The organism is Halovulum dunhuangense (assembly GCF_013093415.1).
In the GTDB taxonomy this organism is placed as follows: Bacteria; Pseudomonadota; Alphaproteobacteria; order Rhodobacterales; family Rhodobacteraceae; genus Halovulum; species Halovulum dunhuangense.
This window is the reverse complement of sequence record NZ_JABFBC010000003.1, coordinates 1-110404: the sequence shown is the minus strand read 5'-3', so window position 1 is coordinate 110404 and position 110404 is coordinate 1. Positions and strand designations below refer to the sequence as shown.

Sequence of the window (110404 nt, the reverse complement as noted above, 5' to 3'; positions counted from 1 at the left end):
CGGGAACAATCCGCATGTGGCGCATGTCAGACCTCGATCGTCTTGGGGCGGCGGCGGTCGTACCAGGTGACGACCATCAGCCGGGTGACGAAGATGGCGCAGAACACCGAGGTCAGGATCCCCAGCGCAAGCGTCACGGCGAAACCACGCACCGGACCCGAGCCCATCGCGTAGAGGATGACGGCGATCAGGAAGGTGGTGATGTTGCTGTCGGTGATGGCCGACAGCGCCTTGTCGTAGCCCTGTTCGATGGCGCGGGCGACGCCCTTCCCGGTCCTGAGTTCCTCGCGGATGCGCTCGAACACCAGCACGTTGGCGTCGACCGCCATGCCGATGGTCAGCACGATCCCGGCGATGCCGGGCAGGGTCAGGGTCGCCCCGATGGTGCTGAGCAGGGCAAGGATCAGGCAGACGTTCACGATCAGCGCGATGTTTGCGAAAAGGCCGAAGAGCCCGTAGCTGAGCCACATGAAGACCATGACGGCGGCAAAGGCCACGAGGCAGGCGATTTCCCCGGCCTCGATGCTGTCCTGGCCGAGTTCGGGGCCGATGGTGCGCTGTTCCAGCACCTCGATCTCGGCCGGCAGGGCGCCGGCGCGCAGCAGGATCGCCAGCCGCGTGCTTTCCTCGACCGAGAAATTGCCGGTGATGATGCCGCTGCCGCCGGGGATCGCGCTCTGGATGACGGGGGCGGAGATCACCTCCTCGTCGAGCACGATGGCGAAGGGGCGGCCGATGTTCTCGGCGGTGTAGTTGCCGAAGACGCGCCCGCCCGAGGGGTTGAAGCGGAAGCTGACCGCCGGGCGGCCGTTCTGGTCGAAGCTGGGCTGCGCATCGACAAGCTGCTCGCCAGAGACGATGGCGCGGCGCTCGAGGACGTAGAAGACGCCCGGCTCGTCCATCGAGGGATAGACGTAGTTGCCCGGCGCCGGTTCGTCCGCGGAAGATGCCCGGCGGACCACCTCGTGAAAGGTCAGCTGCGCGGTCTGGCCGATGATGTCGAGAAGTTCCTGCGCCGAGCCGATGCCGGGCACCTGCACCAGGATCCGGTCCGCGCCCTGGCGCTGGATCGTGGGCTCGCGGGTGCCGGTCTCGTCCACGCGGCGGCGGATGATTTCCAGGCTTTGGGCCATGGTCCGGTCGTCGGTGGCGATGCGCTCGGCCTCGGACAGGGTGACGACGATCTGGTCGCCCTCGGCCCGCACGTCGAAATCGCGCGCGCCGACCCCGGTCAGGGTCGCGACCGGCTGGGTCAGACCCTGCACCGCCGTCAGCGCCGCCTGCATGCCGGCCTGGTCGCCCAGCCGGATGCGCAGTTCGGTCGGATCGGTCTCGATCCGGCGGATGGTGCCCACCTGCTCGCGCAGGTCGCGCAACGCGTCGCGCACCTCGGGCCATAGGCCCTCGATCCGGTCGGCATAGACATCCTCGACCTTGACCTCGACCAGCAGATGCGCGCCGCCGCGCAGGTCGAGGCCCAGGTTCACCAGGGCAGAGGGCAGGAAATCCGGCCAGGCGGCCATGGCCGCCTCCATTTCGGGTGTGGGCGCGGCCCCCGCCTCGATGGCGGCACGGGCGTCGTTGGCCTGCTCCACCCGGCTGTAGAAGCCGTTGGGCAGGGTGAACACGATGCCCGCAAGACACACGAGCAGGACGAGGGTTGTCTTCCAGGCCGGATAGCGCAGCATCTGCCCCGCCTCAGGCTTTCGGCGCTTCGGCCGGCTCGGTCTTGCTCAGAACCTGGGCGACGGTGGACTTCACGACCCGGATCTTGACCTCGGGCGCGATCTCGACCTCGATCTCGCCGTCTTCCTTGACCTTGGTCACCTTGCCGATGACCCCGCCCTGGGTGACGATCTGGTCGCCCCGGCGCAGCGCCGCGACCATGGCCTGGTGCTGCTTGATCTTCTTCTGCTGGGGCCGGATCATCAGGAAGTACATGATCGCGAATATCAGGATGATCGGGATGAAACCCGCAAATCCCCCCGCGGCGCTGCCGCCTGCTGCCTGTGCGTAAGCCGGTGTCGCGAACATGCGTGTCGGTCCTTCCCTGTGCGGGCCACCCCACCGCGGCCCCGTGTTTCCAGATCGCGCGGACCCTACTGGGCCGCCCCTGCAATGGCAAGATTGTCCCGACCTAGGCACGGGCGGCGCCGGGGTAAAGATGCGGCCTGACCAAAACGCGGCGAAAAGCGGTGCGGGACGCGCTTTTTTACCCGGCGGGGATGTGCCATAGAACGCCGCGTTCGAGTCAGACGCCCGTTACGATCCAACCGAAGGTCCAGACCCATGCATGACATCCGCCTGATCCGCGACAACCCCGAGGGTTTCGACGCGCGGCTCGCCCGCCGCGGCGAGGAAGGCTGGTCGCAGGACATCCTGGCCATCGACGCCCGCCGGCGCGAGGCGATCCTGGCCGCGGAAACCGCGCAGGCCGAGCGCAATCGCGCCAGCAAGGAGATCGGCGCCGCCAAGGCCCGCGGCGACGAGGCCGAGTTCGAGCGCCTGCGCGAGGTGATGGCCGCGAGGAAGACCGAGCAGGCCGAGCTGGAGGAAAAGGCGCGGATCGAGGAGGCCCAGCTCCAGCAGCTTCTGATGACGCTGCCGAACCTGCCGCTCGACGAGGTGCCCGACGGCCGGGACGAGGCCGACAACGTGGAACTCAGGCGCTGGGGAAGCCCGCGCGACTTCGACTTCCCCCCGAAGGAGCATTTCGAGGTGGCCGCCGCGGCGGCGGGGCTCGACTTCGCCACGGCGGCGAAACTCTCGGGCTCGCGCTTCGTGGTGCTGAAGGGCGCGATGATCCGGCTGCACCGGGCGCTGGCGCAGTTCATGCTCGACACCCATGTGGACAGGAATGGCCTGACCGAGATGTGGACCCCCGTGCTGGTGCGCGAGGAGGCGATGCAGGGCACCGGGCAATTGCCCAAGTTCGCCGAGGACAGCTACCAGACCACGAATGGCTGGTGGCTGATCCCCACCGCCGAGGTGACGCTGACGAACACCGTGGCGGGCGAGATCCTTTCGGCCGACGCGCTTCCGATCCGCATGACCGCCCATACCCAGTGCTTCCGCTCGGAAGCCGGCAGCGCGGGCAAGGACACCACCGGCATGCTGCGCCAGCACCAGTTCGAAAAGGTGGAGATGGTGTCGATCACCACGCCGCAGGACAGCCGGGCCGAACTCGATCGCATGACCGCCTGCGCCGAAGGCATACTCGAGGCGCTGGGCCTGCCCTATCGCACCATCGTGCTGTGCACCGGCGACATGGGCTTCGGCGCGAGCCGCACCCATGACATCGAGGTGTGGCTGCCCGGCCAGAACACCTATCGCGAGATCAGCTCCTGCTCGGTCTGCGGCGATTTCCAGGCCCGGCGGATGAACACACGCTTCCGCCCCGCGCCGGACGCCCGGCCCGAATTCGTGCACACGCTGAACGGCTCGGGCCTGGCGGTGGGGCGCTGCCTGATCGCGGTGATCGAGAACGGCCAGCAGGCCGATGGCAGCATCGTGATCCCCGAGGCGCTGCACCCCTACATGGGCGGCAAGACCCGCATCACGCCAGAGGGCGCGCTGGCCTGAGGCGCGGCAGCGGCGCAACACTGCGCGGCTTGCGCGACACGCATATGGACGGGGTGCCGGCCCCGTCCTAGAAGCGGGATGTCCCCGCGGTTCAAGGCCAAGGAAGCTCATGCGCATTCTCATCACCAATGACGACGGCATCAACGCCCCCGGGCTGAAGGCGGCAGAGGCGATCGCCGCCGAACTGGCCGGCCCCGATGGCGAGGTCTGGGTCGTGGCCCCGGCCTGGGAACAATCCGCCGTGTCGCATTGCGTGTCCTATGTGCGGCCCATGCGGATGGAGCAGTGGGAGGAACACCGCTTCATCGTCGAGGGTTCTCCGGCCGACTGCGTGCTGGCGGCGCTGGGCGACATAATGGAGGCGACGCCCCCGGACCTGGTGCTGTCGGGGGTGAACCGCGGGCACAACGTGGCCGAGGACACGATCTATTCCGGCACCATCGGCGGTGCGATGGAAGGCGCGCTTCACGGCATCCGCTCGATCGCGCTGTCGCAGTATTACGGCCCCGGCAACACGCGCCTGCCCGACACCTTCGAGGCGGCGCGGAAATGGGCGGTGCCGATCTGCCGCGCGCTTCTCGATCGGGCCAACTGGGAAGACACCGGCTACCAGGTCTTCTACAACGTGAATTTCCCCGCCTGCCCCGCGGCCGAGGTGCTGGGCGTGCGCGCCACCTTCCAGGGCAAGCGCCCCTCGCCCACCTTCAAGGTACAGCCGGCGCCCGCGCCGAACGGGCGCAACTACTACTGGCTGACGCATGGGGCGAAGGGCAATATCGGCGCCGAGGACGGGTCCGACGCGCGCGAGGTGCATCGCGGCTACTGCACGGTGACGCCGCTGCGCCCCGACATGACCGCGCGCGACCAGGCGGCGCACCTGGCCGGGGTGGTGGATGGTCTCTGAGGACGAGGCGCGGATGCAGTTCGTGCTGGCGCTGCGCGCGCGCGGCGTGACCGATCGCGCCGTGCTTCAGGCGATGGAGGATACCCCCCGCGCGGTGTTTCTCGAAGGCATCTTCAAGGCCCGCGCCTACGAGGACGTGCCCCTGCCGATAGGCTCTGGCCAGACGATATCGCAGCCCTCGATCGTGGGGCTGATGACGCAGGCGTTGCAGGTGGGCCGCCGCGACAAGGTGCTGGAGGTGGGGACCGGCTCGGGCTACCAGGCGGCGATCCTGTCGCCGCTGGCGCGCCGGGTCTACACCACCGAGCGGCACCGCGGACTGGCCCGGCAGGCAGAGCGTGTCCTGCGCGACCTGGACCGCACCAACGTGACCGTGATCGCCACCGACGGCGCCTTCGGGCTGCCCGAACAGGCGCCCTTCGACCGCATCATCGTGACGGCCGCGGCCGAGGATCCGCCCTCGTCGCTGCTGGCCCAGCTCAAGGTCGGCGGCATCATGGTGCTGCCGGTGGGTCAATCGGATACTGTCCAAACCTTGCTCAAGGTGGTAAAAACCGAAGACGGGCTGGATTATCACAGCCTGGCCGAAGTACGTTTCGTGCCGCTGGTCGAGGGCATGGCCGAGGACTGATCCAGAGCGCGCCCCGGACCCCCGGACGAAGCGACGCAGATCCCGCACAGGCCCCGGTCAACAGGGGCAGCAGCGGCAAGAGCAGATACAGGCGGATAAGATGAACGCACGCAGTCACCGTGGACCCCGCGCAGCCCTGGCCGTCATCCTGTCGGTGTCGGTCGCGGCCTGTTCCGACATGCCGAACCCCGTGGGCGGGCTGTTCGGCGGCGAAAGCCGGAGCGTGGCCAGCGAACGCGCGGCCCCGACCTTCGACCGCCCGCCGCCCGACAGCCGGGGCGTGATCACCTATGCCACCTACCAGGTGATGGTGGCACGGCGCGGCGACACGTTGCAGGCGATGGCGGGCCGCGTCGGCCTGAGCGCCGAGGCGCTGGCCCGGCACAACGGCGTGCCGATCACCTATTCCCCCCGCACCGGAGAGGTGTTTGCCCTGCCCCGGAACGTGGGCGGCACGCCGGTCACGGCCGGATCGCTGACCATGGGCGGGATCGCCACCGGCGGCATCACGACCCAGCCCCTTGGCGGCACGCCGTCCGCCCCGGCCCCGAGCGCCCAGCCCCAGGCCCAGGCGCCGACCGGGCAGGCGAACCCGTTCAGCAACGGCCAGCCCTCGACCGTGATCGACCCGATCCGGCACCGGGTGCAGGCGGGCGAGACGGCGTTTTCCATCGCGCGGCTCTACGGCGTGTCCACGACGGCGCTGGCAAGCTGGAACGGGCTCGACAGCGAGATGTCGCTGCGGGTGAACCAGGAACTGCTGATCCCGGTGATCAACGGCGCCAACGAGGTCCGGTCGGAACCGCAGCGCGTGGCCTCGGCCAGCCCGGCGCCGGATGACGCCAATCCGCCGGGCACCGCGACCCCCATCGCCCCGCCGCCAAGCGCCGCGACCCCGCTGCCGCCGGACCAGGACATCGACGCGGCGACGCCGCCGCCCTCGCCCAACCTGGGCGGAACGCCTTCGGCGCGCTTCGCCATGCCGGTCGCGGGCGCGACGGTGCTGCGCGGCTATGCGCCGACGGGCGCGAACCGCAACGAGGGCATCGACTTCGCGGCCGCCGCCGGCACCGAAGTCGTGGCCGCCGCCGATGGCGAGGTGGCGCTGATCTCGCGTTCCGTGGGTGGGCTGGGGACCATCCTGCTGATCCGCCACGATGCCGAACTGATGACCGTCTATGGCCGCATCAGCAATGTCACGCTGCAAAAGGGCGACCGCGTCACCCGCGGCCAGCGCGTCGGCGTGGTGGCGGAAGGCGAACAGCCCAACCTGCATTTCGAGGTGCGCCGCGGCACGGCGGCCGTCGATCCCACGCCCTTCCTGCCGCGCTGAGGGGCGCGGTCAGTCCAGGCGGATCGGCACCCCCTGCCGGCCCGCCAGGTCGGTGACGTATTGCCAGGCGACGCGGCCCGAACGGCTGCCGCGGGTCTGCTGCCACTCGATCGCCTCGGCGCGCAGGGTGGCGTCGTCGATCGAAAGGCCAAGCGCGTCGCAATAGCCCCGGATCATGGCCAGGAACTGGTCCTGGTTGCAGGGGTGGAAGCCCAGCCAAAGCCCGAAGCGGTCGGAAAGCGAGACCTTTTCCTCGGTCGCCTCGGAGGGGTTGATCCCGGCATTGCGCTCGTTCTCGATCATGTCGCGCGGCATCAGGTGCCTGCGGTTCGAGGTGGCGTAGAAGATCACGTTGTCTGGCCGCCCCTCGACCCCGCCATCGAGGATCGCCTTGAGCGACTTGTAATGGCTGTCGTCATGGTCGAAGGACAGGTCGTCGCAGAACAGGATGAAACGCCCCGGCGCGGTGCGCAGCAGGCCCAGCAGCCGCCCGATGGAGGGCAGATCCTCGCGCTGGATCTCGACCAGCTTCAGGCCCGGCGTCTCGCGCAGGACGGCGGCATGGGCCGCCTTCACCAGCGAGGATTTCCCCATCCCGCGCGCGCCCCAGAGAAGCACGTTGTTGGCCGGGAAACCCTGCCCGAACTGGCGGGTATTGGCCAGAAGCGTGTCGCGCGAGCGGTCCACGCCGACCAGCAGCTCGATCGGGACGCGGTTCACGCGGGCGACCGGCGTCAGCCGGTCGGGCGATGTGTGCCAGACGAAGGCGTCGGCGGACCCGAGATCCGGCGCGTCCAGCGGGGGCGGGCTGATCCGCTCGAGCGCGGCCGCGATCCGTTTCAGCGCGGCCTTGCTCATTGGGCGGGCTTGTCGCCCGGCTCGCCGGTGTCGGCCGGTTCCTCGTCATCGTAGTAGCCGTCGGCGCGGAGCTGCGCCTCGCGCTTGCGCTCGACCATGCTGACCAGCCAGATCGACACCTCGTAGAGAAGGTAGACGACCGAGAACAGGATCATCTGGGTGATCACGTCCGGGGGCGTCACGATGGCGGCCAGGATCAGGATGCCGACGATGGCATACTTGCGCACGTCGCGCAGGCCCTGGGCGGTCACGATCTCTGCCTTGCCCATCAGCGTCAGAAGGACGGGCAGCTGGAAGCACAGGCCAAAGGCCACGATGAACTTGAGCGTGATGTCGAGGGATTCGTTCACCTTCCCGAAGAAGGTGATCTGGATGCCCTGGCTCGCGCCCTCGACGGCCGGCACGGCGCCCTCGTCCATGAAGAAGGACGACACGATGGAGGGCACGTCGGCAAAGCCCAGGAAAAAGGCCATCGCCAGCGGCACGACCACATAATGCGCGAATGCCGCGCCCGTCAGGAACAGCACGGGAGAGGCGATGAGGAACGGCAGGAACGCCGCCTTCTCGCTGCGGTAGAGCCCCGGCGCCACGAAGCGCCAGAGCTGGTGCGCGATCACCGGGAAGCTGAGGGCGAGCCCGAAGACCATGGAAATGCGGATCAGGGTGAAGAAGTATTCCTGCGGCGCGGTGAACTGCATCTTCGGGTCGGGATCGCCCAGCGCGCGCAGCGTCTGCTCGATGGGCACGAGCAGGAAATCGAGGATCGCCTCGGCCGCCATGAAGCAGACGATCATGCCCACCAGGAAGGCGATGACGGACCGGATCAGCCGCGTGCGCAACTCGGCCAGATGCTCGATCAGGGGGGCGGCGCTATCGTCGATGTCGTCGGTGTTGTTCGTGGCCATTCAGCCCTCGGAGGTCTTGTCGGCCTGCGGCGCGGCGGGGGCCTGCTCGGCGGGCTTGGGCGCGGCGGCCTGCTCGGCGGGCTTGGGCGCGGCCGACGTGGCGGGCTTCGGCGTCTCGGTCGCGGGCTTCGGCTTGTCCTTGTCGCCGCTGCCCGTCACGAAGTCCCGCGCATAGGATTTCGCGGCGCTGCCGGGGCTGACGGATTTGCGCACGTCGCCGATCTTGTTCAGATCCTTGACCGCGTCCTTCAGGCCCGACTCGTCCGCCGCCGCCTCCATCGAGCGCTGGAATTCCCGCGCCATGCCGCGCATCCGGCCCATGAAACGGCCGGCATTGCGGAACATGACCGGCAGATCCTTGGGCCCGACCACGATCAGCGCGACAATGCCGATGACGATCAGCTCGAGCCAGCCGATATCGAACATGATGGGTTATCCCCTGGCGTAAGGTCGGTTCAGACCTTGTCCTTCTCGCCCTCGGGCGTGACGTCGCGGGCGTGGGTGGCGCCGTCCTTGGACGCGTCCTCCAGCTCCTGCTTGCCCTCGCTCAGGCCGCGCTTGAAGCTGGTGATGCCCTTGCCGACCTCGCCCATGAGCGACGAGATCTTGCCGCGCCCGAACAGCACGAGCACGACGATCGCGATCAGAAGGATGCCCGGAAGGCCGATATTGTTGAGCATGGATCTCTCCCCCCATCTCATACGGCGCCGGACCAACCCGCGCCTGACGGTTTCTTCCGTGTATGTATTGCGATGGACAGCCGGGATAAAGCCCCAAGCGACCCATCGGCGGAATTTAGTTGAGGAGCGGGTTGCTCAGCTTGGACTGCGCCTTGCAGGGAAACACGAAACAGCGGTCCCGCCGCAGCGACAGCCACAGCTTGGTGCCCTCGCGCGGAAGGAACACGCCAGGGATGGTGGCCTTGAGGATCGAGCCGTCATGTTCCATCCGCATCTCGACCAGGCTTTCATGGCCCATGAAGCGCGCCCGCGCCACCGCGCCGCGCGCCGGCACCCCGTCGGACGGCGTGGGCAGCGGGCCCGAGCCGTTGCGGTCGAAATCCATCTTCAGGTGCTGGGGGCGGATGATGATTTCCACATCCGCCTCGTCGCGCAGGTTGGGGCAGAGGAACTTGCCGAACGGCGTCTCGCACTGAAAATCCTTCACGACGCCGTGCAGGATATTGATATCGCTGAAAAATCCAGCCGCTTCGGAATCGACGGGATTGTTGTAGATGTTGTAGGGCGCCCCCTGCTGGACGATCCTGCCCCGCCGCATCAGCGCGATCTGGTCGGCCATGCGCATCGCCTCGTCGGGCTCGTGGGTGACCAGAAGGACGGCGGTGCCCTCTTCCTTCAGGATCTCGAGCGTGTCGTCGCGGATACCGTCGCGCAGGCGGTTGTCGAGCCCCGAGAACGGCTCGTCCATCAGCATCACCCGGGGCCGGGGCGCCAGCGCGCGGGCCAGCGCCACGCGCTGCTGCTCGCCCCCAGACAGCTGGTGGGGGTATTTCCTGGCCTTGTCCGCAAGCCCCACCCGCGCCAGCAGGTCACGCACCCGCGCCTCGGACCCGGACCCCGCGCCGAAGGCGACATTCGCCTCGGCCGTCAGGTGCGGGAACAGGGCGAAATCCTGGAACATCATGCCGATGGCGCGTTTCTCGGGCGGCAGGTGCACGCCCGGCCCCGCGACAAGCTGGCCGTCGATCCGGATCTCTCCGGAGGTCACATGCTCGACGCCCGCGGCCATGCGCAAGGTGGTGGACTTGCCGCAGCCCGACGGCCCCAGAAGGCAGGTCACCTGGCCCGGCATCAACTCCAGCGACAGGCCGTCGACGACGGGCATGCCGTCGAAACGGCAGACCAGGTCGCGCAGTTCCAGCCGGGGCGTGGGAAGGGCCATTGCTATCCGATGGATTTGATCAGGTTTGGAGGGCGATGTAACAACCCCGCCCCCCGCCTGCAAGGCCGCTCAGATCGTGGCGTTGGTCGCGCCCCCATCGAGCAGGATGTTCTGGCCGACGATGAAACCGGCATGGGCCGAGCACAGGAAGGCGCACATCGCGCCGAACTCGGCGGCCGTGCCGTAGCGGCGCACGGGGATCGTCGCCTCGCGCCGGGCGCGGGCCTCCTCGACGGAAATGTTCTGCTGCCGCGCCACGTTCCCGTCGAGCGACACCGCGCGGTCGGTGTCGTGGATGCCCGGCAGCATGTTGTTGATGGTCACGCCGTGCTGCGCCACCTGCCGCGCGGTGCCCGCGACATAGCCCGTAAGGCCCGTGCGCGCCGCGTTCGACAGCCCCAGCGCCGGGATCGGCGCCTTGACCGATTGCGAGGTGATGTTGACCACCCGGCCCCAGCCGCGGTCGATCATGCCCGGCAGCGCCGCCTTCATCAGCGCGATTGGGGTCAGCATGTTGGCATCCAGCGCGCGGATGAAATCGTCGCGGTCCCAGTCCGACCACAGCCCCGGCGGCGGGCCGCCGGCGTTGGTCACAAGGATGTCGGCCCCCTCGCCCGCCGCCAGCACTTTGGCCTGGCCGTCGGGCGTGGTCACGTCGCAGGCCACCGTCACGACATTCACGCCGTGGCGGGCGCGGATCGCGGCGGCCGCCTCTTCCAGCGCCTCGGACCCGCGCGCGTTCATGACCAGTTCGACGCCCGCCGCGGCCAGCGCGTCGGCGCAGCCGAAGCCCAACCCCTTCGACGAGGCGCAGACGATCGCCTTCTTCCCCCGGATACCCAGATCCATCGACATTCTCCCCTCGGTTGACGCGGCGAGAGGTGGCCCGGCGGGCGGCTCAAGTCAACCCGAAGCCGGATCAGTCGAGCGTCAGCGCCCGCCCCTCCTCGCCCTTCTGCTTGTGGGCGGGCTCGACATGGATGGTCACGCGCGCGCCCGGCATCTCGCGCGCCAGCGCCGCCTCCAGCCGGTCGCAGATGCCGTGCGATTCGGTCACGGTCATGTCGCCGTCCACCACAAGATGGAACTCGATGAAGGTGGCGGGGCCGGCATGGCGGGTCTTGAGGTCGTGCACCTCGATCGCGCCGCCGGCGCTGTCGCGGATCACCGCGCGGATGCGCGCGGCCTCGGCCGGGTCCACGGCCACGTCCATCAGCCCGCCCACGGATCCGGCGATGACCTTCCACCCCTCCCACAGCACGTTGACGCCGACGATCAGCGCGAGGATCGAATCAAAGGCGTAAAGCCCGGTGACGAGCACCAGCAACAGCCCCACCAGCACGCCCACGGATGTCATCACGTCGGCCATGATGTGCTTGCCATCGGCCACCAGCGCGGGCGAGCGTTCGGCCCTGCCGAAGCGGATCAGGGTCAGCGCCCAGGCGGCGTTGACCACCGCCGCCCCGGCATTGATCGCCATGCCCAGCAGCGGCTGGTCGATGGGTTGCGGATCGGCCAGCCCCGCCAGCGCCTCGCGCACGATGAAAAGTGCGGCCACCACGATCATGACGCCCACGAACACGGCCGAGAAGTATTCCGCCTTGTGATGGCCGAAGGGGTGGTTGTGATCCGCGGGCCTGCTGGCGTAGTGCACCGCCCACAGCGCGACCGAGGCCGAGACCAGGTTCACCACCGATTCGAGCGCGTCGGAATAAAGCGCGACCGACCCGGTCAGCGCCCAGGCGAGGAATTTCAGCCCCATCACCGCCAGCGCGACAAGGATCGAGCCGAAGGCGAATTTCAAGGCGCGGCTGGCAGTCGGCATGGGCATGTCCCTCTTTTCCGAAGGCGCGGTGTAGCGTCGGGGGCACCGCGCGTCCACCGCCCCGCGCTGCATGGCCGCTTTTCCTTCAACGCAGACTATTCTATAGCCGCGCCATGCTGGATCGCACGCACAACACCCCCGCCCTTCCGCCGGAAATCGCCCGGCGGCGCACCTTCGCCATCATCTCGCATCCCGATGCGGGCAAGACGACGCTGACCGAGAAGTTCCTGCTTTACGGCGGCGCGATCCAGATGGCCGGACAGGTGCGCGCCAAGGGCGAGGCGCGGCGCTCGCGCTCGGACTTCATGCAGATGGAAAAGGACCGCGGCATATCGGTCTCGGCCTCTGCCATGAGCTTCGAGTTCCGCGACTTCTGGTTCAACCTGGTGGACACGCCGGGCCACTCGGACTTTTCCGAGGACACCTACCGCACGCTGACGGCGGTGGATGCGGCGATCATGGTGATCGACGGCGCCAAGGGCGTCGAGAGCCAGACCCGCAAGCTGTTCGAGGTGTGCCGCCTGCGCGACCTGCCGATCCTGACCTTCTGCAACAAGATGGACCGGGAAAGCCGCGACACCTTCGACATCATCGACGAGATCCAGGAAAACCTGGCCATCGACGTGACCCCGGCAAGCTGGCCCATCGGCATGGGGCGCGAATTCGTCGGCGCCTATGACCTGCTGCACGACCGGCTGGAGATCATGGACCGCGCCGACCGCAACGTGAAGGCGGAAAGCATCAAGATCGCGGGCCTCGACGATCCGAAGATCGCCGAACATGTGCCCGCGCATCTGCTGGAAAAGCTGCGCGAGGAGGTCGAGATGGCGCGCGCGCTGCTGCCGCCCTTCGACCGGCAGGCGTTCCTGGACGGGACGCTGACGCCGATCTGGTTCGGCTCTGCGATCAACTCCTTCGGGGTGCAGGAACTGATGGACGGGATCGGCGAGTTCGGCCCCGCGCCGCAGCTGCGCCCGGCGCAGGAGCGGCAAGTTTCAGCTGACGAATCAAAGGTTTCCGGTTTCGTGTTCAAGGTGCAGGCGAACATGGACCCCAAGCACCGGGACCGGGTGGCCTTCGTGCGGCTCTGCTCGGGTCACTTCCTGCGCGGCATGAAGCTGACCCATGTGCGGTCCGGAAAGGCCATGGCCATTTCCAACCCGGTGATGTTTCTCGCCAACGAGCGCGAGCTGACCGAGGATGCCTGGGCCGGCGACATCATCGGCATCCCGAACCACGGGCAGCTTCGGATCGGCGATGCGCTGACCGAAGGCGAGGCGCTGCATTTCACCGGCATCCCCTCTTTCGCGCCGGAGCTGTTGCAGGCGGTGCGCGTGACCGACCCGATGAAGGCCAAGCACCTGGAAAAGGCGCTGACCCAGTTCGCCGAGGAAGGGGCGGCCAAGCTTTTCAAGCCGATGATCGGCTCGGGCTGGATCGTGGGCGTGGTGGGCCAGTTGCAGTTCGACGTGCTGCAAAGCCGGATCGAGCTGGAATACGGCATCCCGGTGCGCTTCGAGCCGACGCAGTTCACCTCGGCGCGCTGGGTGGCGGGGCCGCGCGACAAGCTCGAGGCCTTTGTAAAGGGCAACCGCGGCCACATGGCCGAGGACCATGACGGCGACCCGGTCTACATGACGCGCCTGCAATGGGACATCGACCGCGTGGGCCGCGACTATCCGGAGCTGAAGCTGACGGCGACGAAGGAAATGATGGTCTGACCGGGGCGCGCCCCCGGTCCGGGCGTCAGTCCACGAAGGCCTTCTCGATCACGAAATCGCCCGGCTCGGAATTGGAGCCCTCTTCCATCCCTGCCTCCAGGCACAGCGCCTTGTGTTCCTGGAGCATGGCCATGGAGCCACAGATCATCACGCGGTCGGTGTCCGGGTCGAGCGGGCCGCCCGCCGCTTCCGCCAGGCGGCCGTCGCGGATCCAGTCGGTCATGCGGCCCATGCGCGGGCTTTCCTGGCGCGTGGTCGTGGCGATGTGCAGCAGCTTGTCGCCCACGAGTTCCGACAGCAGCTCGTCGCCGCGGATGGCGGCCACCAGGTCGAGACCGTAGTCCAGTTCGCGCACCTCGCGGCAGGTGTGCGTCAGGATCACCTGCTCGAACTTCTCGTATGTCTCGGGATCGCGGATCACGCTGGCAAAGGGCGCGATGCCGGTCCCGGTGGAGAACAGGAACAGCCGCCGCCCCGGGCGCAGCGCGTCATGGACCAGCGTGCCCACGGGTTTGGGGCGCATCACCACCTGGTCGCCCGGCTTCAGATGCTGAAGCCGCGAGGTGAGCGGCCCGTCGGCCACCTTGATCGAGTAGAATTCCAGCTCTTCGGCCCAGTTGGGCGAGGCGATGGAATAGGCCCGCAGAAGCGGCTTGTCGTCCACCATCAGCCCGATCATCACGAACTCGCCCGAGCGGAAGCGGAACCCCTGCGGCCGCTCGCAGGTGAAGGAAAAGGTGCGGTCGGTCCAGTGATGGACCCCGGTCACGCCCAGCAGGGACATGCCCTTCAGGGCTTTTGGCGCTTCGATGTTCATCGCTCACCCGTCAATTCGCGTTGACACCCTATATCGCCAGCCGGGACCAAGATCAAAGAAAAGGCACGATGCGGGACAATCCGGCGCAGAAAAGGCGTGGCAGATTGACGTTCACGGCAGGATCGACTACCTCCGGTCCCAGACGAGGCGCACCAATACGGGGGCGCCGGCCGCGCTGACACTGCGGCCTCACATGCCGCAACGAAAGTGTAGGCCATGACGAACTTTACCGATCTCGAACTTGATCCCCGCGTGCTGAAGGCGATTGCCGAGGCCGGCTACGAGACGCCGACCCCGATCCAGCAGCAGGCGATCCCCCACGCGCTGGTGGGCCGCGACGTGCTTGGCATCGCCCAGACCGGAACCGGCAAGACGGCGTCCTTCGTGCTGCCGATGCTGACGCTTCTGGCCAAGGGCCGGGCGCGGGCGCGGATGCCGCGCAGCCTGGTGCTGGCGCCGACGCGCGAACTGGCAGCCCAGGTGGCCGAGAACTTCGAGACCTATGCCAAGCACATGAAGCTTTCGATGGCGCTGCTGATCGGCGGCACCAGCTTCAAGGACCAGGACAAGCTGATCGACCGCGGCGTGGACGTGCTGATCGCGACGCCGGGCCGGCTGCTGGACCATTTCGAGCGCGGCAAGCTGATGCTGACCGCCATCGAGATCATGGTGGTGGACGAGGCGGACCGGATGCTCGACATGGGCTTCATCCCCGACATCGAGCGCATCTTCAAGCTGACCCCCTTCACCCGGCAGACGCTGTTCTTCTCGGCCACAATGGCGCCCGAGATCACCCGCATCACCAACGAGTTCCTGTCGAACCCGGTGCGCGTCGAAGTCGCCCGCCAGGCCACCGCCGCCGAGACGATCACCCAGAAGATCGTGCGCATCCGCCCCTCCAGGCGGGACGCGACCGACCGGGAAAAGCGCGCCACCCTGCGCCAGCTGATCGACACCGAGGGCGAACAGCTCACCAACGGGATCATCTTCTGCAACCGCAAGCGCGACGTGGACGTGGTGGCGAAGTCGCTGTCCAAGCACGGCTACGACGCGGCGCCGATCCATGGCGACCTGGACCAGTCGATCCGTACCCGCACCCTGGACGGCTTCCGCGAGGGCAAGCTGCGCCTGCTGATCGCATCCGACGTGGCGGCGCGCGGGCTCGACATTCCCGCCGTCAGCCATGTGTTCAACTACGACATCCCGATCCATTCCGAGGATTACATCCACCGGATCGGCCGCACGGGGCGCGCCGGGCGTTCGGGCAAGGCGATCTCGCTTTTCGTGCCGGCGGACCAGAAGCACCTGGACAAGATCGAGGAACTGATCGGCAAGCCCATCCCGTCGGAAGAAGTGAATTACGGGTCCGAGGCTGGCGCCGAAGCCGCCCGCCCCGAGGCGGACGAAGATGGCGCAGAGCGCCGGGGCAGCCGCAGCCGCAAGCGCGGCGGCCGGGATCGCAACCGCACGGCGGATGCCCCCGCCGCGGACGCAGCACCCGCGACAGAGCCGAAGCCGCAGGCAGAAGCCAGGCCCCAGCCCGCGCAGCCCGAGCGGCGCCGCGACGAACAGCCCCGCCGCGACCGGCGCGAGGATCAGCCGCGGCGCGACCGCCGCGACCGGCGCGACGACCGCCCGGTGATCGGCATGGGCGACCATGTGCCCGCCTTCCTGCTGCGCGACCTGCGCCCGGCGGCGATGGAAACCGAGGCGGACAGCGCCGAGGAGCAGCCTACCGAGGTTGCCGAGGCGCAGCCCGTGGTGGCCGCCGACGAAGCCCCCGCCCCCGCGCCGAAGCCCAAGCGCGCCCGCAAGCCGCGCACACCCAGGGCGAAGCCGGCCGCGGCCGAGACGAAGGCCGCCGACGCCCCCGAGGACGCACCTGTGGAAGTGCCCGTGGACGCCCCCGTGGACGCCCCCACCGAGGCGGCGGAACCCGAGGCGCCGGCCGATCAGCCCGCCGCGACCCCGGAGCCCGAAGCCACCGCGCCCGCGGCAGAGCCGCAGGCCCCCGAAAAGCCCAAGCGCACCCGCAAGCCGCGCGCCCGCGCGTCGGCCAAGGCGGTTCAGGCCGAAGTGGCGGAAGAAACCGAAGGCAGCACCGGCACGGCGTGACGCCGCCGCGCCGGGGGGCTGGCCTCAGCCCTCCTCGAAGCGGTTGATCAGCGTGGTGACGACGGGCTTCTTGCCCACCAGGTCGTTCGCGACATGGCGCACGGTCTTTTCGACCAGCTTTTCCACCGTCTCGTCATTGCGCAGCGCGCCGCGCCCGGCCTTTTCCAGCGCCGCCTCGATCTCTTGTTCCAGCGACCGCGTCAGGCTTGCACCGCGCCCCTTGGGCAGCGCATCGGCCAGGCCCGCCACCTCGACCCAGGGGCTGTCGGACAGCGTGCCATCCTCTTCCAGCATCACCGACACGACGACATGACCGCGCAGCGCCATGTGGATGCGGGTGCGCACGATGCCGTCCATCGCGCCGATCATCTGGGTGCCGTCCAGGTAGACGCGCCCGGTTTCCACATTGTCGATCACCTGCGCCTGCGCCCCTGTCAGATCCACCACCGCGCCATTGGAGGCGATCACCGACGGGATCCCGCCGGCCCGGCCCAGTTCGGCATGGGCGCGCAGGTGACGGTACTCGCCATGCATCGGGATCAGGTTCTGCGGCTTGAGAAGCTGGTGCACCCGTTCCAGATCCGGGCGGTTCGCGTGGCCCGAGACGTGGTAGCGGTCGTCCGCCTCGATCACGGTCACGTCCTGCTCGGCCAGCTGGTTCAGGATCCGGCCCACCGACACCTCGTTGCCGGGGATCGTCTTGGACGAGAACAGCACCGTGTCGCCCGGCTTCAGCCGGAAGCCCATGTAGCTCTGGCTGGCAAGCTGGGCGATGGCGGCGCGGCGTTCGCCCTGGCTGCCGGTGGCAAGGATGAACAGGTGGTCGCGCGGGATGTTCTCGGCCTCGCGCGGGTCCGTGATCGGCGGGAAGCCCGGCAGCACCTTGGCGGCGAAGCCCGCCTGGATCATGGTGTTCATCGCCCGCCCCATCACCACGACCGAGCGGCCGTTGTCATGGGCGGCCTGCGCCAGCGTGCGCAGCCGCGCGATGTTCGAGGCGAAGGTGGTGGCCACCACCAGCCCCTTTGCCTCGCGCATCAGCGCGTTGATCGCGGGCACGATATCCGCCTCGGATCGGCCCGGATGAAGGGAAAAGACGTTGGTGCTGTCGCAGGTCAGCGCCTTGACGCCCTGGCGGCCGATCTCGGCGAACATCTCCTCGTCGAAGGGCTCGCCCACCAGCGGCGTGCGGTCCAGTTTCAGGTCCGCGCTGTGGAAGATGCGCCCCGCCGGCGTGTCGATCACCAGCGCCGAGCATTCGGGGATCGAATGCGCCACCGGCACGAACCCCACCGTGAAGGGCCCCACGGCGACCGATTTCGGCCAGACCGGCGCCTCGCGCACGATGTCGGGGTTCAGGCCCGCGCGTTCCAGCTTGTTGCGGGCGATCAGCGCGGTGAAGGGGCGCGCGATCACCGGCGCCTGGAGACGCGGCCAGAGCATGCCCAATGCGCCCACATGATCCTCGTGGGCGTGGGTGATGATGATGGCTTCCAGCCGGTCGGCGCGTTCGGCGATGAAGGCCGGGTCGGCCATGATGAGATCCACGCCCGGCGTTCCCTCCATCTCGGGGAAGGTGACGCCGCAATCGACCAGGATGAAGCGTTGGTCCCCGACCGGCCCGTAGCCGTAGAGATACATGTTCATCCCGATCTCGCCCGCCCCTCCGAGGGGCAGGTAGGTAAGTTTGTTTTCGCCTGTCATTGGCTCAGCCGTCTTTCTGCTTGTTGCGGGCATGGATCAGCACCAGCCCGTGAATTGTGAGTGAGGTATCGATGTTGTCGAAAATTCCGGTGCCCTGGTCGAACAGGGTGGAAAGCCCGCCGGTGCCGATCACGCGCATCTTGCGGCCGCGTTCGGCCGCGATCCGGGCGCAAAGCCCCTCGATCAGGCCGACATAGCCCCAGAAGATGCCCGATTGCATGCAGGCCCTTGTATTGGTGCCCACGACATGCGCGGGGCGGGTGACGTCGATATAGGGCAACGCCGCCGCCGCCTCGCTAAGCGCCTTGAGCGACAGGTTGACGCCCGGGGCGATCACGCCGCCCTCGTAGGCGCCGTCGCTGCCCACGACATCGAATGTAGTGGCGGTTCCGAAATCCACAACGATCAGGTCGCCGCCGTAGCGGTCATGGGCGCCCACCGTGTTCACCAGCCGGTCGGCGCCCACCGTGGTGTCGGGATCGACGCGCACCGCGATGCCAAGATCCACCTCGGGCTTGCCCACCACCAGCGGGCGGGTGTGGAAGTAGCGATCCGACAGGACGCGCAGGTTGAACACCACCTGCGGCACCACCGAGGAGATGATGACCCCCGTGACCGTGGCGGTGATGCCCTCATGCTCCATCAGCTGCTTGAGCCAGACGAAATACTCGTCCGCCGTGCGCTGCCGCTCGGTGCGGCACCGCCACTCGCCCAGCACCCGCGTGCCGTCATGCAGCGCGAAGACGCAATTCGTGTTGCCAACGTCGATGGCCAGAAGCATCCAGCGCCCCCGTCAGAAGAAGATGTCGGCCGCGGGCAGGGCCAGCGGTCCGTCCCCCGTCTCTATTACAACAGCGCCAGTATCGTCCACCGTGCGAAACCGCCCGGTGATCGCCTGCCCCGGAAGGCGGGCGGTGATGACCTGTCCCAGCCGGGCGGCGCGGGCCAGCCAGGCGTCGCGCACGGGGCCAAAGCCGTCGCGGCGCAGCACCGTTTCCCACGCGGCGAAGGCAGGGCCGAGATGGTCGAGCAGGGTTTCGGGCGCGACATGCAGCCCCAGCTCGGCAAGGGCGATGGGGGGCAGCGCCTGCGGCTCGATTTCCGCGGCTTGCGGCGCGCTTGCCAGGTTCACGCCGATGCCAAGGATCAGCGACAGCCCGCCCCGCGCGCGGTTGGCCTCCAGCAGGATGCCGGCAAGTTTCCGGCCCCGCAGCAGCACGTCGTTGGGCCATTTCAGCGACAGGTCGGCGGGCTCTGCCCCAACCGCCTCCAGCGCCTCGGCCAGCGCGAGGGACGCGGTGAAGGAGCGCAGCGCCGCCTGCGCCGCATCCTCGCCGGGCCTGAGCGCAAGGCTGGCGGTCAGGTTGCCCGGCGGGGCGATCCAGGGCCGGCCCCGCCTGCCCCGCCCCGCCGTCTGCACCGCGGCGCTGACCCAGAAGGGCGCGGGCGTGCCAAGCGCCAGCAGGCGCGCGGCTTCGGCATTGGTGCTGTCGGTTTCGGCCAGGTGGATCCGGCCGGTGCCGGGCGGCCAGTCGGCCACCCGGTCCTCAGTTCACCAGGGTCGCGGCGGCGACGGTCGCCAGCGCCTCGACCCCGAACAGGTTGATGACCCCCAGCACCATCGCGGCGCTGGACACGCCGAGCGCGGCCCAGTGCGTCAGCGGCATGGTGCCGTTCAGCACGTCCGCCGGCTCGCCGAAATACATCAGGTAGATGATGCGCAGGTAGTAGAAGGCGCCGATCACCGAGGCGATCACCCCCCCCACCGCCAGCCAGACGAGCCCGGCATCCACCGCGGCCGTGAGAACGAAGAACTTGCCCCAGAAGCCCACCAGCGGCGGCAGGCCCGCAAGCGAGAACATCAGGATCGCAAGGCACAGCGCGCGGCCCGGCTCGACCCGGCTGTAAAGCCCGAGCGCCGAGATATCCATGACGGCGGTGCCGTCGCGGCTCATGTTCAGGATGAAGGCGAAGACGCCCACATTCATCGTGACGTAGATGGCAAGGTAGACGAGCATCGCCTCGACCCCGGCGGCGGAACCGGAAGCCAGCCCCATCAGCACGAAGCCCATGTGCGAGATCGACGAATAGGCCATCAGGCGCTTGATGTTGCGCTGGCCGATCGCGGCCACGGCGCCCAGGAACATCGAGGCGACCGACAGGAAGGCCAGGATCTGCTGCCAGTCCGCGACCGCGCCGCCGAAGCCGTCATGCACCACGCGGGCGAACATCGCCGCCGCCGCCACCTTGGGCGCGGTGGCGAACAGGCCCGTGACCGGCGTGGGCGCGCCCTCGTAGACGTCGGGCGTCCACATGTGGAAGGGTGCAGCCGACACCTTGAAGGCGATGCCGGCGCAGAGGAAGGCAAGGCCAAAGAGCAGCCCCAGCGACAGGTCGCCCGCGGCGACCACCGCGGTGATCCCGTCGAAGCCCGTGGTCCCGGTGGTGCCATAGACCAGCGAGCAGCCATAGAGCAGCAGGCCCGAGGACAGCGCGCCGAGGACGAAATACTTGAGGCCCGCTTCCGTGGAGCGCAGGCTGTCGCGGCGGAACGAGGCGATGACGTACAGCGCCAGCGACTGCAACTCGAGGCCCATGTAGAGCACCATCAGGTCATGGGCCGAGACCATGACCATCATCCCCACGGTCGCCAGCGACACGAGCACGGGATATTCGAACTGCATCAGCTTGTGGCGCTGGAGATAGGCGTCCGACAGCATCAGCAGCGCCGCCGCCCCCCAGAGCAGCGTCACCTTGGCGAAGCGTGCGAAGCCGTCATTGACGAAGGATCCGTCGAAGGCCGCGCGCGCCCCTTCCGGGGAAAAGCCGATCCACAGGCCCAATGCGGCAAAGACGCCCGTGGTGGCCCACAGGATCGTGCGCGAACTGGCCAGATGGAAGGCACCCGCCATCAGCGCCGCCATGGCGTAGACGGCCAGCAGCACCTCGGGCAGGACGACATTCAGATCATTGGCGAACATGGGATGCGCCCTCTCAATTCTCGGCCAGCCGCGTCGGCGCGTCGGCCAGTGCAAGCTGGTAGTTGTCCAGAAGTGCCTCGACCGAGGGGCCGATCACGTCGAGCGCCAGGCTCGGATAGACGCCCAGGATCAGGGTCATGGCGATGAGCGGCGCGAAGAGCAGCTTTTCGCGGCGGTCCATGTCCTTGATCTGCTTCAGGCTCTCCTTGATCAGGTCGCCGAACACTACGCGCCGGTAAAGCCACAGCGCATAGGCCGCCGACAGGATCACGCCGGTGGTGGCGATCAGCGCGGCCCAGGTGTTGGCCTGGAAGGCGCCGGCAAGGGTCAGGAACTCGCCCACGAAGCCGGACGTGCCCGGAAGGCCCACATTGCCCATGGTGAAGAGCATGAAGATCAGCGCGAAGACCGGCATCCGCACGACAAGGCCGCCATAGGCGTCGATCTCGCGGGTGTGCATCCGGTCATAGATCACGCCGACCGACAGGAACAGCGCGCCCGAGATGAAGCCGTGGCTGAGCATCTGGAAGATCGCGCCATCCACGCCCTGCTGGTTCGCGGCGAAGATGCCCATGGTGACGAAGCCCATATGCGCGACCGAGGAATAGGCGATCAGCTTCTTGATGTCCTCCTGCATCATCGCGACAAGGCTCGTGTAGACGATGGCGATGACCGACAGGGTAAAGACGAAATCCGCCATCAGGTCGGACGCCACCGGGAACATCGGCAGCGAAAAGCGCAGGAAGCCGTAGCCGCCCATCTTCAGCAGGATCGCCGCCAGCACCACGGATCCGGCGGTCGGCGCCTGGACGTGGGCGTCGGGCAGCCAGGTATGCACCGGCCACATCGGCATCTTGACCGCGAAGCTGGCGAAGAAGGCCAGCCACAAGAGCGTCTGCATGCCGCCCAGGATCTGCCAGCCCAGCACGCTGATCGTGTCGGACGCGAAATCGTGGTTCAGCAGCCGAACGATGTCCGTGGTCTGCGCCTCCATGTACATGGCGATCATGGCGACCAGCATCAGAAGCGAGCCGAGCAGAGTGTAGAGGAAGAACTTGAAGCTGGCGTAGATGCGTTCCTTGCCGCCCCAGATCCCGATGATCAGGAACATCGGGATCAGCCCCGCCTCGAAGAAGAAGTAGAACAGGATCAGGTCCAGCGCGGTGAAGACGCCGATCATAAGCGTTTCCAGCATCAGGAAGGCGATCATGTATTCCTTGACCCGATGCTCGACATGCCACGAGGCGCCGATGACGATGGGCATGAGGAACGTGGTCAGCATCACGAACAGGACCGAGATGCCATCGACGCCCATCTTGTAGGTCAGGCCGCCCAGCCATTCCGTCTCCTCGACGAACTGGAAGCCCGGGTCGCTGGGGTCGAAGCCGGTCATGATCGGGATCGACAGCAGGAAGGTGGCGATCGTGGTGAACAGCGCCAGCCGCTTCGCGTTCAACTGCGCGGCCTTGTCCTCGCCGCGCAGGAACACCAGCAGGACCGCGGCCCCGATCAGCGGCAGGAAGGTGACAAGCGAGAGAATGTTGCCCATCAGTTGGCCCCTCCCAGCAGGACCCAGGTCAAGAGGGCGGCAAGCCCAAGGAACATGGCAAAGGCGTAGTGGAAAACGTAGCCCGACTGCGCCCGGCCCGCGAGCCGGGTGAAGAAGGGCACGATGCCCATGGCCAGCCCGTTGATGCCGCCGTCGATCGTTGCGCCGTCACCCTTCTTCCACAGGAAGCGCCCGAGGAACTTCGCGGGACGGACGAAGACGAAGTCGTAGAGCTCGTCGAAGTACCACTTGTTCAGCAGGAACTGGTAGAGGCCGGGATTGGCCGCCGCCAGCCGCCCGGGCAGGTCGGTGCGGGCGACGTAGAACAGGTAGGCCATGCCGAAGCCCGCCAGCATCGCGGCGAAGGGCGACAGTTTCACCCAGGTCGGCACATAGTGGTAGTCGTGCAGGACGTGGTTCTCCTCGCCCATGAAGATGGCGGGGCCGAAGAACTCTTCCGCGTGGTGGCCGACGAAGTTGCCGTAATACGCCATGCCCAGCAGCACCGAGCCCACGGCCAGCAGGATCAGCGGCCAGGTCATCACCTTGGGGCTTTCATGGGCATGGTCATGCGCATGATGGTCGCCCCGCGGCGTGCCGTAGAAGGTCATGAAGATCAGCCGCCAGGAATAGAAGCTGGTGAACAGCGCCGCGATCACCAGCATCCCGAAGGCATAGCTGGCATGGCCGGCATAGACGCCCTCGATGATGGCGTCCTTGGACACGAAGCCCGCGAAGCCGATGGGCAGCCCCACCATGTCGTAGCTGAGCGGGATGCCCACGCCGGTGATGGCCAGCGTGCCGATCATCATGGCGGCGAAGGTGATGGGCAGCTTGTGGCGCAGCCCGCCATAGTTGCGCATGTCCTGCTCGTGATGCATCGCGTGGATGACCGAGCCCGCGCCAAGGAACAGCATCGCCTTGAAGGCGGCGTGCGTGAACAGGTGGAACATCGCCGCCTGGTAGAAGCCGACGCCGGCGGCGGCGAACATGTAGCCAAGCTGCGAACAGGTCGAATAGGCGATCACGCGCTTGATGTCGTTCTGCACCAGGCCCACGGTCGCGGCGAAGAAGGCGGTTGTCGCGCCCACCACCGTGACGATGGACAGGGCCACCGGGGCATACTCCATCACCGGCGACATGCGGCAGACGAGGAACACGCCCGCGGTCACCATGGTCGCGGCGTGGATCAGCGCCGACACCGGCGTCGGCCCCTCCATCGCGTCGGGCAGCCAGGTGTGCAGGAACAGCTGCGCCGACTTGCCCATCGCGCCGATGAACAGCAGCACCGCGATCAGTTCGGCCGCGTTGAACTGCATCCCGATGAAGCCGATGGTCTGCGTGGCAAGCTCGGGGGCCGCGTTGAAGATGTCGTCGAAGCGGATCGAGTCGACCAGGAAGAACACCGCGAAGATGCCGAGCAGGAAGCCGAAATCACCCACGCGGTTGACGATGAAGGCCTTCATCGCCGCCGAGTTGGCCGACGGCTTGCGGTAGTAGAAGCCGATCAGCAGGTAGGAGGCGACGCCCACCCCCTCCCAGCCGAAGAACAGCTGGAGCAGGTTGTCGGCCGTGACCAGCATCAGCATCGCGAAGGTGAAGAACGACAGGTAGGCGAAGAAGCGCGGCTTGTAGCTTTCGCCATGCTTCCAGTTGTCGTCATGGGCCATGTAGCCGAAACTGTAGACGTGCACGAGCGCCGAGACGGTGGTCACAACCACCAGCATCACGGCCGTGAGCGTGTCGAGCCGGATGCCCCAGCTGACGCTGAGCGCGCCGGACTCGATCCAGCGGAACAGGTCGTAGCTGGTCGTCTCGTCCCCGTGATGGGTCAGGAAGGTGATCCAGCTCAGGAACGCGGCCAGCACCAGGAGCGCGGTCGCGGTCAGGGTCGCGGCGCGTTCGCCGATGAAGCGGTGTCCGAAACCGCAGATCAGCGCACCGATCAGCGGGGCGAAAAGGATGATCGTTGGCATGCGTTCAGCCTTTCATCACGTTGACGTCCTCGACCCGGATCGAGCCGCGGTTGCGGAAGAAACAGACGAGGATGGCAAGCCCGATCGCGGCCTCGGCCGCGGCGACGGTCAGCACGAACAGCGTGAACACCTGCCCCGCCAGATCGTTCAGGAAGGACGAGAAGGCGACGAAGTTGATGTTCACCGCAAGCAGCATCAACTCGATCGACATCAGGATGACGATCACGTTCTTGCGGTTGAGAAAGATCCCGAAGATGCCGGTCACGAACAGGATCGCGGCCACGGTCAGGTAATGCGAAAGTCCGATCATGCGCGTGTCCCTCGGCTCGGTCTGCTCTTTTCGTTACGCAAGGTCATTCTCCTCACAGCGCGCAGGCGTGGCGCGCCAGGTCGTATTCCACGGTGCCGGGTTCCAGCCGGCGCGGGGCGGTCTGGGCGACCGAGGACACCGACAGGCTGATCTGGCCCAGGCGCGCGGCCTCTCCCAGCCAGCGATAGGTGCCGGCCTCGCAGTCATAGGCGCGGCTCAGGAAGCTGCGCCCCTCGGGGGTCTGGCGGACCCAGATCGCATCGGCCCAGGGCCGGCCGCCCTCCTTGTGGGCGGAGTAGAGCGTGATGCGCGACGGCGGGTCCTGCGTGGCTGCCACCACGCGGTTCGGGTCGCCCGCAAAGGTGCGGATCCCGTCATGGATGCGCACCGGCAGGCCCTGCGCCATGGCCATGGACAGGCCCAGCGTCAGCAGGATCGCCGCCGGCAGGATCAGGCCCGCACCGCTCATATGCCCTGCCCCGGCTTCACGTCCTTCATCTCGATCGCGGTATTGGGGTCGCGGTACATCTGCGCCAGCACGTCCTGGCGCTTGACGTCCTCGCGGTGGCGCAGGGTCAGGACGATGGCGCCGACCATGGCCACGAACAGCACCAGCCCCGCCGCCTGGAACAGGAAGACGTACCTGGTGTAGATCAGCTGCCCCAGCGCCACGGTGTTCTGCGTCTGCTCGATCGGCGGGGTCAGGGCGTCACGCTGGGACTGCGCAAGTTCCGTCACCTCCCATGCGCCAAAGGCGAAGCCCAGCTGCAACAGGATCACCAGGCCGATCAGCATGCCGATGGGGGTGTAGCGCGAAAGTTCCCCGCGCAACTCGGCGAAATCCACGTCGAGCATCATCACCACGAACAGGAACAGCACCGCGACCGCGCCCACATAGACGATGACCAGCAGCATCGCCACGAACTCTGCCCCCAGCAGGACGAACAGCCCCGCCGAGGAGAAGAAGGCCAGGATCAGCCACAGCACCGAATGGACCGGGTTGCGCGACAGCACGACCAGCGCGCCCGAGACGACCGTGGTGATCCCGAACAGGTAGAATGCGAAGGCGGCAAAGCCCATCTCTCTCGTCCCTCTGTCGTGGCGCATCGCCCCCTTGCGGGGCTGCGCCGTTCGTCTTTTGCCCGCGGCTTACCGGTAAGGCGCGTCCATCTCAAGGTTGCGGGCGATCTCGGCTTCCCAGCGGTCGCCATTGGCCAGCAGCTTGGCCTTGTCGTAGAACAGTTCCTCGCGGGTCTCTGTCGAGAACTCGAAATTCGGCCCCTCGACGATGGCATCGACCGGGCAGGCCTCCTGGCAGAAGCCGCAATAGATGCATTTCGTCATGTCGATGTCGTAGCGCGTGGTCCGGCGGCTGCCATCCTCGCGCGGCTCGGCGTCGATGGTGATGGCCTGCGCCGGGCAGATCGCCTCGCACAGCTTGCAGGCGATGCAGCGTTCCTCGCCGTTGGGATAGCGGCGCAGCGCATGCTCGCCACGGAAACGGGGGGAAAGCGGGCCCTTTTCGTGCGGGTAGTTCAGCGTCGCCTTGGGTCGGAAGAAGTATTTCAGCCCAAGCGCGAAGCCCTTCACGAAATCCTGCAACAGGAAATAGCGGGTCGCGCGGGTCCAGTCGATCGCGGTCATCGGGTCTTCTCCTCAAAGGCTGCGAGCAGCGCGTCCGCGCGTTCGCGCGGTCCGGTCTCGCCCGCCACATACCATTGGTTCGATTCCAGAAGGAAGCGCAGCGACTGCGCCACCTGCGACAGGCACAGCATCTCCTCGGCATCGAGACAGGCCTCGCCGTAGAGCATCATGAACGGGCCGGAGGCAAAGGCGTCCATCGGTTGGGCGTCCACCGCATAGGTCGCCGCCCGTTCGGTCATCGCCTTCCATTCGGCGGTCGGCACCTGCTCGCGCGCGCGGTCCAGCACGGTGAACAGCTGCGCGCCCAGGACCGTCGCCCCGGCGCTGGCCGACACCGCCACCGGCGGCTTGCGCGGCGCATCGCCCACGGCATCCATGATCGCCTCGAAGGCGCAGGCGTAATCCTCCTGCGCGATGCAGGCGTCCATCGCCGCGCGATAGGACCCCGCATCCTGCCCGAAGGCAGGAGCGGCAAGCAGCAGGGCCGCCAGATATGCGGGAACGCGGCCCATCAGCCCCCCGTTACCCAGCGGGCGTAGCCGGGCACGTCCATCATGGCGAGCCCCGCCACGATCACCACCCAGGCCAGCGACATCGGCAGGAACACCTTCCAGCCGATCCGCATCAGCTGGTCGTAGCGGTAGCGCGGGACGATCGCCTTCACCATGGCGAAGAGGAAGAAGAAGAAGCCCATCTTCAGCACCATCCAGTGCAGCCCGTCGCCCAGGATCGGCCAGTCGGCAGCGCCCGGAATGGGCGAGAGCCAGCCACCGAAGAACAGGATGGTGATGAGCGCGCACATCAGCACCACGGCCATCAGCTCGCCGATCATGAACAGCAGGAACGGCGTCGAGGAATATTCGACCTGGTAGCCCGCGACGAGTTCCGCCTCGGCCTCGGGCAGGTCGAAGGGCGGGCGGTTGGTTTCCGCCAGGGCCGAGACGAAGAACAGCACCACCATCGGCAGGTGCGGCAGCCAGTACCAGGACAGGAAGCCGTAGCCCCCCGCCTGCGCCGCCACGATGGCCGACAGGTTCAGCGAGCCCGTCGAGATCAGCACGCCCACGATGATGAAGCCGATCGACACCTCGTAGGAGATCATCTGCGCGGCCGACCGGAGGCTGCCCAGGAACGGGTATTTCGAGTTCGACGCCCAGCCGCCCATGATCACGCCATACACTTCCAGCGAGGAGATGGCGAAGATGTAGAGGATGCCCACGTTCAGGTCGGCGACCACCCAGCCCTCGTTGAAGGGGATCACCGCCCAGGCGATCACGGCCAGCACGAAGGTGATGAGGGGGGCAAGGAAGAACACCGGCTTGTCGGCGCCCGCGGGCACCACGACTTCCTTGACGATGTATTTCAGGAAGTCCGCGAAGGATTGCAGCAGGCCGAAGGCGCCCACCACGTTCGGGCCCTTGCGCATCTGCACCGCCGCCCAGACCTTGCGGTCGGCATACATCAGGAAGGCAAGCGCCACCAGCACGCTGACGGTGACCAGCAGGCACTGCGCCAGGATCACGAGAAAGATGCCGAAGGGCGTCTGGAAGAACTCGATCATGTCTTACTCCGCCGCCAGGGCCGTCGCGCGCTGCGCGGCAAGTTTGGAAAGCTCGGCCATCACGCCGGAGGCACGGGCAATCGGGTTCGTCAGGTAGTGGTCGACCGGGGCGTTGCGGAACTCGCCCTGCCCCAGCGCAGCCTCGGGCAGCGCCTCGGCCTCGTTTTCGGCCACCTCGTCGATGCGGGCCAGGTGCGGGAGGGCTGCGAACATCTTCGCGCGCAGTTCTGAAAGGCTGTCGAAGGGCAGCGTCGCGCCCAGTTCCGCCGACAGCGCCCGGATGATCGCCCAGTTCTCCTTGGCCTGCCCCGGCGGGAAGCCGGCGCGGTTGGCCATCTGCGGCCGCCCCTCGAGGTTGACGAAGATGCCCGCCTCCTCGGTCCAGGCGGCGCCGGGCAGGATGACGTCGGCGCGGTGCGCGCCCCGGTCGCCATGGCTGCCCTGGTAGATCACGAAGGGCCCCGCGGGAATGTCGATCTCGTCCGCGCCAAGGTTGTAGATGGCCCCGGCCCCGTCCAGCGCGGCTGCAAGCCCGCCCTCGGTCGCGAAGCCCAGGTCCATCGCCCCCACGCGCGAGGCGGCGGTGTGCAGCACCAGATGCGCGCCGCCCGTCCGGGCGGCGATCTGCTGCACCGTGGCCAGCACGGCCGCGCCATCCTCGCAAGTGAGTGCTGCCTGCCCCACGACCACCAGCACCGGGCCGTCCTGGTCGCTGGCGGCGTCCAGCACCTTGGCCAGCGCCGCGCGGTCGGTGCCGACATGCGCGTAGTCATAGGTCAGGTCGACGCCCTCGCCCACCAGCGCCACGTCGGCCCCGGCCAGCCACGCCTTGCGGATGCGGGCGTTCAGCACCGGCGCCTCAAGGCGGGGATTGGTGCCGACCAGAAGGATGCGGCGGGCGCTGTCGATATCCTCGATGCGGGCGGTCCCGGCATAGGCGCCGCGATTGCCGATGGGCAGCTTGGCTTCGTCGGTGCGGCACTCGAGCTTGCCACCCGCGCCGCCGATCAGTTCACGCAGCGCAAAGATCGCCTCGGTCGCGGCCAGGTCGCCCGCGACGGCGGCGACGGTCTTGCCGTCGATCCCGTCCACGATGGCCCGGAACGCCTCGGCCCAGGTCGCAGGCACCAGCTTGCCGTCGCGGCGGACATAGGGCCGATCCAGCCGCTGGCGGCGCAGCCCGTCCCAGATGTAGCGCGAGCGGTCGGCCAGCCATTCCTCGTTGGTGCCGTCGTGGTTGCGCGGCAGGATGCGCATGACTTCGCGGCCCTTGGTGTCCACGCGGATCGAGGAGCCCAAAGCGTCCATCACGTCGATGCTTTCGGTCTTCTTCAGCTCCCACGGCCGGGCGGTGAAGGCGTAGGGCTTCGAGGTCAGCGCCCCCACCGGGCACAGGTCCACCACGTTGCCCTGAAGTTCTGACGTCAGCATCTGGCCCAGGTAGCTGGTGATTTCCGAATCCTCGCCGCGGCCGGTCTGGCCCATCTCGGGCACGCCGGCCACTTCGGTGATGAAGCGCACGCAGCGGGTGCAGCTGATGCAGCGGGTCATCTTGGTGCCGACCAGCGGGCCCAGATCGGGGTCGATCGCGGCGCGCTTGGGTTCGCGGTAGCGCGAGAAATCGACGCCGTAAGCCATGGCCTGGTCCTGAAGATCGCACTCTCCGCCCTGGTCGCAGATCGGGCAGTCGAGCGGATGGTTGATGAGCAGGAACTCCATCACCCCTTCGCGGGCCTTCTTGACCATCGGGCTTTTCGTCTTGATTTCCGGCGGCTCGCCGTTGCGGCCGGGGCGCAGGTCCTTGACCTGCATCGCGCAGGAGGCGGCGGGCTTGGGCGGGCCGCCCACTACCTCTACCAGGCACATCCGGCAGTTCCCGGCGATCGAAAGCCGCTCGTGATAGCAGAAGCGCGGAATCTCCACCCCGGCCTGCTCGCAGGCCTGAAGAAGGGTCAGGCGGGGATCCACCGCGACCTCGGTTCCATCGACGATGATCGTGCGCAGGTCGGTCATGTCCTCACTCCGCTGGCGCGGCCCGGCCGCGCTTGTCCCAAAATTCCAGGCCCGGTTCGCCGGGCCCCTGTGTTCCGCCCGGTCGCCCGGGCATCCATTCCGTTCATCCGCCCGCGCCGATCAGCCAGCCCGCGGGGCTTCCTTGCGCGACCTGGAGATCGCCGAAGGCACACAGCGCCGCGCGGTCGCTCAGGTCGAAGCCTTGGGCGGTGCCGCGCCAGGCGACTTCCGCACGGACCAGTTCGAACACCGACAGGTGGTCGGCATTGCTCATGCTCTCGGCCCGCCATGCGTCATAGGCCGCGTCGTTGCCGAAGGCGCCGGTCACGGCCTGTTCCAGCAACACATCGACCCGGGCGCGGTCCAGCACATGCGCGTCGCAGGCATAGGCGATGCGCGAGGCAAGCTCTGTCGTCACCGCCCATTCGAACAGCGGCAGCGGATAGCCCGCGGGCAGGCGCTGCGCATAGTCCTGCGCCCCGGCAAGAGAGCCGGTCGCCCCCGCCGCAAGCGCAAACATCGCGCCGCGCGATATGGCCCGCAGGCGGCGCATCACTCGGCGGCCACCGCGCTGACGCGGCCGGTGCGCTTGGCCTTGATGCGGTCCTCGATCTCGCCCCGGAAATGCCGGATCAGGCCCTGGATCGGCCAGGCCGCCGCGTCGCCAAGGGCGCAGATCGTGTGCCCCTCGACCTGCTTGGTCACGTCGAGCAGCATGTCGATTTCCTCGGGCTCCGCCTCGCCCGTCACCAGACGCTCCATCACCCGCATCATCCAGCCGGTGCCTTCGCGGCAGGGCGTGCACTGGCCGCAGGATTCGTGCTTGTAGAACTTCGACAGCCGCCAGATCGCCTTGATGATGTCGGTGGACTTGTCCATCACGATCACCGCCGCGGTCCCCAGGCCCGAGCGCTGCTCGCGCAGCCAGTCGAAATCCATGATCCCCTCGCGGATCACGTCGGCCGGCAGGCAGGGCACCGACGACCCGCCCGGGATCACCGCCTTGAGGTTGCCCCAGCCGCCGCGGATGCCGCCGCAATGGCGGTCGATCAGTTCCTCGAAGGAAATCGACATCTCTTCCTCGACCACGCAGGGGTGGTTCACATGGCCCGAGATGGCGAAGATCTTGGTGCCCGCGTTGTTCGGCCGGCCAAAGCCCGAGAACCAGTCCGCGCCGCGGCGCAGGATGGTCGGCACCACCGCGATGCTTTCGACGTTGTTCACCGTGGTCGGGCAGCCGTAAAGCCCCACGCCCGCCGGGAAGGGCGGCTTCAGCCGCGGCATGCCCTTGCGCCCCTCGAGGCTTTCCAGCAGCGCGGTTTCCTCGCCACAGATATAGGCCCCCGCGCCGTGGTGCAGGTAGAGATCGAAGTCCCAGCCGGACCTGGCGGCGTTCTTGCCCAGAAGGCCCGCGTCATAGCATTCGTCGATCGCGGCCTGAAGCGCCTCGCGCTCGCGGATGTATTCGCCGCGGATGTAGATGTAGCAGGCATGCGCGCCCATGGCGAAGCTGGCGATCAGGCAGCCCTCGATCAGCGTGTGCGGATCGTGGCGCATGATTTCGCGGTCCTTGCAGGTGCCGGGCTCGGACTCGTCGGCGTTCACCACCAGATAGCAGGGGCGGCCGTCGCTTTCCTTGGGCATGAAGGACCACTTGAGGCCCGTGGGGAAACCCGCCCCACCCCGGCCGCGCAGGCCCGACGCCTTGACCTTTTCGACGATCGCCTCGCGCCCCTGCTGGAGGATCTGCGCCGTGCCGTCCCAGTGGCCGCGCGCCATCGCCCCCTTGAGCGAGCGGTCGTGCCGGCCGTAGAGATTGGTGAAGATCCTGTCCTTGTCGTCGAGCATCTCAGACTCCGTCGTTCTGGCTGGCGCGCCAGGCCTTGAAAAGCACCAGCAGCGCAAAGACAAGCGCCGCGATGCAGGCAAGATCGAGAAGGAACACGAAACGCGCCGGCAGGCCCAGCTGGCCGCCGAGAAATTGCAGGACCATCCACGCCACGAAGGCGCCGATGGTCACGATCAGGCCAAGACGGACCTGCCGCCGGACCATTTCCTGCTGCTGTGACACTGCGTCGTCTCTCTGGTTCCGGGCGCGCCGGACTGTCCGCCGCGCCCTGTTCTCGTCTGTGGTCTTCCGGGTGCGGCTGGTGCCGAAGCCCGGTCTCATGCCCCGCGCCCGAAGGCGCGCGGCGTCACTTCTGCATCAGGTCGCGCGCCTGCGCCACCCATTCATCCCGGCTGACGCGGCCCTTGAACCCCTCGAGGTTCTCGTCCACCCAGGCCACCTCGGCCTCGGTCCAGGCGGCGATCTGCTCGAAATGGAAATAGCCCATGTCGTGCAGCAGCGCCTCGAGCTTGGGCCCCACGCCCTTGATCAGTTTCAGGTCGTCCGCGGCACCACCGCGCGGCGCCGACAGGCCCGCCGGGCGGCCATCGGCGGCGGCGACCGGCGCGGACGCTGCCGGGGCCGGGGCCGGGCTCGGGGCCGGGGCTGCCTTCGGCGCGGCCGCGGCCGTGTTCGGCGGGCTCAGCGGTTCGGTCATGGTCCTGGCCAGGATCAGCCCGACCACCCCGGCGATTATCGCGGCAAGGAAGATCGCCCCGCTCGGGCCGATATCGGCGAAGAACAGAAGCAGGACGGTAACGACGACGCCCAGCAGCCCCGCGATCCCCCAGACGGTCGCGAGGTTGGCAATCTTGCGGTCAATTGAAGTCTGCGTGCCCATGTCGGACATCTCCTTCGTTCAGTCCCGCCGCGGCGGGGTCCCTGTTGTCAGGCTCCGGACCCCTGCTCCACAAGGGACCGCGCCTGTTCCACCCAATTATCACGAGTGACGCGGCCCTTGAACCCTTCGAGGTTGTCGTCGACCCAGGCGATCTCGGCCCCGGTCCAGGCCGCGATCTGGTCGAAATGATAGTATCCCATGCCGTGCAGCATCTCGGCCAGCTTGGGCCCGATGCCCTTGATCCGGGTCAGGTCGTCGGCCGCCCCGCCCCGCGGCGCATCGAGCGCCGCCGGACGCGCGCCGGACAGGGGTTGCGCCGCCGCGTCCACCGGCTGCTCGTCGCCGGTGATGCGCTTGACGGTGTCGCCCCAATGCGCGGCCAGCGCGACCGAGGCATTCGCCGCCTCGCCGGTGAACTCCTTGAGCGTGGTGGCGCCCCCCAGCGGCTCCGAGGCGAAGCGGCCGTTCTGCGGACCGGGCGCCGGCACCTCGCCGCGCGCCAGCGCGTCGAGAAGCGCGCCGAACTTCTCGGCGGTCAGATCCTCGTAGTAATCCTTGCCGATCTGGGCCATCGGCGCGTTGGCGCAGGCGCCCAGGCATTCCACCTCTTCCCAGGAAAAGCGGCCGTCATCCGACAGCTGGTGCGCCTTGGGGGCGATCTTTTCCTTGCAGACGGCGATCAGATCCTCGGCCCCGCAGATCATGCAGGACGTGGTGCCGCAGACCTGCACATGGGCCAGGCTGCCCACGGGCTGCAACTGGAACATGAAATAGAAGCTCGCCACCTCGAACACCCGGATGGGCGCCATGTCGAGCATCTTCGCCACCGTCTCGATGGCGGGTTTCGTGACCCAGCCCTCCTGCTCCTGCGCGCGCCACAGAAGCGGGATCACGGCGCTGGCCTGCCGCCCCTCGGGGTACTTGGCAATCTGCTTTTCCGCCCAGGCAAGGTTTGCCGGCGTGAAGGCGAAGCTGTCGGGCTGTTGGGGGTGAAGACGGCGCAGCATCAGCGGTCAACCTCTCCGAAAACGATGTCGAGCGAGCCGAGCACGGCGGACACGTCCGCCAGCTGGTGCCCGCGGCACAGATGGTCCATGGCGGCAAGATGCGCGTAGCCGGGCGCCCGCAGCTTGGCCTTGTAGGGCTTGTTGGTGCCGTCCGACACCAGGTAGACGCCGAATTCGCCCTTGGGCGCCTCGACCGCGGCATAGATCTCGCCCTCGGGGACGCGGAAGCCTTCGGTGTAAAGCTTGAAGTGATGGATCAGCGCCTCCATCGAGGTCTTCATGTCGGTGCGGGTCGGCGGCGCGAGCTTGCCGCGCGACAGCACTTCCTGCCCTTTCACTTCGTTCAGCTTTTCAATGGCCTGGCGCATGATCTTGAGGCTTTCGCGCATCTCGGCCATGCGGCACAGGTAACGGTCGTAGCAATCGCCGTTGTGGCCCACCGGGATCTGGAAGTCGAACTCGTCATAGCACTCGTAGGGCTGCGCGCGCCGCAGGTCCCAGGCCATGCCCGAGCCGCGCACCATCACGCCGGAAAAGCCCCAGTCCAGCGCCTCCTGCCGGCTGACCACGCCGATATCGACGTTGCGCTGCTTGAAGATGCGGTTCTCGGTCAAAAGCCCGTCGATGTCGTCGAGGATCTCGGGGAAGCTTTCGGTCCAGGCCCAGATGTCGTCCACCAGGTCCTGCGGCAGGTCCTGGTGCACGCCGCCGGGCCGGAAATAGGCCGCGTGCAGCCGCGCCCCGCAGGCCCGCTCGTAGAAGACCATCAGCTTCTCGCGCTCCTCGAAGCCCCAGAGCGGCGGCGTCAGCGCGCCCACGTCCATGGCCTGGGTGGTCACGTTCAAGAGGTGGTTCAGGATGCGGCCGATTTCCGAGTAGAGCACCCGGATCAGGCTGGCCCGCCGCGGCACCTCGGTCCCCGTCAGACGCTCTATCGCCAGGCACCAGGCATGTTCCTGGTTCATCGGGCTCACATAGTCGAGCCGGTCGAAATAGGGCAGGTTCTGAAGGTAGGTGCGGCTTTCCATCAGCTTCTCGGTGCCGCGATGCAGCAGGCCGATATGCGGGTCGCACCGCTCGACGATTTCGCCGTCAAGCTCAAGCACCATGCGAAGAACGCCATGCGCAGCAGGGTGTTGCGGGCCGAAGTTTATGTTGAAGTTCCGGATGCGCTGCTCTCCGGTCAGCACGTCGCCGCGGGATCCGTCCATCTCAGGCCTCCAGCATGTGGGCGCGCCAGCGATCCGGCAGGCACCCGTTGAAAAACTGCTCGCAGAAGGCGTACTGCCCGGCAAGCGCGCGGCTGGCCCGCCTGCGACGCTCGTCGTCGAGCGCGAGCGGCCGGCCGCGATGGGATATCTTCTCGAACTTGCCGGGCCAGTGCCGGATGCCGAGAAAATCGGTCAGGCGGTCGAGCGCCTTCTGGTCGAACATCTCTTCGAAGAACATGACGTGGATCCGCTCGCGCGGAACAGCCGCCAGAAGTTCGTTCAGGGTTCGCGCATAGTCGCTGCGCAGCTGCATCCCGGTCTTGTCGCCCCGGATGAAGGCGTCGAAGATGCGCCTGACCGTCGCCTCCACCTCGGCGTCGCTCGCCTCGCCGCTGCCCATCATGCGCGCCTGCGACCAGGCCCGCTCGACCGGGTCGCGCAGCACGAAGACGAAGCGCACATCCTCGCCCAGCCGCGCCATGCGCGCGAAGCCACCCCGGTCCAGGGTCGCATAGGCCGGGGTGATGTCGCCGATCAGCTTCTGGCCCTTCCAGCGGCGCCTGAGATAGGCGGCATAGGCGCGATCCTCGGGATCGGGCGTCACCTTGAGCCATTCCTCGATATCGGCAAGCTCGCGCCGCCGGTCGCGATGCTGGAAGAACCACGCCTTCGACAGCTTCGCGCGGATCCGCTCGGCCCGCTCCACGATATGCACCCGCCCATGCATCGGATCGCTCGCATCGACGGTGTTGAAGTAGTGCAGTTCCTTCACCGCGCGCAGATGGCAGTCGGGATGCCCGGCAAGATACTCGTAAAGCCAGGTCGTGCCCGCCTTTTGCGCGCCGATGCAGAAAAGGATGGTCGGGTCGGGCATTCAGCGCGCCTCCCCCTCCTTCTTCTTCTTCTCGTCGCCGGGAAGGATGTAGTCCGCCCCTTCCCACGGGCTCATGAAGTCGAACTGGCGGTATTCCTGCACCAGCTGGACCGGCTCGTAGACGACGCGCTTTTCCACCTCGTCGTAGCGCACCTCGACATAGCCGGTGGTCGGGAAGTCCTTGCGCAGCGGATGGCCGCGGAAGCCGTAGTCGGTCAGGATCCGGCGCAGGTCCGGATGGCCCGAGAACAGGATGCCGTACATGTCGAAGACCTCCCGCTCGAACCAGTTGGCCGAGGGGTGGATCGCGGTGATCGAGGGCACGATCTCGTCCTCGCGCACGGCCACCTTGACGCGGATGCGCTGGTTCTGGGTCATCGACAGGAAGTGGTAGACCACGTCGAAACGCTTGTCCCGCTCGGGGTAGTCCACCGCCGTGATGTCGATCAGCGTGGTGAACTGGCAGGCCCCGTCGGATTTCAGGAACTTCACGAAAGCCGGGATCGTGGCGGGGGTCACGGTGGCGACCAGTTCGCCACGCACGACTTCCACCTCGATGATCGCGTCCTCCTGACGGACCGAGATCATGCTGCCCAGTTCTGCCAGAGCGTCGGCCATGGGGCCTCCTTACCTTGCGATGGTGCCGGTGCGGCGGATCTTGCGCTGCAATTGCAGGATCCCGTAAAGCAACGCCTCGGCCGTCGGCGGACAGCCGGGAACGTAGATGTCGACCGGCACGATGCGGTCGCAGCCGCGCACCACCGAATAGCTGTAGTGATAATAGCCCCCGCCATTGGCGCAGGAGCCCATCGAGATGACGTAGCGCGGCTCGGGCATCTGGTCGTAGACCTTGCGCAGCGCCGGCGCCATCTTGTTCGTCAGCGTGCCCGCCACGATCATCAGGTCGGACTGGCGCGGGGACGCGCGCGGCGCGGTGCCGAAGCGTTCCAGGTCATAGCGCGGCATCGAGGTGTGCATCATCTCGACCGCGCAGCAGGCAAGCCCGAAGGTCATCCAGTGCAGCGAGCCGGTGCGCGCCCAGTTGATGATGTCCTCGGTCGAGGTCAGCAGGAACCCCTTGTCCTGCAACTCGTTCGACAGCGCCAGGGTCGCGGCTTCCTTGTCGGCCCCGGCCGTGTTCGGCGTGGTGCTCACTCCCATTCCAGCGCTCCCTTCTTCCATTCATAGGCGAAGCCCACGGTCAGCACGCCCAGGAACACGATCATCGACCAGAAGCCGAACAGCCCCTGGTACTGGAAGCTGGCCGCCCAGGGGAACAGGAAGGCCACCTCGAGATCGAAGATGATGAACAGGATCGACACCAGGTAGAAGCGCACGTCGAACTTCATGCGCGCATCGTCGAAGGCGTTGAACCCGCATTCATAGGCGCTGACCTTTTCGGGGTCCGGATTGCGCACAGCGACCAGCACGGCGCTGAGCATGAGGATCAGGCCAAGGGCGATGGCCAGTCCCAGGAATACCAGGATCGGCAGATACTCTCGAAGGAGGTCTTCCAAAATCATTCTCCTACGCGCGCGAAGATCGGGCGACACAGGGCCGCAAAGCCGCCGCTTTCGTAGACCCATGCCGGTGAGAGGTCAACCGAAGACGGTGTCGCGCGGCAGGGCCGCGAACCGGTTTTGCGCCCCGATCGCGAATGACGTGGCGTCGCCGTTTCCGATCGGAGACCGCGGCCGCCACGGCCCCCGCGCCATATCGCAAGGATCGCATATCTCTATCTGACTGTTCCGCACGGCTGCCGCAAGCGACTGTTTTCCTTGCAAAGTCCAGACGGACAGCCATCAAACGACCACAATATTCGGATTAAGCTTTCGTTCAGTAACTGATATTATACCGGCAGTGGCAGAGTAGCCGGGGCATTATCCCGGAAGTGTATCGAAAGGCATTTGAACGATGCTTTCTCATGGATTGCGGCTTTGGCCGCGGTCGGTTGCATTCGTGCGCGACGACAGCGCGGCGACCACGGTGGAATGGGTGTTCCTGACAGCGCTTGCCGTCGGCATCTCGATTCCGGTGCTGGTGACGATCTCGCAGGGGACGGGATCGAGCACCGCGGGGCTCATGTCCGAGATGAGCGGTCAGCCCACCGAGGCAGAGCGCACCGGGACAGAGCGCACCGTGCCGACCCCGGCAACCCTGACGCCCCCGACGACGGCCCGGGCCGCGCCGCGGCCGGCCGGCCCCGCCCCGGTGCCCAGCCAGCGCGAGCGGTTCCAGTCCCGCGCCGGAGAGCTGACCTGGGGCGACCCGCAATCGCCCTATGCCGCGGGCATCAGCGCCGATGTCGTCGTGGCGACCACCCGTCGCAGCCCGGACCGGCCGCGCACCGCCCCGCCCGCGCTGACCGCGCCGCTCACGCTGGATGTCCGGGCCTGCGAGGGAATCGAACTCTCCGAAGCGACCACCGAGACGATGACCGAGGCAACCGCCGACGGCGCGATCTGCGCGCGTCGCAGCTACGGGCTGCCGGGGTTGTGATCGGCGGATAGCGCGGCGCGGATGGCCTGCGCTTCCTGCGCGGTCATCTTGTAGGCGCGCGTCGCCGGGTCGAGCGCATCCATGGCCGCCAGCACCGCGGCCCGCGACCGGGCGTCCAGCGCGCGGATCGGCGTGATCTCCGTCTTGACCGTGAACACGACCGCACCGCTTTCAGGCAGGCGGCGCAGGGTCTGCCGCTCGATCCGCAGGCAGGGTCCGTCCCCCTCGGGCGGGCGCGGCAGGCCGGGCGGCGCGAACAGGCGCGGCCCGGTCGCGACCGACCAGTTGATCCGCTGCACCGGCGCCTCGACCCTGAGCGCGCCGAAGATCCGGTCCACCCGGCGCGCAAGATCAGCGTCGTATTCGGGCACCGGCGCGTGGATCGACCCGAGCGGCTGGCCCAGCTTGTCGGCCAGACGCCAGCCCGAGGGAAAGCACACCGCCCCCGCCACCAGCCTGTGCCGGTCCCCGTCAGCCAGCAGAAGCAGCCAGTCCTCCTGACAGAGGCGGCCGATCTCCCTGGTGTCGGAGGTCGAGGGCACCACCACGCCATCGGGCCGGCGCAGGCCGGCGCGGGTGCTCTGGTATCCCGTATCCTGCGCCGGCAGGTGACCGCGCAGCAACATGGCCAGCTCGCGCAGCGCCGGCCCGGCCAGGGGCGTCGCGCCCAGGACTTCGGCGGGGCAGTCGCGCACCAGCCGGTCCCGCTCGGCCATCTGGGGGCCAAAGGCCGCGTCGCGCTGCACCCAATCCGCGGGATCCATGGGAAACAGGCCCGGCCGGCGCATCAGGTGCGGCGTGCCGAAGGGGAAATGCGGTGGTGCGGACAACGTGACCATGCGCGCGATCATAGCCGGCCCGGCTTGCGGCGCCAGCTGCGCCATTTGGCTTGCCGAGGGCTGCGGTAGCTGATTGTATACAGCACCGCGCGCCTGCCGCCGCGCCGCCACAGACCGGAGCCCATGCCCCCGCCATGAAAGACGACGCCCAGGACATCACCATGAGCCGCCGCAAGAAGCGCCCGATCGACCAGGAGCGGCTGCGCCATCCCGGCGTGCGCACCAAGATCTACGTTCAGGCGGACATGATCGGCGCAGGCAAGATCGAGTTGCTGCGCACGCTGAAGCGCGCGGGCTCGATCTCGGCCGCGGCGCGCGAGATGGGGATGGGGTATCGGCGCGCGTGGTTCCTGCTGGACACGATCCAGCGCTGTTTCCGCGAGCCGCTGTTCGAGACGACCCGCGGCGGGGCCGATCCCGGCGGCTCGATCCTGACGCCGCTGGGCGAAGAGCTGATCGCCCGCTACGACGCCCATATCGAAAAGATCGAAAAGGCGTCGGCCGATTTCCTGGGCTGGCTGGAAACCCACCAGAGCGACCGGCCCGCGGGCGACGGCGACAGCTGAGCCCGCGCTACTGCCGCCAGGGCAGCGTGCCCGGCGGCAGGCGGTCCGACAGCCGGTCGAGCATCAGCGCCAGCCCCAGCACCACCGCGATCGACAGCACCGACAGGGCCGCGGCGGTGGTGGAATTGCCCTCGTATTGCAGCGAGAAGACGCTGACCCCCACGGTTTCCACCCCGCTCGACCACAGAAGCGCCGAGACGGTCAATTCGTTGAAGGCGGTCATGAAGACGAGCATGGCACCCGCCATGGCAGAAGGCGCGGCGATCGGTGCCATCACGAAGACGAGCCGCCGCAGCGGGCGGGCGCCGACGATGCGCGCCGCCTCGTCCAGCGCCGGCTCCAGCCCCGCGAGCGTCGCCGCGACGGGGCGCAGCACCAGCGGCAGGAAGCGCGCCAGATAGGCCAGGAACAGGATCGTGGCGGTGCCATAGATCGACAGGCCAATCCCCGGCAGCGGCGGCAGGAACACCAGGATATAGGCGATCCCCAGCACCGTTCCCGGCACGACATAGGGCGCGTCGGCCAGCTGATCCAGAAGCCGCGCGGTGCGGTTTCCGCGGATCACCGCCGCATAGCCAAGGCCCAGCGCGATCACCGCCGACAGCCCCGCCGCGCCCAGCGACAGCAGGAACGAATTGGCGAATGCGCGCCGGATCGCGGGGCTTGCCAGCGCCTCGTGGAAATTCTCGAGCGTGACGGTGGCAAGGCTCAGCTTCACCCCCAGCGCCGGGATGAGGGCCGTCGCCATGAGCGCCGCCAGCGGCAGGATCGCAAGCGTCAGAAGCAGCAGCCACAGCGCCGCCTCGACGGGCAGGCGCGCCCGGCCCGGCGGGATCGGCGCCATGGCGGGGCCGGCACGCTCCACCGGGACGGCGCGCGCGGCAAGGATCGCGCGCAGCAGAAGCGCCGCGCCGCCCAGCGCCACCAGCATCAGCGCCAGCACCGCCACCTGCCCCAGCACCGACGGCCCGAAGCCGTTCAGCCGCTGGTAGATCAGCGTGGTCAGCATGGTGAAGCGGCCGGGGATCCCCAGCAGCGCCGGCACGCCGAAATTCCCCACCGCCGAGGCGAAGGCCAGCGCCGCGCCCGCCAGCACGCCGGGCATCGCCAGCGGCAGCACGATGCGGCGCAGGATGCGCGCGCGGCGGGCACCCGCGATGCGCGCCGCCTCGACCAGCGCCTGCGGGACCGCCAGAAGCGCCGCGCGCACCGACAGGAACACCAGCGGCATGTGCTCGATCCCCAGAAGCCACATCACGCCGGCCCCGGAATAGAGCGGGTTGCCCTGCCCGGGCGCGGGCGCAAGCCCCAGCGGGCGCAGCACCGGCGAGGTGGAGCCCATCAGCTCGATCCAGGCCAGCGCCAGGATCTGCGAGGGGATCAGCAGCGGCGAGAGGATGAGAAAGGTCATCGGCACCCGGCCCCGAAGCGCCAGAAGCCCCGTGGCCAGCGCAAGCCCGGTGCCAAGCACGACCGAGACGACCACCGATCCGGCCGAAGCGGCAAGCGTGTTCCAGAAGGCGCGCGACACCGCGCGGCTGTCCAGCGCCTCGCGGATCAGGCCGAAGGTGGCCCCATCCGTGCCGGGGCCGAAGGCTTCGAGAAACAGCCGCCCCAGCGGCCAGAGGCCGAGCGCCAGGACATGGAACGCCGCGAGGGCGACGAGGATCCCCTCGCCGCCCCCCGGAAACCGCATCCCCGCCAGGGTCGCCCCGGCGCGGGCGCGCATGTCAGCCGCCGAAGAGATCGGCAAAGCCCTGCTTGTTGGCCATGTCGTCCGCCAGCATCCGGCCCGCATCGGCCGGCAGGATCGCAAGGCTTGACACGGGCGGATAACCTTCGGGCTGGGTCACGCCGTCGAGGATCGGGAAATAGCCCTGCGCCACCGACTGCTCCTGCGCGGCGCGGCCGAGTTGCCAGTCCACGAAGACCTTGGCCGCGTCGATGTTGTCGCTGTCGCGCAGGATCGCGACCGGCTGGGTGATCGAGGAGACGCCCTCCTCGGGGAAGACGAATTCCACCGGCGAGCCGGCGGCCCTGGCGTTCAGCGCCATGTATTCGATGATGATGCCATAGGCCTTTTCGCCGCGCGCGACCGCCTCGATCACGGTGCCGTTGCCCTGGCCGGCGACGGCGCCGTTGTCGGCCAGCGTCTCGTACCAGTCCCAGCCGAATTCGGGCTGCTGGACCATGGTGCCGACATGGATCACCGCCGCCCCCGAATAGAGCGGGCTGGGCATGATCAGCGAGGCGGCGACCTCGGGCGCGGTCAGGTCGGCCCAGCTGGTGGGCGCGTCCGTGACCATGCCGGTGTTGTAGACGATCCCGGTGGTGATCAGCTTGGTGCCGAAAAAGGTCATGTCGGGATCGACCACCGCCTCGGGCAGGCCTTCAACGGGGGCGTCGGCATAGGTGTAGAGCCGGCCGTCGTTCTTCAGCTGGGTCATCGCGACCGCATCGGCGATCAGCATGACATCGGCGGGGGTGGAGCCCGCGGTGAATTCCGCCTGGAGCTTGGCCATCAGCTCGGTGGTGCCCGTGCGGAACACCTCGACGGTGATCTCGGGGTGATCGGCGTTGAACGCCTCGACCACCGCCGCCATCTGGTCGGTCGGCTGCGAGGTATAGACGGTGATGGTGCCGGCGGCCTGGGCAAGCGCCGCGCCGGTCAGCGCGGTGGTGGCCAGCAGGACAAGCGGCAGGGTGCGGATAAGGGTCATCTTGCAGCGCCTTTCAAGGAAGGGATTTCGCCGCGTGACTATGCCTGCCCGGTTACGGCTGCGTGACGCGCGCATGTCAGTTCGGTGACAGGACCGGAAGCTCGGGAAAGCTGATCGACACGGGGCGCCAGCCGCCCCCCTCCAGCCGCTGCCAGCGCACCGCCTCGCCATTCTCGGGCCGCCGCAAGCGCCGAGCGGGGCAGAGTGCCGCGGCCAGCACGCGGGCAACGCCGGAATGCGCCACGATCAGCGCGGGGAACGGCCCCTCGATGCGCGACAGCGCGCCCAGCACGCGCGAGATGAAGATGGCCGGCGCCTCTCCGCCCGGCGGGGTCGCGTCGCGGTCGAGCCCCGCGCGCGGCATCCCCTCCCACGCGCCCCAGTCGCGTTCGGCAAGATCCGGCAGGATGGCGGGTGTCAGTCCGCGCGCCGCCGCCACCGCCGCGGCGGTCTGGCGCGCGCGCAGAAGCGGCGAGACCCAGATCGCGGCCAGCGCCTCGGCCGCCAGCGCGTCGCGCGCGGCCAGCGCCTGGGCATGGCCCAGTTCGTCCAGCTCGACATCGGTGGAGCCCGCCACCCGGTCGGCCGCGTTCAGCGCCGTGCGCCCGTGGCGCAGGAACAGGAAATCGGACTGGAAAAGCGGCGCTACCATGCAAGCACATCTGTTTCTGAAAGCGGCGCGCCCGGCAAGGCGCCTGCCAGCGCGCGCCGCCCCCCGGGCCCGAGAAAGGCGGGAAGCGCCGTGCGCGGGGCGACGGCCTTCAGGATGGCGGCCTGATCCGACAGGCGCGGATGCACGTTCCAGCGCAGGAACCGCGCGCGCCCCCCGGCCACCAGATCCGCGGCGGGCGTGCCCTGCCCCAGATGGCCGGTGAAGACGATGCGCGCGTCCCCACGCCCGACCAGCGCCGCCACAAAGCCCGTTTCGGCATTGGGGCCGGCCGCGATCATCACGCCCGCGGCGGGGGTGCCGATCTCCAGCGGGCGGGCCTTTGCGGCCAGCCGCGCAAGCCGCCCGGCCCCGCCGGGGGCAAGCCACGGACCGAAACCCGCCAGCCGCGCCGCCGCCGACAGATGCGCGGGGCAGAGCGCGACCTCGTGGCCCGCCTCGAGAAAGGCCAACGCCATCTCGAGGCCCCGGCCGCCCGCGGGCGCGGGCAGCAGCAGCGGCCCCCTCGCCGCCAGCGCCTGAAGCGCCGCGCGCTGGTCGGCCAGTCCCGCATCGTCCGCCCCGTAGGAGGCGTCGAAGACCAGGGCCGCGGCCGGTGGCGGCGGCGTACAGGGAAACAGCCCGCCCTCGGCATTGGTGTCGCCGGTATAGACCAGCCCCCCGGGCCCGCCGATCCTGAGCCAGACCGCGCCGGGGGCATGGCCCGCAAGCCCGGTCTCGACCGGGATCCCGGCGATGACGCTGGCGCCGAGGGGAAGCTCGCGCGCCCCGGCAAGCCTGGGCGCAAGGGCGATGGCCGGGGCAGTGGCATGAACCGGCGGGTCGCCAAGCTGCCCGGCCATGTCCAGCGCGCCCGCGTGATCGGCATGGGCATGGGTCACGAGGATCGCATCCACCGGCGCCTGCCCCGAAAGATCCGGGCGCGCCGCGTGGTCCGGCCCCTCGCCCAGGTCGAGCAGCAGCCGGCGGCCGCCGATTTCCAGCAGGAAGCAGGCAGGTCCCTTGGCATCGAACCCCGAAAGCGCGGTCAGGCGCGGCATCGGCTCAGGCGGCCCTTGGCAGCACCCAGCCGCCGCGCAGCCCCACGTCCAGGGTCGCGCCCAGCGTTGCCGGGGTGGGCGAGGTCGTCTCGAGCGTCACCCCCTCGACGCGGTCGAGCGCCAGCGACAGCACATAGTCCCCCGCCTCGAAGCGCTGGTCGACGACCCTTGCCGACAGGCGCTGCGCGTCGCGCGCGGGGGCGGGCGTCAGGTCGCGGGCGCGCAGGCACAGCCAGCCCGGGCCGGTCGCGGCCGCGCCCGGCACCTCGAGCAGCCGGTCCTGAAGCCGCAGGGTGCAGCCCGCGGGGGTCCGGCCCAGCACATCGACGGGCACCGTGCGCCCGCCGCCCACGAAACGCGCCACCATCGGCGTGGCGGGGCGCGCGAACAGGTCCTGCGGCGGGGCCACCTGCTCGATCCGGCCACGGTCCATGACGGCGACCCGGTCGGCCAGCGCCATCGCCTCGTTCTGGTCGTGGGTGACGAAGACGAAGGTGGTCCCGGCCTCGCGGTGGATGCGGCGGAATTCCGACAGCATGGTCTGGCGCAGATGCGCGTCGAGATTGGCCAGCGGCTCGTCGAGCAGGATCAGCCCGGGCCGCAGCGCAAGGCTGCGCGCCAGCGCCACCCGCTGCCGCTGCCCGCCCGACAGCCGGTGCGGCAGGCGGTCCTCCATGTCGGCCAGGCCCACCAGCGCCAGCGCCTCGGCCACCCGCGCGGCCCGCGCCGCGCGCGGCATCGACCGCAGCGCCAGCCCGAAGGCCACGTTCTGCCCCACCGTCATGTGCGGCCAGAGCGCGTAGGACTGGAACACCATGCCAAGGCCCCGCTCTTCCGCGGGGATGAACCGGGGGCCGCCCGCGACCAGCCGCCCGGCCAGCCGGATCGTGCCCCCATCGGGCGCCTCGAGACCTGCGATCAGCCGCAGAAGCGTGGTCTTGCCGCAGCCCGAGGGGCCGACAAGCGCGAAGAACGCCCCACCCGGCACGGACAGCGTGACGCCGTCCACCGCGGGGACGGCGCCGAAATGTCGGGTCAGCCCGGAAAGCGCGATATCCTGCATGGGCGCGGATTAGCGACACTCGGTGACAGTTTGGTGACGGCCCGCCCCGGGCGCGGTCCGCCGCGCTCAGTCCACCAGGAAACGCGCGCTCAGCGGCAGGCTGGCCGCGCCCAGCGCGCGGGCATCGACGCCCACCGTGCCGGCGCCGACATCGGGGCGCGCCATGCCGGTCATGTCGATCGCGTCGAGATCGGCCCGGATCTGCGTGGTCAGCCGGTCCAGCAGCGCCCTGGGCAGCCAGCCGTCGATCAGCACCGCCTCGAGATCGAGGATGGTCTGCGTGGCCAGGATCGCGTGCGCCAGCCCATGCGCGGCCCGCCGGACCCATGCCTCCAGCGTGGCCTGCGGCAGGTCCCAGCCCTCGGGCGCGCGCCAGAGCTGCACGGTATCGCACCCCTCCTGCTGAAGGCTCTGCTCGAGGCTCGCAAGCGAGGCGATGTCGATGAGCGGGCGGATCACCCCGTCAAGATCGGGCACCAGCAGGGGCCCGAAACCCGCCGCGTTTCCGGTCGCCCCGGTATAGAGCCGGTTGCCCAGCGCAAGCCCGCCGCCCACGAAGAAGGCCAGGTAGAAGCACAGGAAACTCGCCGGCAGCGGCTTGCGGCTGAAGACCAGCTCGGCGCTGGCGGCGGCGCTGGCGTCGTTCTGCACGAAGACCGGAATGCTCAGCACGGCGCGCAGTTCGGCGCCCAGGTCGCGGGTCTGCCAGTTGGCCATCCGCTCGGGCGCGACCCCGATCATCGCGGCCCAGTTCCACAAATGGAAGGGCATCGCCACCCCCAGCCCCGCGACCCGGTCGCGATGCCCGGCCGGCATCCGCGCGCACAGCGCCGCGGCAGAGCCGCGCGCGAACTCCATCACCGCGTCGAAATCGGGATAGCCGTAAAGCCGCTTTTCGCGGTCGAGGATGCGGCCCATGAAATCGGTCACGACCATCTCGGTGGTGCGCCGGCCCACCTTGAGGCCCAGGAAGAAGGCCCCCTCGGGATTGAGCGAGAGCGGCACCGAGGGCTGGCCGATGCGGCCCCGCTGCGGCTTGCCGCGCAGGATCAGCCCCTCCGACTCGAGCGTGCCGATCAGCCGCGAGGCGGTCTGCGGGGACAGGCCCGTCTCGCGGGCGATGTCGGCCTTGGCCAGGTTCGCGCGGCGCCGCAACAGGGTAAGGACCAGCCGCTCGTTATGCTCGCGCATCCCGCTCTGGTTTGTGCCGCGACCGGGCTGCGGCCACGTCCCGGCACCGGCGTCCTGTTCCGGCACATGATCCATCACCGTGCAATGTGCCGATCCTTCGCGGCCGCGCAAGTGCAATCGACTGCGGCGGCCAATTAAATAACTCTCTGGAAGTTATTTATTGACAACCCGCCCCCATCCGCCGATGGTCGCGCCCGCCAACACAGGAAATTACCGTTCCATGGGAGGAAACGATGTTGAGGAAAACCACCACGGCCCTGCTGACGGGTGCCATCGCGCTGACGGCCGGAAGCGCCGCCTTCGCGGCCGGACACGAGCCCATGTCCGCCTGCCTGATCACCAAGACCGACACCAACCCCTTCTTCGTGAAGATGCGCGAGGGCGCTGAGGCCGCCACCGAGGCGCTGGGCATCGAGCTGATGGCCTTTGCCGGCCAGTTCGACGGCGACCACGAGACCCAGGTCGCGGCCATCGAGACCTGCATCGCAAGCGGCGCCAAGGGCATCCTGCTGACCGCCTCGGACACCTCGTCGATCACGCCCGCGGTGGAGCAGGCCCGCGAGGCGGGGCTTCTGGTGATCGCGCTCGACACGCCGCTTTCGCCCGCGGACGCCGCAGATGCCACCTTCGCCACCGACAATTTCGAGGCCGGCCGCCTGATCGGCGCCTGGGCCGCGGGCCAGCTTGGCGACGAGGCCGCGAATGCCCGCATCGGGCTTCTGAACATCGCCGTGAGCCAGCCCACCGTGGGCGTGCTGCGCAACCAGGGCTTCCTGACCGGCTTCGGCATCGAGCTGGGCGACCCGAACCGCTGGGGCGACGAGGAAGACCCGCGCATCGTGGGCCATGACGTGACCGCCGGCTCCGAGGAAGGCGGCCGCCAGGCCATGGAGAACCTGCTCGCCATCGATCCCACCATCAACGTGGTCTACACCATCAACGAACCCGCCGCCGCCGGCGCCTACGAGGCGCTGCGCGCGATCGGGCGCGAGAACGACGTGCTGGTCGTCTCGGTGGATGGCGGCTGCCCGGGCGTCACCAACGTGGCCGAGGGCGTGATCGGCGCGACCGCGCAGCAGTACCCGCTCGACATGGCGCGGCTGGGCATCGAGGCGATCGCGGCCCATGCCGCCGACGGCAGCCTGCCGGAAACCTCGCCGGGGCTCGACTTCTTCAACACCGGCGTGCAGCTTATCACCGATGCGCCCGTCGAGGGGGTCCCGTCGATCTCCTCCGCAGAGGGGCTGGAGCTGTGCTGGGGCTGATCGCCCTGCCCTGACGCAAGACGCGCCCGCCGCGAAAGCGGCGGGCGGATGTGCCTTGACCGGGAGGAATGCAACCCATGTCAGACGGCCATGAAAGTGCCGCCACCGCCGCCGATACGGTCGCCGAGTTCCACGACTCGCGCCGCGGCTTCGCCAGGCGCCTGCAACACACGCTGCATGTCACCCCCTCGCTGGTGCCGCTGATCGTGCTTCTGTCGGCGGTGGTGGGCTTCAGCCTGCTGCTGGGAGAGCGCTTCCTGTCGCCCTTTGCGCTGACGCTGATCCTTCAGCAGGTGCAGATCATCGGCATCGTGGCGCTGGCGCAGTCGCTGGTGATCCTGACCGCGGGCATCGACCTGTCGGTGGGCGCGGTGATGGTGCTGTCCTCGGTGGTGATGGGGCAGTTCACCTTCCGCTACGGCCTGCCCCCCCAGATCGCCGTCCTGTGCGGGCTGGCCTGCGGGGCGCTTTGCGGGCTGATCAGCGGCATGCTGGTCGCGATCGTGCGCCTGCCCCCCTTCATCGTGACGCTGGGCATGTGGCAGGTCGTGCTGGCGACGAATTTCCTTTATTCCCGCAACGAGACGATCCGCGCGCAGGACATCGAGGCGAACGCGCCGATCCTGCAATTCTTCGGTGAGCGGGTGGATATCGGCGGCGCCATCTTCACCAATGGCGTGATCTTCATGCTGATCCTGGCGCTGGTGCTGGCCTATGCGCTGCGCTTCACCGCCTGGGGGCGCCATGTCTATGCCGTGGGCGACGACCCCGAGGCGGCGGGGCTGTCGGGCGTGAACGTGCGCCGCACGCTGATTTCCGTCTATGTGCTGGCGGGGACCATCTGCGCCTTTGCCGGCTGGGCGCTGATCGGGCGGATCGGGTCCGTCTCGCCCACCTCGGGCCAGCTTGCCAACATCGAAAGCATCACCGCCGTGGTGATCGGGGGCATCTCGCTTTTCGGCGGGCGCGGCTCGATCCTGGGGGCGCTGTTCGGCGCGCTGATCGTGGGGGTGTTCACCCTCGGCCTGCGGCTTGCCGGGGCCGATCCGCAATGGACGAACCTGCTGATCGGCATGCTCATCATCGCCGCTGTCGCGGTGGACCAGTGGATCCGGAGGGTATCGGTCTGATGGAACCCATTCTCAAAGCCCGCGGCCTTGTGAAACGCTACGGCCGCGTCACCGCCATCGACAATTGCGACTTCGACCTGATGCCGGGGGAAATCCTGGCCGTGATCGGCGACAACGGCGCGGGCAAGTCGAGCCTGATCAAGGCCGTCTCGGGCGCGACCATCCCGGATGAGGGCGAGGTCTGGCTGGACGGGCGACCGGTGCGGTTCACCTCTCCCAACGACGCGCGCGCGGCCGGGATCGAAACCGTCTACCAGCAGCTTGCCATGAGCCCGGCGCTGTCCATCGCCGACAACATGTTCATGGGCCGCGAGCTGCGCCGCCCCGGCATCCTGGGCAAATGGTTCCGCATGCTCGACCGGCCAGCCATGCAGCGCATCGCCCGCGAGAAGCTGACCGAGCTGGGGCTGATGACGATCCAGAACATCAACCAGGCGGTCGAGACCCTGTCGGGCGGCCAGCGCCAGGGCGTGGCCGTGGCCCGTGCGGCGGCCTTCGGGTCGCGGGTCATCATCCTTGACGAGCCGACGGCCGCGCTTGGCGTCAAGGAAAGCCGCAAGGTGCTGGAACTCATCCAGGACGTGAAGGCGCGCGGCATCCCGATCATTCTCATCAGCCACAACATGCCGCATGTGTTCGAGGTGGCCGACCGCATCCACATCCACCGGCTGGGCAAGCGGCTTACGGTCGTGAACCCGTCGGATATATCGATGTCGGATGCCGTGGCCCTGATGACCGGAGCGATGAAACCCGATGCCGTCCACGCCTGACGCCCTTGCCGACCGCGCGCTGCAACACCTTCTGACCCTGCAAGGCCCGCGCAAGCTGGTGGCGATGGCCGGCCCGCCGGGTGCGGGCAAGTCCACCGTGACAGAGGTGCTGGCGCGGCGGCTGGCCGAGCTGGGCCGAACTGCGGCGGTGGTGCCGATGGACGGCTTCCATCTCGACAACCGGGTGCTGTCGGCGCGCGGGCTCTTGTCGCGCAAGGGCGCGCCGGAAACCTTCGACGCGGCCGGCTTCCTACATCTCGTCTCCCGGATCGCGGGCGGCGAGGAGGTGGTCTACCCGGTCTTCGACCGCCCCCGCGACATCGCCATCGCGGGCGCGGCCGTGCTGGGCCCGGAGACGGAGTTCGTGCTGTTCGAGGGGAATTACCTGCTGCTCGACGCCGACCCCTGGGCACGGCTCAAGGAATACTGGAACTTCTCGGTGCGGATCGACGTGCCCGAGGAAGAGCTGCGCGCCCGCCTCATGGCGCGCTGGCGGGACGAGGGCCTGCCTGATGCAGAGGCATCCGCCAAGGTCGAGGGCAACGACATGCCCAATGCCGCGCTGGTGCGCGATCGCAGCCTGAGCGGCGATCTGGTCCTTGCGCTTTCGGGCTGATCGGGCGCTTACGCCCCGTCCGGCAGCAGCACGATCTTGGCCGCCGCCACCCGGCCCGCATCCAGATCGGCAAAGGCCGCAGGGCCCTCTGCCAGGGGCCGCGTCTCGAACCAGTCGAGCGGCCCCAACTCTCCTGCCACCATGGCGGCCAGCGTGTCGGCGAAATCGCCCGGCGTGTAGCAGTAGGAGCCCATGAGCGTGATCTCCTGCAGGGTGATGCGGCGGATGTCGAAGCCGCTCTCGCCGGGCAGCAGCCCCACATGCACGATCACGCCGCCGGGCCGCACCAGGCGCGAGGCGGCGGCGCGGGTGGCCTCGGTGCCCACCGCGTCGATCACCAGGTCGGGCGCGTCGATCCCATCGCCCTCGCGCGGGTCATAGGCGCTCATCCCGCCCTGCCCCGCGATAAGCGCCCGGCGCTCGGGATGCGGCTCGGCCACATGCAGCGCGCGCACGCCGGCGCGGCGCAGCACCAGCGCCGCCGCCAGCCCGATGGCGCCCCCGCCCAGCACCAGCGCGGTGACATCGCGCAAGGGCTGGTCGAGACGTTCGAGACCGATGCGCACGGCGTGCCAGCCCACCGCCAGCGGCTCGGCCAGCGCGGCACGCTGCAGATCGAACGCATCGGGCACCGGCAGCACGTTGCGCGCGGGGATCGTCACGAAACCGGCAAAGGCGCCGGGGCGCGGCGGCATGGAAATGATCTGCCGCGTGGGCGACAGATGCGGCCGGCCCGCCCGCGCGGCGGGGCAGTCGGGATCGACCACCAGCGGATTGATCGTGACCCGCTCGCCCGCGCGGGGCCCCTCGGCAATGATGCCCGCCGCCTCGTGGCCCAGGATCAGCGGCGCGGGCCTGCGGCTGTCATGGCCGTGATAGGCATGCATGTCGGACCCGCAGATGCCCACCGCGTGGACCCGCACCAGCAGATCGCCCGGCCCCGGCACGGGCAGGGGCGCGTCGGTCACTTCCAGCGTGTTCGGGGCGGTATAGACAAGCGCCTGCATGATGCTGCTCATTTCGCGGTGAACCCCCCATCGACATAAAGCGTCTGGCCGGTGATGTAGGCCGACGCGTCGGAGGCAAGGAAGATCGTGGCGCCCCTTATATCCTCCAGCCGGCCGTTGCGCCCGATCGCGGTCTGGGCGGCGTTGCGCGCGGCCAGCGTCTCGTTGGCGAACACCGCCTCGGTCAGGGGCGTGGGAAAGAAGCCGGGCGCGATGGCGTTGCAGGTGATGCCATGGGCCGACCACGCCTCGGCGATGGCGCGGGTCAGCTGCACCACGCCGCCCTTGGCCGCACCATAGGGCGCCGAATTGGCGAAGGCGCGCGCGGATTGCAGCGAGGCGAGGTTGATGATCCGGCCCCAGCCGCGCGCCTTCATTCCCGGCGCAAGCGCCTGGGTCAGAAGAAACGGCGCGCGCAGATGGATCGCCATGTGCAGGTCGAACGCCTCGGGCGTGACCTGCCCGAAGGGCTGGCGCAGGTTCATGCCGGCGGCGTTCACCACGATGTCCACCGCGCCCGCCTGTTCCGCCAGCGCGCGGATCGCGTCCGGATCGCCCAGATCCGCGGGCAACGCCGCGGCGTCGATCCCTTCCGAGATCAGCGCCGAGGCGGCGTCATCGAGGCGCGCGCCGCCGCGGGCGACCAGCCGCACGGCCGCGCCCTGAAGCCCCAGCGCGCGGCCCATCTCGAGCCCCAGGCCCGAGCTTCCGCCCGTCACCATGGCCGTGCGGCCGGACAGGTCGAACAGCGCCGAAAGTCTCATGTGCTCACCGGGTCAGGGGCCGCTTGCACTGCCGCCGCCACGATGGCGGCGATGCGGTCGCGGGCGTTGTCGTTCAGGCCGAGGGGCAGGCGGATATCGACCAGCGTATCCAGGATCGCCTGGGTCGCCGGGGCCACCGGATGACCGGGCAGATCGCCCCAGTGCCGGGGCGCGCTGGTATAGCCCTCGGCCCGGTCGGCGCCGAACCATTTGACATGCAGGCCCTGCGCGCGGCAGTCGGCCACGAAGCGCCGGATCCGGTCCCGCGAGAATTCCGGCAGCCGGAACTGGAGCGAGCTTTGCACATATTCCTCCTGCGGGGGCCGCTGGGGCAGGTGCAGGCCGGGCACCGCGCCCAGCCTTGCTGCCAGCGCGTCATGGGTGGCGTTCCAGTCGCGCGCCCGGTCCGGCAAGGCGTCGAGCTGCGCCAGCGCCAGCGTCGCCGCGATCTCGGACAGGCGCAGGCTGAAATTGGGGCAGCGGTCGCGCCAACGCTCCATCACCGCGTCCGGCGGGCAGGTGCCGTTCTGGGCGTAGAGCATGTAGCTGCCCGACATCAGGATCGCGCGGGCGGCGATGTCGGGGTCGCGGGTGACAAGGATGCCGCCCTCGCCCGCGTTCACATGCTTGGCCTGCTGGAAGCTGAAGCAGCCCACGCGCCCGAAACTGCCGGTGGGCCGGCCCGCCCAACTTGCCCCCATCGTGTGGGCGCAATCCTCGATCATCGAAATGCCCAGCCGGTCGCAGATCGCGGCAAGCCGGTCCAGATCGCCCACATGCCCGCGCATGTGCGACACCAGCAGGTGCCGCGCGCCGGTGGCGGCGGCCTTTTCCTCCAGGTCGGCGGGGTCGATCACCAGGTCGGCGGTGATCTCGACCGCGACGGGGCGCGCGCCCGCGTTCGCAATGGCGCCCAGCACCGGGGCCAGCGTGAAGGCGCCCATCAGCACCGGGTCGCCCGGCTTCACGCCCGCGCCCAGCAGCGCCAGATACATGGCCGATCCGCAGGAATTCACGGCGACCGCGTAGGGTACCCCGATCAGCCGGGCAAAGGCGCGCTCGAGCCGGGCCGCCGCGCCCGGGGGGGCGCCCGACTCGCCGTAGCGGTGCAGGCGGCCCCGGACGAGCAGTTCGGCCACGGCGGCCTGCGCTTCCGCCGGGATCGGTGGCGGCGCGCCAAGGTCGATGTGCTGCCCGTCCGAGGTCATCTTCCGTGGCTCACTCCACGGATTCGACGGGCCGGCCCAGGTCGAAATTGTGGCCGGGATAGTATTTCGCCATCCGCACGTCGGCGGTGCGGGCATGCGCCTCCATCCCCTCGAGCCGCGAGATGCGGGCAGTCGCCAGCGACAGCGTCTTCGACGCCTCGCGGTCGGCGCGCTGCCAGGTCAGGGGCTTGAGGAACTTGTGCACCGACAGGCCCGCCGAATAGCGCGCGGCGAACTTGGTGGGCAGGATGTGGTTCGGGCCCGACGCCTTGTCGCCGAAGGCGACGGTGGTTTCCTCGCCCAGGAACAGCGAGCCGTAGTTGGTCAGGTTGTCGAGCCACCAGTCCAGGTCGCGGCAATGCACTTCCAGATGCTCGCTCGCGTAGCGGTCCGACACCTCGACCAGCTCTTGCCGGGTGTCGCACAGGATCACCTCGCCATAGTCGCGCCAGGCAGCACCTGCGGCGTCGCGGGCGGGCTGCGGCAGGTCGTCGATCAGTTCGGGCACGCGCGCCATGACCTTTTCGGCCAGGGTCCGGGAATCGGTGAACAGCCAGGCCGGGCTTTCATGGCCATGCTCGGCCTGCCCCACCAGGTCGACCGCCACGATTTCCGGATCGGCGGTGTCGTCGGCCAGGATCCCCACTTCCGAGGGGCCGGCAAAGACGTCGATGCCCACCTTGCCGAACAGGGTGCGCTTGGCCTCGGCCACATACTTGTTGCCGGGGCCCACGATGATGTCGGCGGGCTTGCCGGTGAACAGCCCGTAGGCCATGGCGGCGATGGCCTGCACGCCGCCCAGCGTCAGCACCATGTCGGCGCCCGCCACCTTCATCGCGTAAAGCACATAGGGATGGATGCCGCCGCCCCGGTAGGGGGTGGAACAGGCGATCACGGTCTTGACGCCGGCGGCCTTGGCGGTCGCCACCGACATGTAGGCGGACGCGATATGCGCATAGCGCCCGGTGGGAACGTAGCAGCCGGCCACGTTGCAGGGGATCATCTTCTGCCCCACGATCAGGCCCGAGCCCATCTTCTGCTCGAATTCGTGGATCGACTCCTTCTGCGCCAGCGCGAAGCGGCGCACTTCCCCGGCGGCGAAGGCGATGTCCTCGCGGACCTGGTCGGGCACTTCGGCGGCGCGCGCCTCCATTTCCTCGCGGGTGACGACGATCGGCCCATCCCACTTGTCGAGCGCCTTGGCATAGTGGCGCACGGCCTCCTCGCCCTCGGCCTCGATGCGGGCCAGCATCTCGTTGACCACCGCCTGCGCGTTGCCGGTCTCCGTCTCGGGAGTCTTGGTCGCCTTCTTGAGATAGGTAATCGTCATCGTTCTCTCTCGTGCATGGGGGCCCCGCCGCGCAGGAATGGCGCGGCGGGGCGCGGTGTCAGTCCTGACGGTTGGCGAAGGCGGCCAGATCGGGGTCGTCCGCTACCATCTGCATGAAGCTCGGGTCGATGAAATCGGCAGGCGCGGGGGCCGCGGCAAAGGTGCCGACGGACGCCATGAAGCCGCCGATATTGCCCAGCCACTCGTCCACGTCCGCCTGACCGTCGGCGCGGTCGAGGATGGCCAGCTGCTCGTCCAGCAGGAAGGTCGGGCGCATCGCGAACTCGGATTCGACGGCGCTGTCGGAAATCTCGACGCCGCCCTCGGAGTAGAAGTCCACCAGCATCTCGCGGGCTTCTTCCGGATGGGCCTCGGCCCAGGACCAGCCGCGCAGGTAGACGGCCAGGAAGCGGGCCACCAGTTCGGGGCTTTCCTCGGCGAAGCCGGGGCGCACCACCAGCGCGCCCGGCACGATCGCGCCGGCATCGGCGCCCGAGCACAGGTAGTCGCTGTCGGCGCGTTCCTGAAGGGTATAGGTGTTGGGCGCCCAGACCCCCGCGATATCGCCGTTGCGCGAGATGATCGCCGAGATGATCTGCGCCTGGGCGAGGTTCACGAACTCGACCGCCGAGGTGTCCACGCCCCACATGCGCAGGCAGGCCTGCGCGGCGTAATCCGCCGTGGAGTTGGTGGTGATCAGGATGCTCTGCCCCGCGATCGACGACGGATCGGCCTTCAGCCCCTCGAGCACGTCGTTGCGGGCCATCAGCGTGTTGGCGGCCGACTCGTCATTGGTGATGCCCACGGTCTTGAGCCCGAAACGCTCGGCGCCCAGGACGGCCGGGACCGACCCGGTGCCGCCCACGTCCCAGTCGTTCGCCTGGGCGGCGGCGATCTGCGGCGCGCCGGCCGGGAAGGTGCTGAAGGACGGCTCGAGGCCAAGCTCGGCCCACCACCCCTTTTCGGTGGCGACGTAGAAGGGCAGCGCCCAGTAGAGCGCGGGCTGGTAGCTGATGTTGATCGGCGTCAGGTCCTGCGCCGCTGCGGGCAGGCTGGTGCTTGCCATCAGCGCGGCAAGGCCGAGGCCCGCTATCCGGTTGTTCATCTCATCCTCCTTGTTGGGTTTTCCGGGTCTTCTCTCAGGCGGTCTGCGCCGCCTTCTCCTCGCGCAGGCTGCGCCAGATATGGGTGCGCAGGTGCACGAAACTCTCCAGGTCCATGACGTCCTCGATCTTCTCGTAGCTGTCCCAGTTCTCGGACTTGCGGATCGAGGCGACGTCGAGCACCTCCTTGATGCGGCCGGGCGCGCGGGTCATGATGACCACGCGGTCGGCCAGGTAGACCGCCTCTTCCACGGCATGGGTGATGAACAGGACGGTGCGCGGGTTCTTGCGCGCCAGCCGCACCAGTTCCTCCTGCATGACCACGCGGGTCTGGGCATCCAGCGCGCCGAACGGCTCGTCCATCAGCAGCACGTCGGGATCCAGCACATAGGCCCGGGCGATCGCCACGCGCTGCTGCATGCCGCCCGAAAGCTGGTGCGGGAAATGGCCTGCATAGCGGGTCAGGTTCATCAGCTCGAGGATGCTGTTGATCCGGTCCTCGCGTTCGGACCTGGCCACGTTCTGGTTGCGCAGGCCCAGCTCGATGTTGTCGTGCACCGTCTTCCAGGGGAACAGCGCGAACTGCTGGAACACCACCGCGCGTTCCGGCCCGGGGCGGCGGATTTCCTTTTCATCCACCAGCACCTTGCCCGACGAGGGGAAGTCGAAGCCCGCCACCAGCCGCAGGCAGGTCGTCTTGCCGCAGCCCGAGGGGCCGACGATGGCGACGAATTCCTTGTCCTGCACCTCCAGGTCGATCTCCTTCAGCGCCACGAAGGGTTTCGCCTTGGACCCGAACACGCGGCCCACATTCTCGAAACGGATGACACCCATCTGAATTCTCCTCAGGTCTCGAGGCCGCGGCGGCGCAGGATCAGCCGCTCGGCAAGGCGCAGGGCGCTGTCGAGGGCGAGACCCACGAGGCCGATCGCGATCATGCCCGCCATGACGGTGGTGGTAGAGACGTTGGCCTGGCCCTGGACCATCATGTAGCCGACCCCGCGGGAAGCGACGATCAGCTCGGCCCCCACCAGGCTCTGCCAGCCCAGCCCCGCCGACACCCGCAGCCCCGAGATGATCGAGGGGACGGATGCGGGCAGCAGGATCTCGGTGATGACGCGGCGGTTGGGCGTGCCCAGCATGTTCGCCGCCTCGATCAGCCGGGGGTCGACGAATTTCGCGCCGCGATAGGCGTTGATCACGCAGGGCGGAAACGCGCCCGCGAAGATGATCATGATCGGGCCGCCGATGCCGGTGCCGAACCAAAGCGCCGCGAAGGGCACCCAGGCGATGGGCGCGATGAAGCGCAGCCCGTCGAAGATGGGCGAGACGATCTCGTCCAGCAGGCGGAACCAGCCCATCAGCAGCCCCAGCGGCACGCCGATCACGGCGGCCAGCAGGAAGCCGTAGGCGAAGCGCATGAAGCTGGCGGCCAGGTGCTCGGGCAGCGTTGCGCCCGCGAAGCGCCGGTCGAGAAGCGTGGTGAAGCGGTCGAACACCTCGACGGGCGTCGGCAGGAACAGGTTCGGCACGATGCCGCTGGCGGTCAGCCCGAACCACAGGCCGAGGAAGGCGGCAAGCCCGGCAAGACCCAGAAGCAGCACCTGAATGGGATCGATGCGTCCGGTCATGGTTCAGCCCCTCCCCGCCAGCGCCGCGGCCTGGTTCCAGCCCAGCGCGCGCGCCTCGGCCATGGCCAGAAGCTTGGTGGTGGCCCAGCCCAGGATCGCCACCGCGATCATGCCCACAAGGATCATGCCGGGATAGAGATCCTGCTGCGCCACGTTCAGCACCCTTCCCAGCCCGTAGAAGGCGCCCACCAGTTCGGCCGCGACCAGCGTCGTCCAGCTAGCCTGAAGCGACAGGCGAAGCCCGGTGAAGATCATCGGGCTTGCGGCAGGCACCAGCACCTCGCGCACGAAGCGCGGGCCGGGCGTTCCCAGCATGGCGGCCGCCTCGAGCACCGGGCGCTCGATGGTGCGCACGCCCGCATATGCGTTGATGACGGAAGGAACGAAGGCCGCGAACCAGATCACCATGACCTTGGCCGAGTCGCCCAGGCCAAGCCACAGGATGGCCAGCGGGATCCAGGCGAGCGGCGGGATCGGGCGGATGATGAGAAAGACGGGGTTGATCAGCGCCTCGGCCCGGCGGCTCCAGCCCATCAGCAGGCCGAGCGGGACCCCGGTGACGATCGCGACGATGAAGCCCATCGCCACCAGCTTCAGCGAGTTGAGCACATGCTCGATCAGCGTGCCGCCGGCATACCCCGCGATGCTGACCTGGTTCAGCGCGGTCAGCGTGGCGGCGGGGGACGGGAAGCGGCCCGGCGCGATCAGGCCAAGCAGGGTCGTGGCGACATACCACAGGACGGTAAGGCACAGGATCGTGGCCGCCCCGATCTTCATGCGTCTCGACACATGTCCCTCCCCTCTGGTGTTCTTGTTTGTTGTTCTTGTCTTTTGCAAGCGTTTACATTTTTTCAGAAATTGCGTCAACGAAAAATGTGGATGCGTTGTATGTCGCGATGCCTTGCTGTATGAAATGAATGAAAAGATTTTCATGGCATCCTCAGATGGCACGCAGATCCCGTCCCGGCCTGACCGATATCGCCCGCGAGGCGGGCGTTTCCGTCGCGACCGCGTCGCGCGCCCTGTCGCAGCCCGAACTGGTCCGCGACGACACGCTGGAACGGGTTCTGGCGGTCGCGCGCAGCCTGGGCTATGTCCCCGACCGCGCCGCGCGCGCGCTGGCCTCGGGGCGCACCAGCACCGTGGGCGTGGTGATCCCCACCCTCAACAGCCCGGTCTTCGCATCGACCCTTCAGGAAATGCAGCGCAACCTGGCGGAAGCCGGGTTCCAGCTGCTGGTGGCGTCGCATGAATACGACCCGGCCTCGGAACTCGCGGCGGTGGAAAAGCTGCTCTCGCACGGCGTCGATGGACTGGTCCTGGTGGGCGGCGACCGGCTGGAGGCGACCTGGCGGATGATCGACGCGGCGGGCGTGCCGATCCTGCAGATGTGGTGCGGCCGCGACGACCACCCCATCGTCGGCGTCGACAATCACCTTGCGGGGCTGCTGGTCGCGCGCCACCTGCTTGAACTGGGCCACCGCCGGATCGGCGTCATCACCGGGAACCTGCGCCACAACGACCGGCAGGCCGAACGCCTGCGCGGGATCCGCGCGGCGCTGGCCGAGGCGGGGCTGTCGCTTCCGGCGGCCCATGTGACCGAGCAGCCGCTGTCGGTTCCCGGCGGGCGTGGCGGCTGCGCGGTGCTGCTGGAACTGGCGGACCGGCCGACCGCGATCATCGGTACGGTGGACGTCATCGCCATCGGCGCCATGGCCGAGTGCCAGGCGCGCGGCATCCGGGTGCCCAGCGACATCTCGGTCGCGGGCATCGACAATGTGGAACTGGCGGCCCATGTCTCGCCGTCGCTGACCACCGTCAACATCCCCTCCGAAGGGATCGGCGCCCAGACCGTGGCCGCGATGCTGCGCCAGATCTCGGGCGGCGGGCGGCCGGAAAGCATCGTGCTGCCGATCGAGCTGGTGGAGCGGCATTCGAGCGCCCTGCCCCGGCGCAAGCCCTCAGGCTGAGGGGGACCCGCGCCTGGCCGTGAACAGCACCTGCCCGCGGGGCAGCATCCGGTCGGACCGCTCCACCGCCCATCCCGTGACCCGCGCCATGTGGTGCACATCCGCCTCCAGCAGGTGATAGGGCGGGCGCAGGTCATGCGTCACCACCCCGTCCGCCTGGCGGTACGGCGTCACGGCACGGGCGGCGTCGGGCACGAGAAACACGGTGAACATCAGGCAGCGCAGCCGCGTCAGGCGGGACAGGTTCACCAGCGCCCGGCGCAGATAGGCCAGCGGCAGATGCGGGAACACGGCAAAGGCGATGGCGTAGTCGATCGTGTCGGGCACGCCGGGACAGGCGAAATCCGCATCCTCGATCAGCCGCTCCTCGGGCAGGCGCGAAGGGTCGGGCAATTCCGCGGTTCTTCCCGCCAGCATCAGCGCGCGCGAGGCGTCGGTGGCCCAGTAGTGCCCCGGCTCGAGGAAGGGCACCGCCTTGCAGCCCAGCCGCAGCGCCCCCGCCCCGATGTCGAGAAGCCGGTCCGACGGCCGCATCCCCGCCGCCAGCAGGATTTCCATCTGGATGCGCCCGGTCTCTTCCCAGCGGCCGCCCACCACGTCGCGGTGGCGGCCCGCGCGGATCGCCGCGTCGTGAAAGCCGGGCGCGTCATAGGGGTTCTGGGTCATGGCCGGCGGGTCCGCGGATCAGGGGCTGCGCCCGCCCCTTGCGCCATCCGGGGCGCGGCCGTCAATGGCGCATCTGGCCTACCAGCGCAGGACGCGCGCGCCGATGACGCTGCCCAGCGCGGTCATCACGAGGATCCCGGTCCCGTAGGCGGGCAGCACGAACAGCGCCGCATCCTGGTCGCAGTAGATCGCATAGATCGCCGCCGCCACGCCGCCCGAGACCAGCCCCGCCAGGGCACCGCTGAGCGCGGGGCGCTGCGGCGCGCCGCTCGACAGCGCCCAGAGCGTGGCCGCAAGCATCGGCAGCGCCAGAAGCGGGATGCTGTAAAGGCAGGTCACCAGCGTCGGATTGGCCAGCGCCGCGTCGACCCCGGGGGCCCCGCCGCGCGCCAGCGCCACGCCGAAACCCGCGACAAGCGCCCCACCATAGACCAACAGCAGCGTCGCGCGCCCGCCCGGCCGGGTCTCGGGGCGCGACAGCCACAAGGCCAGCGTCGCGGCCAGCGCGGCAAGGGCCAGCGGCAACAGGTGCTTGAGGACCGCAACCGACATAAGCGCCGCCGCCAGATCGGGGCGCGGGCCCCAGAAGGCAAGCAGCGCCAGGACCGACAGCGCCGCGGCGGGAGGGGCCGCGCGCAGCAGCCGCCGGCCCGCGCCGGGGCGCTGCAACGTGTCGGCGGCAAGCGCCGCGATCAGGTCGTCGGTCTTCATTCCATCATCCTTTCGCGCAGCCGCGCGATGCTTTTCAGCGCCCGGTGCAGTGCCACCCGCACCGCCCCCTCGCTCATCTGGAGCCGCTCTGCCGTCTCGGCAACCGTCTCTCCGCGAATCCCGAAGCCGCGCACGATGTCGGCCGCGCGGGGTTCGAGCGCGCCCAGCACCCGGTCCAGATCGTGCGAGAGCAGCGGGTCGGGCTCGTCCGCGGCCCTGAGCAGATCCGCGAAATCCTCGATCGGCAGGTCGACCCGCGCGCCCCGCGCCCGGAACGCATCCGCCACCTTGTGCCGCGCGATGGCATAAAGCCACGGCCTGAGCGGGGCGTCCTCGCGCCAGGTGTGGCGCTTGAGATGAACGGCCAGAAGCACTTCCTGCACGATATCCTCGCATCCCTCCGGCCCCAGCACGGTGCCGCGCGCCCGGACGATGCCGCGCAGCACGGGCGTGATCGCACGCAACAACTCGCGATAGGCCAGCGCGTCGCCGCGGTTGGCCGCACGCATCAGCTCTTCCCAGGTGGCGACACGTTCCAGTCTCATCCTCCTTCCATTCGGAGCGGCAGGGCGAATTGTTACGCGGAACCGCCGGCGGGATGCGGTCATTTCTTCCGGCGCCCGAATTCACGTCCGCGTGAGCCCTGTAACACGCCCGCCGCGCTTTCCGACCTGCCTTTCGGGAACGCATTCAGGCCTCCCCCCAACAGGAGTTCATTCGACATGACCATGAAGACCCTTTCGCTTCCGCTTGCAGCCTCCGTCGCGACCGCGCTGTCGCTGGCCGCCGGATTCGCCCATGCCCAGTCCGAGCCGATGGAAAAGTGCTTCGGCGTCTCGCTCGCGGGCCAGAACGACTGCGCGGCCGGCCCCGGCACGACCTGCGCCGGCACCTCGACGGTGGACTACCAGGGCAATGCCTGGACCCTGGTGCCCGAAGGCACCTGCGCCTCGATCGAATTGCCCGCGATGGCCGATGGCGGAGCGCGCATGGGCTCGCTCGAGGCGCTCGAGCGCGACCTGCCGCCCGCGTGATCCGAAGCTGCGGGGCGGGCCCCTCGCCCGCCCCGGCACCCCGACAGGAGAAAGCCATGACCCGCCTTCCCGCCAAAGCCGGCCTGGGCTTCAAGCCCGAGCACTACCGCGACATCGCAGCCGCCCCCGGCGCCGTCGGCTTCTACGAGGTGCATGCCGAGAACTACATGGGCGCGGGCGGCGCGCCGCATGCCATGCTGGCGGAAATCGCCCGGGATCACGCGCTGTCCATCCACGGCGTGGGGCTCTCGATCGGCGGGGCGGGCCGGCTGGACCGTGACCACCTGGCGCGGCTGGAACACCTGCTCGACCGTTACCAGCCCGCAAGCTTCTCGGAACACCTTGCCTGGTCGAGCCATGGCGCGGCCTGGCTGAACGACCTGCTGCCCCTGCCCTATACCTCCGGCACGCTGGCCACGATCTGCGCCCATGTGGACGAGGTGCAGGAAACGCTTGGCCGGCGGATGCTGCTGGAGAACCCGGCGACCTATGTGACCTTCGACAACTCCACCTGGTCCGAGACCGATTTCCTGGCCGAGATCGTCCGGCGCACCGGCTGCGGCCTGCTTCTGGACGTGAACAACGTCTTCGTCTCGGCCATCAACCACCGCTTCGACCCGCGCGCCTACCTGGCGGCCTTTCCGCTGGCGGCGGTGGGCGAGATCCATCTTGCCGGCCACGACACCGAGGAGTTGCCCTCGGGCCCGCTGCTGATCGACAGCCATGGAAGCCCGGTGGCCGATCCGGTCTGGACGCTTTACGCCGAGGTGCTGGCGCGCACCGGCCCGTTGCCCACGCTGATCGAATGGGACACCGACCTGCCCGGTTTCGCCACGCTTCTGGCCGAGGCCGCCCGCGCGCAGGCGATCCTGGACCGCCAGCCCCGCGAGGCCGCCGATGCGGCCTGATCCTGCCCACGCAAAGGGCGAGCAGGCGTTTCACGCGGCGCTCTGGTCGGGCGAGGCGCCCGCAGGGCTGACCGCCCCCGACCGGGCCGAGGTGGCACGGCGCTTCGCCGTCTATCGCAACAACGTGCAGCACGGGCTGAGCCGGGCGCTGGCCGCGCGCTTCCCGGTGATCGAGGCGCTGCTGGGCGGGGAGTTCTTCACCGCCATGGCGCGGGTCTTCATCGGGGACTCACCGCCGCGCGACCCGGTCCTGCTGACCTGGGGCGATGGCTTTCCCGGCTTTCTGGACCGCTTTCCCCCCGTCGCGCACCTGCCCTATCTGGGCGAGGTGGCGACGCTGGAACTGGCGCGGGGGCGCGCCTATCACGCGGCGGATGCGCCGCCGGTGCCGCCCGGTGCCCTTGCGGTGCCCGAGCCGGAGACGCTGCGCCTTGCGCTGCACCCGTCGGTGGCGCTGCCTGCCTTTCGCCACCCGGCGGTGCGGATCTGGCAGGCGCACCAGCCGGGCGCGGGCCCCGCGCCGATCGCGCCGGGCCCCGATCATGCGCTGATCGCCCGCGCGCCCGATCTTTCGGTGATCGTCGCGCCATTGGCGCCCGACACCCACGCGGTGCTGACGGCCCTTGCCGCCGGCGCGCCGCTGGGGGACGCGGCGGCGCATGGCGATCCCACCCCTGCCCTGACGCTTCTGCTGCGCCACGGGCTCATCACCGGCACCACTCACGGAGACGCAGAATGACCGATGCAACCACGACCGCGGCCCCCGCGCCGCGCAGCGCCCGCGGGCTGATCCGGCGCATCAACGGGCTGGCGGGCCTTGTGCCCGCCGACCTGGTGGCGCTGGCCGCGCGGGTCTTTCCGGCGGTGGTGTTCTGGCAATCGGGCCGCACCAAGGTCGAGGGGCTGGAGATCAAGGACGCCACCTGGTTCCTGTTCGAGCAGGTCTACGCCCTGCCCCTGATCCCGCCCGCCTGGGCGGCGGTGATGGCGACGCTGGCCGAGCATCTGCTGCCGGTGCTGCTGGTGCTGGGGCTGATGTCGCGGCTGTCGGCGCTGGGGCTGCTGGCCATGACCGCGGTGATCCAGGTCTTCGTGTTTCCGGATGCCTGGGTGACTCACGGGCTCTGGGCGGTGGCGCTGCTCGTGGTGATCCGCGCGGGGCCGGGGCGGCTGTCGCTCGACCATCTTCTGGGGCTCGACGGGCGCGCGGCCTAGTCGGTCATCTCGGTGGCAAGGCGCGTCTCGCGCAACTCTTCCTCGACCAGAAGGTAGATTTCCTCGGGCGGCGTGTTCAGCGAATGGCGCATGAGCGCCGGATCGACGCCCATCTCGATCAGGTACTCCATGGTCAGGCCCTGCCCGTGCTGGATACCCTCGACCGCCAGGAAGACCGGCATGAAGCCGGGCGCGTCGTAATAGTGCTGGTGCATGCCGACCGCCGCCCCGCGCGAGACGCGGCGCGCATCGCCCGCGGCCAGGATGTAGGGGCAGGACGACAGGCAGAACATGCCCGGCAGCATCACCGTGTCGGCCCCCGCCTGCCTGATCTGCCGCCCCATCGCCAGCGCCTCGGCCACCACGCCGCCGGGGCTGTTGAGGGCGATGGCCTCGGGCGGCGCGGCAAGGCTGGCCAGATGCGCGGCCAGCCGGTCGGCATCGCCCGGGGTCACGGGGCCGTTGAGCAGAAGCGCATCGCCGATCCCCGCGACCGGCACCGTTTCGAACTGCATGCGCGCCGGCATGTCGGCGGGCAGGTCGATCCCCGGCGGGGCGGGGCGGTCGGTGAAGCCGGGCGCCGTGCGCGCGGGGTCGTAGGGGCGCACCTGGTCACCGGGCGAGACCGGCCCCGTTGGCAGGGTCCGTTCCCCGGCGAAGCGGGGCAACCAGCGGGCGTCGATATCGGCCACCACCAGCAGCACCGCCAGCACCGCCTGCCCCAGAAGCACGAATTTCAGGCTTCTGCCGATGGTCATTCCAGGTGCCGCCATACGCCTTTACTCGGCCGCGTCACGACGGGGGCCAGGGGCGTCCTGCTCGGGCAGCGCACGGCGCAGGATCTCGGCATCGGCCGCACCCATCGACGCCTCGACGTCGCGCATGGCGTTGATCGCGGCTTTCAGATCGGCCAGCGTCAGCGTCTCTTCGATGGAAAGCCCGTCGCGCCCGCTGCGGATCGCTGACTGGGTGATGGCAAGCACGAACACCAGGATCCCCGGCAACAGGTCGATCGCGATGGCGCCGGCCCAGGAGGGCACGAAATTGCCCGCGTAGCGGATCACCGCGTCGGCGCTTGAGATGGGGTTGTAGGCGGTTTCCTGCGGCGGCTCGATCGCCAGCACCTCGTCTGCGGCGCGCCTCAGGCTGGCGCTGCGCTGGTCGAGCGCATCCAGCACAGAGCCGATGGTCGAGGATTGCGCCTGCCGGACCGTGGCGTTGCGCCCGTCGAGTTCCGGCAGCACCACCGAAGCCGGCAGATCCTCGGCCGCGCGCGCGACCAGCGGCGCCACGGAATACTGGTTGAGGCTGGCGATCACCCCCGCGAGCCGCACGCTTTCCTCGGAAAAGGCGACCGAACGCTGTTCGACCGGGCCGGGCGCCACGGTCAGCGCCCGCATCCGGCCAAGGATCGCGTTTCCTTCGGCGAAGGCCTGGTCGATCAGGGGCTGTTCGGCGGCAATCTGTTCCTCGAGGTTGCGCAGCTCCTCGGTCTTCTGGGTCAGCACCCGGAACACCGCCCCCTCGCCCGCGGTGCCCGACAGATCGCCCGAGCGTTCCTGGTCGGCCAGCGCCTCGAACGCCTCGCGGGCGCGCTGCACCTCGCGCCCCAATGCAAGGCCCGAGAGCGCGATCTCGTGGGACTGCTCCAGCGCCGCCTGGTAGTCGCGCACGGTATTCTCGAGATGCTGCTCCACCGCCGCCGAACCCGCCAAGGCCGCCGCGTTCAGCCAGCTCGACATCGCGACGATCGCAAGCGAGCCCACGAAGGTCGAGATCGTCAGCCCGATGAAGCCCGCGGCGCTGCGCATCGCGGGCAGCAGCCGCAGCATGTAGCTCCAGAACACGAAGATGCCGACGGACACGGCGACCGAATAGGCCACGGCGGCGAAGAAGGACATCGCGCCGGTATCCTCGAGCAGCGAGGACACGCCGAGATAGGTGTAGATGCCCGAGGCGACCGCCAGCACGCCGAGCGCGGCCGGCGTGAAGGTGTCGAGCCAGGCGATATGCCCCTCCAGTTCGCGGGCCGTCCGAAGCCCTTTCGCCTCGCCCGCCGTCAGCCTGCGCGATGCCTCACTCACCCCAACCCCCGTTCCTGCCCGAAGCGCGCCACCGCGCGGCGCCCCACGGTTCAGACCGCAACCGGCCCGCCCCGCCAAGCCAGAATTGCGTCATTCGGGGCTGGGTTCAAACACGTTCTGTTCAGCGGCGCCCGGGTGGCGGGCCGGGACGCCATTGTGGGGCACCGTCTTCTCGCCGTAGATCGGGGCATGCCGGGTGCGAAAACCGACGCAGCCGGAATCGCGACAAGAGATATCTTTACTCGCGTAATATATTCGGGGAACCTGTCAAGGGTTGCAAGGTCAGGACGGTCGGGGCGCGCGGGGCCCCGCGGGGCGAGAGATGAGCGAACAGAAGATCAGGAACATGGAGGAGTTCGCCGCGCTGAGCGGACTCTCGCGGCCCACCGTATCCAAGTATTTCAACAACCCGGCCAGCGTGCGGGCGCGAACGCGCGAGCGGATCGAGGAGGCGCTGGAGCGGTACGACTTCCGCCCGAACATCTATGCGGTCAACCAGAACCGCAGCCTGACCAAGAATGTCGGCATCGTGGTGCCCTATCTGGCCGACCCCTTCTTTGCCGAGATCGCGCGGATCCTTCAGCGCCGCTGCATCGGCGCGGGGTTCTCCCCGATCCTTTACAGCGCGTATGGCGAGCAGAAACTCGAGGTCGAGATCCTCGAAGGGCTGACCGCGCTGAAACCCGCCGGCGTGTTCCTGGCGCCGCTGGGGCGCCTGTCGGACAGAAGCGCAATCGAGCGGTTCTGCCGCGACGTGCCCACCGTGCTGTTCGACAGCAATGTAGAGGGGATGGGCGAAGCCTTTGTCGGATCGGACAATTTCAGCTTTGTGCAGCAGACCGTGGACTACCTGTGCCGGACCGGGTCGCCACCCTGCTTCTTCGAGATGCGCACCCCCGCGAACCCCAACGCCAACAAGCGCCGCCACGCCTATCTGAAGCTGATGGAGGATGCGGGGCTGGAGCCGCATGTGATCCAGGTAGAGGGCGAAGGCTGGGGCTTCGAGGAAATCGGGCGGCGCGGCGCGATCGAGCTGATCGATTCGCGCGCCCTGCCCACCGACACGATCCTGTGCAGCAACGACCGACTCGCCATCGGGTTCCTGTCGGCCTGCTACGAGCGTGGGCTGCGCGTCGGGCGCGGCGAGGGATGCGCGCTTCGGGTCGCCTCGCATGACGATCACCCCTTCTCGCGATTCACCTGCCCGGCGCTGACCACGGCCGCGCATGAATACGAGTTGGTGGCCGACAAATGCATGGAAACGCTGTTTTCCCTGATCGAGGCGGGCGGGCGGTTCTCGACCCGCGACGAGACCCTGATCCCGGCGCGACTGATCCTTCGCGTCTCTGCGTGAAGCCTCTAATTTACGCGCGTAAAGATTTTTGTTGACGCGGGCCATGCCTGTTGCGTAGCCTTCTGCCTACAAAGCATCCAAACCAGGGAGGAAAAGGATGTCCCGCACCACCGCGCTTCGCGCGTCCTGCGCTCTTGCGCTCTGCACCTTCGCAGCCGCCGCCTCGGCCCAGGATACGACGATCACGATCGCCACGGTCAACAATGGCGACATGATCCGCATGCAGGGCTATACCGACCGCTTCACCGAGGCGACCGGGATCAATGTCGAGTGGGTCACGCTGGAAGAGAACGTTCTGCGCCAGCGCGTGACCACCGACATCACCACCAAGGGTGGCCAGTTCGACATCATGACCATCGGCATGTACGAGACGCCGATCTGGGGCGCCAATGGCTGGCTCGTGCCGCTCGACGGGCTGTCGGCGGAATACGATGTCGACGATATCCTGCCCGCCATGCGCAACGGCCTGAGCCATGACGGCACGCTTTATGCCGCGCCCTTCTACGGCGAAAGCTCGATGGTCATGTACCGCACCGACCTGATGGAGGCCGCCGGGCTCGAGATGCCCGAGGCGCCGACCTGGGAGTTCATCCGCGAGGCGGCCGCCGCGATGCACGACCCCGCGAACGAGGTCTATGGCATCTGCCTGCGCGGCAAGCCCGGCTGGGGCGAAGGCGGCGCCTTCATCACCGTGACCGCCAACTCCTTCGGCGCGCGCTGGTTCGACGAAGAGTGGAACGCCCAGTTCGACCAGCCCGAGTGGGAAGAGGCGCTGACCTTCTTCGTCGACCTGATGAACAGCTACGGCCCCCCGGGCTATGCGACCAACGGGTTCAACGAGAACCTGTCGCTGTTCCAGCAGGGCCGCTGCGGCATGTGGATCGACGCAACCGTCGCCGCCTCTTTCGTGACCAACCCCAACGACTCGAGCGTGGCCGACAGCGTGGGCTTTGCGCTGGCGCCGAACAAGGAAGGCGTGGACAAGCGCTCCAACTGGCTCTGGGCCTGGGCGCTGGCGATCCCGGCGGGCACCCAGCAGGCCGACGCGGCGCTTCAGTTCATCGAGTGGGCGACCTCGAAGGACTATATCGAGTTGGTTGCCGAGAACGAAGGCTGGGCCAACGTGCCGCCGGGGGCGCGCACCTCGCTTTACGAGACGCCGGAATACCAGGAAGTGCCCTTCGCGGAAATGACCCTGAACTCGATCCAGGCCGCTGACCCGACCAACCCGACGGTCGATCCGGTGCCCTATGTCGGCATCCAGTTCGTGGCCATCCCCGAATTCGCGGGCATCGCGACCGAGGTCAGCCAGGAATTCGCGGAAGTCTATGCCGGCCAGCAGTCGGTTGCCGAGGCGCTGGAAAACGCGCAGGCGCTGACCAACGACGCCATGGAAGCCGCCGGCTACCGGTAATCCTTCCTCCCCACGGGGGGCGGCCAAAGGTTGCCCCCCGACCCTGCCCGTCGTGTAGAATTCCGCAATTCCCGCGGCCCCGCCCGCCCACAGGAGAGGTGCGTCCATGGCGACCCAGCATTCGCGTTCCGCGGCCCGGCTGATGATGGCGCCGGCAGTTGTGCTCCTGCTTGGCTGGATGCTGGTGCCGCTGACCATGACGCTCTGGTTCTCGTTCAAGCGCTACCTGCCGATGCGCGGAGACTCGCTGGAGAACGGGCTTCAGTGGGTCGGCTTCGAGAATTACGTCCGCTTCATCGGCTCCAGTTCCTTCTGGCCCAGCGTGCAGGCCACCCTGCTGATCGTGGGCGGGGTGCTGGTGATCACCGTCGTCCTGGGCGTGCTGCTGGCGATCCTTCTGGACCAGCCGTTCTGGGGCCAGGGCATCGTGCGCATCCTGGTGATCGCGCCCTTCTTCGTCATGCCGACCGTGTCCGCGCTGGTGTGGAAGAACATGATGATGGACCCGGTCAACGGCATGTTCGCCCATATCTGGCGCTATTTCGGCGCGACCCCGATCTCGTGGATGTCGGATGCATCGGTGCAGTCGATCATCCTGATCGTGTCCTGGCAGTGGCTGCCTTTCGCCACGCTGATCCTGCTGACCGCGATCCAGTCGCTCGACAGCGAGCAGCTCGAGGCGGCCGAGATGGACGGCGCGCCGGTACTGTCGCGGTTCTGGCATATCGTGCTGCCGCATCTGGGCAGGGCCATCACCATCGTGATCCTGATCCAGACCATCTTTCTGCTGTCGATCTTCGCCGAGATCTTCGTGACCACGGGCGGATCGTTCGGGACGCGCACGCTGACCTACCTGATCTTCCAGCGGGTCGTGGACAGCCAGAACATCGGCCTGGGTTCCGCGGGCGGCGTCTATGCGATCATCCTGGCCAACATCGTCGCGATCTTCCTGATGCGCATCGTCGGCAAGAACCTGGACAAGTGAGGGGCTGATCATGGCACGCGCAGTATCCACCCGCCGCAAGATCGCCACCACCGGGCTTGCCTGGGCGATCGGGCTGTTGATCTTCTTCCCGATCTTCTGGACCATCCTGACCAGCTTCAAGACGGAAGCCCAGGCGATCAACAACCCGCCGCTGTTCTGGGGCTTCGACTTCACGCTCGAGAATTACGCCGTGGTGCAGGAACGCTCGGACTACATGCGGTTCCTGTGGAACTCGGTCATCATCGCCGGCGGCTCGACGCTGCTGGGCATCCTGATCGCGGTGCCGGCGGCGTGGTCGATGGCCTTCGTGCCGTCGAAGCGGACCAAGGACATCCTTCTGTGGATGCTGTCCACCAAGATGCTGCCCGCGGTCGGCGTGCTCTATCCCATCTCGCTTCTGTTCGTGGAGTTCGGGCTTCTCGACACCCGCGGCGGGCTGATCGTGGTGCTGATGCTGATCAACCTGCCCATCATCGTGTGGATGCTCTACACCTATTTCCGCGAGATCCCCGGCGAGATACTGGAAGCCGCGCGCATGGACGGCGCGGGGCTGAAGGAAGAGATCCTGTTCGTGCTGACGCCGATGGCCATTCCCGGCATCGCCTCGACCATCCTGCTGAACGTGATCCTGGCCTGGAACGAGGCGTTCTGGACGCTGAACCTGACGGCCGCCAACGCGGCCCCGCTGACCGCCTTCATCGCCAGCTATTCCAGCCCCGAGGGCCTGTTCTACGCCAAGCTCAGCGCCGCCTCGACCATGGCGATCGCGCCGATCCTGATCCTCGGCTGGTTCAGCCAGAAGCAACTCGTCCGCGGCCTGACCTTCGGCGCGGTGAAATGACGCCCGCCCGAGACGCCACAGGACACTGAAACACCCGCCCTCAAGTAGCGAAGCGGCAGGGCAACAAAGTTGGGAGAACCGGCATGGGACGCATCACGCTCGACAAGGTGCGCAAGACCTTCGGTGAGGTGGAGGTCATTCCGCCCCTCGACCTGACCATCGAGGACGGCGAGTTCGTGGTCTTCGTCGGCCCCTCGGGCTGCGGCAAGTCCACCCTCCTGCGGCTGATCGCGGGGCTGGAGGACGTGTCGGGCGGCGAGATCCGCATCGACGGCAACGACGCGACCATGGTGCCGCCCGCCAGGCGCGGGCTTGCGATGGTGTTCCAGTCCTACGCCCTTTATCCGCACATGAGCGTGCGCAAGAACATCGCCTTCCCGCTGCGCATGGCCAAGCTGGACGCGGCCGAGCAGGAGCGGCGCGTCAAGGCCGCGGCCGAGGTGCTGAACCTGACCGACTACCTGGACCGGCGGCCCGGCCAGCTGTCGGGCGGCCAGCGCCAGCGCGTCGCCATCGGACGCGCCATCGTGCGGGAACCTGCGGCGTTCCTCTTCGACGAGCCGCTGTCGAACCTGGATGCGGCACTGCGGGTGGGCATGCGGCTGGAAATTTCCGAGCTGCACAAGCGGCTCAAGACCACCATGGTCTACGTCACCCACGACCAGGTCGAGGCGATGACCATGGCCGACAAGATCGTCGTCCTGCGCGCGGGACGGATCGAACAGGTGGGCAGCCCGCTGGAGCTGTACCGCACCCCGCGCAACCTGTTCGTGGCGGGCTTCATCGGCAGCCCGAAGATGAACCTGATCCCCGGCGCGCCGGCAGCCGCGCGCGACGCCGCGACCATCGGCATCCGGCCCGAGCATATCACCGTCTCGCAGGATGCGGGCGAATGGCAGGGCAAGGTCGGCGTGTCCGAACATCTGGGATCCGACACGTTCTTCCACGTCACCTGCGAGGGGATCGCGGAACCCGTTACCGTGCGCGTCGGCGGCGAGATCGCCCTCGATTACGGCGACCGGGTCTTCCTGACGCCCGACCCGAACCAGATCCACCGCTTCGATAGCCAGGGGCTGCGCATCGCATGAAACGTCTGGACGGAAAGACCGCGCTCATCACGGGCGCTGCACGCGGCATCGGCCGCGCCTTCGCCGAGGCCTATGTCCGCGAGGGCGCCCGCGTGGCCATCGCCGACATCGACATCGCCCGCGCCCGCGAGACGGCCGCCCAGATCGGCCCCGCCGCCATTGCGGTGGAAATGGACGTGACCCGGCAGGACAGCATCGACGCCGCGGTGGCGGAAACCGTCGCAGCCCTTGGCCAGATCGACATTCTCATCAACAACGCCGCCATCTTCACGGCAGCCCCCATCGTCGAGATCACCCGCGCCGACTATGATCGCGTGTTCGACATCAACGTCGCCGGCACGCTTTTCACCATGCAGGCCGTGGCGCGCCACATGATCGAGCGGGGCATCCGGGGGCGCATCATCAACATGGCAAGCCAGGCCGGCCGCCGGGGCGAGCCGCTGGTCGCCGTGTATTGCGCCACCAAGGCCGCCGTCATCAGCCTGACCCAGTCGGCGGGGCTGAACCTGATCCGGCACGGCATCAACGTGAACGCCATCGCCCCCGGCGTGGTGGATGGCGAACACTGGGACGGCGTGGACGCCTTCTTCGCGAAATACGAGGGCAAGGCGCCGGGCCAGAAGAAGCGCGAGGTCGGCGATGCCGTGCCCTATGGCCGCATGGGCGTGGCCGCGGACCTGACCGGCATGGCGATCTTTCTCGCCTCTCCCGAGGCCGAGTACATCGTCGCGCAATGCTACAATGTCGATGGCGGCCAATGGATGAGCTGATGACCCTGACCCGCCCCGAACCCCTGTCGAACGCCACGCTGGCCGACCTGCCCGAAGGGGTAGAGCGCCCCCGCTACGACCGCCACGCGCTGACCCCCGGCATCGTGCATATCGGCCTTGGCAATTTCCACCGCGCCCACCAGGCCTGGTACACGCACCGGCTGATGCAGGAGGGGCTCGCACAGGACTGGGCGATCCTTGGCGCGGGCGTCCGGCCCTATGACGCTGCGATGCGCGAGCGGCTTCTGGCCCAGGACTGCCTGACCACGCTGATCGAGCTGGCACCCGACCACCGCGCGGCGGAAGTGACCGGCGCGATGATCGACTACCTGCCCATCGAAGAGGGGAACGGCCCGCTGGTCCGCGCCATGGCCGATCCGCGCATCCGCATCGTGTCGCTTACCGTGACCGAAGGCGGCTACTACATCGATCCGGTCTCGGGCTGCTTCGACGCGGGCCACCCCGATATCGCCCATGACGCGGCGCAGCCCGACCGCCCCCGCACCGCCTTTGGCGCGATGGTCGCGGCCCTGCGCCTGCGCCGCGCCGCGGGCCACCCGCCCTTCACCGGCCTGTCCTGCGACAACCTGCGGGGCAACGGCGCGATCCTGCGCCAGACGGTGGTGGGTCTTGCCCGACTGAGCGACCCCGACCTGGCCGACTGGATCGACACGACGGGCGCCTTTCCCAATTCCATGGTCGACAGCATCGTGCCCGCGACCGGCCCGGAGGAACTTGCCCTGGTGCGCGAGATGGGCATCGCGGACAACGCCCCCGTCACCCACGAGAATTTCCGCCAGTGGGTGATCGAGGACCGCTTCTGCGACGGGCGGCCCGACTGGGACCGGGTGGGCGCGACCTTTACCGACGACGTCCACGCCTACGAGATGATGAAGATCCGCATCCTGAACGCCGGCCACCAGGTGCTGGCGAATGCGGGCGAGCTGCTTTCCGTTCCGACCATCGCGGACTGCATGGCGCATCCCGCGATCTCGGCCATGTTCCGCAAGGTGCAGACCGAAGAGATCCTGCCCCATGTGGACGGGGTGCCGGGCATGACGCCCGGGGCCTATCTGGCGCTGATCGAACGGCGCTTCGCCAACCCTGCGATCCGCGACACGATCCGCCGCGTGGCCTTTGACGGCTCGTCGCGGCACCCCGGCTTCCTGCTGCCGATCCTGCGCGACGGGCTGGCCACGGGTGGATCTGTCGAGGGCCTGGCACTGGTCGAGGCGCTCTGGGCGCGCATGTGCGCGGGCCGCCGCGACGACGGCACGGTGATCGAGCCGAACGACCCCCACTGGGCGCAACTGGCGGCCGCCGCCGACGAGGCCCGGAACAGGCCCGGCGCCTGGCTCGCGCAAGGCGGGCTTTACGGGGATCTGGGACAGCACCCGGCCTTCGCCGCCGCCTTCGAGCGCTGGCTCGGCCTGCTCTGGCGGACCGGCACCGAGGCGACCCTGACCGCCTATCTCAAGGCCGCGTAACACCCGCCTTCTCGGCCATCCGGTCCCGCGCGGTCCACGCGCGCGCCCCGCGCTTGCGGCAGGGCGGGCGCGGACCGGCTGTGCCCACCCTGCCCCGGTGCCCGACACCCGTCCGACCCAAGGCAAAGCAAACCCCCGACAGGCACCGCTGGCGCCGGGTCTTCGCACGATGATTTCCGGATGGATGGTAGCGGAGGAGGGACTTGAACCCCCGACACGCGGATTATGATTCCGCTGCTCTAACCAACTGAGCTACTCCGCCGAAGCCGAGGCGGTGTTTAGGCATTTGCCGTGGGGGCGTCAAGCGGGAAGGTGGACATTTAACAGAGATGCACGCGGAACTACGACCTTCGGCCCAACACCACGCAATGGCTGATGGTCGTCGTCACCGGAACGTATCGGATGCGCGTTCGGCACATGCTCCCTCTGGTCGCTATAGGCGCCTTATTTTACCGCTTATTCCAAAAACCCGAGCGTCGTTGCGTAATTGACCGGCGTTTTGACCTAGGATCGGTTCCGGTTTTCGGGAACCTCTGCTTCACTCTCCAGCTTGATAGAAACATCTCCTGATATACGCTTCGCGATTTCAATATGACTGGTCGAGCTCGTCGCAGGAATTGCACTGTTTTCACGGGGGGGGGGGCGTCCTCAGAGTCATGAACCTGCGCGCGCTAGCCGAGCTGACGGAAGCAGCGCAATGTATCCGGATAATGCGAAGGCACCTTGCATTTATTCGCCCGAATGTCAGGCGGGGTGAGCTTGCAGCTATAATCGGCTAAAGCACTACGTTCGGCGTGACGGCGTTGCTGACTGCTTGGCTGTAAGCCGGGCCACTGAACCTGCAGCGGCTTTTCGGACCCTCGCACTTGGCCACGGCCGGCCAGTTCGCGCTGGACCTTAAGGTGGGCACTACGCTCGTGGCGACTATCATATCCATCTAAAAAGCGGCACTGACGGTGCCTAGCCAGCCTATCAAAAACGGAGATCCACGGGCACGCGTCGATTGGGTGCTCAACTTGAGCGCGGCAGTCCAAGTGTTGGGAACCGCTTCTACCATCGGTTTTGTTTTCGGGCCGTGGGCCGTCACATTGGTTCTTGGCCAAAAGTTTGCTTTGACCGGGCGCCAGCGGCGGCGGGCATAGTCATCGATGCACCGATAGCGCTTCCGACGAACTTCGCCCCGATGCTGGTTGTGCGCGGGCGGCGTCGGGCGACCATGCTAGCTGCAGGCTTGGGTTGCGTGGTCTTGATTGCTGCATTTCCGCAAGCCAAAGTTTCTATGTATACGAATCGGCCGCGGCACTGCGATTGGCCTGGGTTCTCAGGGCGGCAGCTCCGGTACTGTGGGGCTCAAGCACAGAAGCGAAATAAAAAGTCGCGGTTGCCCCATGTATGGATTGAAAATTATGGACTCACACACATTGCACTTTTCAAATGGCAGATTTGTCAACGATGGGAAGCCTAAGGTTTCCGTCGCCGTAATGACCTACAACCAATCAGATTATATCTCTGAAGCACTTGAAAGTGTTTTGTCACAAAATACTGACTTCGCAATTGAGATTTTAATACATGACGATGCCTCCACAGATGGTACACAACAAATTATCGATACATATAGGAGTAAATATCCTGATATAATTAGGACAATAAAACAAAAAGAAAACCAACACTCACAAGGTCGTCGAATTATAGAGATACTTTGGCCAGAACTGCAGGGGGACTACATTGCGCTACTTGATGGTGACGATTGCTGGACGCTCAAAGATAAGTTGGCGAGGCAAGTCAAGTTTCTCGATGAAAATCCCGATTGCGCACTCTGCCAGGGACGAACACGTTATGTGCAGGGAAGCAATCGGCGGAGCATCAGATCTTTCCCACCCCGCCGCCATAGACAAAAGCGCCGAGAATTGGAACACATGGCGCCCGGCAACTTCGTGCAGACCAGCAACGTGATGATCCGCAAGAGTATGTTGCCAGCTATCCCGGAAGGGTTTGAATGCTTGCCCTTTGGCGACTACGCGTTGTTTGCACTAGCAGCTCAAAGCGGCTGGATTGGATATATTAACGAAGAAATGGCTTTTTACCGAATACACAGTAATAATATGTGGGCACAAACACCACTAGAAGATCGCCTAGCAAAGACAGAGACCGTTCGCGCATTCATTGCGACCCGACTACCTCCAGAACAACGAGATCCTTGGTTGATTCCGTTAAAAAAAAGCGGCTTCTTGCGAAAGATGCTGAGAACGGCAATTAAAAAATTATTTGATCGGCAATAATTTAAACATGCTTTCATTTTAATCTTTAAGTGAATTTTAAAATAATTATTTTCCCAATACTGGTTTTTAGAAAAGAATTTGATCTCCGCCTCTTTTCTTTAAGATATGCGACAAAGAAGCCCGTTGGTGAGCGGCATGGCCGGTCTGGACGAGGGGATTGGCGTTGATCACATACTGAGGTTTCATGTCTACGCCTAGTTCTACGCCTATGCCTGCGACTAGCAGTTTGCAGTAGGTCTGACGTTGCCCCTCTGCCTAATCCACTTTGAGGTAGGCTTTGCCCCAACCGCGAGGACCAGAGATGAAGCGCAGCGGGTTCACTGAAGATCAGATCATCGGTATTCTGAAGGAGCACGAGGCAGGGGTTTCCGTCGCTGATCTGTGCTGCAAGCACGGCGCCAGCAATGCGACGGCCTACATCTATGGACGGCTCTCCCTTTGCAAGCGTTCGGAAGCAGTAATCGATCGTGACGGGTGCTGACATCTATCCGGCGTCGCCGGTCGATGGTGGCGCGCCCAAATGGGTAATCCGCGAAGCATGGCCCTCGACAAATGGTCGGCCTCTTGGGCCTTTATAAAAGCCAGGGTCTCCATGCACCGGATCCGTCAGGTCGATTCATTTCCTCTTTCGCCTGCACCTCAAACCGTCACGCATCAGGTCGCGGGGCGGTATTCCTCATTTCTGGCCAGCAGCACCCAGATAACGCGCGCATTCTTGTTGGCGACGGCGACAATGGCTCGGTTCATCCCTCGGCGTTCCCGCAGTTCATTCACCCACCGGGTGAACCGATCGGTCTTTCCGGCCGCGGTTCGCACGACAGCACGGGCGCCATGGACCAGCAGGGTCCTCAGGTGCTGGTCGCCGCACTTGCTGATCCCCATGAGGACCGTCCGATCTCCGCTGGAATGCTAGCGCGGGACCAGCCCAAGCCACGCGGCCATGTGACGCCCGTTGTCAAAATCGCGCCCGTCACCCACTGCGGCAATGACGGCGGTGGCGGTCTAGGGGCCAACGCCGCGGATCCGTCCAACGCGCTGGCAGGCCTCGTTCGCGCGGAAGGCCTGATCGATGCGCTGGTCGAACTCCTGCATCCGCTTGTCGATCTCGCTCATCAGTTCCAGAAGCGAGGGCAGGATCTGTCGGCAAAGCCCTGACAGATCGTTGACGATCTCGGGGATCATGCGCGGGGCGCGCGCGATCGATTGTCCAAAGGCGATGCCTCGATCCAGGAGAATCCCCCGCATCTGGCTGACCAGTGCGAACCGGTGGTTGACCATGTGCCGGCGGGCCCGATGAAGGGATTGGATGTCCTGCTGGGTAACGCTTTTCTTCGGCACGAAGCTCATGCGCGGCCGGATGACTTCGATGGCAATCGCCTCGGCGCCGTTGCGATCATTCTTCTGCCGCCGCCCAAAGGGATTGACATGCTGGCGGGGGGGGGGGGGCGATGATCCTGACTTCGAGACCGAGGGCCTCGAACTGCCGCTGCCAGAAAAAGGCCTCGGTGCAGGCTTCGATGCCGATCACGCAGGCCGGGATCTCCCCACGGCCCGCAGTAGCGTTTCTCGTCGCACGCGGCGGCGGAACTGGATTTCTCCATGTTCATCCAACCCGCACAAATCGAATACGTTCTTGGCGAGATCAATACCTATGGTCTTGATGGTCATCCTTCCCTCCTGTGTCTTCGATACCCCGATCTTGCGACCGGGGTGGATCCCATCAACTGGAAGGCCAAGTTCGGCGGCATGACGGTGTCAGAGGCCAAGCGCCTGAAGGGACTCGGGGGCAAGAACGCGCGCCTGAAACGGCTGTTGGCAGATGCGATGCTGGATAATGCCGCGCTGAAAGACCTCCTGGGAAAAGTCGTGACGCCCGCGGGAAAGCGGCAAGCGGTCGCGCATCTGGTGTCAGGCCACGGGATGAGCGAGCGGCGGGCGTGCCGAGTAAGGCATCAAAGACCGGCAGCGACTCGCGGCGCTTCAGCCTCCTGCTATAAATCGTACATCCAGATGCATCAACGACATGCACATCGAAAACATTATTGGCGAGGTCGAGGCCAACAGTGGCACGGGTCATGGTAAGCTCCTTTTGCATCGTGGGACCACCATACGGTCCCTTCTCAGGAGCGGGGCCGTCTTCCCGATCAATGGCCGCCTGCGCGACGAGCTGTTGAACGAGACGCTGTTCCCATCCCTGAACCGCGCTCGCGGCCTAGGTTCTGAACTCATAAACGGGATTCCCGTTGTTTTTGGTCTGTGATTCACTTCTGGCAGGAGGTGGTCATGGCGTGTTTTGATCTGTCGGACTTTGAATGGGAACTGATCCAGCCGCTGTTGCCGAACAAGCCGCGCGGTGTTGCGCGGGTGAATGATCGGCGGGTGCTGAACGGGATCTTCTGGGTGCTGCGGACCGGCTCGCCTTGGCGTGACCTGCCGGAGCGCTATGGCCCGCCGACCACCGTCTACAACCGCTTCAACCGGTGGGCCAAGGCTGGCGTCTGGGTGCGGGTTTTCGAAGCCCTCGCCGAGAGATCGCCGGACAGCATGCTGCTGATCAACGGTTCCATCATCCGCGCCCACCAGCAATCCGCGGCGAAAAAGGGGGGTCGGATCACACCCTCGGTCGCTCTCGTTGGGGATTGAGCACCAGGATCAACGCGACGGTCGATGCGCGGGGCCTGCCCGTCGCCATCACCCTCTCGCCCGGGCAGGCATCGGACAAGGCGGCGGTGGCAGGTCGGCTCGCCTTGCACCCGCGCCCGGGCGATGTAGTGGCAGACAGGGGCCATGATGCCCGCGCCGTGCTGGACCTGATCGAGGCACATGGCGGGCGCGGTGACCTGCTCCCCTGAAATGTCCGCGGTTATAGGTTAGCTCTGTTCAGGGTTTGGTCCTCTTTCGACCGTTGGTGATACTCCCACGGTGTGAGCCCGTCGAGGCTCGTGTGGGGGCGGTGATGGTTGTAGTCGTCACGCCACGCCGCGATCAGGCTGCGGGCATGGCGCAGGTTGGCAAACAGGTGCTCGTTGAGGCACCCGTCCCTGAGGCGGCCATTGAAGCTCTCGACAAAGCCATTCTGCATCGGTTTCCCCGGCGCGATGTAATGCCATTCGATCTGGCGCTCCTCCTGCCAGCGCAGGATGGCGTTCGAGGTCAGCTCGGTCCCGTTGTCGCTGACCACCATGCAGGGATGGCCTCTGACCTCGGCGATATGATCCAGTTCTCGGGCGACGCGGTGACCGGAGAGCGAGGTGTCGACGACGGTCGCCAGGCATTCCCGGCTGAAGTCGTCGATCACGCAGAGCACCCGGAAGCGGCGGCCATCGGACAGGCTGTCCGAGACGAAGTCCAGCGACCAGCGCTGGTTCGGTCCCTGCGGGATCGCCATCGGCGCCCTGGTCCCCAGTGCTCGCTTGCGACCGCCCCGTTTACGGACTGTTAAGCCTTCCTCCCGGTAGACCCGATAGAGCTTCTTCCAGTTCAGCGTCCAGCCCTCCCGCCGTAGCAGGATGTGCAGACGCCGATAGCCGAACCGCCGCCTCTCGCCGGACAGTTCCCGCAGCCGTTGGCGCAACTCCCGGTCCTCCGGCCTGGTCGGCTGCCGCCGATACACGCGCGGGTCGATCCCGGCCAAGGCACAGGCCCGTCGCTGCGAATAGCTCTTCTCCTTCATTGCCCAGTCCACGGCACGCCGCCTCGAACCGGGCCTCAGAAGTTTTTTCCCAACATCTCCTTCAGCGTCGCGACATCGAGCATCTGTTCGGCCAGCATCCTCTTCAGCTTCGCGTTCTCGGCCTCCAGCGCTTTCAGCCGCCGAGCATCTGACACCTCCATGCCGCCATATCTCGAGCGCCACTTATAGAAGGTCGCGTCGCTGATGCCGTGCTTGCGGCACAACTCCTTCGCGCCCAGCCCGGCCTGATGCTCCTTCAAAATGCCAATGATCTGCTCTTCGCTGAACCGGCTTCTCTTCATCGTCTGTCTCCTCGTCTGGAGAACAGGCTAACCTCAAAACGAGGACATTTCAGGGGAGCAGGTCAGCGGGCACATCCCGACCCAGCGCGACAGGAAGGTGCAGCGCTCCGTCGATCCGGCGATCTACCGACAGCGCAACCTGATCGAGCGGTTCTTCAACAAGCTCAAACACTTCCGGAAGGTCGCCACACAATACGAAAAGACAGCCAGAAACTACCTAGCCGCAATCCTCATCGCTTCGTCTCGACTATGGATGCGCCAGTATGAGTCTGCGTCTTAGGGCAAGGATTACAACACCTAACGCCCGCACTCCCGCCTCGGCTGGCAGACACCTGCCGCGTTCGCCCAGACCTTCACACCACAACGGGGTCTGACGCTGCGCAACTCACAAAGCTCCACGCCAGCCCCCCCCAGCCGCCGTTGCCCAACCCGCCCAAACAGGCAAAACTCAAACCCGGAGTCTCGCTCAAGCTGGATAAAAGTTGCGGGCAACGTCATCCGCAACCGGGTACCGGTCGCGAACAATAGCGGCTATATATTGAGGATCGGTATGGCATTACCTATGCGGGAACCAATGTCAATTGGGAATTGGATCACGGTATGTATTTATCCGATGAGTGAAAAATAATAGATTTGTAGTGGATCTTTATTTTAATAAAATTACAGGTATTTTTTATTTTTTTCGCCTGATCTTACTTGAAATAACATCAAAATCGACCCACATCATCATATCCAAAATTGACAAGTCAGAGATAAATTTGAAGCTTCCTGTCTCGTACTCTACATCAATATGCTTATGAAAAACCAGTTGTACGCCGCTCTTTTCAAAAATGCTTGAGTCGTAGAGAAATTGCCCGCCCGCAGCGTTTATGTAGGTCTTAGCCCCTAACTTGTTACAAAGAAAAAGCGGCCAGCCCCCTCCGGCATGAAGTACGGGAGGCTCAAAATCTAAGTCAGAAAGACGAATTAATTCAGTATCTATATTAAATATTGATTTAATCGAGTTGATAATTTCGAAATTTAAATCTCCTAAATAAACTTGATTATCATTTATATTATCCAATAATGATATTACGTATTTGTAGTTTGGCGCCTCTACTTCGTAAACTCTTAGCTTTTCCTTGATCTGCGCCTTCCAGTTTTTCGAATTATCAATACGACAATCAGCAATCGACGTTTCTAGTCCATCGCGACGCACAGGTATTGTCAGCCAGCTCCAACCCTTATTGCGATCGAGTATACGGTTCCTATTGGCCCATCCACCGCGTGAAAATTGAGCAGTATCAAAAGCGATCCAAATATCACAACCCGCCATCATTCGAAAATATTCAATATAAGGAAATAAATATGGCTGCATCAGGCCTAGTTTCACCTAATATACCTCGCTAGATCTGTATCCATAATATCATTCATAACCTCAATCTTGACTTCATCCGGCAGTTCGCTACGCCAACTCTGGGCCACTTCTGGAGATCTGAAAACTGAAAACACATTGGAGTCGTGTCTAGAATGCGAACGCTTTAAAAAGGATGCTACCTCCTCTGACATCTTCAAGTTCATGAAATCGAAAAGCGTCGATGTCGTTTCGATCGGTGATGCGACGAGGTCTTCATAACGAAACACCAGCACCTGGTCCGGCCTCGATGCTTGAGCTTCTAGAAACATTCGGGCAGCGCGCTTCCAATCGTCAAAACCCCAATACTCGCCAGGCCCTTCTGATCGCCGCCCCGCCCCGTCCCGCCAGTGCGACAAAAAATCCTTCCCCGCGGGAAATTCCTTAGACTTCCTCCAACTGTTCAAATGGCCGCACGGGTGGCGAATTATAAAGGCGATTTTTGCATCCTTAAACAATTCAACTGACCTTAGATACAAATCAAAAAATCGCGTGTCTTTAATAAATAGCCTTTCAATTATCGAAAAATCTTTTTCAATCCATTCAAGCTCTCCCTTTTCACGCCGCCAGTTTTGAGTCATGAAAGGGTCTTGGTTTGAATTTACGGCCTGACGCAAGCACTCACGCCAATCTTCAACTTCTGATTTTCCATCCAATTTATTTTTTAGGGCATATGAGTAATTGGGAGACAACCTCATCAGAACTTCAGGTGCTGATTCAAATATCTGTGACAGCCAAGTGGTCCCCGACCGAGGCATACCTAAGAGGAATACTGGAGCTTCGACCAGCGCTTCGAGCTTATCAAGCGGAATATTTTCTTCATTCATTCTATTCTTTTCACACTCACAGGCAGTGCCGTTATAGCAATCGCTCCCTCCAGCTCCCCATCGCTCAACCCTCCCACATCCGGATGCGTCGGAATGTTGAACAGCCGTGCAAAAAGCGCATGCGCCCTGGGCGCGGCCTCAATCGGGGCGAGAGGCTGGTAATACTTGGCCAAACGAAGCCGCGTGCTCTGGCGCAACCGCTCCAGTGGCACGGGGTCGGTGGCCAGATACATCCAGCTGGTCGCGGGCGGGGAGCGGTCGTCGCCCAACAGCGGCTGCAATCCCAATCCGGTTGCGATGCGCCGCACGCGGGCAGCCTGCTCCAGATAGAGTGGAGCCCAATCCGGGGCACGCTCCAGCCGGTCGATCTGGAAAGCGCAGGCTATGTCGGACAGCTTCCCGTTGTTCAGCCAGGCAGCCGGATCCGACGGTCGTGCGCCATAGTCTATAAGGCCATAGATCGCTTCTGCCGCCTCGGCCGGCACGACGATCAACCCGCCCTCGCCCGCGCCATATGGCTTGGTGTGATGCAGGCTGAAACTTTGCCACGGCCAGTCGGGAATATCGCGATCGACTCCGGCTGCGTTATCGATGAGAAGCGCCTTGTCGTTCTGGCCTGCGAATTCCACATAGCCCGTGAAATCCCGCGCCAGCCCGAAAGGATTGACAACGACGATACCGTCATAGGTATCCGGGTCGAGCGCCCGCAATGCAGCAAGGTCGAGCATCCCCCGATCGTCGCAATCGACGAAACGCATGTCGGTGAAATAGCCACGCCCCAGGTTGGCAAAACTGAACGCCGACGCGACCCAGCGCAGCTTTCTCCCCGCAGACACAGCCTGATGGCGTGCCATCGCCTCGAGGCCTATGCCACCATTCGCGCAGGGCAGCACCGCTCTGTCGGCGGGCAGGTTGAACCACTCCGAATAGCGGTTCGCCAACATGTGATAGAGCGGGCCGCGATTGGCCCACTGGTTCTCCGTCCGGCAAACATGCAGAAGCTGGCCAATCCGTTGCATGTCAGGGACCTTGGCCTCGATGAACGCGATACTCGTATCTGTCGGGGTGTCACGCATTCCCGGGTATTGCCCTCAACGTTTGCCGATACAAGTGTCCGCAACGGATCGCGGCGTACTCAGATGCTGTGCAGCACATCAAATGCTAGCCAAGCCTTCATGCAATTGCGAGGGCTTTCATCGGCACAACAAGAAATCGCGTACCGCAGTCTTGCCGCGGCGTCGTCGCTTTTGTTACCGCTTGCTCCCGCAATTCCACCCGCCAGCGTCCATCACACAGACGCACCGCCCTACCCCGACATCCAACGGAATGCTCCCCCCCCTGACACCCTCCCCCCAGGCGGTTCCGCGTGTCGCGGTCCTGATGGCGACCTTCAATGGCGAGCGGTGGATCGAAGCGCAGATCGCCTCGATCCTGGCAAGCGAGGGCGTGGCGGTGCATGTCTTCGTCTCGGACGACCTCTCGACGGACCGGACGGTCGAGATCGCGCGGGCAGCCGGGCGCGCGCGCCTGACCGTGCTGCCCCCGCTGCGGCAGGGAAGCGCCGCGCGGAACTTCTTCCGGCTGCTGCGCGACGTGGACTGGAGCGGCTTCGACCATGTGGCGCTGTCCGACCAGGACGACATCTGGCGCGCGGACAAGCTGAGCCGCGCCACGGCCCGCATTCGCGCCGATGGGCTGGACGCCTATTCCTCGGACATCACCGCCTTCTGGCCCGATGGCAGGCGCAGATACATCCGCAAGAGCCACAAGCAGCGGCGCCTCGATCACCTGTTCGAATCCGGCGGGCCCGGCAACACCTTCGTCCTGCCGCGCGCCTCGGCCGATGTCCTGCGCAAGCGGCTGGGGATGATCCGCTCCGGCTGGTATCTTGGCCAGGTGCGCCTGATCGCGGACATCGCGGGGGCGCGGACGGTGCCGGTCATGGAGTATGTGCGCGACCCCCGGCCCACGCGCCTGTGGGTTCCGCTGCTGCATTTCCGCAAGTGCCGGCGAAGGCTGCGAGAGGCGTTGATGCTGCTCCTGATCCTGCTCGATGCGGGGATCCGGCGAAGGTCGTGACGGCGCTCAGGGCCGCAGGATGTAGCGGATGGCGGAGAGGGCGCCGACGCTCTTGCGGTGCCTGAGTGCGAAACCGAGCCGGCCGCGCATGTTCCGGGAGGCGGCGAGGAATTCCGTCAGCGTGCGCGAGGCGTCGGCCGGGAGGTCTGCGCCATGGACAGCCCTGAATTCCTGCGCTTGAGAAAGGCAAGAGGGATCGCGGGACCGTCTCAACGCCTTTAGTCCACGCTGCAAGACCCCCGCGACACTGCTTCGAAGACCGACGTGGTTCGCTCCGTGCTGGCGGTAGAGGAGATGACTCTCGTTGTCATATCTGGCCGAACCGTTCGCACTTGCGGTCAGTGAAAGCCACCAGTCGTGCATCAGAATCTGCGACGATCGAACGGGAAAGCGCAAGTGTTCGAGAAATTCGCGATCCATGACGCAGGTGCATCCGGTCGCGTAGTTCCCTATCAGCGTGCTCGCCAAACTCTGATCACCGGCATGCCGATACCGTGACAGGGGTCTGAGTTCCTCGTCCACCAGATTGAGCGCCGAGCAGTACAAACCCGAACCGGACCTCTGGAGGCACTCAATAGCCCGCGCGATCTTCTGCGGTTTCCATACGTCGTCCTGATCCGAAAGCGCGTAGTAGTCGGCCTCGATTTCCCTCGCCCACTCGAGAAGCGTAAGGAAGCTCCGCGCCGGTCCAAGGTTCTCTCCAACCACGACGCGTATTCTCTCGGGGCCGTAGGATCGGAGAATTTCCACCGTCGCATCACTTGACCCATCGTCACGGGCAAGGATCGAAATAGTCCCGTCGAAGTCCTGTGAAAAAATCGAGTCGATCTGTTCCTTCAGAAACTTCTCACCGTTCCAGGTGGACAGCAGAACGAGGACTGGCGGATTGTTCATCTGGCGCTCAACCCGTCTCTTTTACACGATCAGGCCGAAGCACATCAACCGCAGATCCCGCCCGCCGTCACCATGGCCGGCGTGTTCACCACGAGGATCGGCGCATACCCCGCATCCCGGTACATCGACGCTTGCAGCCTTTGCAGGTCGCTCAGCGTTCCGTCCGGAGAGAACAGGCAAAACACAAATCAATCGAGGTGTCCCATCCGTCCTTGTGACCTTTCCGACAAGTCGAGAACGCGAAATCCCGCCTTCGCGACCGCCCCCGGTATGAATTCCCATGCGGTGGGTCGTTCGTGAAGGAATTCATACCGGTATCAGTCTAGCGTTGTTCAGCCACTTCCTCAACATCGTTCCCCAGATGACCCAGGCTCCTTCTGTTTCTCGGTACTGCGGCTGGTACCTTGCTCTCGGCACAAAAGGGTTTAGGCCCGAAGAAGTGTCTCCACCCTGCCTCCGATCAACGATTCCGCGCACGAATCCAGCCACTTGGCACTGCCGAACATCCCTAAGTTGTTCTGGAAATTCCTCCCTCCATTTGCGATCTCGTTATCACGGCAACAAGGAGCACCGGCATGGCACTGCATTTCTTCCCCGACCCAGCCCCTGCCCCAAACAGCGTCGAGGAGGAGATCGAACGGCGGCACATGGAGTTCGTCGACGGCTTCGGCAACGACGGCTTCTTCGAGGAAGCCCTGGTCGTTTCGCTCAAGCAGATAAGCCGCATCTGCACGGTCTATTTCGGCGAGGAGACCGCCAATGCCGGCCTCGACCTCATGGTCGGTCGTTACTTCTCCGATAACGTGGCGAAGGGCGGCTGGGAATACGCGCTCGAGGAGGAATACAGCGGGATCTATTCGGAACTGCCGATAGGCCACCTGTTTCACGACCTCGATGCCTATGCCAACTACGGGATCGTGCTGACGCCCGCGAGGGACGTGGAGACCCGCGAGCGGATCCTGCGGCGCGACGTCCAGAAGGCCGAGGAGTTCATCGAGGCGATCCCGCTCGAGGCCTGGGGGATCGATAACGAGCATGCCTTGCGGCTGGTCAGGAAGGCCTCGGCCCGCCTGAAGCTTGACCTTGGGCAGCCGGTCAAGGCCGAGGATCTGGCGCTGCTTTCGGGGCTCGCTCTGCAGTCGATCAAGAACCGGCTCTCCGGCCGCTCGAAGGAGATCAACGGAAACCGCAACCGGATCGACGCGCACGAGGCGCTGGCGTGGCTGTCCACGCGGGAGGAGTTCCTGCCCTCGCTCTGGCGCGAGCAGGACGACACCAGCAAGATCGAGTTCCTCGATGGAGACATGGAGGGCGCCCTGTTCGTGCCCGTGGCGACGGATGGCAGCAGGTTCGAGCCGGACATGCACAAAGACGGCTTCTATTACGTTGGGAACGAAGGTCATGAACGCCGCTTCGAGGACTACGACGAGGCGCTCGAGGCGCTCCAGAACATGATGGTTCCGGTCTGGCGTCGTCCGATCGAAGGCGGGAACTGGACACGGGTCCGAGGAAGAAGCTGGGACCGCGTTCCGTGCGAGTGCCTCAGAAAGGCCTGACAGGCCCCAGATACCAGTGACAGTGAACCGCCCCCGTTTCGACCGGACACTTTCGTCCTCGATACTCTTCCTTACCCCAATCGATCAGATTTCCGCTGGAGCATCGCCTGCAGCGAGCGCACGTTACTGTAGCCAAGCCCGCGGGCGACAGAAGAGATCGGCTCGCCCCGCGCGAGACGCTCCAAGGCTTCCGTCAGTCGGGCCTGGCCACACCAGTCACCGAAGCTGATCCCGGTCTCGTCACGAAAGCGGCGCGTGAAGCTGCGGCGGCTCATCCCTATCATATCCGCTATGGCGTCGAGCGGGACGCGCGCACCGAGGTCTCCGATGACTGTCTGACACACGGTTTGCAGCCGGCGATCCCGGGGCATGGGCAAAGCCAGACGCGCTACAGGAGCACGCTCGATTTCATCGGCGAGCAACGCAGCGATATGCCCCCCGCGTCCATGGAGGTCATAGTCGACCGGTTCCTCGCTCAGTGCGCGGATCAGCATGTCGAGCAGTGGTAAAATCCGAATAATCCGGCAATCCTCCACCGGCTCGGTAAGCGCGTCCTCGGACAGGAAGGCCGTGTGCATGGACACCGGCCCGTGCATCATCACCCTGTGCATCACGCCCGCCGGGATCAGAAGTGCGTGCCCCTCAGGGACCAGCCAGGTGCCGAAATCCGTAGTCGCCGTCATCAAGCCGCGAACCGCGTAAAGAAGTTGAGTTCTCGGATGGCTGTGCGTCCGGGTAGAGGAACCGGCCGCGAAATCCTTCGCCATGAGTGCGACGGGTTGCTCGATCTCCTGGTAATCCGCCGAGTCTATGGACCGCATGACGCCTCGCAACTTGGCCCGCTTGATGCCAACTTTGGCCCCAAGCGCTCATCGGGCCATTTTATGCTGGTTGCATCCAACACTCGACAGCAAAAATCATGACCAACCAGATCCAGGCCCGCCGCACCATCGTCTTCGTGAACGCAGCACATGCGTTCGATCACTTCGTGATCCTGATCTACCCCACGGCGGTGATCGCAATGGCTCCCGAGCTGGGATTGAGCTATGCCGCGTTGATCGGCCTCGCCACGGGCACCTTCCTCGCCTTCGGACTTTTCTCGCTGCCCATGGGTTGGCTGTCAGGGCGGCTCGGGCGGCGTAACATGCTGGCGGCCTTCTTCCTTGGATCCGGCATCTCGCTCTTGGGGCTTGCGACCGCCGCCACACCACTTGTGCTGGGGGCCTGGTTGCTGGTCCTGGGCGTGTTCGCCGCCATCTACCACCCCGTCGGAACCGCGATGCTGGTCAGCAATGCGCGCAAGCTTGGGCGCGACCTGGGCTGGAACGGGGTCTGGGGCAACCTTGGCGCCGGTCTGGCTTCGGGTGTGACCGCGTTCGTGGCGGCCTGGTTCGGCTGGCGCGCGGCGTTCGCAGTGCCGGGTGTGGTATTGCTGGCCATGGGAGCCACTTTCCTGCTCATGGTCGAGGATGACCGCGCGAACGCCCACACCCGCAAGAATGACGTTCCGACGATACCGGTCACGCGCCCTCGCCTTTTGATCGGCCTTTTCGCGCTGGCCCTCCTGGCCGGCGGCTTCACCTTCAACATGACCACGATCGCGCTGCCCAAGGTGATAGACGAAAAGCTGGGGCTCGACCTGCCGCTCACGCTTGTGGGGACGCTGGCAACCATGACCTTCCTGTTCGGAGCGTTGACCCAGCTGCTCATGGGACGGCTGATCGATCGGCATCCCCTGCCGGCGATCTTCGTCGGGCTGTCCTTCGTCCAGATGACCGGCCTCGTTGTGGCGAGCCTTTCCACGGGTGTGGCGCTGATGGTCGGGCTCGCGTTGGCCATGGTGGGAACCTATGGTCAGGTGACGATCAAGGATGCGATCGTCGCCCGCTACGTACCTGCAGAACGGCGAGCGACCGCTTACAGCATCCGCTATTTTGTTGGCTCCTCGGTTAGCGGGCTCGCCGCTCCGCTGATTGCCTTCACCTATGGCTTCGGCGGGTTCCCGGTCGTGCTCGGCGTGACGGCGTGCTTCGGCATCGCGATCTTCGTCAGCGCGATCCTGTTCCGGTGGGCTGCGACCCCACCAAGACCGCAACTCGCGACAGCCTGAGCCGTCTGGCAGGAGAGGTTCGACTATAGGAGGAGGCTGTTTCCTCCGTCAGCTGAGCTGTCCGACCGGCTGGGTGCGCTCTTGAGCAGCCGAACATTCGGGGGGTGCTGCAGGTCATCACGGGCGAAACCCGGAACGACAACGGACTCTGCGGACGCCATCGCTGCGATGCACTCCCATCACGGCAAGATTGCGCCGAGCGGACGTCCGCTTCGTTCGCACGGCAGAGCTTTGTTCAAAGAGCAGCGAAAGTCGGCATCCCGCCCCTCGGTAAGTGGCCCCGGCCCAGCGCTCCACGACAGAAGGTCCAACGCACCAGAAAATCACGAACCTTGGCCTGCTCCGCGAGAGCTCCTCGCCCTGCGCGCCAGATCTTGCGGTACCCAGCAGGCCAGCCGCCCTGCCCCGTCCAAGAATTCCTCACTCCACCGCTGTCAGTTGACCAGACGCTCTCTCGGCTTCTCGGTATTGGAACGCGTACCGAGGCCCCGAAACGCCGCCGGCTACCCCCATTTTGGCGCCTCCATTCGGCCTCAGAACACCGATTTTACGCATAAATCCAGCTACTTGGTACCGCAAAGCATCCCTAGGTTGTTCTGGAAATTCCGGCCTCCACCTGCCACTTCGGTGTCGCGGCAACAAGGAGCACCGGAATGGAAACGCATCACACCCCCACCTCTCACAGCGTCCAGGAAGAGATCGAATGGCGTTACCTCGCGTTCGCCAACTGCTTCGGCAACGACGCCTTCTTCGACGGAGCCCTGATCACCTCGCTCCAGCAGATCAGCCGCATCTGCGCGGTTTATTTCGGCGAGGAAACGGCCAAGGCCGGGATCGAAGCGATGGTCGGCCGCTACTACCCGCAACCGGTAGCGGAAGGCGGATGGGAGCTTGCGCTTGAGATGCATTACAGCGGGTTCTACCCGGAACTTCCAGCCGGCGACCTGTTCCACCGCGTCGAGGCCTATGCAAAATTCGGGATCTTGCTTACGCCCGCGAGGGACGTGGAGACCCGAGAGCAGATCCTGCGGCGTGACGTTGGGATGGTCGAGAGGTTCCTCGCCGCCATCCCGCTCGAGGCCTGGGGGATCGAGAACGAGCACGCCGTGAAACTGGTGCGCAAGGCTTCGGCCCGTCTGAAACTTGATCTCGGAGAACCAGTCAGTGCCGAGGATCTATCTTTGCTCTCGGGCTTCGCACTGCAGTCGATCAAGGACCGGATGGTCGGGCAGTTTGCGGAGATCCCGGCAGAGGCGGCCCTGGCCTGGCTCTCAACACACTGGGGTTTCCGGCCCTCGCTCTGGCGGCAGCAAGACGCTATCGCGACGCTCGACGTCCTCGAAAATTATATGGAGGACGCGATCTTCATCCCCGTGGCCACCGACGGGTCGAGCTTCAGGCCCTATGAGCAGATTGACGACTACTACCACGTGGGCGCTGAAGGTCATGAGTACCGGTTCGGCGTTGCTCCCTGTCCGACGACCATCTTCACTATCGCCATGTTGCTGATGGGGTCCTGGCGGGCGGTCAGATGGCTGTTGACCCTGCCTGGCCTCTGGGCTGCTGTGGGCGGCAGTGCGGCGATACTGCTCGGCGTGCCGCAGGACTTCGCGTTGCTGGCTGCGCTTTTGCTGCTACTGCTGTTTGCGGTTGCACGTTTCGCGGGTCTGGGGTTCTCCCGTCACGCAGGGTCTGTCGGCTGATCCACCACTTGTCTCAGGGCTGTGACGCCCAGCGGGGGTGCTGGTCATCCACGACGAACGGATGCGCGTGACGACGCGCGCCCTTGAGGTGGGGGTGGTCGAGCGGCAGGTTGTCGTGGCTGTGCTCGAGGATCTCGGGATCTTCCTTCGGCCAGAGCCTCAGGGCTGCCAGCGCGCCGACACCCGCCAGCGCCGCGAGCGTCCCGAGGGCCGCGACCGGTCCGAACTGCGTCATCAGCCAGCCGGAAAGCGGATAGGTCACGAGCCAGCAGGCATGGCTGAGCGCGAACTGGGCGGCGAAGAGCGCAGGGCGATCCTCCGGATGGGCGGAACGCCGCAACAGGCGGCCGGAGGGCGTGAGCACCGCCGAATACCCCAGGCCCACCAGCAGCCACGCGCCAAGAAGCACGGGCCAGGTGAGCCCAAGGGCGGCGACCTCTCCCGCGAGGCCGAGGAGCGTCAGCACCATCAGCGCGGCGCCGGCGACCATCACCGGTCGATCCCTCAAACGATCGAGCAGCCTCGGCAGCGCGAGCGCGGCCAGCATCGAGCCGGCGCCGAAGGCGAACAGCGTCCAGGCCAGCGCGGATGCGTCCAGCCCCAGCGTGCTGCGCACCAGGACCACCGAGTTGACCAGCACCATCGCGCCCGCAGCGGCGGCGGCGAGGTTCAGCGCCAGCAGTCCGCGCAGGCGCGGGGTCGCAAGGTAGATGCGGATGCCGCGCGTGGTGCGGTCGTAGATGCCGCGCGGCTCGGCCGGTTTCGGACTGGGAAGCAAGACCGAGACGACCAGCGCCGCCGAGGCCGCAAACCCCACAACGGTTCCAAGGAAAAGGGAGTTGTAGCTCACCACCGCCAGCAGGAGCCCGGCCAGCATCGGGCTGACGATGTTCTCGAGGTCATAGGCCAGCCGCGACAGCGACAGCGCGCGCGTGTAGCGCGCCTCGTCCGGCAGCACGTCCGGGATCGTCGCCTGGAAGGTCGGCGTGAAGGCGGCGGAGGCCGATTGCAGCAGGAAGATCAGGACATAGACCTGCCAGACCTCGGTGACGAACGGCAGGCACAACGCCACGCCCGCCCGCACCAGATCAAGTGCGACCAGGAACGCCCGGCGGTTCACCCGGTTCGCGAAAGCCCCGGCGATCGGCGCGATGCCGACATAGGCCACCATCTTGATGGTGAAGACGGTGCCCAGCACCAGGCCTGCGTTGTCACCCGCCAGATCAAAGGCCAGAAGCCCGAGGGCGACGGTGGCAAGCCCCGTACCCAGAAGCGCCACGACCTGAGCGGCGAAGAGATGGCGATAGGTACGGTCGGCAAGGACTTCCAGCACGGGGGTTACCTCAAAGGTATCGGGAGATGGCCTTCAGTTCGTCGCGGTCTGCGGCCGAGTGTTCGGCGTCGAGGCAATGATCCATGTGGTCGTGGATCAAGGCACGCTTGGCGTTCACCACGGCCTTTTCGACCGCCTGCATCTGCTGCGCGATCTCGAGGCAGGGCTTGCCCGCCTCGATCATGTCGATAACGGCACGAAGATGCCCATTGGCGCGCCTCAATCGTGCGATGAGTGTGGGATGGGTTGCGTGCACATGCGGCTTGGTCATAGAATGAAGCTATCCTCCCCCAGAGGATAGAACAAGATGGCACGATAAAGCGTGCTGCGAACCGAGAACGAGCAGGCAGGCCAAACCGGTGATACTGTTGCGGACATTCCTGCGGAGTGCGCTTGCGGCGCTACTCTGCCTGTCGCTGGCGGTGTGGTCCGTGGCGCCAAGCGCAAGTCACATCCCCTCGGTCTTCGAGGTTGTCGCCGACCATACCGAGATGATTGCCGAGCATGGTCATTCTCATGGTCTCGAGGAGGATCTCTACTGGGCAATGCATGGCCACAGCCATGACGTGGCCGACCATGATCACAGTCAGGCTCTGCTCGGGCCTGGTGCGGGCTCGGATCTGTCCTTGGGCTATCGAGACAGTCACCGGCTTCGTGCCTTCCCAGGCGGACCGCACCGGGTTTATCTCATCGAACGACCTCCGCGTGCCTGATCGCCGCTGCGCTCCCGCGGCTTGAGCGATCAATCGACACCACAACGGAGATCCATCCATGACCTTGAGTTCAATGGTCCTGCGAGCCCTGGCGCCACGCCAGTTGGCCACGCTGACCCTTATCCTGCTGGCGGCTTTCATGCTGACCGTCAGCCAGGCACTCGCCCATAACGTCACCGCGGGTGACGCGGGCTATATCCAGGAGATCTGGGGGGTGAAGATCATCCCCTTCATCTATCTCGGCGCCAAGCACATGGTGACCGGCTACGATCACATCCTGTTCCTGCTCGGCGTCGTCTTCTTCCTCTACAGGATGAAGGACGTCGGCATCTATGTCAGCCTCTTCGCCCTCGGCCACTCGGTCACGATGCTCCTGGGCGTCTGGTATGGCTGGGGCATCAACGCCTATATCATCGACGCGATCATCGGCCTGTCGGTGGTCTACAAGGCGCTCGACAACCTCGGCGCGTACCAGAAATGGTTCGGATTCCAGCCCAATACCAAGGCGGCCACGCTGATCTTCGGTCTGTTTCACGGCACGGGCCTGGCGACCAAGATCCTTGACTACGAAATCCCGCAGGACGGCCTGCTGCCCAACCTGCTGGCTTTCAACGTGGGCGTCGAAGTGGGCCAGTTGCTCGCTCTCGCCGTGATCCTGATCGTCATGGGCTACTGGCGCCGCCACCCGAACTTCATGCGGCAGGCCACGATCGCGAACCTGGTGATGATGGGCCTCGGCATCTGGCTGACCGTCTACCAGGTCGCCGGTTACATCGCTTCAACCTGATCAAGAATGGACAATGACATGAACAACGTACCCAAACCGAAGCTCGAAGATCTGCCGACCAAGGCGCAACTGCGCCGCTCCAGCATCATCGCCGGCATCGGCGCCGTCGCGATCCTGGTCACCATATACCTGCCCGCGGAACATGCCATCGACCCCACCGGCGTCGGCCGCGTGCTCGGCCTGACGGAAATGGGCGAGATCAAGGTTCAGCTTGCCGAAGAGGCCGAGGCGGATCGCCTGCTGGACGAACAACGCGCCCAGGAACAGTCCTCTAGCGCTCTTGACGCCGTCATCGGTCTGTTCGTCGGCACGGCCCACGCCCAGGAAGCCTGGCGGGACGAGGTGACATTCGTCCTCGAACCCGGGGCCACTGCCGAAATCAAGATGACCATGGAAGCCGGAAATGTTGTCGACTACGCGTGGACGGCGACAGGCGGGCGGGTCAACTTCGACCTGCATGCCCATAGCGGCGGCGAGTCCGTCGATTATGAACGTGGCGCCGGCAAGACCGACGGCGAAGGCAGCATCGAAGCGCCCTTTGCCGGCGATCACGGGTGGTTCTGGCGCAACCGGGACAGCACGCCGATCACGATGACGATCCAGTTGCGTGGTGAATACAGCGCAATCGTAGAGACGTACTGAAGCTCCCCCGTGCCCGCGGCCAGCCGCGGGCACGGTCCCCAGCCTGCAAACCCCTGCTGTCCGAGATGCTTCATGGATCAGCCGGAGAGCGAGGTCATCCCCGAACCATAAAGCAAGAGGCCAACAAGGGCGGACCCGCCCAGCACGATCGTCATGCCGAGTCTCAGCCGGAACACCGCGAAGAGCGCGAGTGCCGACAATGCAGCCGCTGCCCAGTCGATCGAAGCGAGGACCGGAAGCTCGAGCGAGAGCGGCCCGGTGTCGATCCTGCGCACGTCGGTCCAGACGACGTGGATCGCGAACCAGATCGCGAGGTTGAGGATCACGCCGACTACCGATGCTGTCACCGACGTCAGCGCGGCGGAAAGGGACCTGTTCGCGCGCAGCCGCTCCATGTAAGGCGCGCCGAGGAAGATGAAGGCAAAGCAGGGCGCGAAGGTGACCCAGGTCGCAAGAAGGCCGCCGAAAGTGCCGGCGAGGAGCGTGCTTTGCCAGCCGGCCTCGCGGAACGCGCCGAGGAAACCGACGAACTGGAGCACCATGATCAGCGGCCCGGGCGTGGTCTCGGCCATCCCGAGGCCGTCGAGCATCTCGCCAGCCCCGAGCCAGCCGTAGGTACCGACGGCCTCCTGCGCCACATAGGCCAGCACGGCATAGGCACCGCCGAAGGTGACCACCGCCATCTTGGAGAAGAAGGTGGCTATGTCGGCGAAGACGTTGCCCGGCCCCAGCGCCAGTACCAGCACCACCACAGGCGCGAGCCAGAGCGCCAGCGCCACGCACCCCGCCACGAGCGCGCCGCGCCGCGCGGCCGCCGGCATCTCGGCCATTTCCGGCCCCAGGAGCGTCTCGGAGTCGTCGACATGGGTATTGCCGACCGACCCGTGGCCACCACCCGGGGCGAATGCCTGCAGCCCGGTGCGCGCCCCGAGAAACCCGATGACGGCGGCGGCGAGCACGATGAGCGGGAACGGGGCGCCGAAGGCAAAGATCGCTGCGAAGGACAGCGCGGCGATCAAGCGCATTGCGTCGTTCTTCAGCGCCCGGCGGCCGACGCGAAAGACCGCCTGCAGCACGATGGCGAGCACCGCGGCCTTGAGCCCGAAGAAGAATGCGGCAACGAAGCCGACATTGCCGAAGATCACGTAGACCCAGCTCAGCGCCATGATGGCGACAACGCCGGGGAGGACGAACAGGACGCCGGCGATCACGCCGCCCCAGGTCCGGTGCAGGAGCCAGCCGATATAGACGGCGAGTTGCTGCGCCTCGGGCCCGGGCAACAGCATGCAGAAGTTGAGCGCATGCAGGAACCGGCCATCACCGAGCCAGCGCTTCTCCTCGACGAGGATGCGGTGCATCACCGCGATCTGTCCGGCCGGTCCGCCGAAGGAAAGCAGAGCCACGCGCGCCCAGACCCGCGTAGCCTCGGCGAGCGTCGGATAGTCGCGCGCAGTGGCATCCTCCTGCGGGGTCGCCCGTGAGGCATCTCTCATCGCGCGCCTCCCGGCCGGTTGGTCGGCCAGTTGTGCGTCTCGTCCGTGGCGTCACGCGCCCAGCGATAGAACGCATCGTAGAGCGCCATGCCGGCATCGAGCTGCTCGAGATCGTCGGCGTACATTCGAGACAAGCCGAGGGAGGCCGCGAGAAGCCCTGCAGCCTCAGGCGCAAGGTCAAGGCGCGCCGTGTCCGCCCCACGCACGATGGAAGCCAGCCGATCGAGCGCCGGGATCGAGAGCCCGAATTCCGCCAGCATCGTGTCGAAGGTGCAAAGCTCCCCGCGGTGGCTCCAGAACACCTCCTCGATGTCGTAGGGCATCGCCCCGAACAGCTCCGCCACCCCGACGACTTCCGCTGGCGCAACATAGAGGAATATCGCGCGTGGGTCGACGAAACGGCGGATCAGCCAGGGGCAGGCGATCCGGTCGATCTTGGGTCGGGAGCGCGTGACCCAGACCGTCCGGCCCTCGGCGTCGGGTTCAGATAGCTTGTCAGGATTGAGAAGTGGGAGCCCCGCGGCATCCCAGGCGGCCTGTCCACCCTCCAGATACTCGGCTGGTATGTGCGCATTCCGCAGTACGGCGGCGATGCCCTGACTACGCCTGTGGCCTTCGGCGCAGATGACGACAACCGGGCCGCTGAGGCCAAGCGCGAGGCGCGCCAAGGCATCGGGGCTGATCTCCGCCTCGTTGAGCGGCCGGGCGGTGGGAACGCGCCGCGGATCAGCGGCGCGGGCCGCCTCGGTGCGGACATCGAGCAGGGTCGGGCAACGGGGTGTGCCAATCAGCTTGGCCAGCTTGTCGGCAGGGATGGCGTCGGGCGCAGGCATCTGCGTTCCTCCTTGGAAACAAGGTTGAGGTGGAACGCGAGCTTCGGCTGTCGCCTCGTGGGGAGATCGCGGATCCCCATGGGAAGAGAATTTCGCAAGACGGGTGCGCTGTCAATTCCCGCCGCACCGCGCATGGTTGAACTGCTGGCCGCCCACCAACTGTCACCGATGGCCGATGCGGGGCAGATTGGATTATGCTTTCGGAGAGCTTCGGTGTTCTTTTTCAACTCGTGGGAATGGCTCGACTCGATCGAACTCGAGATCGCAACCGAGCTTGCCCGCATGCTCCGCGCTTTCGCCAAGACCGGGGACCTGCCGGCAGGTGCACTACGCCACGCCTCTTTTCCTCGCGCAGATCATGATCAGGATCGCCGACCTGATGGGCTGGGAGAAGTTCCCGCCCGAATGGTCGCTGGGCATCACCTTTGCCATCCTCGGCGCCGGCGTCGTCTTCTCTTTGTGGAAGACCCGGCAGGCCGAGCCGCCGCACAAGGCCAGCGTCGCGCCTGAGCACGGGCGCCAGGAGGGATGACCCCACCTGCCTGCCCGCGCCAATGGAGCGGAGGCAGGGGGGCGGGTCTTTCACAGGAGGGGGCCAGCCCCTACATCCTGCCTGTCAGCAAGGGCGATGATCATGGACCCCGACCCCAGCCCCGGACCAGAAGGGGCGACGAATGAGGACGACCAACAGAACAGCACGGCGCGCAAGGGCCGACGGCGGCTTTCGGAGATCCTTGCCGAGATCGGTCATGACGCCGCGCGCGACGACGTGTCGGTCAACGACCTGATCCGGATCCTCAAGGGGCGCGGGCGTGCTGCGCTGATCCTGCTCTTCGCCGTCCCGAACGTGCTTCCCATGCCGCCAGGCACCTCGGGGGTCCTGGGGCTTCCGCTGCTCTATCTCTCTCTCCAGATGATGCTCGATCGAACACCATGGCTGCCGCGCTTCATCGGTGAGCGCTCGGTCCCGCGTGAGCGTTTCGGCCAGATGGTGGAACGCCTCGGGCCCTGGCTCGCGCGGGCCGAGCGCCTTTTGCGACCGCGCTGGTCGCCGCTGGTGGGCCACCCGGCCGAACATATCCTGGGCGCGCTGTGCCTTGTGCTCGCGGCGGTCCTGACCTTGCCGATCCCCTTCGGCAACATCCTGCCCGCGCTTGCGATCTGCGTGATCGCGCTGGGCATCCTCGAACGTGACGGCCTGTGGATCGCGCTGGGAACGCTGCTGGGCCTTGCATCGCTTCTGATCGTGGCGGGCGTGGTCTATGCTCTGGTCAAGTCCGCGCTCTACCTGCTGGTCAACGCTTTCGCCTGACGCGCCGCGGCGCAGGCTTCACCACGGAACACAATCGCATGCTTCTCGAGATCCTGATCGTCCTTGCCCTGACCCTGGTGAACGGTGTGCTCGCCATGTCCGAGCTTGCCATCGTGTCGTCGCGGCCGGCCCGCCTGCAGGTCCTCGCCGACAATGGCAGCCGCAGCGCGGGCATTGCGCTGAGGCTTGCGGCCGATCCGGGAAGGTTCCTCTCGAGCGTACAGATCGGCATCACGCTTGTGGGGGTTCTCTCCGGCGCCTTTTCGGGCGCCACGCTGGGCGTCCGGCTTGCCGGTGCGCTGGCGGGCGCGGGAATGAGCCCGGGGCTTGCGCAGACCCTGGGCGTGGGCGGCGTGGTCGTCGCGATCACCTATCTCGCGCTGGTGTTCGGCGAGCTTGTCCCCAAGCAGATCGCCCTGCGCGCCCCCGAGGCGGCCGCCGTGCGGATCGCGCCGCTTCTGAACCTGATCGCGATCGTCGCGGCCCCGATCGTCTGGCTGCTCGACCGCTCCGGGCGGGCCGTGCTTGCGCTTCTGGGCCAGTCGGGCCGGGCGGATCGCGGGGTGACCGACGAGGAGGTGAAGCTGGTGCTCTCCGAGGCGCATTCCGCCGGCGTCATGGAGAAGGCGGAGACCGAGATGATCGCCGGTGTCATGCGCATCGCGGACCGCACCGCGCGCGGCCTCATGGTGCCGCGCCACGAGGTCGAGGTGGTCGATGTCGAGGATAGCGCCTACACGGTAATCCGCCGCTTCCGCGAAACCGGGCATTCCCGCCTGCCGGTCCGCGACGGCCGCGCGGACAACATCGTGGGTGTGCTTAAGTCGCGCGACTTCCTCGATCCCGGCCCGGCCACGCCGGGGGTTCGCGAGGTCATGATCGAGGCGCCGGTGGTACAGGACGGCATGGCCGCGCTCGACGTGCTGGAAACGCTTCGGAAATCCCCGGCCCACATGGTGCTCGTCTATGACGAATACGGGCATTTCGAGGGGATCATCACGCCGATGGACATTCTGCAGGCCATCGCCGGCGAGTTCCCCGAAGGCGAGGAGGCCGAACCGAGGCTTGTCGCACGCGAGGATGGCAGCCTGCTGGTCGCGGGCTGGATGCCGGCCGACGAGTTCGCCGACCGCACCGGCCTGGCTCTCGAGGAGGATCGTGACTTCGAGACGGTGGCGGGGCTCGTGATCGACCGGATGGGCCGCCTCCCCGACTTGGGCGACCATCTGGATCTGGGTCCCTGGCGGATCGAGGTGGTGGACCTCGACGGCCGCCGCATCGACAAGCTGCTGGCCACGAAACGCGCCGGGGACCTAAGCCGTAGTTGATCAGGGCCAGAGTACGAACAGGTAGATTCCAGAGCCGGTCAGCAGCGCCGCGCCTTCCGAGCGCGCGATCCTAAAGCCGGTCCAGGCAAAAGCCACGAGCGCGAGCGAGACGCCGATCATCACCAGGTTGTCGAAGCTCACGATCTCGACCGGCACGGCTCCGGGCGCGATCAGCGCCGTCGCGCCGCCGATCCCGAGGATGTTGTAGATGTTGGATCCGACAATATTGCCGAAGGCCACGTCGCCCTGCCGCCGCAACCCGGCAACGACCGAAGTGACAAATTCGGGCATCGACGTGCCGACGGCCACGATGGTCAGCCCGATCACCGTCTCCGAGATGCCGAAGTCGCGCGCAAGCGTCACCGCGCCACTGACTGGCCGACCTCGTTGTCGTGATGTCGATGGGGCGCATCGAACAGGTCGGCAACCCGTCCGAGATCCTCACAAAGCCGGCGACCAAATTCGTGCGGGTGGTCACTGCGCCATGAGCACCAATACGGCCGCAGGCGTTAAGACACGGGGCTGGGGAGCGCCCGTCATTGCCGGGCAAGGTCCAGCGGCCGACCGTATCCGTTGCCCGGTCCGGCACCGGACCACCTAGCTCGAGCGTTTCCGCATACGCTGCCCCCACCTCAGGCGGCTGTCTGCAGACCACCCGCAAGGATCGTCTGCCGCGCGAGGACCGCCACCAGGTCCGAGCGTGTAACGATGCCTGCAAGGCGCGATCCCTCGACGACGGGGGCCGCCTGCACGCGCCCGTCCGCCAGCAGCTGGACCAGCACGCCGATCCCGTCGGTCGGTCGGACCGTGCAGAGCTCTGTCGTCATGATGTCGCACGCGCACAGGCGGCGGTCGCCTCCGGGGGCGAGGAGGTTTGTCATCGCCGCGGCAAAGCCCCTGCCCTCCCTTGTCGCGTCAAGACGCGCCCGCTGGATCAGGTCGTTCTGGGTGATGATGCCGCGCAGCGTGCCGTCGGTGTCCACGACCGGAAGCGTCTTGAACCGGTGCTTGCGGAACAGGTCCGCCACCCGCCGGGCGCGGGTATCGGGCGTGACGCTGACCACATCGCCCGACATGACCGCGCCACAGGTCAGCCCCTTGAAATGACGCCGGGCCGCCTCGGCCTCGGCTGCGGCAAGGATGCGCCCGAAATCCTCGGCGCCGATATTGGCGCTCAAGTTGAAGCGGTCGAGGACAGCTGCGAGGTCCTCGCTCGACAGCCCGAGGCGGTGTGTGTTCGCATCACGCATCGTTGCGTGCCGTTCCGCCACCGCCGGCTGGCGGAACGGGTACTTCCGCCCGGTCGCCCGGTTGTAGAGCACCGCGAGCGCGACCAGAAGCGCCGTGTCAAGCATCACCGGCGAGAGCACGAAGCCAAGCCCATGCGTGACCCCCGCGGGCGTTGACAGCACGGTGGCGAGCGCGACCGCGGCCCCCGGCGGATGCATCGCCCGCAGCACCGCCATGCTCAGCATGGCTGCGAGAACGGCAAGACCGGCCGACAGCTCCGGGGCAAGACCAAGGCCGGTGACGCCGATGGCGACAAGGGCCGACGCGGCGTTCCCGACGATGGCCGACCAGGGCTGCGCGAGAGGCGAGTTGGGCACCGCGAACACCAGGAACGCGGTCGCCCCGAGGGGCGCGATCAGCAGGAAACGCGCCGCCTCTCCATGCCACGCCTCCAGCAGGACCAGGATGGCCCCGCACAGCCCCAGCGCAAGCCCCGCCCCAAGCCCGGAACGCAGTGCCTCGCGCCAGTTTGGCCGTGGCATTGCCGGGCCGAGGCTGCGCAGAAGGCGCCGCATATGGATACGTATCAGTGGCGCCCGGAGGGAGCGTGCCTTCCCGGACCGTTTGCGCATGCCGTGTTCGGCAACCGCGGGCTCTTGCTTCCTTTCCGGACTGCTCCGCATCGGCTCACACCGGCGCAGGAAGATGCTGCGATAACCCGAGCGGGGCCACGAAGATTGCCGCTGCCACTATGCCTCGCTCCTTGTCCGGGGACCGGCTGATGACGCCATGGTCCATGCGCGTGCGGTCCCGTGAGACGGGACGCCGGGCGCGGCATCCACCGCGCTGGTCGCTCGTTGCCCGAGACAAGCCAGATTGACAAGCCCAAGGCGTGTCTGCGGCCGCCGCCAAGGTCCGAATGCTGGTCGCGCTCTGGCGGTGCAGGACGAACGCCCATGCAGGGCGCGATGGCTTTGCGCAACCGCTGATCCGATACCCAGCCGCGGGGCGGGACACGCGTTCTTTTTTCAAGGCATCTGCCTGGGGCGAATGCGGCAAGGGAGGCATCCGGGCGCCCAGCCACACGCATGGAGCGCACGTCTTAATCACTGTTGCGTCAACACGAGTCGTGCACAGAAACAAACTCTCGCTCCTGAACGAATGGAAAGCCGCGAGACCGAAATCTTGCTTCGTTAAACCCAACAGGAGACGACCATGAAATTTCTGACCGGAACCCGCCTGGCACTTGGCCTTGCTCTCTCATTGGCGGCACCGCTTGCGTATGCTGCGGATGAGCATTTTCTGGCTGAAGGAGCGGCCGTGGGTGGCTATGACGTCGTCGCATACCACACCCAGAACAGCCCCGCCCTCGGTTCGGCTGAATTCACTTCGATCTATCAGGGTGTGGAGTGGCGGTTTGCCAGCGCTGCTAACCGCGATCTTTTTGCAGCCGACCCCGCGAAATATGCCCCGGCCTACGGCGGGTGGTGTTCCGCGGGCGCCAGCAAAGGCAAGAAGGTACCCACGCGGCCAGACCTGTTCGCGATCGTTGATGGTCAGCTCTACCTGAACAGCTCGCCCGCGGCACATGAGGGGCTTTTCCTCAAGGATACCGCTGGCGTCATCGACAGAGGAGAGAGCAACTGGAAGCGTATCTTCGCCACTGAAGCCGACAAGCTCTGAAGACTATTGATCAAGGCCCGCGCACCGGAACGTCGGCTGCGCGGTGCCATCCTGACCTGCGTCCGCTGGTCCCTCGATCATAACAAGGATCTGCAGGCCAGAGATGGGCATTCGGCCTCACGTCTTGCGCAAACGCGTCGGGCGCGAAGCCGTCAAATTGCTCAAGCATCCGGCGCGCTTGGGTCAGCATCCGGTTACCTAGCGACGAGTGTGGCCTGACCTCCCACACCTCGGGCGTGACGGCGACATTCCCGTAGAGCACCCCGATCGGCCGCCTTAGCGCGAGCAGACTGCGCAGCGCCGGAGCCGGGCACCCCACCGCGCCAGATGGCCGACCTGAGAGGCGCTGAGAGCGGCGCAGGAGCCGCGAGTTATGTTGCTCATATGCAACACTCACCCAGCACCCCTAGCGGCCGTCAGCGACGGGTTTCTGGGGCCCTCAGGGTGCAATGCGCCCTGAGCCTTGGACAGCCGGAGCTCAGGACTGCTCATTATCACCGCCAGGTATAAGGATCCGTCCCCTTCGCACCCAGAATTGCCTCTACCCGGCAGCATGGGTCCGTGGCCCTGACCAAGACTTCCAGCCTCTCCCGGCTCCGCCGCCACCGATACAGGCGGTGAGCGGGAGCGAGCCTCCGCGGCGAGGGCCCCGCGTCGGGTCTGATGATCTCTATGGTGGGGCGCCAAGTGTCGATCCGGAGGGAGGGAGACGAGAACGGCAGATCCATCGATATGGACCGGCTGTTAGAGAGGATCTCTTACGAGACGACGAAAGACCCGAACCGGCCCCCAGGCTGGGACAGGCACTGCAGGCTGCACCATGGCGACCGGCCTCTCCTGAACAACCGTCCGTTCTGAAAATGCGCTGAGAGCGGTGCAGGAGGCGCGAGTCGTGTTGCGCATATGTCACTATGCCGGACACACCTAGCGGCCGTCAGCGACGGGTTTCTGGGGCTCTCAGGGTGCAATGCGCCCTTAACCTGGGACAGTCGAACCTCCGGACGACACCCGACCGCCCGTATGTATAAGGATCGGCCCCCTGACCGCCCGGAATTGCCGACACCCGGCAGCATGGCTCCTCCGTCCTATCTAGGACTTCCAGATTCCGTCCCACGCGCTTCCCACTGATGCCGCTCGAGAGCGGAGACGAGCCTTTCCCCAATCCGCTCTGCCAATCCGGCGAGTTCCTCCCAAGCATCGTACAGCGATCGTGTAAGGCCCATCCGATTTTTCGGACAACCAGAGGACCCGCAAAGCGAGGTTCACGATCTCGCCGTGGCTCCTCCGCTCTCGTGACGCGCATTGCCGAATGCGCCTCCGGCCGTAGGGCCGGAGGCGTTGTCGTCATCAGCCCACGGGAACGTTTGCCACCGTCCCGTTCCCTCGCACGAAGACGGCGGCAACGGCGCTGGCCAGCAGTCCGACGACGGCGGCACCCAGGAAGGCGGCCCGATACCCCGACAGGACATCTACGGCCTCGTGCGGCGTGCCGGCGAGTTGCGAGGCCGCTACCGAAACCATCACGGCGAGTCCAAGCGCAGATCCCACCTGGTAGGTCGTGTTGATCAGACCGGAAGCCAGCCCGGTATCCTCGGGTGCCGCGCCTCCCATGCCGGTCATCGTGACTGGGATATAGGCCAGCGACATGCCGAGCGCGGCGATCAGCGAAGCCGGAAGGACCGAGGCAAGATAGGTGCCGTCTGCAGGGATCGTCGCCAGCAGACCGAGGGCGCCGCTAAGCGCCAGGAGACCGGTGATCATGACGGGCTTCACACCGAAACGGCCGATCAGGGGACCGGTGAGCTTCACCATGAACACCATGATGACCAGCGTCATCGGCAGGAGCGCGAGGCCCGACCCGAAGGCCGACAGGTTCAGCACCGACTGGAGATAGAGGTTCAGGAAGAACCACAGTGGAATCCAGGCAGCGCCCAGGAGCGCCATGACAAGATTGCCAGCCCCAAGGCCCGGTGCCCGGAACAGGCGCAGCGGCAGAAGCGGCGAACGCGACTTGGCCTGGACGATCAGGAACAGGATCAGCAGACCGACCGCGGCACCCAGAAGGGCGAGGGTCTGAGGCACCAGCCAGCCGACATGCTCTCCGGTGACGATGGCATAGACTGCCGCCACGATCGCGCCGGTCACAAGCACCGAGTCGATCACGCCGATCTTGCCCCGCGATCCCGGAATCTTCCGAAGCACGGCGGGACCGATGGCAAGCACGGCAAGACCCAGCGGGACGTTTACAAGGAACGTCCAGGTCCAGCTCATCCACTCGGTGATGACACCGCCAAGGAAGACGCCAGCGGTCCCGCCGGCTGCGGCGGAGGCACCCCAGAACCCGAACGCGCGGCCAAGCTCGGCCGGGCGCGCGCCGAAGAGGCGCATGAGAATGGACAGCGCAGCGGGTGCGATCAAAGCCGCCCCGACACCTTGCAAGGCGCGCCCTGCAAGAAGGATGGCCTGGCTATCGGCAAGCCCCGCGACCAGAGAGGACGCGGTCAGGATGCCGAAGCCCGAGAGGAAGATGCGGCGCGCGCCGACCACGTCGGCGAGCTTGCCGCCGAGCAGCAGAAGGCCGCCGAAGGCGATCACGTAGGCATTGAAGATCCAGCTCAGCCCATCGTCGGTGAACCCGAGATCGGCCTGGATGGCGGGAAGCGCGACACCAATGATCGAGGTGTCGAGGATGACGATGAACTGCGCTGCGCACAGGAGTGCAAGCGCCGCCCACCGCTTTGGATCGGGATTGGGAAGTGACATCGGAGGAAATCCTCTGGTTGCAGTTGGACCGCAGCGATTCGTGCGGCTGCCCAGCTTCCTCGGGGTTCCAATGATGGCAGGGTCAACGCGCCTCCCAGCGTGTCAGGGGGCGCCATGCGAAGATTTCCTCGAGATGCTCGATGCTCGTTCGGTTCGGCATTGACCCTCCCTCCCTTGGAGGCCCGAGAAGGTGATTCGACTGACCACCATTCACCCTGGAGAACTCCGATGACCGATTCCGTTCCAGTCCCTGTCCGCCCCTCGCTGCTCGGACATCTTCTCAGCATCCTGAGAACCGCGACGCTCGAGCGCATGATCCTGCCTGACATCGAAGGCACTGATATAGAGGAGCAAATCCTGCTGGAGTCTGATCTTGTCCGGACGCCGCCCCTTCTGTGTGCCGCTCCAAAGCCACCGTTTCTTTGACCGTTGCACGAAAACCCTGTTGACCCTCCAATGATGGGAGGGTGCAGGAAGGATTCGATCCCGGCATCGCCGGACTGAAACGGAGCCATGCCATGAATATCGGAGAAGCCTCGAAGGCGACCGGCATCTCGGTGAAGATGCTGCGCTACTACGAAGAAATCGGTCTCGTCCGCCCGGCCCTCAGGGCGTATTCGGGCTATCGGGTCTATTCGGACAAGAACGTCGCGATGCTGCGCTTCGTGCGGCGGGCCCGCGACCTCGGGTTCCAGGTGAAGCAGATCGCGTCGCTTCTGGATCTCTGGCAGGACGGAAGCCGCGCCAGTGCGGACGTGAAAGCGCTGGCGCTCGACCACGTTCGCGAACTGGAGCAACGCCGCCGGGAGCTCGATGAGATGATCGGCACGCTGCAGCACCTCGCGCATCACTGCCATGGCGACAGCCGACCCGACTGCCCGATCCTGACCGGCCTGAGCACAGAGGAGGAAGTGCCCGCCAAGCCGGCGCGCAAGAAGGCCTCGCGCCGAAGCTTCGCCGTAGCAGGCTGACAGCTCTCAGGCATTGGGGCTGTCCGCGGTCAGGACGCTGGCAGTAGATTTCCGGGCCCCGGAGGGCAGACCATGATCGGCAGGATGTGGACGACACGTGTCGACGAGGCGCGTGCCGCCGAATACGAGGCGTTCGCCAGAGAGATCTCGCTGCCGATGTTCCGTCAGCAGCCCGGATTTCTTGGTGTCGCCATGATGCGCCGCGGTGAGGATTGCGTGGTGCTGACCCTTTGGCAGGATGCGGGGTCGGTCGCGGACCTTGCCGGATCCGACTCCTACACCCGGACCGTCAGCGCGATCCTTGCCGCGGGGTTCCTTCAGGGAGAGCAGACCCTGGAGCGCTACGACGTCCACCTGCTCGCCGACTTGCCGACATAAGGCGCGCACGTCCAGCAAGCGTCCGGACTGCTCAAGGTCACAACCAAGAGACCACGTGCCACGAGGATACCTCCCTCGTGGCACGTCGCTTTTTCTGCGTCTCAACTGGCGGCTGCGACGTCGCTGGCCCCCGCTGCATTCTCAGGCGTGAAGAACACGTCTGCGTGCAGATCGGCCGACTGAAGGCCGGAGGCCAGAACGACGTCCGTCAAGGCGTCGATCATCACCGGCGGGCCGGCGGTATAGACCTTCCAGCCGTCCAGATCCTGCAGGTCTGCGCGGATGGCGGCATGCAGAAATCCTGTCCGCCTGACGGTAGGCGCTGACGGCGCCGACAGCACGGGCGTCACGCTCATGTTGCCATGCTGTGCCGCGAGGGCGGCCAGCTGGTCGAGACCATAGAGGTCGCGCTCGTCCCGCCCGCCGACATAGACGCGGATGGGCTGGCGCATGCCCTGCGCGACGGCGCTTTCCAGGATCGACAGGATCGGTGCAAGCCCGGAGCCGCCGGCCACGGCGAGGATCGGACCGGTATGCCCGGTCCGCAGGTGCGCCGTGCCGTGGGGGCCGGTGATGCCGAGGCGATCACCGACGCGGAGGCGGTCATGGATTGCCGTCGAGGTTCGCCCATCGGGTACGCGCCGGACGTGGAACTCAAGTACCTCTGCGCCCGGCGGGTTCGCCATCGAGTAGTCGCGTGCGGCCACGCCCGGCAGCTTGAGCGTCGCGTATTGGCCGGGCGCGAACTGAAGCGGGGCGCCGTCCACCCGGAGCCGCAGGCGCAGGATGTCGTGCGTGAGAAGTTCGGTGCCCACGACTTCCGCAGACATTTCGCGGACAGAATGGCTTACTGCGTGCTCGTCCCCCAACCAGGCCACGCTCACCGGACCCTTCGGCACGGCTCGGCAGGGCAGGATCAGGCCACTGTCGCGTTCCTCGGGAGGGAGCGCAAACCGCGAGTGATCGAGAAGATCAACCTCGCCGCTGGCGAGGCGCGACTTGCAGTTGCCACAGCGGCCGGACTTGCAGCCATGCGGGTAGTCGATGCCTTCGGCCAGCGCAGCCGAGAGGATCGTCTGTCCGTCCGGCACCGTAATGGTCCGGCCGATGTTGAGAAGGGTAACTTCAGACATTTCTCGATACTCCATTGCAGGAAAGGGCGCACGAAAGGGCGCAGGTGACGATGCCGGTACCGCTTGCGGCGGCGCAGGCACACACAGTCTCGACGAGCGAGACAGACGACGCAGCCGGGGTGTGGCGCAGGACCAGGACGGACAGGATCGCGGAAACTGCTGGCGCGACGAAGGCGAGCGACAATGCGGGTCCGACCCCGATCTGCGTCTGCAATGCGCCGATGCCGAAGTAGAGGAGGCCCGCAAGAGCGAAGCCGAGACCGAAGACCATGCCAGCGGCGGTGGCGCCGGCACGCGGCGCGAAGTCCTGCGCGGCGACGACGAGGATCGGGGTCGCCGCGTAGCTGAGCGCCCCCGCCGCGGCGAGCGCGGCGACGAACAGGGTCGTTCCCGGCGTGAGCCAGAGCAGCGCAAGGAAGGCCGGCATCCCGGCGGACATCACGCCCGCGAGCAGCCAGGTCCGCGGCAGGCGCGCGGTGAGGAACCCGACGCCGATGCCACCGGCCGCGGCGGCGAGCGAGAAGGTGCTGAGCGTGCCGGCGATTGCAGGATCGCCCCCGGAGAGTCCGTGCCGCTCCATCAGGTAGAGCGGCAGACCGTTGAGGACCGCCGTGGCTGGCAGGAAGGCAAAGGCAGTGGCAAGCGTGATAAGGCCGACTGGTCCGAGAACGAGGCGCATGTCGAAGCGCGGGGCTGCTGCGACCTTGCGGACCGTGTTCTCATCGTTGCGCGGCGCGAAGGCGTGGATCGCTGCCGCAGCAAGGACGCCGGGCAGGATCAGAACGAAGGGCAACGCTGGCCCGGCCAGGTCGCGCGCGACGGCGATGAGGCCCGGGCCAGCGGCGTAGCCGAGCATGCCGCCTGCGGAAAACAGGGCGACGGCAAACTCCGGCCGCCGGGCGCCGCGCCGCACCAGCATGGATCCCGCGGGGTGGATTGCGGCTGAGCCGAAGCCGGCGACGGCGACAAGAGCAAACAGGAGCGGCGCGCTCGGCACGACGGCGAGAAGACTGAGCAGTACCGCGCTGAAGAGGACGCTTGCTGCGGTCACGGGAACCTCACCGAACCGGTCCGAAAGGCGTCCGAGCAGCGGACCCGGAAGCGAGGCGGACAGCGCGAAAAGCGCCACGAGGCCGGCCAGCGTCGCCTCGTCGAGCCCGAGCTGGCGATGGAAAGTCGGAAGCATCGCGGGCAGGAAGGCGGTATAGGCGTCGTTGACCGTGTGGCCGAACGTGCCGAGGACCAGAGCGCGACGTCCGGTGTCGACGCGCGGCGGGTCGAGGGTCAGTTCGGCCATGTCCCCAGCTCCTTCAGGCGGGCCTCGATGCGGGGCTTCTGGTCCTCGAACGTGCCGTAGGTGAACCAGTCGCCGATCTCGGTGATCGGGGCTACGCGCACTCCGAAGCGGCGTTTGGCCTCGTCCATCACGGCCTGATCGGTGAGATCGCGTTCGGCGTAGGCGATGCCGAGGCGGGCAAGCCAGGCCTTGAGCGTGCGGCAGTCCGGGCAGGTCGGGGTGGAATAGACGGTGACGGTCATGGCGGGTCTCCTCGGTTGGATGGTGATGGGGTAAAGGGGGCGTCCCCGGTCGGGCCGGGGACGCGGGAGGTTCAGCGTGTCGCTTCGGCCATGGGCGCTGCGAACCGGCGCAGCCGGAGCGCGTTGCCCAGAACAAAGACCGAGGACAGCGCCATCGCGCCGGCGGCGAAGACGGGCGACAGCAGAATGCCCGACACCGGCCAGAGCGCCCCGGCAGCAACCGGGATCAGCGCGGCGTTGTAGGCGAAGGCCCAGAACAGGTTCTGCCGGATATTCCGCATCGTGGCCCGGCTGAGCGCAATGGCGTTCGGCACGCCCTTCAGGCTGCCGGACATCAGCACGACATCCGCGGCTTCGATGGCAACGTCGGTGCCGGTTCCGATGGCCAGACCCACATCGGCCTCGGCCAGCGCGGGGGCGTCGTTGATGCCGTCGCCGACGAAGGCCACGGAGCCGAGAGCCTTGAGCCGCTTGATCGCCGCGACCTTGCCGTCCGGCAGCACTTCGGCCACCACTTCGTCGATCCCGAGATGCCGGGCGATGGCTTCGGCCGTGCGCCGGTTGTCGCCGGTGATCATCGCGACCTTGAGACCGAGGTCGTGCAGCGCACGGATCGCCTCGGGGGTGGTCTCCTTGATCGGATCGGCCACCGCGATGATCGCGGCCAGTCGCCCGCCGATGGCGGCGTAGAGCGGCGACTTGCCTTCATCGGCAAGCCGCGCGGCGGTGCTTGCGAAGGCGCTCACGTCATGGCCCAGCTGTGCCATGTAGCGGTCGGCGCCGATCTCGACGCGGATCCCTCCGGCCTCAGCGGTGACGCCGTAACCTGTCACGCTCTCGAACGAGCTCAGTGCGGGCAGGATGAGCCCTTCGGCTTCGGCCGCTTCGACGATGGCGCGGGCGATCGGGTGTTCGGACTTGGCCTCCACGGCGGCGATCCGGGACAGCACGTCGGCACGCTCGAACCCGTCCGCCAGGACGAGGTCGGTCAGGGTCGGCTTGCCTTCGGTCAGCGTTCCGGTCTTGTCGAGCGCGACGACCTTGGCATCCTGCAACCCCTGCAGCGCGTCGCCCTTGCGGAACAGCACACCCAGTTCCGCCCCGCGCCCGGTGCCCACCATGATCGAGGTCGGCGTGGCAAGGCCCATGGCACATGGGCAGGCGATGATCAGAACGGCCACCGCATTGACGAGACCGAAGGTCAGTGCCGGATCGGGGCCGAAGAAGAACCACACGCCGAACGTCAGTGCGGCAAGCGTCATCACCGCTGGCACGAACCACATGGTGATCTTGTCCACGAGGCCCTGGATCGGCAGCTTGGACCCCTGCGCCTCCTCGACCATGCGGATGATCTGCGCG

At 66.7% G+C, this 110404-nt stretch carries 113 protein-coding genes, 1 tRNA gene and 5 pseudogenes (1 of these 119 cut by a window edge); 45 read left to right on the top strand and 74 right to left on the bottom strand.

The window, feature by feature from the left end:
* The 3 genes in view from secF to yajC are tightly spaced (at most 10 nt apart) and all read right to left on the bottom strand, a layout consistent with a single transcriptional unit that may run on beyond the window.
* Window positions 1-16, bottom strand: partial view of a protein translocase subunit SecF gene (gene secF / locus HMH01_RS15630; RefSeq protein ID WP_171326725.1) — the 5' portion only. 944 nt of this gene lie to the left of the window's left edge; only the first 16 of its 960 coding nucleotides appear in the window; its start codon is at window positions 14-16; its stop codon lies off the left edge, out of view.
* Between the two features lie 10 nt (window positions 17-26).
* Window positions 27-1688: a protein translocase subunit SecD gene (gene secD, locus HMH01_RS15625; RefSeq protein ID WP_171326724.1), complete on the bottom strand. Its 1662-nt coding sequence runs from the start codon at window positions 1686-1688 to the stop codon at window positions 27-29.
* A 10-nt stretch (window positions 1689-1698) separates the two neighbouring features.
* Window positions 1699-2034: a preprotein translocase subunit YajC gene (yajC, locus tag HMH01_RS15620; RefSeq protein WP_171326723.1), complete on the bottom strand. Its 336-nt coding sequence runs from the start codon at window positions 2032-2034 to the stop codon at window positions 1699-1701.
* Window positions 2035-2289: 255 nt separating this feature from the next.
* Between yajC and serS the strand changes: the two genes are divergently transcribed.
* From serS to HMH01_RS15600, 4 genes are all read left to right on the top strand, one after another.
* Complete coding sequence (gene serS / locus HMH01_RS15615) at window positions 2290-3582, top strand: serine--tRNA ligase (protein ID WP_171326722.1); 1293 nt, start codon at window positions 2290-2292, stop codon at window positions 3580-3582.
* 109 nt (window positions 3583-3691) lie between these two features.
* Window positions 3692-4486 (top strand): 5'/3'-nucleotidase SurE, encoded by a 795-nt coding sequence (surE, locus tag HMH01_RS15610; RefSeq protein ID WP_171326721.1) that lies wholly within the window; start codon window positions 3692-3694, stop codon window positions 4484-4486.
* Window positions 4476-5117 (top strand): protein-L-isoaspartate(D-aspartate) O-methyltransferase, encoded by a 642-nt coding sequence (locus HMH01_RS15605; RefSeq protein WP_171326720.1) that lies wholly within the window; start codon window positions 4476-4478, stop codon window positions 5115-5117. Before surE ends, HMH01_RS15605 begins: the two co-directional genes overlap by 11 nt.
* A 100-nt stretch (window positions 5118-5217) precedes the next feature.
* The gene (locus HMH01_RS15600; protein WP_171326719.1) at window positions 5218-6450 is read left to right on the top strand and encodes a peptidoglycan DD-metalloendopeptidase family protein; all 1233 of its coding nucleotides are present in this window, start codon (window positions 5218-5220) and stop codon (window positions 6448-6450) included.
* 9 nt (window positions 6451-6459) lie between these two features.
* Here HMH01_RS15600 and HMH01_RS15595 read toward each other — a convergent pair whose 3' ends face one another.
* The 7 genes from HMH01_RS15595 to HMH01_RS15565 all read right to left on the bottom strand — a co-directional run bounded on the left by HMH01_RS15595 (window position 6460) and on the right by HMH01_RS15565 (window position 11940).
* On the bottom strand, window positions 6460-7308 hold the full coding sequence (locus HMH01_RS15595; RefSeq protein ID WP_171326718.1) for an ATP-binding protein: 849 nt from the start codon (window positions 7306-7308) through the stop codon (window positions 6460-6462).
* The gene (gene tatC, locus HMH01_RS15590) at window positions 7305-8213 is read right to left on the bottom strand and encodes a twin-arginine translocase subunit TatC (RefSeq protein ID WP_171326717.1); all 909 of its coding nucleotides are present in this window, start codon (window positions 8211-8213) and stop codon (window positions 7305-7307) included. Before tatC ends, HMH01_RS15595 begins: the two co-directional genes overlap by 4 nt.
* Complete coding sequence (tatB, locus tag HMH01_RS15585) at window positions 8214-8639, bottom strand: Sec-independent protein translocase protein TatB (protein ID WP_171326716.1); 426 nt, start codon at window positions 8637-8639, stop codon at window positions 8214-8216.
* A 29-nt stretch (window positions 8640-8668) separates the two neighbouring features.
* Window positions 8669-8893, bottom strand: a complete 225-nt coding sequence (locus HMH01_RS15580; RefSeq protein ID WP_171326715.1) for a twin-arginine translocase TatA/TatE family subunit — start codon at window positions 8891-8893, stop codon at window positions 8669-8671.
* Between the two features lie 115 nt (window positions 8894-9008).
* Window positions 9009-10115, bottom strand: coding sequence for an ABC transporter ATP-binding protein (locus tag HMH01_RS15575; protein WP_171326714.1), 1107 nt, complete (start codon window positions 10113-10115; stop codon window positions 9009-9011).
* Window positions 10116-10184: 69 nt separating this feature from the next.
* The gene (locus tag HMH01_RS15570) at window positions 10185-10964 is read right to left on the bottom strand and encodes an SDR family oxidoreductase (protein WP_171326713.1); all 780 of its coding nucleotides are present in this window, start codon (window positions 10962-10964) and stop codon (window positions 10185-10187) included.
* Between the two features lie 70 nt (window positions 10965-11034).
* Window positions 11035-11940, bottom strand: coding sequence for a cation diffusion facilitator family transporter (locus HMH01_RS15565; RefSeq protein ID WP_171326712.1), 906 nt, complete (start codon window positions 11938-11940; stop codon window positions 11035-11037).
* A gap of 113 nt (window positions 11941-12053) precedes the next feature.
* On the opposite strand from HMH01_RS15565, the gene HMH01_RS15560 reads away from it, so the two are divergent.
* Window positions 12054-13661, top strand: a complete 1608-nt coding sequence (locus HMH01_RS15560) for a peptide chain release factor 3 (protein ID WP_171326711.1) — start codon at window positions 12054-12056, stop codon at window positions 13659-13661.
* A gap of 25 nt (window positions 13662-13686) precedes the next feature.
* On the opposite strand, the gene HMH01_RS15555 is transcribed toward HMH01_RS15560, so the two are convergent.
* Window positions 13687-14478, bottom strand: coding sequence for a ferredoxin--NADP reductase (locus HMH01_RS15555; RefSeq protein ID WP_171326710.1), 792 nt, complete (start codon window positions 14476-14478; stop codon window positions 13687-13689).
* Window positions 14479-14694: 216 nt separating this feature from the next.
* Here HMH01_RS15555 and HMH01_RS15550 point away from each other — a divergent pair, with 216 nt between their 5' ends.
* Window positions 14695-16593 carry a DEAD/DEAH box helicase gene (locus HMH01_RS15550; RefSeq protein WP_171326709.1) on the top strand — a complete coding sequence of 633 codons (1899 nt, stop codon included), beginning with the start codon at window positions 14695-14697 and terminating at the stop codon, window positions 16591-16593.
* Window positions 16594-16617: 24 nt separating this feature from the next.
* On the opposite strand, the gene HMH01_RS15545 is transcribed toward HMH01_RS15550, so the two are convergent.
* The 23 genes from HMH01_RS15545 to HMH01_RS15435 all read right to left on the bottom strand — a co-directional run bounded on the left by HMH01_RS15545 (window position 16618) and on the right by HMH01_RS15435 (window position 37669).
* The gene (locus HMH01_RS15545; RefSeq protein ID WP_171326708.1) at window positions 16618-18297 is read right to left on the bottom strand and encodes a ribonuclease J; all 1680 of its coding nucleotides are present in this window, start codon (window positions 18295-18297) and stop codon (window positions 16618-16620) included.
* Between the two features lie 4 nt (window positions 18298-18301).
* Window positions 18302-19078 carry a type III pantothenate kinase gene (locus HMH01_RS15540; protein ID WP_171326707.1) on the bottom strand — a complete coding sequence of 259 codons (777 nt, stop codon included), beginning with the start codon at window positions 19076-19078 and terminating at the stop codon, window positions 18302-18304.
* 12 nt (window positions 19079-19090) lie between these two features.
* The gene (locus HMH01_RS15535) at window positions 19091-19837 is read right to left on the bottom strand and encodes a biotin--[acetyl-CoA-carboxylase] ligase (protein ID WP_171326706.1); all 747 of its coding nucleotides are present in this window, start codon (window positions 19835-19837) and stop codon (window positions 19091-19093) included.
* Window positions 19838-19844: 7 nt separating this feature from the next.
* The gene (nuoN, locus tag HMH01_RS15530; RefSeq protein ID WP_171326705.1) at window positions 19845-21278 is read right to left on the bottom strand and encodes an NADH-quinone oxidoreductase subunit NuoN; all 1434 of its coding nucleotides are present in this window, start codon (window positions 21276-21278) and stop codon (window positions 19845-19847) included.
* 13 nt (window positions 21279-21291) lie between these two features.
* Window positions 21292-22827, bottom strand: a complete 1536-nt coding sequence (locus HMH01_RS15525) for an NADH-quinone oxidoreductase subunit M (RefSeq protein WP_171326704.1) — start codon at window positions 22825-22827, stop codon at window positions 21292-21294.
* On the bottom strand, window positions 22827-24803 hold the full coding sequence (gene nuoL / locus HMH01_RS15520) for an NADH-quinone oxidoreductase subunit L (RefSeq protein ID WP_171326703.1): 1977 nt from the start codon (window positions 24801-24803) through the stop codon (window positions 22827-22829). Before nuoL ends, HMH01_RS15525 begins: the two co-directional genes overlap by 1 nt.
* A gap of 4 nt (window positions 24804-24807) precedes the next feature.
* The gene (nuoK, locus tag HMH01_RS15515) at window positions 24808-25113 is read right to left on the bottom strand and encodes an NADH-quinone oxidoreductase subunit NuoK (protein WP_171326702.1); all 306 of its coding nucleotides are present in this window, start codon (window positions 25111-25113) and stop codon (window positions 24808-24810) included.
* A gap of 52 nt (window positions 25114-25165) precedes the next feature.
* Complete coding sequence (locus tag HMH01_RS15510) at window positions 25166-25582, bottom strand: hypothetical protein (RefSeq protein ID WP_171326701.1); 417 nt, start codon at window positions 25580-25582, stop codon at window positions 25166-25168.
* Window positions 25579-26193 carry an NADH-quinone oxidoreductase subunit J gene (locus tag HMH01_RS15505; RefSeq protein WP_171326819.1) on the bottom strand — a complete coding sequence of 205 codons (615 nt, stop codon included), beginning with the start codon at window positions 26191-26193 and terminating at the stop codon, window positions 25579-25581. Before HMH01_RS15505 ends, HMH01_RS15510 begins: the two co-directional genes overlap by 4 nt.
* Before the next feature lie 69 nt (window positions 26194-26262).
* On the bottom strand, window positions 26263-26757 hold the full coding sequence (gene nuoI, locus HMH01_RS15500) for an NADH-quinone oxidoreductase subunit NuoI (protein ID WP_171326700.1): 495 nt from the start codon (window positions 26755-26757) through the stop codon (window positions 26263-26265).
* Window positions 26754-27269 carry a hypothetical protein gene (locus HMH01_RS15495; RefSeq protein ID WP_171326699.1) on the bottom strand — a complete coding sequence of 172 codons (516 nt, stop codon included), beginning with the start codon at window positions 27267-27269 and terminating at the stop codon, window positions 26754-26756. The genes nuoI and HMH01_RS15495 overlap by 4 nt, the downstream gene beginning before the upstream one ends.
* Window positions 27269-28318: an NADH-quinone oxidoreductase subunit NuoH gene (gene nuoH / locus HMH01_RS15490; RefSeq protein WP_171326698.1), complete on the bottom strand. Its 1050-nt coding sequence runs from the start codon at window positions 28316-28318 to the stop codon at window positions 27269-27271. The genes HMH01_RS15495 and nuoH overlap by 1 nt, the downstream gene beginning before the upstream one ends.
* 3 nt (window positions 28319-28321) lie before the next feature.
* Window positions 28322-30331, bottom strand: a complete 2010-nt coding sequence (nuoG, locus tag HMH01_RS15485; RefSeq protein WP_171326697.1) for an NADH-quinone oxidoreductase subunit NuoG — start codon at window positions 30329-30331, stop codon at window positions 28322-28324.
* 103 nt (window positions 30332-30434) lie between these two features.
* On the bottom strand, window positions 30435-30851 hold the full coding sequence (locus HMH01_RS15480; RefSeq protein ID WP_171326696.1) for a hypothetical protein: 417 nt from the start codon (window positions 30849-30851) through the stop codon (window positions 30435-30437).
* 32 nt (window positions 30852-30883) lie between these two features.
* Window positions 30884-32179 (bottom strand): NADH-quinone oxidoreductase subunit NuoF, encoded by a 1296-nt coding sequence (nuoF, locus tag HMH01_RS15475; protein WP_171326695.1) that lies wholly within the window; start codon window positions 32177-32179, stop codon window positions 30884-30886.
* Between the two features lies 1 nt (window position 32180).
* Entirely contained in the window at window positions 32181-32402 is a 222-nt protein-coding gene (locus HMH01_RS15470) for a DUF5337 domain-containing protein (RefSeq protein WP_343035354.1), read from the bottom strand.
* A gap of 124 nt (window positions 32403-32526) precedes the next feature.
* Window positions 32527-33060, bottom strand: a complete 534-nt coding sequence (locus tag HMH01_RS15465; RefSeq protein WP_216366899.1) for an NADH:ubiquinone oxidoreductase — start codon at window positions 33058-33060, stop codon at window positions 32527-32529.
* A 47-nt stretch (window positions 33061-33107) separates the two neighbouring features.
* A complete protein-coding gene (nuoE, locus tag HMH01_RS15460; RefSeq protein WP_171326694.1) occupies window positions 33108-34067 on the bottom strand; it encodes an NADH-quinone oxidoreductase subunit NuoE in 960 nt (319 codons plus the stop codon).
* Window positions 34067-35278: an NADH-quinone oxidoreductase subunit D gene (locus HMH01_RS15455; protein WP_171326693.1), complete on the bottom strand. Its 1212-nt coding sequence runs from the start codon at window positions 35276-35278 to the stop codon at window positions 34067-34069. The genes nuoE and HMH01_RS15455 overlap by 1 nt, the downstream gene beginning before the upstream one ends.
* Window position 35279: 1 nt before the next feature.
* Window positions 35280-36152: a sulfotransferase gene (locus tag HMH01_RS15450; RefSeq protein WP_171326692.1), complete on the bottom strand. Its 873-nt coding sequence runs from the start codon at window positions 36150-36152 to the stop codon at window positions 35280-35282.
* Window positions 36153-36770 carry an NADH-quinone oxidoreductase subunit C gene (locus HMH01_RS15445; RefSeq protein ID WP_171326691.1) on the bottom strand — a complete coding sequence of 206 codons (618 nt, stop codon included), beginning with the start codon at window positions 36768-36770 and terminating at the stop codon, window positions 36153-36155.
* Window positions 36771-36779: 9 nt separating this feature from the next.
* Window positions 36780-37313, bottom strand: coding sequence for a NuoB/complex I 20 kDa subunit family protein (locus tag HMH01_RS15440; RefSeq protein WP_171326690.1), 534 nt, complete (start codon window positions 37311-37313; stop codon window positions 36780-36782).
* Window positions 37304-37669 (bottom strand): NADH-quinone oxidoreductase subunit A, encoded by a 366-nt coding sequence (locus HMH01_RS15435; RefSeq protein ID WP_171326689.1) that lies wholly within the window; start codon window positions 37667-37669, stop codon window positions 37304-37306. The genes HMH01_RS15440 and HMH01_RS15435 overlap by 10 nt, the downstream gene beginning before the upstream one ends.
* 442 nt (window positions 37670-38111) lie before the next feature.
* Here HMH01_RS15435 and HMH01_RS15430 point away from each other — a divergent pair, with 442 nt between their 5' ends.
* Window positions 38112-38651 (top strand): hypothetical protein, encoded by a 540-nt coding sequence (locus tag HMH01_RS15430; protein ID WP_171326688.1) that lies wholly within the window; start codon window positions 38112-38114, stop codon window positions 38649-38651.
* Here HMH01_RS15430 and HMH01_RS15425 read toward each other — a convergent pair.
* Window positions 38630-39502, bottom strand: a complete 873-nt coding sequence (locus HMH01_RS15425; RefSeq protein ID WP_171326687.1) for a heme-dependent oxidative N-demethylase family protein — start codon at window positions 39500-39502, stop codon at window positions 38630-38632. The two genes, HMH01_RS15430 and HMH01_RS15425, sit on opposite strands and share 22 nt — an antisense overlap.
* A 122-nt stretch (window positions 39503-39624) precedes the next feature.
* Here HMH01_RS15425 and HMH01_RS15420 point away from each other — a divergent pair, with 122 nt between their 5' ends.
* Window positions 39625-40056, top strand: a complete 432-nt coding sequence (locus HMH01_RS15420) for a winged helix-turn-helix domain-containing protein (protein ID WP_216366898.1) — start codon at window positions 39625-39627, stop codon at window positions 40054-40056.
* A 7-nt stretch (window positions 40057-40063) separates the two neighbouring features.
* Here the strand turns inward: HMH01_RS15420 and HMH01_RS15415 are convergent, their stop codons facing one another.
* The 6 genes from HMH01_RS15415 to HMH01_RS15390 all read right to left on the bottom strand — a co-directional run bounded on the left by HMH01_RS15415 (window position 40064) and on the right by HMH01_RS15390 (window position 46815).
* On the bottom strand, window positions 40064-41785 hold the full coding sequence (locus HMH01_RS15415; protein ID WP_171326686.1) for an ABC transporter permease: 1722 nt from the start codon (window positions 41783-41785) through the stop codon (window positions 40064-40066).
* A gap of 1 nt (window position 41786) precedes the next feature.
* Window positions 41787-42776, bottom strand: a complete 990-nt coding sequence (locus HMH01_RS15410) for an ABC transporter substrate-binding protein (RefSeq protein WP_171326685.1) — start codon at window positions 42774-42776, stop codon at window positions 41787-41789.
* A gap of 76 nt (window positions 42777-42852) precedes the next feature.
* Window positions 42853-43428 (bottom strand): histidine phosphatase family protein, encoded by a 576-nt coding sequence (locus HMH01_RS15405; RefSeq protein ID WP_171326684.1) that lies wholly within the window; start codon window positions 43426-43428, stop codon window positions 42853-42855.
* Window positions 43422-44486 (bottom strand): MBL fold metallo-hydrolase, encoded by a 1065-nt coding sequence (locus HMH01_RS15400; protein ID WP_171326683.1) that lies wholly within the window; start codon window positions 44484-44486, stop codon window positions 43422-43424. The genes HMH01_RS15405 and HMH01_RS15400 overlap by 7 nt, the downstream gene beginning before the upstream one ends.
* 4 nt (window positions 44487-44490) lie before the next feature.
* Window positions 44491-45549: an ABC transporter ATP-binding protein gene (locus HMH01_RS15395; RefSeq protein WP_171326682.1), complete on the bottom strand. Its 1059-nt coding sequence runs from the start codon at window positions 45547-45549 to the stop codon at window positions 44491-44493.
* Between the two features lie 66 nt (window positions 45550-45615).
* Window positions 45616-46815, bottom strand: a complete 1200-nt coding sequence (locus HMH01_RS15390) for an ROK family transcriptional regulator (RefSeq protein ID WP_246237448.1) — start codon at window positions 46813-46815, stop codon at window positions 45616-45618.
* Between the two features lie 158 nt (window positions 46816-46973).
* On the opposite strand from HMH01_RS15390, the gene HMH01_RS15385 reads away from it, so the two are divergent.
* The 4 genes from HMH01_RS15385 (at window position 46974) to HMH01_RS15370 (ending at window position 50521) form a co-directional block, all read left to right on the top strand.
* On the top strand, window positions 46974-48005 hold the full coding sequence (locus HMH01_RS15385; protein ID WP_171326681.1) for a substrate-binding domain-containing protein: 1032 nt from the start codon (window positions 46974-46976) through the stop codon (window positions 48003-48005).
* 77 nt (window positions 48006-48082) lie between these two features.
* Window positions 48083-49135 (top strand): ABC transporter permease, encoded by a 1053-nt coding sequence (locus tag HMH01_RS15380; protein WP_171326680.1) that lies wholly within the window; start codon window positions 48083-48085, stop codon window positions 49133-49135.
* Window positions 49135-49905, top strand: coding sequence for an ATP-binding cassette domain-containing protein (locus tag HMH01_RS15375; protein ID WP_216366897.1), 771 nt, complete (start codon window positions 49135-49137; stop codon window positions 49903-49905). Before HMH01_RS15380 ends, HMH01_RS15375 begins: the two co-directional genes overlap by 1 nt.
* Window positions 49889-50521 (top strand): nucleoside triphosphate hydrolase, encoded by a 633-nt coding sequence (locus HMH01_RS15370; RefSeq protein WP_171326678.1) that lies wholly within the window; start codon window positions 49889-49891, stop codon window positions 50519-50521. The genes HMH01_RS15375 and HMH01_RS15370 overlap by 17 nt, the downstream gene beginning before the upstream one ends.
* A gap of 8 nt (window positions 50522-50529) precedes the next feature.
* On the opposite strand, the gene HMH01_RS15365 is transcribed toward HMH01_RS15370, so the two are convergent.
* From HMH01_RS15365 to HMH01_RS15330, 8 genes are read right to left on the bottom strand one after another with little or no spacing between them, the layout of a single operon-like run.
* Window positions 50530-51528, bottom strand: a complete 999-nt coding sequence (locus HMH01_RS15365) for a zinc-dependent alcohol dehydrogenase (protein ID WP_171326814.1) — start codon at window positions 51526-51528, stop codon at window positions 50530-50532.
* An 8-nt stretch (window positions 51529-51536) separates the two neighbouring features.
* Window positions 51537-52292: an SDR family NAD(P)-dependent oxidoreductase gene (locus HMH01_RS15360; protein WP_171326677.1), complete on the bottom strand. Its 756-nt coding sequence runs from the start codon at window positions 52290-52292 to the stop codon at window positions 51537-51539.
* Complete coding sequence (locus HMH01_RS15355; RefSeq protein WP_171326676.1) at window positions 52289-53500, bottom strand: DegT/DnrJ/EryC1/StrS family aminotransferase; 1212 nt, start codon at window positions 53498-53500, stop codon at window positions 52289-52291. Before HMH01_RS15355 ends, HMH01_RS15360 begins: the two co-directional genes overlap by 4 nt.
* A gap of 10 nt (window positions 53501-53510) precedes the next feature.
* Window positions 53511-54830, bottom strand: coding sequence for a sulfopropanediol 3-dehydrogenase (gene hpsN / locus HMH01_RS15350; RefSeq protein ID WP_171326675.1), 1320 nt, complete (start codon window positions 54828-54830; stop codon window positions 53511-53513).
* A 58-nt stretch (window positions 54831-54888) separates the two neighbouring features.
* Window positions 54889-55935, bottom strand: a complete 1047-nt coding sequence (locus HMH01_RS15345; RefSeq protein WP_171326674.1) for an ABC transporter substrate-binding protein — start codon at window positions 55933-55935, stop codon at window positions 54889-54891.
* Window positions 55936-55969: 34 nt separating this feature from the next.
* On the bottom strand, window positions 55970-56767 hold the full coding sequence (locus tag HMH01_RS15340; RefSeq protein ID WP_171326673.1) for an ABC transporter ATP-binding protein: 798 nt from the start codon (window positions 56765-56767) through the stop codon (window positions 55970-55972).
* Between the two features lie 11 nt (window positions 56768-56778).
* Window positions 56779-57564: an ABC transporter permease gene (locus HMH01_RS15335; protein WP_171326672.1), complete on the bottom strand. Its 786-nt coding sequence runs from the start codon at window positions 57562-57564 to the stop codon at window positions 56779-56781.
* 3 nt (window positions 57565-57567) lie between these two features.
* On the bottom strand, window positions 57568-58353 hold the full coding sequence (locus HMH01_RS15330) for an ABC transporter permease (protein ID WP_216366896.1): 786 nt from the start codon (window positions 58351-58353) through the stop codon (window positions 57568-57570).
* Between the two features lie 155 nt (window positions 58354-58508).
* Between HMH01_RS15330 and HMH01_RS15325 the strand changes: the two genes are divergently transcribed.
* Window positions 58509-59534, top strand: a complete 1026-nt coding sequence (locus tag HMH01_RS15325) for a LacI family DNA-binding transcriptional regulator (RefSeq protein ID WP_171326671.1) — start codon at window positions 58509-58511, stop codon at window positions 59532-59534.
* Here HMH01_RS15325 and HMH01_RS15320 read toward each other — a convergent pair.
* The 3 genes from HMH01_RS15320 to HMH01_RS15310 form a co-directional block, all read right to left on the bottom strand.
* On the bottom strand, window positions 59526-60200 hold the full coding sequence (locus tag HMH01_RS15320; RefSeq protein ID WP_171326670.1) for a class I SAM-dependent methyltransferase: 675 nt from the start codon (window positions 60198-60200) through the stop codon (window positions 59526-59528). The two genes, HMH01_RS15325 and HMH01_RS15320, sit on opposite strands and share 9 nt — an antisense overlap.
* Before the next feature lie 78 nt (window positions 60201-60278).
* Complete coding sequence (locus HMH01_RS15315; protein ID WP_171326669.1) at window positions 60279-60911, bottom strand: NrsF family protein; 633 nt, start codon at window positions 60909-60911, stop codon at window positions 60279-60281.
* The gene (locus HMH01_RS15310; protein ID WP_171326668.1) at window positions 60908-61456 is read right to left on the bottom strand and encodes a sigma-70 family RNA polymerase sigma factor; all 549 of its coding nucleotides are present in this window, start codon (window positions 61454-61456) and stop codon (window positions 60908-60910) included. Before HMH01_RS15310 ends, HMH01_RS15315 begins: the two co-directional genes overlap by 4 nt.
* A 177-nt stretch (window positions 61457-61633) precedes the next feature.
* Between HMH01_RS15310 and HMH01_RS15305 the strand changes: the two genes are divergently transcribed.
* From HMH01_RS15305 to HMH01_RS15290, 4 genes are read left to right on the top strand one after another with little or no spacing between them, the layout of a single operon-like run.
* On the top strand, window positions 61634-61945 hold the full coding sequence (locus tag HMH01_RS15305) for a BufA1 family periplasmic bufferin-type metallophore (RefSeq protein WP_171326667.1): 312 nt from the start codon (window positions 61634-61636) through the stop codon (window positions 61943-61945).
* Between the two features lie 56 nt (window positions 61946-62001).
* A complete protein-coding gene (gene bufB, locus HMH01_RS15300; RefSeq protein ID WP_171326666.1) occupies window positions 62002-62853 on the top strand; it encodes an MNIO family bufferin maturase in 852 nt (283 codons plus the stop codon).
* Window positions 62843-63592 carry an HvfC/BufC N-terminal domain-containing protein gene (locus HMH01_RS15295; protein WP_171326665.1) on the top strand — a complete coding sequence of 250 codons (750 nt, stop codon included), beginning with the start codon at window positions 62843-62845 and terminating at the stop codon, window positions 63590-63592. The genes bufB and HMH01_RS15295 overlap by 11 nt, the downstream gene beginning before the upstream one ends.
* Window positions 63589-64068 carry a DoxX family protein gene (locus HMH01_RS15290; protein WP_171326664.1) on the top strand — a complete coding sequence of 160 codons (480 nt, stop codon included), beginning with the start codon at window positions 63589-63591 and terminating at the stop codon, window positions 64066-64068. Before HMH01_RS15295 ends, HMH01_RS15290 begins: the two co-directional genes overlap by 4 nt.
* On the opposite strand, the gene HMH01_RS15285 is transcribed toward HMH01_RS15290, so the two are convergent.
* Both HMH01_RS15285 and HMH01_RS15280 read right to left on the bottom strand, forming a co-directional pair.
* Window positions 64065-64826, bottom strand: a complete 762-nt coding sequence (locus tag HMH01_RS15285; protein ID WP_171326663.1) for a COG3904 family protein — start codon at window positions 64824-64826, stop codon at window positions 64065-64067. The genes HMH01_RS15290 and HMH01_RS15285 overlap by 4 nt on opposite strands.
* 21 nt (window positions 64827-64847) lie before the next feature.
* Window positions 64848-66152: a hypothetical protein gene (locus HMH01_RS15280; RefSeq protein WP_171326662.1), complete on the bottom strand. Its 1305-nt coding sequence runs from the start codon at window positions 66150-66152 to the stop codon at window positions 64848-64850.
* A 322-nt stretch (window positions 66153-66474) separates the two neighbouring features.
* On the opposite strand from HMH01_RS15280, the gene HMH01_RS15275 reads away from it, so the two are divergent.
* The 7 genes from HMH01_RS15275 to HMH01_RS15245 all read left to right on the top strand — a co-directional run bounded on the left by HMH01_RS15275 (window position 66475) and on the right by HMH01_RS15245 (window position 74091).
* A complete protein-coding gene (locus HMH01_RS15275; protein WP_171326661.1) occupies window positions 66475-67506 on the top strand; it encodes a LacI family DNA-binding transcriptional regulator in 1032 nt (343 codons plus the stop codon).
* A 97-nt stretch (window positions 67507-67603) separates the two neighbouring features.
* Complete coding sequence (locus HMH01_RS15270) at window positions 67604-68920, top strand: ABC transporter substrate-binding protein (RefSeq protein ID WP_171326660.1); 1317 nt, start codon at window positions 67604-67606, stop codon at window positions 68918-68920.
* A 106-nt stretch (window positions 68921-69026) separates the two neighbouring features.
* On the top strand, window positions 69027-69905 hold the full coding sequence (locus HMH01_RS15265) for a carbohydrate ABC transporter permease (protein WP_171326659.1): 879 nt from the start codon (window positions 69027-69029) through the stop codon (window positions 69903-69905).
* A gap of 10 nt (window positions 69906-69915) precedes the next feature.
* Window positions 69916-70746 carry a carbohydrate ABC transporter permease gene (locus HMH01_RS15260; RefSeq protein ID WP_171326658.1) on the top strand — a complete coding sequence of 277 codons (831 nt, stop codon included), beginning with the start codon at window positions 69916-69918 and terminating at the stop codon, window positions 70744-70746.
* Window positions 70747-70829: 83 nt separating this feature from the next.
* Window positions 70830-71834 (top strand): ABC transporter ATP-binding protein, encoded by a 1005-nt coding sequence (locus tag HMH01_RS15255; protein ID WP_171326657.1) that lies wholly within the window; start codon window positions 70830-70832, stop codon window positions 71832-71834.
* A complete protein-coding gene (locus HMH01_RS15250; protein ID WP_171326656.1) occupies window positions 71831-72604 on the top strand; it encodes an L-iditol 2-dehydrogenase in 774 nt (257 codons plus the stop codon). Before HMH01_RS15255 ends, HMH01_RS15250 begins: the two co-directional genes overlap by 4 nt.
* Window positions 72604-74091 (top strand): mannitol dehydrogenase family protein, encoded by a 1488-nt coding sequence (locus HMH01_RS15245; RefSeq protein WP_425483623.1) that lies wholly within the window; start codon window positions 72604-72606, stop codon window positions 74089-74091. Before HMH01_RS15250 ends, HMH01_RS15245 begins: the two co-directional genes overlap by 1 nt.
* Before the next feature lie 185 nt (window positions 74092-74276).
* Here the strand turns inward: HMH01_RS15245 and HMH01_RS15240 are convergent.
* Window positions 74277-74353, bottom strand: a tRNA-Met gene (locus tag HMH01_RS15240).
* A 1126-nt stretch (window positions 74354-75479) separates the two neighbouring features.
* Between HMH01_RS15240 and HMH01_RS15235 the strand changes: the two genes are divergently transcribed.
* Complete coding sequence (locus tag HMH01_RS15235; protein ID WP_343035365.1) at window positions 75480-76370, top strand: glycosyltransferase; 891 nt, start codon at window positions 75480-75482, stop codon at window positions 76368-76370.
* A gap of 301 nt (window positions 76371-76671) precedes the next feature.
* Window positions 76672-76788, top strand: a pseudogene (locus HMH01_RS15230) (transposase); the annotation flags it as partial.
* Between the two features lie 236 nt (window positions 76789-77024).
* On the opposite strand, the pseudogene HMH01_RS15225 reads toward HMH01_RS15230, so the two are convergent.
* Window positions 77025-78038 (bottom strand): annotated as a pseudogene (locus HMH01_RS15225) (IS110 family RNA-guided transposase).
* A 57-nt stretch (window positions 78039-78095) separates the two neighbouring features.
* Between HMH01_RS15225 and HMH01_RS15220 the strand changes: the two are divergent.
* The 4 genes and pseudogenes from HMH01_RS15220 to HMH01_RS15205 form a co-directional block, all read left to right on the top strand.
* Window positions 78096-78317, top strand: a pseudogene (locus HMH01_RS15220) (IS3 family transposase); the annotation flags it as partial.
* 76 nt (window positions 78318-78393) lie between these two features.
* Entirely contained in the window at window positions 78394-78630 is a 237-nt protein-coding gene (locus tag HMH01_RS15215) for an integrase core domain-containing protein (RefSeq protein ID WP_171326621.1), read from the top strand.
* A gap of 23 nt (window positions 78631-78653) precedes the next feature.
* A complete protein-coding gene (locus HMH01_RS15210; protein WP_171326653.1) occupies window positions 78654-79013 on the top strand; it encodes an IS5 family transposase in 360 nt (119 codons plus the stop codon).
* On the top strand, window positions 79010-79222 hold the full coding sequence (locus tag HMH01_RS15205; protein ID WP_171326652.1) for a transposase: 213 nt from the start codon (window positions 79010-79012) through the stop codon (window positions 79220-79222). The genes HMH01_RS15210 and HMH01_RS15205 overlap by 4 nt, the downstream gene beginning before the upstream one ends.
* An 11-nt stretch (window positions 79223-79233) precedes the next feature.
* Here the strand turns inward: HMH01_RS15205 and HMH01_RS15200 are convergent.
* Window positions 79234-80345, bottom strand: a protein-coding gene (locus tag HMH01_RS15200; protein WP_171326651.1) for an IS3 family transposase whose coding sequence is annotated in 2 segments (ribosomal slippage) — window positions 79234-80096 and window positions 80096-80345 — 1113 coding nt in all. Because the reading frame shifts where the segments join, the coding sequence is not laid out codon by codon here.
* 46 nt (window positions 80346-80391) lie between these two features.
* Here HMH01_RS15200 and HMH01_RS15195 point away from each other — a divergent pair.
* A complete protein-coding gene (locus tag HMH01_RS15195; protein WP_425483624.1) occupies window positions 80392-80625 on the top strand; it encodes a transposase in 234 nt (77 codons plus the stop codon).
* A 393-nt stretch (window positions 80626-81018) separates the two neighbouring features.
* Here the strand turns inward: HMH01_RS15195 and HMH01_RS15190 are convergent, their stop codons facing one another.
* The 3 genes from HMH01_RS15190 to HMH01_RS15180 are packed head-to-tail and all read right to left on the bottom strand — an operon-like array spanning window position 81019 to window position 83641.
* A complete protein-coding gene (locus tag HMH01_RS15190) occupies window positions 81019-81717 on the bottom strand; it encodes a WbqC family protein (protein ID WP_171326649.1) in 699 nt (232 codons plus the stop codon).
* The gene (locus HMH01_RS15185; RefSeq protein WP_171326648.1) at window positions 81714-82565 is read right to left on the bottom strand and encodes a sulfotransferase family protein; all 852 of its coding nucleotides are present in this window, start codon (window positions 82563-82565) and stop codon (window positions 81714-81716) included. Before HMH01_RS15185 ends, HMH01_RS15190 begins: the two co-directional genes overlap by 4 nt.
* Window positions 82562-83641, bottom strand: coding sequence for a DegT/DnrJ/EryC1/StrS family aminotransferase (locus HMH01_RS15180; RefSeq protein WP_171326647.1), 1080 nt, complete (start codon window positions 83639-83641; stop codon window positions 82562-82564). Before HMH01_RS15180 ends, HMH01_RS15185 begins: the two co-directional genes overlap by 4 nt.
* On the opposite strand from HMH01_RS15180, the gene HMH01_RS15175 reads away from it, so the two are divergent.
* Window positions 83583-84644 (top strand): glycosyltransferase, encoded by a 1062-nt coding sequence (locus HMH01_RS15175; protein WP_343035348.1) that lies wholly within the window; start codon window positions 83583-83585, stop codon window positions 84642-84644. The genes HMH01_RS15180 and HMH01_RS15175 overlap by 59 nt on opposite strands.
* A gap of 6 nt (window positions 84645-84650) precedes the next feature.
* On the opposite strand, the gene HMH01_RS15170 is transcribed toward HMH01_RS15175, so the two are convergent.
* Window positions 84651-85538, bottom strand: a complete 888-nt coding sequence (locus HMH01_RS15170) for a glycosyltransferase family 2 protein (RefSeq protein WP_171326645.1) — start codon at window positions 85536-85538, stop codon at window positions 84651-84653.
* A gap of 44 nt (window positions 85539-85582) precedes the next feature.
* Complete coding sequence (locus HMH01_RS15165; protein WP_171326644.1) at window positions 85583-85723, bottom strand: hypothetical protein; 141 nt, start codon at window positions 85721-85723, stop codon at window positions 85583-85585.
* A gap of 390 nt (window positions 85724-86113) precedes the next feature.
* On the opposite strand from HMH01_RS15165, the gene HMH01_RS15160 reads away from it, so the two are divergent.
* Entirely contained in the window at window positions 86114-87094 is a 981-nt protein-coding gene (locus HMH01_RS15160; protein WP_171326643.1) for a hypothetical protein, read from the top strand.
* Between the two features lie 71 nt (window positions 87095-87165).
* On the opposite strand, the gene HMH01_RS15155 is transcribed toward HMH01_RS15160, so the two are convergent.
* Window positions 87166-87861: an AraC family transcriptional regulator gene (locus HMH01_RS15155; RefSeq protein ID WP_216366895.1), complete on the bottom strand. Its 696-nt coding sequence runs from the start codon at window positions 87859-87861 to the stop codon at window positions 87166-87168.
* 152 nt (window positions 87862-88013) lie between these two features.
* Between HMH01_RS15155 and HMH01_RS15150 the strand changes: the two genes are divergently transcribed.
* A complete protein-coding gene (locus tag HMH01_RS15150) occupies window positions 88014-89204 on the top strand; it encodes an MFS transporter (protein ID WP_171326641.1) in 1191 nt (396 codons plus the stop codon).
* Window positions 89205-89857: 653 nt separating this feature from the next.
* Window positions 89858-90907 (top strand): DUF6064 family protein, encoded by a 1050-nt coding sequence (locus HMH01_RS15145; protein ID WP_171326640.1) that lies wholly within the window; start codon window positions 89858-89860, stop codon window positions 90905-90907.
* Window positions 90908-90920: 13 nt separating this feature from the next.
* Here HMH01_RS15145 and HMH01_RS15140 read toward each other — a convergent pair whose 3' ends face one another.
* Both HMH01_RS15140 and HMH01_RS15135 read right to left on the bottom strand, forming a co-directional pair.
* Entirely contained in the window at window positions 90921-92240 is a 1320-nt protein-coding gene (locus tag HMH01_RS15140) for an MFS transporter (protein WP_171326639.1), read from the bottom strand.
* Window positions 92241-92250: 10 nt separating this feature from the next.
* Window positions 92251-92511 (bottom strand): metal-sensing transcriptional repressor, encoded by a 261-nt coding sequence (locus HMH01_RS15135; RefSeq protein ID WP_171326638.1) that lies wholly within the window; start codon window positions 92509-92511, stop codon window positions 92251-92253.
* Between the two features lie 500 nt (window positions 92512-93011).
* On the opposite strand from HMH01_RS15135, the gene HMH01_RS15130 reads away from it, so the two are divergent.
* Together HMH01_RS15130 and HMH01_RS15125 are read left to right on the top strand one after the other, a co-directional pair.
* Window positions 93012-93740 (top strand): HupE/UreJ family protein, encoded by a 729-nt coding sequence (locus tag HMH01_RS15130; RefSeq protein WP_171326637.1) that lies wholly within the window; start codon window positions 93012-93014, stop codon window positions 93738-93740.
* An 18-nt stretch (window positions 93741-93758) separates the two neighbouring features.
* Window positions 93759-94382: a transmembrane anchor protein gene (locus HMH01_RS15125; RefSeq protein ID WP_171326636.1), complete on the top strand. Its 624-nt coding sequence runs from the start codon at window positions 93759-93761 to the stop codon at window positions 94380-94382.
* 77 nt (window positions 94383-94459) lie between these two features.
* On the opposite strand, the gene chrA is transcribed toward HMH01_RS15125, so the two are convergent.
* Window positions 94460-95875, bottom strand: coding sequence for a chromate efflux transporter (gene chrA, locus HMH01_RS15120; RefSeq protein WP_171326635.1), 1416 nt, complete (start codon window positions 95873-95875; stop codon window positions 94460-94462).
* Window positions 95872-96708 carry a chromate resistance protein ChrB domain-containing protein gene (locus HMH01_RS15115; protein WP_171326634.1) on the bottom strand — a complete coding sequence of 279 codons (837 nt, stop codon included), beginning with the start codon at window positions 96706-96708 and terminating at the stop codon, window positions 95872-95874. Before HMH01_RS15115 ends, chrA begins: the two co-directional genes overlap by 4 nt.
* 358 nt (window positions 96709-97066) lie before the next feature.
* Between HMH01_RS15115 and HMH01_RS15110 the strand changes: the two genes are divergently transcribed.
* The 3 genes from HMH01_RS15110 (at window position 97067) to HMH01_RS15100 (ending at window position 99348) form a co-directional block, all read left to right on the top strand.
* Window positions 97067-97240 carry a hypothetical protein gene (locus tag HMH01_RS15110; protein WP_171326620.1) on the top strand — a complete coding sequence of 58 codons (174 nt, stop codon included), beginning with the start codon at window positions 97067-97069 and terminating at the stop codon, window positions 97238-97240.
* Window positions 97241-97342: 102 nt separating this feature from the next.
* Window positions 97343-98020 carry an exopolysaccharide biosynthesis protein gene (locus HMH01_RS15105; RefSeq protein WP_171326633.1) on the top strand — a complete coding sequence of 226 codons (678 nt, stop codon included), beginning with the start codon at window positions 97343-97345 and terminating at the stop codon, window positions 98018-98020.
* Between the two features lie 38 nt (window positions 98021-98058).
* Complete coding sequence (locus HMH01_RS15100) at window positions 98059-99348, top strand: hemolysin family protein (protein WP_171326632.1); 1290 nt, start codon at window positions 98059-98061, stop codon at window positions 99346-99348.
* On the opposite strand, the pseudogene HMH01_RS15095 reads toward HMH01_RS15100, so the two are convergent.
* Window positions 99349-99723 (bottom strand): annotated as a pseudogene (locus HMH01_RS15095) (sodium:calcium antiporter); the annotation flags it as partial.
* On the opposite strand from HMH01_RS15095, the pseudogene HMH01_RS17860 reads away from it, so the two are divergent.
* Window positions 99723-99836: pseudogene (locus HMH01_RS17860) on the top strand (putative 2-aminoethylphosphonate ABC transporter ATP-binding protein); the annotation flags it as partial. The pseudogenes HMH01_RS15095 and HMH01_RS17860 sit on opposite strands and share 1 nt — an antisense overlap.
* Window positions 99837-99980: 144 nt before the next feature.
* On the opposite strand, the gene HMH01_RS15090 reads toward HMH01_RS17860, so the two are convergent.
* The gene (locus tag HMH01_RS15090; RefSeq protein WP_171326631.1) at window positions 99981-101120 is read right to left on the bottom strand and encodes an HPP family protein; all 1140 of its coding nucleotides are present in this window, start codon (window positions 101118-101120) and stop codon (window positions 99981-99983) included.
* 673 nt (window positions 101121-101793) lie between these two features.
* Here HMH01_RS15090 and HMH01_RS15085 point away from each other — a divergent pair.
* Complete coding sequence (locus HMH01_RS15085; protein WP_171326630.1) at window positions 101794-102261, top strand: YHS domain-containing (seleno)protein; 468 nt, start codon at window positions 101794-101796, stop codon at window positions 102259-102261.
* Between the two features lie 1347 nt (window positions 102262-103608).
* On the opposite strand, the gene HMH01_RS15080 is transcribed toward HMH01_RS15085, so the two are convergent.
* Complete coding sequence (locus tag HMH01_RS15080; RefSeq protein ID WP_171326629.1) at window positions 103609-105024, bottom strand: MFS transporter; 1416 nt, start codon at window positions 105022-105024, stop codon at window positions 103609-103611.
* A gap of 228 nt (window positions 105025-105252) precedes the next feature.
* Between HMH01_RS15080 and HMH01_RS15075 the strand changes: the two genes are divergently transcribed.
* From HMH01_RS15075 to HMH01_RS15065, 3 genes are all read left to right on the top strand, one after another.
* Complete coding sequence (locus HMH01_RS15075) at window positions 105253-105450, top strand: hypothetical protein (protein WP_171326628.1); 198 nt, start codon at window positions 105253-105255, stop codon at window positions 105448-105450.
* 41 nt (window positions 105451-105491) lie between these two features.
* On the top strand, window positions 105492-105995 hold the full coding sequence (gene cueR / locus HMH01_RS15070; RefSeq protein WP_343035343.1) for a Cu(I)-responsive transcriptional regulator: 504 nt from the start codon (window positions 105492-105494) through the stop codon (window positions 105993-105995).
* Between the two features lie 84 nt (window positions 105996-106079).
* Window positions 106080-106373, top strand: a complete 294-nt coding sequence (locus tag HMH01_RS15065; protein WP_216366893.1) for an antibiotic biosynthesis monooxygenase family protein — start codon at window positions 106080-106082, stop codon at window positions 106371-106373.
* 101 nt (window positions 106374-106474) lie between these two features.
* On the opposite strand, the gene HMH01_RS15060 is transcribed toward HMH01_RS15065, so the two are convergent.
* The 4 genes from HMH01_RS15060 to HMH01_RS15045 form a co-directional block, all read right to left on the bottom strand.
* Window positions 106475-107506 (bottom strand): 2Fe-2S iron-sulfur cluster-binding protein, encoded by a 1032-nt coding sequence (locus tag HMH01_RS15060; protein WP_171326626.1) that lies wholly within the window; start codon window positions 107504-107506, stop codon window positions 106475-106477.
* Entirely contained in the window at window positions 107499-108803 is a 1305-nt protein-coding gene (locus HMH01_RS15055; RefSeq protein WP_171326625.1) for an MFS transporter, read from the bottom strand. Before HMH01_RS15055 ends, HMH01_RS15060 begins: the two co-directional genes overlap by 8 nt.
* On the bottom strand, window positions 108791-109045 hold the full coding sequence (locus tag HMH01_RS15050; RefSeq protein WP_171326624.1) for a glutaredoxin family protein: 255 nt from the start codon (window positions 109043-109045) through the stop codon (window positions 108791-108793). Before HMH01_RS15050 ends, HMH01_RS15055 begins: the two co-directional genes overlap by 13 nt.
* Before the next feature lie 71 nt (window positions 109046-109116).
* A partial coding sequence (locus HMH01_RS15045; RefSeq protein WP_171326623.1) for a heavy metal translocating P-type ATPase occupies window positions 109117-110404 on the bottom strand: 1288 nt, incomplete at its 5' end.

Excerpts from the sequence above, each read along its gene's own strand:
- HMH01_RS15580 (WP_171326715.1), bottom strand. The coding sequence starts at position 8,893 with ATGCTCAACAATATCGGCCTTCCGGGCATCCTTCTGATCGCGATCGTC.
- HMH01_RS15135 (WP_171326638.1), bottom strand. The coding sequence starts at position 92,511 with ATGACCAAGCCGCATGTGCACGCAACCCATCCCACACTCATCGCACGA.
- HMH01_RS15420 (WP_216366898.1), top strand. The coding sequence starts at position 39,625 with ATGAAAGACGACGCCCAGGACATCACCATGAGCCGCCGCAAGAAGCGC.
- HMH01_RS15090 (WP_171326631.1), bottom strand. The coding sequence starts at position 101,120 with ATGCCACGGCCAAACTGGCGCGAGGCACTGCGTTCCGGGCTTGGGGCG.
- HMH01_RS15455 (WP_171326693.1), bottom strand. The coding sequence starts at position 35,278 with ATGGACGGATCCCGCGGCGACGTGCTGACCGGAGAGCAGCGCATCCGG.
- nuoF (WP_171326695.1), bottom strand. The coding sequence starts at position 32,179 with ATGCTCGACGACAAGGACAGGATCTTCACCAATCTCTACGGCCGGCAC.
- HMH01_RS15080 (WP_171326629.1), bottom strand. The coding sequence starts at position 105,024 with ATGTCACTTCCCAATCCCGATCCAAAGCGGTGGGCGGCGCTTGCACTC.
- nuoL (WP_171326703.1), bottom strand. The coding sequence starts at position 24,803 with ATGCCAACGATCATCCTTTTCGCCCCGCTGATCGGTGCGCTGATCTGC.
- HMH01_RS15110 (WP_171326620.1), top strand. The coding sequence starts at position 97,067 with ATGATCAGGATCGCCGACCTGATGGGCTGGGAGAAGTTCCCGCCCGAA.
- HMH01_RS15255 (WP_171326657.1), top strand. The coding sequence starts at position 70,830 with ATGGGACGCATCACGCTCGACAAGGTGCGCAAGACCTTCGGTGAGGTG.
- HMH01_RS15210 (WP_171326653.1), top strand. The coding sequence starts at position 78,654 with ATGGCGTGTTTTGATCTGTCGGACTTTGAATGGGAACTGATCCAGCCG.
- HMH01_RS15560 (WP_171326711.1), top strand. The coding sequence starts at position 12,054 with ATGCTGGATCGCACGCACAACACCCCCGCCCTTCCGCCGGAAATCGCC.
- HMH01_RS15450 (WP_171326692.1), bottom strand. The coding sequence starts at position 36,152 with ATGCCCGACCCGACCATCCTTTTCTGCATCGGCGCGCAAAAGGCGGGC.
- HMH01_RS15405 (WP_171326684.1), bottom strand. The coding sequence starts at position 43,428 with ATGGTAGCGCCGCTTTTCCAGTCCGATTTCCTGTTCCTGCGCCACGGG.
- HMH01_RS15400 (WP_171326683.1), bottom strand. The coding sequence starts at position 44,486 with ATGCCGCGCCTGACCGCGCTTTCGGGGTTCGATGCCAAGGGACCTGCC.
- hpsN (WP_171326675.1), bottom strand. The coding sequence starts at position 54,830 with ATGACGATTACCTATCTCAAGAAGGCGACCAAGACTCCCGAGACGGAG.
- HMH01_RS15395 (WP_171326682.1), bottom strand. The coding sequence starts at position 45,549 with ATGCAGGATATCGCGCTTTCCGGGCTGACCCGACATTTCGGCGCCGTC.
- tatB (WP_171326716.1), bottom strand. The coding sequence starts at position 8,639 with ATGTTCGATATCGGCTGGCTCGAGCTGATCGTCATCGGCATTGTCGCG.
- HMH01_RS15320 (WP_171326670.1), bottom strand. The coding sequence starts at position 60,200 with ATGACCCAGAACCCCTATGACGCGCCCGGCTTTCACGACGCGGCGATC.
- HMH01_RS15550 (WP_171326709.1), top strand. The coding sequence starts at position 14,695 with ATGACGAACTTTACCGATCTCGAACTTGATCCCCGCGTGCTGAAGGCG.
- HMH01_RS15305 (WP_171326667.1), top strand. The coding sequence starts at position 61,634 with ATGACCATGAAGACCCTTTCGCTTCCGCTTGCAGCCTCCGTCGCGACC.
- HMH01_RS15510 (WP_171326701.1), bottom strand. The coding sequence starts at position 25,582 with ATGAGCGGTGCGGGCCTGATCCTGCCGGCGGCGATCCTGCTGACGCTG.
- HMH01_RS15410 (WP_171326685.1), bottom strand. The coding sequence starts at position 42,776 with ATGACCCTTATCCGCACCCTGCCGCTTGTCCTGCTGGCCACCACCGCG.
- HMH01_RS15545 (WP_171326708.1), bottom strand. The coding sequence starts at position 18,297 with ATGACAGGCGAAAACAAACTTACCTACCTGCCCCTCGGAGGGGCGGGC.
- serS (WP_171326722.1), top strand. The coding sequence starts at position 2,290 with ATGCATGACATCCGCCTGATCCGCGACAACCCCGAGGGTTTCGACGCG.
- HMH01_RS15390 (WP_246237448.1), bottom strand. The coding sequence starts at position 46,815 with ATGGATCATGTGCCGGAACAGGACGCCGGTGCCGGGACGTGGCCGCAG.
- HMH01_RS15375 (WP_216366897.1), top strand. The coding sequence starts at position 49,135 with ATGGAACCCATTCTCAAAGCCCGCGGCCTTGTGAAACGCTACGGCCGC.
- HMH01_RS15380 (WP_171326680.1), top strand. The coding sequence starts at position 48,083 with ATGTCAGACGGCCATGAAAGTGCCGCCACCGCCGCCGATACGGTCGCC.
- HMH01_RS15100 (WP_171326632.1), top strand. The coding sequence starts at position 98,059 with ATGCTTCTCGAGATCCTGATCGTCCTTGCCCTGACCCTGGTGAACGGT.
- HMH01_RS15160 (WP_171326643.1), top strand. The coding sequence starts at position 86,114 with ATGGCACTGCATTTCTTCCCCGACCCAGCCCCTGCCCCAAACAGCGTC.
- HMH01_RS15555 (WP_171326710.1), bottom strand. The coding sequence starts at position 14,478 with ATGAACATCGAAGCGCCAAAAGCCCTGAAGGGCATGTCCCTGCTGGGC.
- HMH01_RS15570 (WP_171326713.1), bottom strand. The coding sequence starts at position 10,964 with ATGGATCTGGGTATCCGGGGGAAGAAGGCGATCGTCTGCGCCTCGTCG.
- yajC (WP_171326723.1), bottom strand. The coding sequence starts at position 2,034 with ATGTTCGCGACACCGGCTTACGCACAGGCAGCAGGCGGCAGCGCCGCG.
- HMH01_RS15565 (WP_171326712.1), bottom strand. The coding sequence starts at position 11,940 with ATGCCGACTGCCAGCCGCGCCTTGAAATTCGCCTTCGGCTCGATCCTT.
- HMH01_RS15575 (WP_171326714.1), bottom strand. The coding sequence starts at position 10,115 with ATGGCCCTTCCCACGCCCCGGCTGGAACTGCGCGACCTGGTCTGCCGT.
- HMH01_RS15415 (WP_171326686.1), bottom strand. The coding sequence starts at position 41,785 with ATGCGCGCCCGCGCCGGGGCGACCCTGGCGGGGATGCGGTTTCCGGGG.
- HMH01_RS15180 (WP_171326647.1), bottom strand. The coding sequence starts at position 83,641 with ATGCGTGACACCCCGACAGATACGAGTATCGCGTTCATCGAGGCCAAG.
- HMH01_RS15605 (WP_171326720.1), top strand. The coding sequence starts at position 4,476 with ATGGTCTCTGAGGACGAGGCGCGGATGCAGTTCGTGCTGGCGCTGCGC.
- HMH01_RS15345 (WP_171326674.1), bottom strand. The coding sequence starts at position 55,935 with ATGAACAACCGGATAGCGGGCCTCGGCCTTGCCGCGCTGATGGCAAGC.
- HMH01_RS15445 (WP_171326691.1), bottom strand. The coding sequence starts at position 36,770 with ATGGCCGACGCTCTGGCAGAACTGGGCAGCATGATCTCGGTCCGTCAG.
- HMH01_RS15235 (WP_343035365.1), top strand. The coding sequence starts at position 75,480 with ATGTATGGATTGAAAATTATGGACTCACACACATTGCACTTTTCAAAT.
- tatC (WP_171326717.1), bottom strand. The coding sequence starts at position 8,213 with ATGGCCACGAACAACACCGACGACATCGACGATAGCGCCGCCCCCCTG.
- HMH01_RS15150 (WP_171326641.1), top strand. The coding sequence starts at position 88,014 with ATGACCAACCAGATCCAGGCCCGCCGCACCATCGTCTTCGTGAACGCA.
- HMH01_RS15130 (WP_171326637.1), top strand. The coding sequence starts at position 93,012 with ATGACCTTGAGTTCAATGGTCCTGCGAGCCCTGGCGCCACGCCAGTTG.
- chrA (WP_171326635.1), bottom strand. The coding sequence starts at position 95,875 with ATGAGAGATGCCTCACGGGCGACCCCGCAGGAGGATGCCACTGCGCGC.
- HMH01_RS15315 (WP_171326669.1), bottom strand. The coding sequence starts at position 60,911 with ATGAAGACCGACGACCTGATCGCGGCGCTTGCCGCCGACACGTTGCAG.
- HMH01_RS15085 (WP_171326630.1), top strand. The coding sequence starts at position 101,794 with ATGAAATTTCTGACCGGAACCCGCCTGGCACTTGGCCTTGCTCTCTCA.
- HMH01_RS15250 (WP_171326656.1), top strand. The coding sequence starts at position 71,831 with ATGAAACGTCTGGACGGAAAGACCGCGCTCATCACGGGCGCTGCACGC.
- HMH01_RS15155 (WP_216366895.1), bottom strand. The coding sequence starts at position 87,861 with ATGGCGAAGGATTTCGCGGCCGGTTCCTCTACCCGGACGCACAGCCAT.
- nuoI (WP_171326700.1), bottom strand. The coding sequence starts at position 26,757 with ATGACCGCGATCGACTGGACCCGCGCGACCCGCTATTTCCTGTTGCAG.
- HMH01_RS15265 (WP_171326659.1), top strand. The coding sequence starts at position 69,027 with ATGGCGACCCAGCATTCGCGTTCCGCGGCCCGGCTGATGATGGCGCCG.
- nuoE (WP_171326694.1), bottom strand. The coding sequence starts at position 34,067 with ATGCTGCGCCGTCTTCACCCCCAACAGCCCGACAGCTTCGCCTTCACG.
- HMH01_RS15365 (WP_171326814.1), bottom strand. The coding sequence starts at position 51,528 with ATGCAGGCGCTTGTCTATACCGCCCCGAACACGCTGGAAGTGACCGAC.
- HMH01_RS15050 (WP_171326624.1), bottom strand. The coding sequence starts at position 109,045 with ATGACCGTCACCGTCTATTCCACCCCGACCTGCCCGGACTGCCGCACG.
- HMH01_RS15145 (WP_171326640.1), top strand. The coding sequence starts at position 89,858 with ATGGAAACGCATCACACCCCCACCTCTCACAGCGTCCAGGAAGAGATC.
- HMH01_RS15075 (WP_171326628.1), top strand. The coding sequence starts at position 105,253 with ATGACCGATTCCGTTCCAGTCCCTGTCCGCCCCTCGCTGCTCGGACAT.
- secD (WP_171326724.1), bottom strand. The coding sequence starts at position 1,688 with ATGCTGCGCTATCCGGCCTGGAAGACAACCCTCGTCCTGCTCGTGTGT.
- HMH01_RS15600 (WP_171326719.1), top strand. The coding sequence starts at position 5,218 with ATGAACGCACGCAGTCACCGTGGACCCCGCGCAGCCCTGGCCGTCATC.
- HMH01_RS15060 (WP_171326626.1), bottom strand. The coding sequence starts at position 107,506 with ATGTCTGAAGTTACCCTTCTCAACATCGGCCGGACCATTACGGTGCCG.
- HMH01_RS15465 (WP_216366899.1), bottom strand. The coding sequence starts at position 33,060 with ATGGGCACGCAGACTTCAATTGACCGCAAGATTGCCAACCTCGCGACC.
- HMH01_RS15185 (WP_171326648.1), bottom strand. The coding sequence starts at position 82,565 with ATGAATGAAGAAAATATTCCGCTTGATAAGCTCGAAGCGCTGGTCGAA.
- HMH01_RS15595 (WP_171326718.1), bottom strand. The coding sequence starts at position 7,308 with ATGAGCAAGGCCGCGCTGAAACGGATCGCGGCCGCGCTCGAGCGGATC.
- HMH01_RS15260 (WP_171326658.1), top strand. The coding sequence starts at position 69,916 with ATGGCACGCGCAGTATCCACCCGCCGCAAGATCGCCACCACCGGGCTT.
- bufB (WP_171326666.1), top strand. The coding sequence starts at position 62,002 with ATGACCCGCCTTCCCGCCAAAGCCGGCCTGGGCTTCAAGCCCGAGCAC.
- HMH01_RS15495 (WP_171326699.1), bottom strand. The coding sequence starts at position 27,269 with ATGGGCCGCGTTCCCGCATATCTGGCGGCCCTGCTGCTTGCCGCTCCT.
- HMH01_RS15295 (WP_171326665.1), top strand. The coding sequence starts at position 62,843 with ATGCGGCCTGATCCTGCCCACGCAAAGGGCGAGCAGGCGTTTCACGCG.
- HMH01_RS15170 (WP_171326645.1), bottom strand. The coding sequence starts at position 85,538 with ATGAACAATCCGCCAGTCCTCGTTCTGCTGTCCACCTGGAACGGTGAG.
- HMH01_RS15505 (WP_171326819.1), bottom strand. The coding sequence starts at position 26,193 with ATGGGCTTTGCCGCCTTCGCATTCTACCTGTTCGGGATCACCACGGTC.
- HMH01_RS15335 (WP_171326672.1), bottom strand. The coding sequence starts at position 57,564 with ATGACCGGACGCATCGATCCCATTCAGGTGCTGCTTCTGGGTCTTGCC.
- HMH01_RS15340 (WP_171326673.1), bottom strand. The coding sequence starts at position 56,767 with ATGGGTGTCATCCGTTTCGAGAATGTGGGCCGCGTGTTCGGGTCCAAG.
- HMH01_RS15310 (WP_171326668.1), bottom strand. The coding sequence starts at position 61,456 with ATGAGACTGGAACGTGTCGCCACCTGGGAAGAGCTGATGCGTGCGGCC.
- nuoG (WP_171326697.1), bottom strand. The coding sequence starts at position 30,331 with ATGACCGACCTGCGCACGATCATCGTCGATGGAACCGAGGTCGCGGTG.
- HMH01_RS15245 (WP_425483623.1), top strand. The coding sequence starts at position 72,604 with ATGACCCTGACCCGCCCCGAACCCCTGTCGAACGCCACGCTGGCCGAC.
- HMH01_RS15290 (WP_171326664.1), top strand. The coding sequence starts at position 63,589 with ATGACCGATGCAACCACGACCGCGGCCCCCGCGCCGCGCAGCGCCCGC.
- HMH01_RS15125 (WP_171326636.1), top strand. The coding sequence starts at position 93,759 with ATGAACAACGTACCCAAACCGAAGCTCGAAGATCTGCCGACCAAGGCG.
- nuoK (WP_171326702.1), bottom strand. The coding sequence starts at position 25,113 with ATGATCGGACTTTCGCATTACCTGACCGTGGCCGCGATCCTGTTCGTG.
- HMH01_RS15540 (WP_171326707.1), bottom strand. The coding sequence starts at position 19,078 with ATGCTTCTGGCCATCGACGTTGGCAACACGAATTGCGTCTTCGCGCTG.
- HMH01_RS15175 (WP_343035348.1), top strand. The coding sequence starts at position 83,583 with ATGTCAGGGACCTTGGCCTCGATGAACGCGATACTCGTATCTGTCGGG.
- surE (WP_171326721.1), top strand. The coding sequence starts at position 3,692 with ATGCGCATTCTCATCACCAATGACGACGGCATCAACGCCCCCGGGCTG.
- HMH01_RS15525 (WP_171326704.1), bottom strand. The coding sequence starts at position 22,827 with ATGGGCAACATTCTCTCGCTTGTCACCTTCCTGCCGCTGATCGGGGCC.
- HMH01_RS15285 (WP_171326663.1), bottom strand. The coding sequence starts at position 64,826 with ATGACCATCGGCAGAAGCCTGAAATTCGTGCTTCTGGGGCAGGCGGTG.
- HMH01_RS15275 (WP_171326661.1), top strand. The coding sequence starts at position 66,475 with ATGAGCGAACAGAAGATCAGGAACATGGAGGAGTTCGCCGCGCTGAGC.
- HMH01_RS15370 (WP_171326678.1), top strand. The coding sequence starts at position 49,889 with ATGCCGTCCACGCCTGACGCCCTTGCCGACCGCGCGCTGCAACACCTT.
- HMH01_RS15360 (WP_171326677.1), bottom strand. The coding sequence starts at position 52,292 with ATGAGACTTTCGGCGCTGTTCGACCTGTCCGGCCGCACGGCCATGGTG.
- nuoN (WP_171326705.1), bottom strand. The coding sequence starts at position 21,278 with ATGTTCGCCAATGATCTGAATGTCGTCCTGCCCGAGGTGCTGCTGGCC.
- HMH01_RS15480 (WP_171326696.1), bottom strand. The coding sequence starts at position 30,851 with ATGTTTGCGCTTGCGGCGGGGGCGACCGGCTCTCTTGCCGGGGCGCAG.
- HMH01_RS15425 (WP_171326687.1), bottom strand. The coding sequence starts at position 39,502 with ATGATCGCGCGCATGGTCACGTTGTCCGCACCACCGCATTTCCCCTTC.
- HMH01_RS15440 (WP_171326690.1), bottom strand. The coding sequence starts at position 37,313 with ATGGGAGTGAGCACCACGCCGAACACGGCCGGGGCCGACAAGGAAGCC.
- HMH01_RS15065 (WP_216366893.1), top strand. The coding sequence starts at position 106,080 with ATGTGGACGACACGTGTCGACGAGGCGCGTGCCGCCGAATACGAGGCG.
- HMH01_RS15055 (WP_171326625.1), bottom strand. The coding sequence starts at position 108,803 with ATGGCCGAACTGACCCTCGACCCGCCGCGCGTCGACACCGGACGTCGC.
- nuoH (WP_171326698.1), bottom strand. The coding sequence starts at position 28,318 with ATGATCGAGTTCTTCCAGACGCCCTTCGGCATCTTTCTCGTGATCCTG.
- HMH01_RS15215 (WP_171326621.1), top strand. The coding sequence starts at position 78,394 with ATGCACATCGAAAACATTATTGGCGAGGTCGAGGCCAACAGTGGCACG.
- HMH01_RS15325 (WP_171326671.1), top strand. The coding sequence starts at position 58,509 with ATGGCACGCAGATCCCGTCCCGGCCTGACCGATATCGCCCGCGAGGCG.
- HMH01_RS15105 (WP_171326633.1), top strand. The coding sequence starts at position 97,343 with ATGGACCCCGACCCCAGCCCCGGACCAGAAGGGGCGACGAATGAGGAC.
- HMH01_RS15385 (WP_171326681.1), top strand. The coding sequence starts at position 46,974 with ATGTTGAGGAAAACCACCACGGCCCTGCTGACGGGTGCCATCGCGCTG.
- HMH01_RS15115 (WP_171326634.1), bottom strand. The coding sequence starts at position 96,708 with ATGCCTGCGCCCGACGCCATCCCTGCCGACAAGCTGGCCAAGCTGATT.
- HMH01_RS15355 (WP_171326676.1), bottom strand. The coding sequence starts at position 53,500 with ATGACCTCGGACGGGCAGCACATCGACCTTGGCGCGCCGCCACCGATC.
- HMH01_RS15270 (WP_171326660.1), top strand. The coding sequence starts at position 67,604 with ATGTCCCGCACCACCGCGCTTCGCGCGTCCTGCGCTCTTGCGCTCTGC.